Below are 112,714 nucleotides of genomic sequence, written 5' to 3' on the forward strand. Positions count from 1 at the left end.
GACGAGAGCCAGCCGCGCTCATGCATCACGCGTACGCGGTCGGACACTGAGAGTTTGTAGAAAGCAGGGAATCGGGACCGTTCGGCACTCGATGAATCGGCACTCATAGCCTTAAGCACTCCGTGATGGGTCATTTGTCACGCACCCCGGCGCCATGAGCCGGATAACGGCATGCTGGCCATGACATTCAAGAAGGTTTGCGATCACGTCAAAATCCTTAGCGGGGGAGATTTCGCGTCTGGCGCATATGGCAGCTGACACCCTGAGAATCAAGCCTCAAGGGCACGACATGCATGCCGGCCGAAACAATGGCGCGTTCAAATGTCGCCAACCTTTCCGCATCCTCGGCGAAAACTACGCCGAAGTCGCCGCCCGCGCCGCAGGGCTTATAACTGACATCTTCGCGCGAAGCCATCACAGCGAGCTGTTTTTGTGCGGCAGAGTAGATTTCCAGACCACACGCAGCACCAAATCGCTGCAGCCCCATAGCATAATCCCTCGTAAGCTCAATGAAAGATTGCATCTGACGCAGCTTGAGCGCATCGATGGCAGCAGAAGAAATGGCGCTGAGCTCGGCCATAAGCGCGATGTAATCAACCGGGTTTGCCTCCCTCCATTGCGCCAGGCGTTGAAGTGCGTCACCCGTGGATACGGACTGCCCCGACCAGACGAATAGGCAAGGCATGCCTTCCGCAGAGAGCGGTTCATACACTGGCAAGCGATTGGCACCGACCAGTTGATAAGTGATCAACCCTCCGGCCACGCTGGCTGCCACGTCCACGCCACTGCCACGGCCACCTTGCCAGTCACCATGCATGCGCAGCAAGCGCCGCATCCATTGCCCACGGTCCGACATAACGTCCGCATGGCCAGCCATGCTCGCGAAAGCAGACGCAAGCGCCACCGTCAATGCCGCGCTGGAGCCCAGACCCAATTTGGCCCGCACATCACCATCGACGTGAAAAAAGCCCGATGTATCCAAATGGAGGTCGAAGCCTTCGCCAGATTCCGGCGCCAAGCCTTCTCGCACCAGCCCCCGCCACACGTGATCGACCAGCGTCAGCTTGGCCTCGACCGCCTTGTCGCACTGCCAATGCCATTGACCCTCGCGATCGACGAACGCTCGCGCGCGGTCGATATGCAAATCCGGAGCGTAAACCATGCATACGCCATCATGACGGGGAACGATGTGCACCTCCGCACGCCGGTCCACTGCCAGCACCAAGGCCGGCGCGCCCTCCAATACGGCGTAGTCGCCCAGCAAAACCAATTTGCCGGGTGCACTTGCAACCCGTTCCATTACGCCTCCACCAAGTCAGCGGCGATGGAACGGGCACCTTCACCTAATCCGGTGTCCAGCACTTCAAGCACGCCCGGCACGTCACGCAACGCTGCTTTTACCTCTTCCATGGCCGAGGGCGCGCACACTGCCTTCAATTGCGGACCCGCATCGACCGTGAAGAACACCGGCACACCTTGCTGACGCAGAGCGCGCACGCGATGCATGCACTCCACCGTCGCACCGTTCCAATAGAGCAACCCGGGCTGAGCCGCCAATGCCAGCGCATGCATCTTCAAACAGCTGTATTCGGAAATGCGCGCCAGCGCGTCGAAGTCACGCGTTTCAATCGCGGCGCGCGCCACGCTCAAATCTGCTTCCTGTGTATCGATCCAAGCCGTTTGATAGGGCGACGTTTCCGCTGTGCGGCGCATGCCTTCCGTGGAGCCTACCTGCTTGGCAGCCGTAGATGTGATCGCCACCGCAACACGCAAAGGCCACGCGTCCGCATCGAGCAAAGGGCGTGCAACGGAATCTGTACCATCGGCCAATTTGCCATGCGCCCATTCGACGTAACCGCCAAAAAGGGAACGCGCGGCAGAACCCGAACAACGACGCGCCAACACCGACTGCTGCGTGAGGTTCAAATCCAGCCCGAGTGCCCTCGCACCGGCATGCACCAGCGCGGCAAAACCTGAGGCAGACGATGCCAATCCGGCGGCAGTAGGGAAATTATTCAGGCTGACGACCTCAGCACCGTAATCGACGCCCGCCTGTTTGCGCAGGAGATCCAGGCATGCAGTGATGCGCTTGGATTCGGCGTCATGGCTACGACCATTGAGACTGACGCGATCCTCCCTCGCCCCCGGCATGAATCGCACAGCGGTACGCGTCCATAGGCTTTCCAGCGTAATGGAGAGGGAACCAACGACAGGCAGGTTCAAAGCCGTATCGCGCTTGCCCCAATACTTGATCAGGGCGATGTTGGGTTGTGCCTGGGAAGCAGCACGCAATTCACCGGACAGCTCGGTGCGTGGTTCGAGATTCATGATGTCTCGCTGGGAAAGGAAAATTTCAACGACGGGTATCGCTTGGGTCAGCCGGGCGGAATCTACTTGGCGGGCGCGTCCATCACGAAAGGCAACTCGCCAGGAGCCGGTGTTCTCATAGTGACCCGGCTCCACACAGTATTGCCGCCAAACAGGCTGATGCCGATATAACCACGCAGTTGCAGCCGGTTCGGGCCAAGCATCCGAACCAAACAATTATAGGTGCGTCCGTTGTCCGCGTTGTAGATACGGCCATCTTTCCATTTATGGCTCTCGGGATCGAACCTCAGTCCGGTCAGCAAGCGCAGGCCTGTCAATGGCCGGGAGCGAAGTGCTGGATTGGGATTGTTGCGATCGGTGACGATTTTGCCATTGAGCTGCGGACCGTCCTCCGGACCGTAGGTGTCGTGCAGCTGCCATAGAATATAGCCCTGGTACTCCCCCCCTACCTTCTCGATACGGATCACCGCGTCGCGACTCTTGACCAGCCAGTCGCCCACGATCGACGAAGACTGGGGCACATAGGCCTCTCCCGCCATGGCGTACCCGCTATACAGCATCAAAAGAACCCACGCACATAGCCACACATCACGCCAACGGCGGACATTTTTCATCGCAAGCCCTCTTGCGCAGCGTCAACCCGGGCCATATATCCGTCCGTTTCGTGTCGGCGATTTGTCGGTAGCATAAACACCTATGTTCTCTAGCTGGCTGGTCGACACCCTTATCCATATCCTGGGCACCGCGCTTGTTTTCGCTGCCGCAGGCTATGCCTGCGTAGCGCTGTGGGCTGTGATGACAGGGGCCCGAAAGACCTCGGCGCCCGACGCCACCGGCGAACCGTGCCCCGCGAGCATACTCAAGCCGCTGCATGGCGCCGAACCGCGACTGTACGAAAACCTGCGCAGCTTCTGCCTGCAAACGCATCCGGCATATCAGTTGGTGTTCGGCGTGCGCGAACCGGATGATCCAACCGTTGCCGTGGTCGAGCGCCTGCGCAAGGAGTTCCCACAACAGTCCATCGCACTAGCCGTCAACCCGCGTGTGCACGGCGCCAATTTCAAAGTCAGCAACCTCATCAACATGCTGCCCTATGCGCAACATGACCTGTTGGTGCTGGCTGACGCCGATATTCACGTCAGGCCGGATTATCTCACGCGCGTCACGGCGCCGCTGGCTGACGCTGGCGTAGGCATCGTCACCTGCCTTTATTACGGCATTCCCGGGGCCTCGTTCTGGTCTCGGCTTGGACGTCTATTCATCGACGACTGGTTCGCCCCCTCGGTGAAGCTTTCCCACGCTTTCGGCTCAACCCGCTTTGCGTTTGGCTCCACCATCGCGCTCCGTCGCGACGCGTTGCAGGCCATCGGTGGTCTCGAAGTCCTGCGCGATGTGCTCGCTGATGATTTCTGGCTGGGCGAACTGACCCGCCGTGCCGGCTTGCGCACCGTGCTCTCGGATGTCGTGGTCGGCACCGAGGTCGGCGAAAGCACCCTGAAAGATTTGTGGGCGCATGAATTGCGCTGGCTGCGCACCATACGCTCGATTGCCCCCGCGGGTTTTGCCATGACTTTTGTCTGTTTTACATCACCCTTATTGCTGCTCGGACTTTGCCTGGCGCCGATGCCGGTCACCGCGGCCCTGGTTTTGCTCGGTGGCGGGGCGCGGGTTTTGCTACACTTTTTACAGCGGCGCATCAGCGATGAAGCCTTCGCCTGGCACGAAGTCCTGTTGATTCCCCTCCGCGACACCTTATTGCTGATGGAATGGGCAACTGCCCTGGCCGGTTGGCAGGTAAGATGGCGCGGGCAGGTACTGCACGCACGAGGCGACGGTTCAGCGCCGTAGACCTAGCTTAGTAGGTCATATTTCTGAACGATCTGCTGTCCCTGGGCATAGATGAAGCCCCCGCAGGAGTCACCCGTAATGAAAACGCTTTTTCTGCAAGCTCCTTCCTTCGATGGCTTTGATGGCGGCGCGGGCTCGCGCTACCAGGCCAAGCGCGAGATCAAGAGCTTCTGGTATCCCACCTGGCTGGCCCAGCCGGCCGCGATGGTCCCCGATTCGCGCGTGCTGGATGCACCGGCCGACGAGATCTCGGTGGAAGACAGCTTGCGTATCGCCGAGCAATACGAGCTGGTGATCATCCACACCAGTACACCTTCGTTCCCCACCGACGCCAAGTTCGCGGAGTTGCTGAAAGCGCGCAAGCCGAACGTACTGGTCGGACTTGTCGGCGCAAAGGTTGCCGTGGATCCCTCCGGCTCATTGACGGCTTCGTCGGCGATCGATTTCGTGGCCCGCGAAGAATTCGACTACACCTGCAAGGAAGTGGCCGAAGGCCGTCCGTTTGAAAGCATCACCGGCATCAGCTATAAGCTGGCCGACGGCACCGTGCAGCACAATCCGCCGCGCGCGATGATCGAAAACATGGACGATCTGCCGTTCGTCGCACCGATCTACAAGCGCGACCTCACCATCAACAACTACTTCATCGGTTACCTCAAGCACCCGTACGTCTCCATCTACACGGGTCGTGGCTGCCGCTCCAAGTGCACCTTCTGCCTGTGGCCGCAGACCGTGGGCGGTCATCGCTACCGCACGCGTTCGGCGGCGAACGTGCTCGCCGAGGCGAAGTGGATCAAAGAGAACATGCCCGAAGTGCGCGAGCTGATGTTCGACGACGACACTTTCACCGACAGCTCCAACATGGAGCGCGTGCATGAAATCGCACGCGGCCTCGGCGCAATGGGCTGGACCTGGTCCTGCAACGCGAAGGCCAACGTGCCGTACGAGTCGCTGAAGATCATGAAGGAAAACGGCCTGCGCCTGCTGCTCGTCGGCTATGAATCGGGTGACGACCAGATCCTGCACAACATCAAGAAGGGTCTGCGTACCGACATCGCCCGCCGTTTCACTGAAGACTGCCGCAAGCTCGGCATCACCGTACATGGCACCTTCATCCTCGGCCTGCCGGGCGAGACCAAGGAAACGATCGAAAAGACGATTCAATACGCCAAGGAAATCAACCCCCACACCGTCCAGGTGTCGTTGGCGGCGCCCTATCCGGGCACTTCGCTGTACAAGCAGGCGGTGGAAAACGGTTGGCTGAAAGAGAACGAAGCCGTCAACCTGGTCAACGACAAGGGTGTGCAGCTCGCCCTGATCAGCTATCCGCATCTCTCGAAGGAAGAAATCTTCCACGGCGTGGAGAAGTTCTACAGAGCTTTCTACTTCCGCCCATCGAAGATCTGGGAAATCGTCAAGGAAATGCTGACCAGCTGGGAAATGATGAAGCGCCGTCTGCGCGAAGGCGTGGAGTTCTTCCGCTTCCTGCGTGCGCACGAAGCGTAACTCGCTTCCTCTCTTGGGCATGAGTCCGCACGCGACATTTCGAAGTGCCCCATTTTCCCGGCCGTCATTCCCGCGAAAGCGGGAATCCATTTTCGCTTTTGCATCAGAGCTAGATGGCTCCCTGCTTTCGCGAAAATGACGGCCGGGCAAGATTGAGCGCCGCGTAGATGCCCATGAATACTCCGATGAATGCCCCTCTTAGACGAGCCACGGCGCAAACGCGCCGGCGGCTGATCGTCACCGCCGATGATTTCGGCTTGCACGAGGCTGTCAACGAAGCCGTTGAACGCGGCTATCGCGAAGGAGTATTGCGTGCCGCCAGCCTGATGGTCGCCGCGCCAGCAGTAGCCGATGCCGTGGCACGCGCAAAGCAAAATCCTAACCTCGCGGTTGGGTTGCATGTGGTACTCGCCGACGGCCGCGCGATGCTGCCACCCGGTCAGATCCCCGACTTGGTCGACGGACAAGGCATATTCGATTCGAACATGGTTCGTAATGGCTTCCGCTTCTTTTTCCTACCTCACGTACGCCGGCAATTGGCCGCTGAAATCCGCGCGCAATTCGAAGCGTTTGCAGCGACTGGGCTCAGGCTCGACCACGTCAACGCGCACAAGCATTTCCACCTGCATCCCACCATCCTGTCGCTGATCCTTTCCATCGGAAAGGAATACGGCCTGCACGCCATCCGTCTTCCGCTGGAACCCGGCATGGGGCCATGGCTTCGCCCTTGGCTGGCCTTGATGCGATGGCGCATGGATAACGAGGGCATCGCCTACAACGATCATGTTTTCGGCATTCGCCATAGCGGCGGCATGGACGAGTCGGTCCTGTTGGATATTCTGCACAAGCTGCCGGATGGGCTGTCGGAGATCTATCTGCATCCGGCTGCGCATGGGCATCTGACCGCAAGCATGGTTGATTATCGGCACGCGGACGAGCTTGCGGCCCTGCTGTCGCCCCGTGTGCGCGACATGATCGTCGAACATTGCCACTTATGCAGCGGCTTCTCCGATGCGAGCGTGGCCGCGGCATGAAGATGAAGCTGTTCAGCTACATCGCCGGTCTGCTGGGCCTGGCTGTCGCCATCGCCCTGGTGGCGCACCAGGGCTGGGCGGAAATCGCCACCGCGATTGACCGCGCCGGTTGGCCGTTGCTATGGCTGCTACCGTTCCATGCGCTGCCGCTACTGCTCGACGTCGCCGGATGGCGCGTGCTGCTCGCGCCGCGCGACCACGATCACCGGGCGACGCTTCCCTTTCTGTTCTGGGTCGCCGCCATCCGCGAAGCGAGCAACCGCCTGCTCCCAGTCGCAAATATCGGCGGCGAGATCATCGGTATCCGCTTGGTGAAATGGCGGGGCATTCCTGGCGCCGCCGTCGCAGCGAGCATCATCATGGAGGTCTTGCTCACACTCGTGAACCAATACCTGTTCACGGCACTGGGCATCATTCTCTTGATCGAACTGACGCGCGATGTCGGTGCGTTCAGCACGGTGATTTTTGCGCTCGCCGCCAGCCTGCCGCTGCCGGTTTTCCTGATCGTCATCCTGCGGCACGGCAAAGTGTTTTCCCGACTGGAAAGCTTTGCGGAAAAGCTGCTCGGCGGCCGCTCGAAATTCACCGGGCTTATCGACGGCTCGAATCTGGACCTTGAAATCCGGGCGCAATACTCGCGTCCATTGCGCCTGATCGCTAGCCTGTGCTGGCAGTTCCTCGGTTACCTGGTCGGCAGTTTTGAGACATGGCTGGCGTTACGCCTGCTGGGCTACCCGATCGGCGTGGGCGACGCGATCGCGATCGAAGCCGTGACCCAGGCCTTGCGACACATCATTTTTGTCGTGCCGGCTGGCCTCGGTGTGCAAGAAGGAGGCCTGGTGTTGTTTGGCGACATCTTGGGACTGCCTCCGGAAGTCAGCGTTGCGCTGTCGCTGGTAAAGCGCATGCGCGAAATAGCCTTCGGCGTGCCGGCATTGATTTCATGGCAATGGGCCGAAACACGCAAGCTGTATGCAGGTTCTTCCGCACGTGTCAGCTCCAGCCAGCCGCCTACTTGAAGAGAATCGAGTGATGACGTTCGAACACGACGCCTTTGATCCCGAAGCCCTGGTGCCTGGTTATCGCGAGCCAGTGCTGCCGCAAGGTGAGCCGGACGCAGCCACTATCGCAGCGTCTGAAGCGCGTACCCGGCATTGGTCGAGCGACCAGCATGGCAAGCGCATCAAATACGGCTCGGACATGCACAAACAGATGATGTGCCGGATGTTTGGGGACACCTTCAACCCCTACCGGCCATCCGTATTGAAATGGCCGACCCTGGATGAGGGTTCCCTGCGCCGCATTACCTCGCTGCCGATCTGGGACATCGCCGTACAGACGGAAGGCAAGGCGCGCCTGCGCATGGCCGCCTATGCGCGCACGATCGTCGATCCGGAGATGCGCAACGCGCTTGCGCAAAATGCCTGGGAGGAAAACCGGCATAAGGAAGTGCTGTCCAAGATGGTACAGCACTACGGCATTCCGCTGGTGCCCGAGCCGCCCTATGAATATCCGAAGGACCCGGAATGGGCCTATCTGGTAACGGGCTACAGTGAATGCATCGACAGCTTCTTTGCTTTCGGCCTGTTCAAGGTGGCGCATGATTCGGGGCTTTTCCCGCCCGAGCTGATCGATACCTTCGAGCCGGTGATGCAGGAGGAATGTCGGCATATCCTGCTCTTCGCCAATTGGGTGGCTTGGCATCGCGCCAACCTCGGGTTGTTCAAGCGCATTGCCTTCGAATGGAAGGTATTCCGCGTGTGGTGGTTCCTGGGCATGGAACGCATGGAGCTGGCCAAGAGCCTGGATGCGGACGGCAACGAGCACACACAGGACAACAACTTCACGGTCACCGGCGCTCAGTCCGTGACGGAGAAAGATCTGAGTGTCGCCGAACTGATGGCATGCTGCCTGCGCGAAAACGATCGCCGTTTCTCCGGCTACGATCAACGCTTGCTGCGTCCGACTACCATGCCTTTCCTGGTGAAATGCGCTTTGCCGATGCTGAAGTTTTTCGAGCGCCGGAAAAAAGCCAAGCACTAAGAGCAGGTATTGGGGGATGAAGAGAGGAGTCGGCGCATATCCCACCCTTCTCTCATTGCTCTCTGCTCATGCACTCTGCAGCATCACCTCAATGATGCTGCAAGGAGTTGAACCATCGCACGGCATCTTCCAGCGCCAACCTTGCGGGGCGCGCCGTATATCCCAATTCACGCTCTGCCTTGGCGCTGGTAAAGAACATGCGCTTTTTCGACATGCGCACTTCTTCCACCGTGGCGATGGGATTCATGCCGGTGAGCCGTGCCCATGCCTCCGCTGCATAGGCAATCGGCATTACCACGGCATGCGGCAATCGCACCTTGGGTGGCGAACGCCCTGCAATGTCGGCGATGTCGGTCAATACGTCTCGCAGGCTCATGTTGAAGCCACCGAGAATGTAGCGCTCGCCGATCACTCCGCGCTCATAGGCCAGCCAATGACCTTCCGCCACATCATCCACGTGCACGATATTGAGCCCGGTATCAACATAAGCCGGAAGACGGCCAGCCATGGCATCGCGCACGATTCGTCCCGTCGGCGTGGGCTTGATGTCATACGGGCCGATCGGCGTCGAAGGATTGACGATGACGACCGGAAGCCCCTCCGCCGCAAATGCCTTGGCCACTTCCTCGGCGAGGAATTTGGAGCGCTTGTAATGGCCGATCATATCGCCGACTGTCACCGGCGTCGTCTCGCTGCCCGGTGTACCGTCCTTGGGAATGCCCAGTGTCGCCACACTGCTGGTGTAAACGATGCGCGGTACACCGACACGCCGCGCGGCATCCAGGATGGCCCGGGTACCCTCCACGTTGGACCGGTAAAGCTCAGCCGGGTCGCGCACCCATAGACGATAATCAGCAGCGATATGAAACAAGGCATCACAACCCTCGCATGCCGGCAGCAGGCTGGCTGGACGAGTGAGATCTCCTTCGACAATCTCGACATCCAGGTCTTGCAAATTCCGACGGTCCGAGCCAGGCCGGGCCAACACACGAACGCTATGGCCATCGCGCAGCAGACGGCGTGCCATGGCCGAACCCACAAAGCCGGTGGCACCGGTCACCAATGCCCTCACAGCGAAAACACCTGAATCATGCCCGTTACACCTGCGGCGGTGGCCTGCGCATTCGAAAAAGCTGGGATTGTCATCGTGCGATTATGGACGAAAATGGAATGCTGCTTCAGCATATTGGAATGCCTACGTCTCCCTGCCCGCCCCAAGCCAGCCGACATACGCGCACCGGACGAGCCTTTTTCCCCAAAGAAAGGTCCACACCGTCACCGCGTTCCGGATTCGTACCCCTATGGGTGTGTCATAATTCCGGCGGTTGAGGCATACCAATGATCGAATTAAATAATGCCACCGCCAGCATCGGCAGCGGGGAGGCCGATACCTACCAGGACGCGATCCTGCCCCAGGTGTCCCGGACTTTTGCGCTGACCATTCCCCAGCTTCCCGAGGAGCTGCGTCGCGCCGTTGCGAATGCGTATCTGCTGTGCCGTATCGCGGACACCATCGAAGACGAGCCAGCACTGTCGGCCGAGCAAAAGCGATCCTTCGAGAACGCGTTTGTCGATGCCGTCACGGGTGACGCCGATCCCCAGGAAGTGGCCGATGAAGTCGCACCGCTGCTTTCCAACGAAACGCTGGAAGCCGAGCGGGATCTGATGCAGCAATTGCCATTGGTGCTGCAAGTCACGCGCAGCCTGTCGTCATCCCAGCAAGCGTCCATCGTGAAATGCCTGCAGATCATGTCGCACGGCATGCACGAATTCCAGCGCAAGGCCGGCGTGCATGGCTTGGCGACGCTGCATGACCTGGATCGCTACTGTTACTGCGTTGCGGGTGTCGTAGGTGAAATGCTCACCGAGCTGTTCGTCGACTTCGAACCGCTGCTCACCCCACACCGCAACACCATGCTGCGTCTTGCCGTCTCGTTCGGCCAGGGGCTGCAGATGGTCAACATCCTCAAGGACCAATGGGAAGACCGCACGCGCGGTGCCTGCTGGTTGCCACAGGATATGTTCGCGCGTCACGGAATCAAACTCGCCACCTTGCAATCGGGCAAGCAAAGCGCCGGATATGCAGCAACGATGTCCGAACTTGTCGGCATCGCCCATGCACATTTGCGCCAGGCGCTCGATTACACGCTGCTGATTCCCACCAAGCATGCAGGCCTTCGCCGTTTCTGTTTATGGGCGATCGGCATGGCTCTGCTCACCCTGCGCAATCTGCAGCAGAACCTCGATTTTTCGGCCGGCACGCAGGTCAAGATTTCACGCAAGGCCGTTGCGCGCACCATTCTGATGACACGTCTGCTGGGCAAATCGGATACCGGCCTGCGCTGGTTGTTCGCCATGACCGCCCGCGGCTTGCCGCTTACGCCGCTGACGGCCGAGTGGAGCGAGCCATCCACACCCGCACGGACCTGGCCAAAACGTTCCATGCCCCACATCACCGACGTTTCGTGGCGCGAAACAGCGGACGTACAGGAAGCACGGCACCGATGAATCCGTCAGCGCCACATCTGGCCACCGCTCCTACCACCGACGATCTTTTCCAGGCCAAGCCCAGGCAAGCTAGCGAACTGGACGAAGCGATCGAGCGTGGCCGCGTTGCTTTGCTGGAGCGCCAGCATCAGGACGGGCACTGGTGCTTCGAACTGGAATCCGACTGCACGATCACCGCCGAATACATCCTGATGATGCATTACATGGATGAAATCGACGACGAGCTGCAGGAAAAAATGGCGCGTTACCTGCGCGCCACACAGGTCAGGGATACGCATGGCGGCTGGCCACAGTACTACGGCGGCGCCATCGACTTGTCATGCACGATAAAGGCGTATTTCGCGCTCAAGGCAGCCGGCGACGATCCGGAAGCTGAGCACATGCGCCTGGCACGCAAGGCCATTCTTGCGCTCGGCGGTGCAGCGAAGGCCAACGTGTTCACACGCATTCTGCTTGCCCTGTTCGAGCAGGTGCCATGGCGCGCGACACCTTATGTGCCGGTGGAAATCATGCTGCTTCCGCGCTGGTTTCCATTCCACATCGACAAGATTTCTTATTGGGCGCGCACCACGCTGGTACCGCTGACAATCCTGTGTTCGCTGAAGGCCAAGGCGGCCAATCCGCGCAAGGTGCATATCCGCGAATTGTTCGTCACGCCTCCCGAGCAGGAACGCCACTACTTCATTCGCGGCGGCTTGCTGAATCGCACCTTCCTGGCCTTGGACAAGATGGGCCGGGTGATCGATCGCTTCATTCCAAAGTCAGTGCGGCAACGCGCGGTGAAAAAAGCCGAAGCGTGGTTCCTCCCGCGCCTCAATGGTGAAGACGGCATCGGCGCGATTTTCCCGCCGATGGTCAACAGCTACGAGGCGATGGCCCTGCTGGGTTATCCCAAGGACCATCCTGCACGACAGACCTGCCTGCGTTCGATCCAGAAGCTGGTGGTGCATCGCGACGATGGCTCGGCTTATTGTCAGCCCTGTGTCTCGCCTATCTGGGATACCGTCTGGAGTGCTCTGACCCTGATGCACACCAGCGACGACCATGACACGCAAGAAGCCATTGCGAAGTCTGTCGACTGGCTTACCTCGAAACAGGAACTGGACTTCAAAGGCGACTGGGCCGTGCGCGCACCGGACACGGCGCCAGGCGGCTGGGCCTTCCAGTACAACAATGCGTACTACCCGGACATCGACGACACCGCTGTCGTCGCTGCGCTGCTGCATATTCAGGACCGCCGCCGCGGGGAATCCGGTCGCCATCGCATCAACACCGATCGCGCGACTGACTGGATGATCGGACTGCAGTCGAAGAACGGCGGTTTCGCCGCCTTCGATGCGGACAACACCTACTACTATCTCAACGCCATTCCCTTTGCCGACCATGGCGCCTTGCTCGATCCGCCGACCGAAGACGTCTCCGGTCGCGTTGCCGCCTGCCTGGGTGTGCTGGCTCGCCCGCAAGATCGCGAAGCGCTGCAGCGTTGCATCGACTATCTGCGCGCCACTCAGCTGGAAGACGGAAGCTGGTGGGGCCGCTGGGGCAGCAACTACATCTATGGCACCTGGAGCGTGCTCTCGGGGCTGGCGCTAGCCGGCGAGGATCCCCGACAGCCGACCACTCGCAAAGCTGTCGAATGGCTGCGCTCGCGCCAGAACGCCGATGGTGGCTGGGGTGAAACCAACGATAGCTATATCGATCCGGGCTTGCGTGGCGCCAACCATGGGGTCAGCACCCCCCAATCCACCGCCTGGGCCGTGCTGGCGCAATTAGCCGTTGGCGAGGTGCATTCGGATTCGGTTCGGCGCGGCATCGCTTTTCTGCTCGCCCAGCAAGAGTGCGGCGGCTTGTGGTACCACCCCTCGCATAACGCGCCCGGCTTTCCACGCGTGTATTACCTGAAGTATCACGGTTACACCGCGTATTTCCCGCTATGGGCATTGGCTCGCTACCGGCAATTGCGGCAAACGGCCACCGCTTGAGCACACCAGCCGCCATTCGCACGACCGGGATCGTCGTGGCGCTGGCATCTGAAGCACGCACGCTTACCCGCCAGCGCGCAAAACCGGGATGCATGACCACGCTCGACGATGGTGCAGCACTCTGGCTAAGCGGCATGGGGCCTGCTGCTGCCTGCCGTGCCGCCGAGGCATTGGTTGCCAGTGGCGCTTCGGCCTTAGCTGTATTCGGCGTCGCAGGAGCACTGAGCGAGACGCTGCGCAGTGGCGTTCTGTTCTGCCCGGAATACGTCGTTGATGAACATGGCGCCCAGCACGCCACCGATGTCCTATGGCGCTCACGGCTACAGGACACTTTGGCAGCGTCCGCAATACCGATCGTTTGGACGGGTGCCTTATTGAGCGTTACAGAACCGCTCCTTACACCGACCGCCAAACGGTCCGCCCATGCACGGCATGCAGCACTGGCCGTCGATATGGAAAGTGCTGCCGTCGCCTCTGTCGCTGCCGAATACAAGCTGCCGTTTGTCGTGCTGCGCACGATCGTCGATGAAACCGAAGATGCTATTCCGACGGCATTGAATGACAGTGTCGACGCATGGGGCAGTCCTCGCCCGCTCAACCTGATGGCCGCACTTTGCCGTCATCCATCACTACTCGGTGAGCTACCCCGACTATACTCACGCATGCAACGCGCCACGCAGGCTTTACGAGCTGTCGCCAAAGCGACAGGGCCGACCCTGGGTTGGCATCGTTAGTGATCGAATTGCCGTAACCGCGGCTGCGCTTTCGTCTCGGAGAACATCGCAATGTCCCTGCGTCGTCGTTTCGGAATCCTGCTGATTGCCGCAACCTGCGCTCTGGTCAGCGTAGGCGCAGCGGCCCATGCCATCCTCATCCATAGCTCGCCGAGCCCAAACGGAACGGTGATAGCCGGTCACGTAGCAATCGTTCTTACCTATAACAGCAAGGTCGATCAGCATCGTTCCCGTCTGAGCTTGGTCAAGCCCGACAAGAGCGAGACGGTGCTCGCTATCGCACCGCGCAGCAAGAGCAACGAACTGGACACCAGCGCCGATCTCTCGCCTGGCGCTTATACGCTGCGTTGGCAAGCCCTAGCGCTCGACGGTCACATCACGCGCGGTGACCTGACATTTACCGTGCTCCCTACGAAGTAATCGATTCTTTAGGATTCGTTTCATACGGTCGCTGCGATATCTCTATCGGCGTGCCGTCATTGCTGTCTCCACGGGCGTTTTCCCAGTGGGAGCAAAGCGATCAAGCGATGGATGACCGGTGCGCAATGCTCATTGGAATGAATGCCCGGGCCTGAAACCAGATGCCTTTTCCCTGAGTGCCTCTCATGGAACTTCTCGTCAACCTCTTCGGCTATCTCAGCATCATCCTGCACGGCTTCACTATCGTCGCGCAGTCGATGACGCTTGGCGGCGTCCTGTTTCTGATTTTTCTTTTGCGCCCGTTCGCACCTCTGCTCGTGCAAGGAGCGGACCTGGTTCGGCGAGTCACTCGACTTACCATCTATAGCGCGATAGCTCTCATTCTCGTGGAGTTCGCAGGCGTCGGATTACAAGTAGCCGTACTGATGTCTACGGTAGGTCTTAGCTTTTCCGATGTCATGCAAGCGCCCTTCGCCATGGCCGGCACGATCAAGATGCTTTGCGCACTGGCATTAATTCCAGCCCTTGGCAAACGCGCGGCATCCAGCCGGTTGTCCGCTGCACTGCCACTGTTGCTCGGCGCCGCCGAACTCACTGCCGCCACCTTCACCACACATGCGTATGCACGACTCAGCGATAACACGCTGCTCTTGTTTGTCGAAGGCTTGCATCAGTTCGGCGCTGCGATCTGGATCGGTGCGATTCCCTGTTTTGTGCTCGTATTGGGTCGACTGCATGAGGCCAATGGCTGGCGCGTCGTCGGCGCGCGTTTCTCGCGCATGTCGATGATCGGCGTTGCCAGCATCGTCATCTCCGGCGCGATCATGTCGGTGTTTTACATCGGCAGTCTGCAAGGTTTTTACGGCACGGCCTACGGCGTGATGGTGAGCGCCAAGATCGCCATGTTCATCGCGCTGCTCTTGTTAGGCTTGGGCAACTTGCTCGTTACCGAACGCCTGCGTAAGAACCAGGATGCGCCGGTGATTCGCCTGCGCCGTTTTGCGGAAGTCGAAATCGGGATCGGCTTTACGATTTTTTTTGCCGCGGCATCCCTGACTTCGGTACCGCCCGCCATCGACCTCACCACCGACCGGGTCACCTTGCACGAAATCGCCGCGCGCAATGCACCCGCGTGGCCACGTCTTACCTCACCCGATCACCATCAACTAGCCATCTCGCAACTGCAATCGCAGCTGGATCGCGAAGCAGCGCAGCGTCATCAAGCCTCTGCACAGGCCAACGTACCCGGTTCGGACGCGCTGCCTCCACGCAACGCTGAAGACATCGCATGGTCGGAATACAACCATCACTGGGCCGGCATCTTCGTAGTGCTCATCGGCATGCTCGCACTGATCAATCGGGCTGGCGTGCGGTGGCTCAGGCATTGGCCGCTATTGTTCTTGTTGATGGCAGGATTCCTGCTGGTCCGCTCGGATCCGGAAGTATGGCCGTTGGGACGGGAAGGATTCTGGGTAGCGTGGCGTGACGTGGAAGTCGCCCAACACCGCTTCTTCGTACTCCTGATCATTCTATTCGGCTTGTTTGAGTGGGCGGTACGCACGAATCGGCTGCGCAGTCCCAAAGCAGCGTTGGTGTTTCCATTGCTGGTATCGATAGGCGGCGCCATGCTGCTGACACACAACCATCAGATTTCCAACGTCAAGGATCAGCTGTTGATCGAGCTGACGCATACGCCGTTGGCGCTGGCCGGCGTTGCTGCGGGCTGGTCGCGCTGGCTCGAACTGCGCCTGCCCGAGCGTGGCGGACGCATCGCCGGCTGGGTTTGGCCGGTGTGCTTCATGCTGGTCGGTGTGATCCTGCTCTGGTATCGCGAAGCGTAGCAACCAGGGCTGGCAGTACGTACCCGCGATGAACCGCCTCCAGGTCGTCAATGTTAAAGTTACGGCTCCCCGGCCTAGCCGGGTCAACACCTGTCTTCCCTGCCCGGATATCGCATGAGCCTCACTTCCCCCGAGTCGTTCGCGACCCGCGTACCGGCCTACCTGCAAAGGCTGGAGCGCGCCATAGACGCTCTTCTCCCACCTGCATCCACCGACCCCGAGCAACTTCATCGTGCTTTGCGCTATGCCTGCGAGGGCGGCAAACACCTACGCGCCCTGATGGTCTACGCCACCGGCGAAGCGCTAGGGGTTGCCCCCGCACAACTCGACCCGGCTGCCTGCGCCGTCGAATTGATTCACGCCTATTCACTGGTACACGACGATCTACCCGGCATGGATAACGACGACCTGCGCCGCGGCCGGCCGACCGTGCACAAAGCTTTTGACGAGGCTACCGCCATCCTGGTCGGTGACGCATTGCAGACACTTGCCTTTGAAGCGCTAGCGAACACCGACGCACTGAACGCCGAACAGAAAGTACGCATGATCCGCTGCCTCACGCATGCATCGGGATCGCTCGGCATGGTCGGCGGACAGGCGGTGGATATGGCGTCGGAAAATCGCAGCTTGACGATCGAACAGCTGGAATCCTTGCACGCACGCAAGACCGGCGCACTGATTCTTGCCAGCTGCCAACTCGCCGGCATTGCCGCAAACGCCACTGAATCGGCGACGCACTCACTCGAGCGTTACGGCAAGCGCATCGGTCTTGCTTTCCAGATTCAGGACGACGTGCTGGACCAGATTGCCGATACCGCCACGCTGGGCAAAACCGCCGGCAAGGACTTGGCACAGCACAAGTCCACCTTCCCTTCCTTGCTCGGACTGGATCACGCCAGGCAACGTGCCGACGCGTTGTTTGACGAAGCGCGCAATGCCGCGCGCGACGTATCAAAATCGGCGGAGGCGCTGGTATGGCTTGCCGACCACATCCAGCAACGTAATCACTGACACCCACCGCGAGTGCCACAAAAAAGGACGAGCGGTGAATACACCCTCGTCCTTTTTATTGAACAGCCATAAGCTCGATGCAGCGCTTCGCAAATCCCACGAAGCCATCAAGCCGGCCGCACGTCATGCAACTGCCACGATGCACCGATCAGCCAATTCAAACGTTGCCGCAGAATGTTCATTGGCAAATCGCTGATTACTTCCACGTCGGTATCCAGATCCACGACTTTAGCGGTGACTTGCGCGAGTTGATCCGTCATGCCCAGCCGTTCGTCCACATCATCTGGCTCGGGCTGCATTCCACGCCAACGCTGGAACAGCAGCGGGCTGCGCAGGGCTTCTTGCAACGCCGCCGCGAAATCGTTTGGGCCGGCGCCGTCATAGCTCAAGACAGGCTCGGATCCGCGCGCATGAGCGAGGTCCTTGACCTGCAGATAATAGTGGGTGCGTTTGGTCATGAGTTCTCCCTTTTTTGCTGACCGTTCTCGCCAAGGCCGTCCGCCCCGTTCCTTTAAAAAGCCAATGTCGCCTGATCGAGAACGCCAAAGGCCTGTTCCGGCGGCGTGCCATGCGGAAGGATGCCGAAACACGGCGCCCGGATGAGCGTGCACAGCGTATCGATATTCTCCCCGATAGCCGCCATCTCAGGGTCGATGCAGTTCCCAATCCATCCAATCAATCGGCATCCGTCCGCTTCGATGGCTTCGACGCTGAGCAAGGCGTGATTGAGGCAACCCAGTCGCAGCCCCACTACCAGCACGACAGGCAATGCCCACGCCTTCGCGATATCCGATGCAAACAAACCCGGCGCCAGCGGTACGCGCCAACCGCCCACACCTTCCACCACGACATGATCGTAACGGCCACATAAAGCTTGAAAAGCCGGCTGCAGCAACGGCAACGCAATTGTCACGCCCTCATGCGCGGCCGACAGATGCGGCGACAACGGTTCACGCAAGGCCACCGGGTTGATGTCCTCATAGGCGGGCGCTGGTGCACTGCTCGCCGCAAGCAAGGCCAGTGCATCGTCGTTGCGCAAGCCTTGCCCGGTATCGACGCAACCGCTAGCGACAGGTTTCATACCGCAGACCCGTCTGCCCTTTGCGCGCAGGGCGTGGATGAGTGTGCAAGCGGCGTGCGTCTTGCCGATGCCGGTGTCGGTACCGGCGATGAATATCGATTGGCTCATACTGCGTTTGTCTTGGCCCGTCTGGCCCAACGTCCCGCTATCCAATACAGCGGAGTCAGCAAGATATAGATTAATCCAGGCAGCGCGGCCCATGCTGGGGTTTCGGGGATCAGCAACGTCGCGAGCAGCGATAGGATCGCCACACATACGGAGCCCGATTGGGTGTAGAACACCTCGCGCGCCTCAATCCGATCCACATGGAGCAAATGTGTCTTGCGCAAACCATGCCGATAAAGGCACGCAAGACATCCCGCCAGGCAAGCATACGCAAGCCCGTAGCAAAGATAGAGCGACTTCACTTCGTGCACGCTGTCGATGGTGGGCGCACCCGACAACTCTCTATGCGCAATGGCCTCGTAGAATGAACTGAACATCGCCTGGAACAACAGGTTGAGCGGATAAACGAAGATCAGGGCGAAGAACACCAAGGTCAGGCTGAGCATCATGCTGGTCGTATCGTGCAGCCGGAAGCGGTCACGCCAACGCACATGTCGGTGCCAGAAGATCAGCAGTGTGGCGAAACTGCAGGCAAAAGCCGGGATCCGGTCCAGGTCCAGCAAGAGATCATGCAAGCTATGCGGCACTTCGGCGCCCGCGATGGCCAACACGCTTACCGCAAAAGCAAAGGCCGCGTCGATGAAACCGTCCAACCGGTGCGCCTCAATCCGCCCGCCATGCGCAGTATCATGCGTCTCGCTCATGCTCTGTTCCCCTTGTGCCCGGGTAGCAGGCGACCCATCTTTGGCCCAGTCTGCAGCAATCGAGACCGTCCGTCATGTTTGAAATCAAAAGCGGCCAAAGCGCCAGCAAGCGCGAGCAGTACGAGGATCTGATCGAGCAGGCTCGCGGCATGCTCGCCAGCGAACCCAGTCTCATCGCCAACGCCGCCAATTTTGCTGCACTGGTGTATCACACGCTGCCTGATTTCAACTGGGCGGGGTTTTATTTCTATGACGGCCAGGAACTGGTCGTAGGTCCGTTCCAAGGCAAGCCTGCCTGCATTCGCATCGCCCTCGGCAGAGGCGTATGCGGTACTGCGGCGCAAACGCGCGAAACTCAGGTGATACGCGACGTCAACAGCTTCGACGGCCACATTGCGTGCGACGCTGCATCCCAGTCCGAAATCGTGGTGCCGCTGGTGAAGGCCGATGGCACCTTGCTCGGCGTATGGGACGTGGACAGCCCTTCAATCAGCCGCTTCGACGAAGAAGATCGCGCAGGCATGCAAGCGCTGTGCGACGTGTTCATGGATGCCGTCAACGCACAGCCCTGAGGCCATCGCGTTATCTATCCACCCATCGATCGCGTCGGTGCGTCCAACAGGCGCATCACTGCGACGCGTGCTTCCTCCACGCCCGTACCATCCGCCGCCGAAAACACCTGGGCCGTCATTGGAACGTTCGCCTCGAATTGCCTGCGCAGCGCCGCCAACGCCTGATTCGCCTGATTGCGCGACAGCTTGTCCGCCTTGGTCATTAGCATGTGGCAAGGCAGCGATGTAGCCACGCAGAAATCCAGCATCATCTGATCGAATTCCTTGAGAGGATGGCGGATGTCGACAATCAGCACGACACCGCGCAAGCTGCGGCGCACGTGCAAATAGGCATCGATTTCACGACGCCAATGATCGCGCAGGGCTTCGGGCACTTTGGCGTAGCCGTAGCCGGGCAGATCGATCAGGCGCGTCTTCTCCTGGTGCGACGTTTCACCGCGCACGATCGCGGGTAGCGAGAATGCCACCATCTGCTGTGTGCGCCCCGGTGTCTTCGACGTCCGCGCCAATCCTCTATGGCCGGTCAACGCATTCAAGGCGCTGGACTTGCCTGCATTGGAACGGCCGGCAAACGCGACCTCGGCGCCTTCGTCGGCGGGCAACTGATCGATGCGATGAGCGGCGAGCACAAACTGCGCACCTTGCAAGGGATTGGCTGGCATAGATTTATTCAAGGCATCGGTTCTCAATCAGGTAAAGCGCAAGATCACCCCACAGCAGGACGGCGCGACGATGAAAAGAGGCCGCGTGCACCCACATAACCAACCTTCGACGAGAAGATCCAACCCATGATGCATGTGCACAAGCCATCGAGCAGACTCGCGCATCGCCCTCTCGCCGCTCCACGACACGCGTCGCGCTTGGTTTGACCGGTTAGTATGCCGTAGGGATAATCTCGAGATTCTGCCAGTCACGGTACGCTGAGGGTGCGTACCGTACATCCAAATAGCAGTAATTCCTGGAGGCAAGTGTATGAGTTTTCGGCTCGCCGGCTCCCGGCCCGCTGTTGTGAATGCAGTAGCCTTGATTCTTGCTCTCTCTGCTGGCGCCGTCTTTGCGCAGAACGCTGGCAGTCATGCCTCGGCGAAAACCCCAGCTCAGCCCGCAGCCGCCGCCTCGGCGCCAAAGCCCGCACCGGCGGCCAGCGCTCCGGCCACCGTCGCGCCAACCGCAGCGCCCCAGGACGAAACGGCATCCATGCTCAAACCGGGAGATGCCACGGCCGGACAGGCGAAGGCTGCCGCTTGCGGCGCCTGCCACGGCATCGATGGCAATTCCACCGATCCGCAATATCCGAAGCTGGCTGGCCAGCAGGCTTCATACATCGTGCATCAATTGCACAACTTCAAATCCGGCGCGCGCCAGAACGCCATCATGCTGGGCATGGCTACGCCGCTGTCGGACCAGGACATGCGAGATATCGCAGCCTACTTCGCCAGCAAGAAGCCGCTACCCGGCGTGGCCGATCAGGCGTTGGTCGAGCAAGGCCAGAAGCTCTATCGCGAAGGCGATCCGCAGCGCGGCATTCCTGCCTGCATGGCTTGCCATAGCATCGACGGCCGCGGCAATCCAGGAGCGATGTACCCCGAGCTCACCAGCCAGCATGCCCAATATGTGGAAGCCAAATTGAAGGACTTCCACAACGGCGTGGCATGGGGAAGTTCACCGCACGCGCAAATCATGCCGCTCATTGCCAAGAACCTCGATCCGCAGGATATCGCGGCGCTGGCCAGCTATATTGAGGGGCTGCACGCCGCCGACCCAGTCGCGACCGCTTCGGCGGCCCCGTAACTTCTGCGTGGCGACGTTGTCCAAGGCTTTTCCGTTTTCCCCATCCTGAGGCCAGCCATGCTGAAGCGTTTGTCCTTTCTCTGTGCCGCGTTGATCGCGCTTTCCGCCTGTAGCCACAACAACGCGCCCGGCACTGCCCCGCAGCCCACGCCGGCCCAGACATCGACATCCGCGCCAGCGACACCGGCCACGGCCGCCACACCGGCAGCGGCGGCAACCGCCACCGCACCGGCCAGTGCCGCCACATCCAGCACCTCCACGCCCGCCCCTGCCGCCACGACCGCACAGAAGCAGCCTTCCGCTCCGGCTGAGCCCTTCGTGGATAACGGCAAATGGGTCGAAGGCAAGAATTATTTCTTGATCCAGCCACAGCAGCCCACCAGCAATCCCGACAAGATCGTGGTGACCGAGGCGTTCTCCTTCGCCTGCCCAGCTTGTAACGCCTTCCACACCACGGCGGATCAACTGGCGGAAAGCCTGCCCTCCAATGCCGAGATGACCTATCTGCCGGTCTCGTTCCGTCCCGACGAAAACTTCCCGCTGTTCCAGCGCGCGTATTTCGCCGCCAAGGCGATGGGCGTGGCGGACAAGACCTATGACGCCATGTTCGACGCGGTCTGGAAGAGCGGCGAGCTCGCTTCCGATGACCTCACCACGGGACGTCCGAAGCCGCAGTCCGCATGGCCGACGATCGAGGACATCGCCAAGTTCTACGCTAAATACGGCGTGGATCCGAAGCAATTCGTCGCCGTGGCCAACTCTTTCAGCGTCAACACGCAAATGAAACGCGCCGACGATATGGTGAAGGCCTATGGCGTCGACGCCACGCCGACGATCATCGTCAACGGCAAATACCGTTTCACGCCGGGGGACGCGGGCGGATACGCCCAGTCGATCGAGCTGACCAAGTGGCTCGTCGCCAAGGAAGCCGCCGGCAAATAAGCCAGAACGTAGGAAGATCATGTACAAGACCGCCCGATTCCGTCTCACCGCCCTGCTGTGTGGTTTGCTGCTGACCACCGCATGCAGTGCCGCCAGTCCCGATGCATCCGCCAAGGCCCCGTTTACCAACGGCAACCAATACATAACCCTGCCCGCGCCGTATCACCGCGACAGCAATGCCGGCAAGGTCGAAGTGGTTGAAGTGTTCTCTTACGCCTGCATTCATTGCGCGGAATTCGCGCCCTACGCCGATGAGTTGCGCAAGTCGCTGCCGCCGGGCGTGGATTTCAAGCTGGTGCCGGCACCGTTCAATGACAGCTGGGTGCCGTTCGCCCGCGCCTACTACGCCGCCAAGAAACTGGGACTGGTGCAACAGACGCACGATGTGCTTTTCCAGGCCAAGTTCCGCGACCAGTACCCGATCAATTCCATGAGTGAAATCGCGGACTTCTATGCCGCACACGGCGCGAACCGCGATGAATTCCTGAAGATCGCCAACTCGCCGGAAGTGGACGCGCAGATCAAGAAAGATCTTGCCCTGATCCAGAGCTGGGGCGTCGACGGGACGCCGACCATCGTCGTCGATGGCAAATACCGCAGCGCCAACATCAGCACGTTCCCGCAGCTGGTCGACCTGACGAAATGGCTGGTGCAGCAAGAGCTGCACGCAAAGAACAAGTAATCAAGCCGGTGATGCGGCTGATGACGGCCGCATCACCGAACACGCAGGAAAGTTGGCCAAGTCTTCGTGGTTTTGTGGGTGTGGTTCGCGCTTGCGCCGGGGTTCTCGACATAAGGCGCACAACGCAAGCGCAACACTTTTCCCGAGTTTTGCGGGCATCATGCCTGCCTTCCGGACTCCGTCAGCCCTCCCAACGCGTGTAACGTCCGTCTCATGACCCGTGCCCCTGCCAAGCATCAACGGCTGCGTCTTCTGAGCTGCAACATCCTGGCGGGGGCCAGCGTGCAGAAGTATCGGCAATACGTCACCCGCAGCATCAACGCGATGCTGCCTGGACGCAGCAAGCTCGATAATCTTGACCGCCTCGCCGAGTTGCTGCCGCAATTCGATGTGATCGGCCTGCAGGAAGCAGATGCCGGGAGCCTGCGTTCGGGCTTTCTCAATCAGACCCGCTATCTCGCCGAAACATCCGGCATGCCGTTCTGGAGCCACCAGCCCAACCGGCCGCTCGCCCAGATTTCGCACACGGCCAATGGACTGATCTGTCGCCTTGAACCACGCGCCGTGATCGATTACCCGTTGCCCAGCCGCATCCCCGGCCGCGGCGCCTTGATGGCGCGCTTCGGTGACGACGCCGACGGGCTGGTAGTGATGGTTGCGCATCTATCACTCAGCGCGCAGGCGCGCGCAAAACAACTCGGTTTCATCGCCGAGGTGTTGCAGGATCATCCGCATGCGGTACTGATGGGCGACCTCAACACCGATGCACACAGCCCCGAAATGCGCCATCTCTTCGCGCGCTGCAGCCTGCAACCGCCGGTACAGCCGGTGCCCACGTTTCCGAGCTGGAAGCCGCGGCGAGCGCTCGATCACATCCTGGTTTCATCGGATGTGCAGATCGAGAAAATCTGGACGTTGCCACAGGCATTCTCCGATCATCTTGCCCTCGCCGCCGAAATCCAGCTCCCCTCCACTTCTGTCAAAAAGCACCCATGACCGTCAAGCGCCTGATTCCCGTCCTTCTGCCATGGTTGCTGATCATCGTGGTCGGATTGCTGTCAGCATGGCTGCGCTATAGCTTCATCGAGCCGCCAGCCCTCGCGCATCGCTGCGACGACGGCAATATTCCCGCATGGTGCGGTCTGCGCCATTGGCTGGTAATCGGCTTCAACAGCTACAGCTACGGTGTGGCGGCCATCGCTGCCACGGTGTTAGCGCTGTTCCTCAAGAAGCCTGCAGTAGCGTGGCTTGCCGCGGCGCTTGGCCTGTTCGCCGTCACGCTGTACTGCTATTACGCAGGCGCCGCGGCGCTGCTCATTGGCTGCTTACGCCTGCTGCGATTGCAAGCGAATCGCATGGCGACGCCAACTCGCTAGCACGGGCGCCGCGATCGCTACATTCATGGCCAGCCATAGCCACGCTACCTTGTTCATGCCCATCTCCTGCACGACGGGTACGACGCCAAGCAAGAGACCGGCGCAGGCGAGAAAGCGCTGTTCCGCCGATGGCATCGATGCATGGCGCCACAGCAAGCCAAGCACGCCATAGGCGACACACGGCAACGCGAACAGCCCCATCGGAAAGTCGAGATAGCGGCCATCGAAGGCCATCAGGATGTCGTACAGCACCAGCCCGAAGAGCGCCCCGAAACACCACCAGGCCCTCGGCTCGCTGTGCTCTTCAGCATGCGCCAGATACGCGGCGATGCGTCGCGCCAACACGGCGGCGAGAGCCACCGCACCGACCAGGCAGGCTGAAGACAGCGTCCATTCCCAGACCCACGCACAGGCAAACGTCATTTGCCGAAACTGCCAGGCTGCCGATGTACCGGCTGCGATGCCCGCCGATACCAGGGCGAGCCAACCGTTCACGCGATGCCAGCGCCGTCGCCAACCGCCGACTGCCGCAAACAACGCCGCGCCTGCCGCCCCCGCCAGCCATCCAAGCCACCAGTGCGGGTCTTCGGTCACCGGGCCGAGCATGGGAAATTTTGGCCGCGCCCAGGAATCGAAGATGCCCCAGTAGCCACCGACCGTGCCCTCCTGTGCGCGCTTCCAGGGTTGATCGAAGGCTTCGATCACGTTGTACGGCATATGCACGGACGCCGCATAACGCAGGAAAGAGCGCAGATACAAGGCTTCGTCCACCAGGCTCGGCTCGGCCGCGCGTCGCAAGCGTCCCGCGCTGGGCCAGCCGGTTTCCCCGATCATGATCTGCTTACCAGGGAACGCGTGCTGCATCCGCGCGTAGACGCTCTCCACATGACGAACCGCATCGGCAGCGGGAACCGGATCGTTTTCCCAATACGGCAGAATGTGGATGGTCACGAAATCCACCACATCCGCCATCTGCGGATAGCGCAGCCAGTACTCCCACACGTCCGCATAGGAAACCGGAATCGTCGACGGCACCGCCGCGCGCACGCGGCGGATGTATTCGGCCAGGCGCTTGGGCGACAAGTCGCCGCGCAGCAATACTTCATTGCCGACGATGATGCCGCGGATCGCCTTAGGATGCGCCTTCGCCGTCGCGATGCCCTGCTCGATCTCCTTCTCGTTGCTTTTCGCGACCACGCCGAGCCAGATGCCCATCAACACCTGCATGTGATAGCGCTCAGCAATCGCCGGCACAGCGGCAAGTCCATTGCCCTGCGAATACGTCCGCACACAATCGACACGCTGCGACAGCGCACGCAGGTCTTCGTCGATCTGCGCTGGCGTGATGGTGAAGTGCGGGTTGTACGGTGTTTCGCCAGGTTTGCGGAACGGTGCGTAGGACACGCAGGCGATGCGCGCAGAAGGCGCATCAGGCAGATTGACCGGCCGCCCGATATTCCACCACCAGGTCAAGCCGGCCAGCGTCGCGAGTATCAACGCCAGCCAGGCAAGTCCGTAATGGGCGGCGTGTTTGGGCGGTGACGGCATTGCAGATCCCGTAAGCGATACGGCGGAAATGGGCAAGCTTAGCAGGCCGTGGGAATGCCTTTCGCCGGTTTGCTCACCCGCCCCGAAAAGCGCAGGTGAGCGAACGCCACGGCGCTCCCTGTTTCTTACCGCCCAGCGTTGGGACTACGACGTCACGCGTCGGTTCACCGTGAACGTCCCTTGGCCAACCCTTCAACGAGGTTGGAAATCGGTGTCTTGCGACCTCACCTCCACCAACACCCCTTCCACCTGCAGCGCAAGCCGCTCGAAACAATCGCCAAGCAGAGAGCGCCGTATTTCCAGAAGGCGACTCTCTTCCTCTTCTGTTTCGACCAGGGTGAGCGCGCGTAAAAAGAACAGCTGTTCGCGCAAGTCCTGCAATTTCACATGGCCGTCTTCAGACAACCGGTAGGGATACGACTCAAAAGGGAAAGGAGAAAAAGTGCTCATTGATCACTCCATCATCAGGCCACGCCGCGCCTTGCACGCGACGTGGTGGGCACAGGGCCGAAACCCTGCATCGTTGTCAGAATTCGCTGATGACGAAACTGACTACGTGCCCGCAAAAGCCTGAGGCCATGCAAGCAGCATGGCAGTGAAGCGCTTCAGAGTTGGCACGTGAGGGACGCACAGATGCGCGAGTGCCGTATGATCAGGCGTAGCCATATCAACTTCCTGTTTAGGTTGGTTTGGTTAGCGGACCGTGTGGGGTCCTACGCCCATGCGGTCCGCGCTTCACTACATACGTCGGGCGTGTTGCGATACCCACAGCAGAGGCCACGCCCGACGTACAGAACATCCCATGCCATACCCGCTGTCGTCTGTCAGGCTTTGACCGATACTGCGTGTAGGAATTAGTCGCGGAACGTGGACTGCGGACGGCAACCCGTCCAGCCCACTTCCGTTCATCCACTGAATGATCAATTCAGCAACCAGCACAGAGCCGCTGAAAACCTCAATTAAACTTCGCAGACCACGCTTGTTGGATTCGGAGTTGCCATGGCCTCGCACGTCGTAACGCGTTTCGGCCGCCGCCTGTTGATGATCGTCACCGGCTGGATGCTGGTGGGAACAGTCGCTGCGCAAACAGATGCATCCACCCTCGCGACGCAGCGCGCCGCTTTCAAACAGGCGTATGTCGCCGCCAGCCAGGGTGGTGACCGCTGGCGCGCCCTGGCGCAGGGTTTACGGCATTACCCGCTGTATCCCTACTTGCAGGCCGCTTCGCTGGAGCACGACATTCAGCAGGTGAATCGACCCACGGTCGAGGCTTATCTGCGGCAATACCCGGACCTGATCCCGGCCAACGACCTGCGCCGCCATTTCCTGCAGGAGCTGGCGCGACGCCAGGACTGGACCGATTTCGTGGCGATGTATCAGCCGGGCCTGGGCAGCCCACTCGCCTGTGATGCCTTGCAGGCGCAGCTGGCCGGTGGCGCCCGGCTGGATTTCGATCGTGACCTCGCCCCGCTGTGGACGCAGCCATCGCTTCCCTCCGCCTGCGATCCAGTGCTGCAGGCCGCTTCCGACCAGGGCCTGCTGACACCGGCGCGCGTGTGGGCGCGCATTAACACCGCTGTGAATGCCGGCAAAGGGGACACCGTCAGCGATATGGTGCAATGGCTGCCTTCCGCCGACCGGCCCGACGCACAGAACCTGGCGCTGGCCCTCAGCGATCCCGCCGGGGCCGTGCTGGCAGCGAAACAATGGCCCGATACCGCCCCTTCGCGCGAAGCGGCCACGCTTGCGCTCGTCCGCCTGGCGCGCCGTCAATCGGATATGGCCGACACGGCCTGGCAAACACTGCAAAGCCAGTTCCACTTCACGCCGGAACAACGCGATCGCGTGCTGAACGCGTTAGCCGTCTTCCACGCGACAGATTTCGACAGCGAAGCATTGACCAGGCTGATCGACCTTCCCGCCGCCGCGCAAACGCCGGTAAGCCGCGAATGGCGCGTGCGCGTGGCGCTGGCTCAGGAAAACTGGTCCCAAGTGCTCGCCGCCATCGATGCCATGCCGGCGCAACAACAGCAGGAAGACGAATGGCAGTATTTTCGCGCACGCGCATTGAATGAGCTGGGGCGCTCCGACGATGCGAAACGCGCGTATGCGAATCTTGCCGACCAATCCAGCTACTTCGGTTACCTCGCCGCCGATGAACAGGATGTGCCGTACGCGCTGTGCAGCTCGTCACTCGCTGCCAATGCGCAAGACCAGCAAGCGGTGCTGGCGATACCCGGCATCCAGCGCGCCTTCGAATTTTTTGCCGTAGGCATGCTCAGGCAAGCGCGACGCGAATGGAATCAGGCGTTGGCCAATGCAGACGCGACGACGATGCAGCAAGCTGTCATCCTCGCCAACCAACGCGGCTGGTACGACCGCGCCATCTTCGCTTTCAATCACGGCGATGCGTTGAGCTATTACACACTTCGCTTTCCACTTGCCCGCCCGTATGGCCTCGCCGCGCAAGCCAGGCAGGCAGGCATCGATCCCTCCTGGGCATATGGCATTTTGCGGGTCGAGAGCGCGTGGATGACAGATGCCCAATCGGGCGCCGATGCACGCGGGTTGATGCAATTGCTGCCCGACACCGCTGCGCAAGTCGCACGCCGTAACGGCCTGCCCTGGCACGGCGGAAATAGCTTGTACGATCCTGACGTCAACATCGAACTCGGCACCCGCTACCTGGCACAGATGGCAGAACGTTTCGATGGATCGCCGTGGCTCACCAGCGCCGCCTATAACGCCGGCGCTGCCCGCGTGCGTCAATGGCTGGATGCACGGGGAACGTTGCCGCCCGACTTGTTCGTCGCAACCATTCCCTTCAAGGAAACGCGCGAATATGTCGCGCGTGCGATGTATTACAGCGTCATCTACGACTGGCGCCTGCATGGCACCGCTGCACCGATGTCGACCCGCATGCCACCCATCGGGCAGCCGTATAGTCCCGTGGATCCACCGAACACGCACAAGACCCTCACCTGCCCTGCGCCGATCGAGACGGCGGCCACCACGCCGGCACCTGCCTCTTCCACCGTTTCTTCGCACCAAGCATCGTCGCCCCACACCACAGGCATCAAGGAAAAGGCGCACTAGCGGAGAGTTTCGTCATGACCATCCAGCGCATCGTCGTACTCGGAGGAACCGGCTTCGTCGGCAGCTATCTCGTGCCTCGCCTGGTCGCGGATGGACATCAGCTCACGCTGCTTTCCCGCAACCGCGAGCAGCGTCGCGCGCTGGCCGTCTTGCCGAATGTCGCGATCCGCAGCGCGGACGTCTACGACGACGCTGTATTGCGCCGTCACTGCGAGGGTGCTGATACCGTCATCAACCTCATCGGCATTCTCAACAACAGCGGGCGCCACACGTTCCAGCGGGCACATGTGGAACTGACCCAGCGATTGATCGGCGTCTGCAAAACCACCGGGGTGACGCGCCTGCACCAGATGAGTTCGCTGAAAGCAGGCCAGGGCCTGTCGCAATATCTAAAGACACGGGGCGAAGCGGAAACACGGGTGAAAGCATCGTCGTTGACCTGGACGATCTACCAGCCCAGCGTGATCTTCGGACCCGGCGATGGGCTGGTGACGCGCTTCGCCGCCCTGCTCCGGCGCACGCCGGTGTTGCCGCTGGCACGCGCATCATCGCGGCTTGCGCCCACCTACGTAGGCGATGTCACGGAAGCGATTGCGCGTTGCGTCGCCAACGACAAGCTGTCTGCATACCGTTCGTTTGAACTGTATGGCCCGGAAGTACTGACGCTGGGCGAGATCGTGCACGCGATTCGCGATGCCGCCGAACTGCACACACGTATCCTCGCCTTGCCCGACAGTCTTGGCCGCATGCAGGCTCACATTGCCGGCCTACTGCCTGGAAAGCCTTTTTCGACGGACAACTTTCTTTCCTTGCGCACGGATTCAGTCGGCAAGGTGGACGGCTACGCCACGCTCGGCATCGCACCGCACTCCTTCACCACCTCGCTGTCGCAACTGGTGCAAGGATTACCACGCCAACGGCGGCTCAATGTGGCGAGACAGACCTTTCGCCATCATTGAAGCGCTATACGAATCCGCTTTGCTCCGGCGGGCACTGAACAAGCTTTAGCGGCCGGCATGGCACAATGAATGCCATGCGCATATTTCTGGTCGGCGGCGCGGTCCGCGATAAATTATTGGGACGCCCCGTGATCGACCGCGATCACGTAGTGGTCGGTGCGCAACCGGAACAGATGCTTGCACTGGGCTATCGCCCTGTCGGCCGGGATTTTCCGGTTTTCCTGCATCCTGAAACCGGCGAGGAATATGCGCTGGCACGCACCGAACGCAAAACCGGTCGCGGCTATCACGGTTTCGCTTTCCAGGCCGACCCCGAGGTGACGCTGGAACAAGACCTCGCCCGGCGCGACCTCACCATCAACGCCATCGCCGAAGACGAACAGGGCACGCTGGTCGACCCTTACGGCGGCGTGCGCGACCTGGAACAGCGCGTGCTGCGGCATGTGTCGCCCGCCTTCGTGGAAGACCCGGTACGTTTGCTGCGCGTGGCGCGTTTCGCCGCACGCTTTGCACCGCTCGGTTTCACCGTCGCCGAAGAGACCATGGCATTGCTACAGCAAATGGTTCGTGAGGGCGAAGTCGATCATCTCGTACCCGAACGTGTGTGGGCAGAAACCCGCAAAGCGCTGAGCGAAGCACAGCCGTCTGCCTTCCTGCATGTCCTGCGCGAAGCAGATGCCCTGGCCGTACTGTTCCCGGAAATCGACGCTTTATACGGCGTGCCGCAACGCGCGGAATTTCACCCTGAGATCGACACCGGCGTGCATCAGGAAATGGTGCTGGACATGGCTGCCAAGTTGGCGCCTGGCAACGATCTGGTCGGATTCTGCGCGCTGACTCACGATCTGGGCAAAGCGCTCACGCCGAAGGACGAACTGCCGCGTCATGTCGGACATGAACATCGCGGCGTCAAGCCACTGCGTGCTTTAGCGGCACGCCTGAAAGTTCCCACCGACTATGCCGAACTCGCGGAACTGGTTTGCCGCGAACATCTCAACGCCCATCGCGCCTTCGAACTGAAACCTGCCACGGTGCTGAAGCTGCTGATCGCACTCGATGCACTACGCCGGCCCGAACGGCTTCATACTTTTCTTATCGCTTGCACAGCCGACAAACGCGGGCGCCTCGGTCACGAGCAGGATGACTATCCGCAAGCAGCCTGGCTAAGCCGTGCACGCGAGGCCGCTGCGTCCATCACCTCCGCGCCCTTCGTGGCGCAAGGCCTGCAGGGTCCGGCCATTGGGGCCGCGATGGAAAAAGCGCGCGTGCAAGCCATAGCCAACATAAAGCCTGCTTGATCCTTAGCAGAATGTGGGCAACAACGGCTTCCCGCTTTCGTGGGAATGACGAACAAAGCCGGACGATTCATTACAGACGTTTGCCTTGATCCGCCGCAAGCAGCTCCGCGGGCAACGGCAAAGGCGAAAGCCCTCGTGCCAACACCATGGCCTGGAAACGTTCGCCCATCTGGTCCGGCAGCGTGAGCTTTTTCACCTGCTGCGCCAAACGGTGGCGTGCCACGTCATCCGAAGCTTGCTCATAAGCGTGCTCAAAAACGTCCTGCAAACCGGCGGCAATCAGAAATTGTGCCTGCGGAAGGTAGGCCGCCACGCCAAATCCGGCGCTATGGCCGGCTTCAGCCAGGGCAGTGAAATCCACCGATGCGGTAAGGTCGTTCAAGCCAGGCAGATGCAGCGGATCGTTGTGCGCGCGATGGCGATAGTGGGCCATCAAGGTGCCGTCCTGCCGTTCCGGTAGATAGAACTCACGCCGCACGTAACCGTAATCGATAAAGAGCATCAGCCCCGCATCGAGAGTCGCGGCAATGGCCTGAATCCAGTACGGCAACTGCGGCAGGATTTCCGAGCGATACCCTTCTTCGAAGGAACGGCCAAGATCCCGTTCCACCTGCCGCACGGCGCCAGTCACGAGCACATCCGTCGGACGGTCCACGCGCAGCAGACGACCTTCGCCATCCAAGGCGACATGCTCTTCGTAGACCTCACCTTGGCGAATCACGAATCGCGTGGTGGGCAATGCATCGATCACTTCGTTGGCAAACAACACGCCGCGCCAATGCTCCTCCGGCGGACGATCGATCCACTGCACGCGGCGCATCACATCCGGCGAGAGCACCGCCGCCAACCGCTGACGCTGCCGCTCACGCAAATCGGCACTGGGCTCGAGGATCAAATAACGGCGCGGCAATCGATTGGCTTTCGAAAACGCCGTGATGGCAGCTTCGGCAAAGGCACCACTGCCACCGCCCAATTCGAGGAACTCCGCCTCCTCACCCAGCATTCGCATGACCGGTTCGACCGCGCGTACCACGCAGCGCGCAAACAGATCACCCAACTCCGGCGCAGTGACGAAGTCGCCCGCCTCGCCGAACTTGGTTTTCCCGGCGCTGTAATAGCCCAGGCCAGGCGCGTACAGGCAGCGTTCCATGTATTGCGAAAACGGCAGCGGCCCTTGCGTAGCGATCATGTCGCGCAGGTGCTGCAGCAAGCGCTCCGAATGGGCGAGCTCATCGGCAGCAGGCTCGGGAAGACGGGAAGATTTAAGCGGATTCATCATCAGTGCGAAGGGGCTTCAGATACATTCGGCTTGAGCAACCAACGCACCGCGAACACACCCAATTCGTAAAGCAGGCACATCGGAACAGCAAGCATGATCATCGATGTGATATCAGGCGGCGTCACCACCGCCGCGATGGCGAACGCACCAACCATGGCATAGCGACGCCCCTTGCGCAGCTTGTCGAGATCGACGATGCCGACTGCCGCCAGTATCACGACCGCAACCGGTACTTCGAAACACAGGCCGAAGGCGAAGAACATCAGCATCACGAAATCGAGGTAGTGCGTGATGTCCGTCATCATTTCCACGCCTTGCGGCGTGACGGCGGTGAGGAAGCGGAAGGCCGCTGGCAAGACCAGGAAATAGGCAAACGCACAGCCGGTATAGAACAACGCGAGCGCGGCGATCAGCAGAGGCCGCGCCAGCCGCTTTTCGTGCTTGTACAAGCCGGGGCTGACAAACGCCCACAGCTGATAAAGGATTACCGGCATGCTGATGAACAACGCGGCGTAGAACGCCAACTTCAGCGGCGTGATGAAAGGGCTGGCGACTTCCGTCGCGATGAGGTGAGCGCCGTGCGGAAGACGCGATACCAGCGGCGCCGCGAGCCACGCATACAAACGGTTCGCGAAAGGAACCAGCACGGCCAGGACGACAGCCAGTGCCAGGACCGCCTTGATCAGTCGCGAACGCAGTTCAATCAGATGCGAAAACAGACCCTGCTGCAGGTCGAAATCGGGTTCAGGCTCAGGAGCCGCCATGGGGTGCTTCCTCCGGCGTGGTGATCTGGCCGGATGTGTGTTGCAGGTCCGTCACGCTGTCGTGTATTTCGGTGGTGGTCGCCGCCACGTGCTCGCGTGTCTCGCGCGCCGCCTTGTTCATATCCGCTTGCAGGGCCTCGGCACGCGCCGCCGCTTCACGCGCAGTGCGCTTGAGCTCCTCGATTTCCAGCTCACGCTCGACTTCCGCGCGGACGCTTTCCCATCCCATGCGCAAGCGGCGCACCAGGGCGCCGGCGGTGCGTGCGGCGTGTGGCAGCTTTTCGGGGCCCAGCACGATCAGGGCGACCAGCGCCAGCAACACCAACTTGCCGAGGCTGATCTCGATCATGGCTTACTTCGATTCGTTGGCGTCGCGCTGCTGGCTGGTCGTGTTGCCGGTGACCGGTGCCTCCGGATCGGCCTGCAGCTTTTCCTGCGCCTTGCGCTTTTCTTCCTCTTCATCGCCATGCATGGCTTTCTTGAAGCCGCGCACGGCATTGCCGAGGTCGGAGCCGACCCGTGTCAATTTACCGGTACCGAATACCAACAGGATGATGACGAGCAGGATCGCCCAATGCCAAATACTGTCCAAACCCATGAGAACCTCGTGGCGGAGTTCGCCGTCTGCGCCCGCGCAGATGCAGGCGCCGGCATTCCGTATCAGCGTGCAGTGTACTCCTCAAGCGCATCGCGAAAGCGCACGACCGGTGCCGGAACGTTGCTTACGCCGCCTTCGAAAATGCGCCGTGGCGTGATACCCGCCCCGTAGACCTGGGCGTTGGCGTCGTAATCGATCTTCAGCACCGAGCCATCCAGCGCCACCCCGGCGAATAGCCCCCTGGCGCGCGAATACGAATAGATTTCCGCCTTCAGCTGCTGATCGGTCGCTGCCGATGCGGTACGGCCCACCGGGCCAGCCGCCGCAGAGGCGTCCGCGCCGATCGTGAACTTGCCGTTGACAATGGAGTCCACGCCGCGCTGCGTGCGAAAGACCAGGATCACATCGGTCTTGGACACGCCGATCTGAAAACCTACACTGCCGCCCCCGAAGCTGATGAAGCTGGGATTGGACCAGCTACCGTTCGGCATCTTCACCGAAATCAGGCCCTCGCCGCGGCGGCCACCAAACACAAAGCCCACCTTGAGCACGTCCGGGATCACGGCGATGGCCCTGGCGTCCCGCAACAGATCCGTGGGAATGGACTTGTCCGGCGCCTGCTCGATTTCATTGAGCACACGCACCGCGTTCTGCGCGCGCGCCAGCGGGGAATCGTCATCGGCATGCGCAGCGGCGATGGGCAGCAACAGCGCAAAGGCGATCAGCGAAAGGCGACGCAATGCTTTGAACATAGGTAGCTCCAGTTGATTCTGAAAGTCGATCATGCACCCTGGCTAATCATACCGGCGCGATGCGCAATGCCATATGGCAGACTGCGCCTGCTATTCAGACAAACGAGTTCTGAGCCACCATGCCTCACAGCCCCTATATCGGCCTAGGCGGCCAATCTTATGAGCAACCGGGACGCGCCGGCGTATTGCTGGTGAATCTCGGCACCCCGGATGCGCCGACCGCACGTGCCCTGCGCCCCTATCTGGCCGAGTTCCTGGGCGACCCACGGGTGATCGAGTATCCCCGCTGGCTGTGGTGGCTGATCCTGCATGGCGTCATCCTGCGCATCCGACCGGCCAGGTCGGCGCATGCCTATGCGCGCGTCTGGACAGCCGAGGGCTCACCGCTGCGCAGCGGCTCGGAAAAACTCGCCAGCAAGCTGCAGACTCGCCTGGGCAACATGGCGCGCGGCCCCGTGCAAGTCGCTTTGGCCATGCGTTACGGCGAACCTTCCGTGCGCGCGCAAATCCAGCAGATGCAGCGCGAAGGCGTACGGCGACTGTTGATTCTGCCGTTGTATCCGCAATACTCGGCCACCTCATCGGGTTCGGTGATCGACGCTGTCGCGGACACGCTTAAACAGCTGCGCTGGCCGCCGGAACTGCGCATCGTCAACGATTACCACGACGACCCTGCCCATATCGAAGCGCTGGCTGTCTCGATCGAACGCTGGTGGGCCACAAACGGGCGGGGCGACAAATTGCTGCTGTCGTTCCACGGCATTCCGCAACGTTACGTGGCTGCGGGAGATCCGTATTTTCATCAATGCCACGCCACCGCACGCTTGCTACGCACGCGGTTGGGTCTGGATGAATCGCGGCTCGCAGTGAGTTTCCAGTCACGCGTGGGACGCGAACCCTGGCTGCTGCCCTACACCGACGAGACGGTAAAACGCCTGGCAAGCGAAGGCATCAAACGGCTCGATGTCGCCTGCCCCGGCTTTGCCGTGGATTGCCTGGAAACCCTGGAAGAAATCGCCATGCAGAACCGTGATTTTTTCTTGGAATCCGGTGGCGAGTCCCTGCGCTACATCCCTGCACTCAATGACAGTGAAGACCAGGTTGCGAGTCTTTCCGCATTGATCTTTCGCCATACACAGGGCTGGCCGGAGTTTTCTACGAGTCAGGCACGATGAACGCGCCGACCCATTCGAGGGCGCCAAGCGAACAACGTATCGCGCTTTCTCCGCACCTCTCGCTTACCGCCCTGATCTGGGGTGAACCGGACGCCCCGCCACTGCTGGCCCTGCATGGTTGGCTGGACAATGCCGGCAGCTTCGCCTTTCTGGCGCCGAGACTGGCCGAACATTTTCGGCTGATTGCACTGGAACTGCCTGGCCACGGGCATTCCAGCCATTTGCCGGCCGGCATCAGCTACCACTATGTCGACTACGTCAGCGCCGTGCTGAGCGCCGCCGACGCACTGGAACTGGAACGCTACAGCCTGCTTGGCCACTCACTCGGCGCGGGCATTGCTTCGCTGGCCGCAGCCGCTACACCGCAACGCATGGATCGGCTCTACCTTATCGAAGGGCTGGGGCCGCTCGGCGATGATGGATCGGAGACCTTGCAACGGTTTCGCAAGGCGTTTGCCGGGAATTCGGGTAGCGGCAAATCGATGCGTATTTTTGAAAGCATTGAACAAGCGATCAGTGCGCGCACCATGGCCAGTGGATTGCGTGCGGACTTGGCCCACCCCATTGTCGAGCGGGGACTCAAGGCAGTAGACGGCGGATACCGCTGGCGCAGCGATCCACGCTTGACGCGTCCGAGTGCCGTACGTCTGGCCGAAGGTCAGATCCGTGCATTGCTCAGCGGCATTGACGCACCCACGGCGTTATTACTGGCTCAGCCCACCACGCCGTATCTGCCCGATACCCTGATGAGCGCGCGTGCTGCGCTTGTACCCCGCATAGCGGTCACGTCCATGCGAGGCGGACATCATCTTCATCTGGAACACCCCGACGCGGTAGCTGCATGGCTTGTCGCGCATGCAACCTCCGCTTCATGAAATGCACCCATACATGCGTTTAGAAACGGCGTGGCTCAGACTGAAATAGCCAGGCGCTCCGAGCGATACACCCAAGCGGTAATCAACGTCACCAAGATAGCAACCACCAGGCCCGACACGACGCAGTTCGCGATCTGCACCATGCTCAGCGCATTGCCGCGCAAGAGTTCCGTAATGCCCACCTGCTGACCCAGCAGCGGAATGTCGTACATCCAGGCGGCGACTTTGACAGGTGCCACGCTCAACAGGATGGAAGGCAACGCGGGTACCAGCATCAACACCGACAGATAGGTCTGTGCTTCGCGATAACTCTTCGCAAAGGCTGCCACCAGCGTCTGCAGGGATGCCAGGAGCATGATCAAAGGCAGCATGATCAACAGCACCTGCAAGGCAAACGACATACCCAGGTCGAGCGTCATGCCCATGCGATCGGCGGGAATAAGCCGGCCGCACACGCCAAACGCCACCACGCTGATCAGCAGGCTGGTCAGCGAGAAAACGCAGATCGCACCCAGCTTGCCCAGCAAAATGGTCCAGCGCGGCACCGGATTGGCAAAAAGCGGCTCCAGCGACTGCCGCTCGCGTTCACCCGCGGTGAGGTCGATAGCCAGATACATGCCGCCCATGAAGATCGTGAGCACGAAGAAATACGGCATGATCGAAAACAATTGTCCCGCGCGCGATTGCGGTGTCGATTGATCACGGTCGTCCACGGAAACCGGAGCCATCATGGTTGGCGCAAGACCACGCGCCACCAGGCGCATGGCCCCTTCATGGCGGCTATAGGTTGCGAGCATGCGCCGTACGCGATCGACGGAGCTGCCCGCGTCCCGCACGGATGAGTCATAGATCAACTCGACCTGGGCAGTCTGGCCGTTGCGCCAGGATTTGCCGAAGTCTTTCGGAATACGCAACACCACGTCCGTATCGCGATCACGCACCGCCGCTTCCGCATCGGCAATGGCCGGCTGCGGATCGAGCCCTTGCTGCTTGAGCGCGTCGATCATGTTGGGCGCGTACTGCGCACCGATCACCGGTACCTGGATAGGTTGATCGGCTTTGTTCAATTCGCGCGTGAGCACGGTATTCATGATCAACACGAAGATGATCGGCCCAATCAAGGGACCGAAGATCAAGGCACTGGTCAACGTGCGCCGGTCGCGCAAATTTTCTTTCACTTCCTTGAGGAAGACGGTCAAGGTTGTGTTCATGCCGCCAACCCCTCGTCGCTGCCGATGATCTTCACGAAGGCATCCTCCAGGTTTGCTTCGCCGGTCTGCGCGCGCAAGGCATCCGGTGTCTCATCGGCAACCACCCGTCCATGTGCAATCACCACGATGCGATCGCACAATGCCGCCACTTCTTGCATGATGTGGCTGGAGAACAGCACGCAACGGCCCTCGTTCCGCAACTGGCGCATGAACTGCCGCAGCCCACGCGTCGCCATGACGTCCAGGCCATTGGTCGGTTCGTCGAGAATCACGTTCCTGGGATCGTGCACCAGCGCTCGCGCAATCGCCGTCTTAACGCGTTGTCCTTGTGAGAAGCCTTCGGTGCGGCGATCGGCAATGTCAGCCATATCGAGCGCATCGATGAGCTGCTCTCGGCGTGCACGCATCGTCGCTTCATCCAAGCCTTGCAGTTTCGCGAAGTAGTCAATGTTCTCGCGTGCGGTCAGGCGCTTGTATAGGCCACGTGCATCGGGCAACACGCCCAACTGCCGGCGCACGGCTTGCGCATCGGTCGCGGCATCCATGCCATCGACCAGCACTTGCCCTTGATCAGGTGCCATCAGCGTATAGAGCATGCGAAGCGTGGTGGTCTTGCCGGCACCATTCGGTCCCAGCAATCCTGTGATCTGCCCGTCCCTGGCCGTAAAGCTCACTCCATCCACGGCTTTCAGCTCACCGAAATGCTTGTGCAGATTCTTCACTTCGATCATGGCGAAGCTCCGTTGAAGTCGATGAACGCAGGCGTGTCACCCAGCTTGTCCAGGCACGTTGCGTCCAGCTGTTTGGGATCGGGGTGATCGATGAATTTGCCGAGCAATTGCGGCATGCAGCCGCGACCAAGGAGCGAATGCCCCTGCCCCTTGAAAATCAGCTGCCGCGCATCCGTCAGCCCGGGAAGAATCTGCTTGCCATAGGATGGCGGCGTGACCGGATCGAATTCACCTGACAGAAGAAGCATGGGCTTGTCGCTCTTCAGCGGTGCATGAAAATCTGCAGGGCGCGCGCCGTGCGGCCATACATCGCATTGCGCCTTGATGGCATCAATCAGGTGATTGCCAAGAATCGTGTTCTGGTCTTGCGGACGAGGATGCAACAGGTCCGCATCCTCGCTGCAAATCACACTCATCGACATGCCGTTGTTCATATCGCCGCTCAAGTCGCCATTGAGCAGTTTGGCCTGCCCAAGCAGAGGACCCACATCGCCGTGCGCCGCAGCGTTGATCGACAAGGGCAGCAAGGCAGCCGTTTCTGGCTGATACGCAAACATGCGCACCACGCTGGCGAGGGAGAACTCCGTCAATGGACGGACTACGGTCTGGTACGTCTCTGGATCACGAAAACTTACCGTGTGGGGATTCGCTCGCAATGCATCGCGCAGTTGATAGAGCGTCTGCATCGAATCGCCGAAGTGTTGCTTGCAGTCGGCCACCGCCGTGCATTGTGCGAAATCCAGCTTGAGCGCGTTATCCAGGTTCTGTGCAAAATCTTCACCCAGCACCACCTGGTTGGGCACGACGGAATCGAGCACGACGCTCCGTACACTGCCGGGATAACGCCTGACATATTGCTGTGCCATGCGGGTGCCGTAGGAGACCCCGACCAGATCCAGCATCGGCGAGCCGAGTGCTTTGCGCACATCCTCCAGATCCTGCACCGCAATGGTGGTGGTGTAAAAACGCGGATCGGCCTTTTGTTCCACTTCGGCAAGACATGCCGCCACGTCCTTGCGAACCTTGTCCAGGTCGAACGTCAAGGCATTCTCGTCGGCATGCTCCTCTGCGTTCTTGCAGCTCAACGGATGGGAGCCGCCGGTACCGCGCTGATCGAGCAGCAACACGTCGCGATGCTTGAGCACGTCGGCAAAGGCCGGTGCTTCAAGCACCCACGATTCGGTGGCCGCTTCGCCGGGACCGCCTGCGAGCAATACGGCCATGTCGGATTTGGGCACCTGTGCATCGCTGCGTGCGATCGCCAGCTTCAAGGCAATGCGTCGGCTATGCGGGTCGTCGCGGTTTTCTGGCACCTCGAAGCTCGTGCACCATGCCTCGGTCGTCGCGCCGCTGCCCGGTCGCCCAAGCTCGCACGATTTGAAGGTAAGCGATCCGCGGTGCCAGGTACGTACCGTTTTGGGTAGCTGCTTGGTTTCGATAGGTGCGGCGAGGGACGTGACGTCGGTCCTGGCAGTAGCGGGCTTTTCCCTGGCTCGCCAATGTTGATAGACCAGGGCGCCGATAACGGCGAGGGCAACGATGACGCGCCATGCTGTTCTTGCCTTCAAGGCCATGCCGGCTTCACTCCTCTTCGGGCACAAAGATCAATTCAATCGCCATGCCGAACAGGCGCGCGATCTTGAACGCCAGCGGCAGGCTGGGATCGTACTTTCCTGTCTCGATGGCGTTGATGGTTTGCCGTGATACATCCAGTTTTTGCGCAAGGTCGGCTTGCGACCAGCCACGCTCTCCGCGCAACTCTCGGACATGGTTATTCATGACATTTGGTGTTTGCATCCATACATCGCACGCCCGCTGCGATCAGTCATGCCGGCGCCTGCGTCGATAGAAACGCACGACAGCAAACAGGCATCCCATCCCCGCAAAAGCCGCGCCGGTGCCGTAAAGAAATCCAAGCTGGTAACTGTCCAAGCCACGCGGATGCAGCGCTGCAACCAGCAGGAATGCCAAACCGGCCGCCATGAAGCGCAGAGGAAGCCATGGGCGACCTGCTTCTTCACAAAAACCGGTCACACCGTAGCGTCGCTGTATGCCCCAGCGTGCAGCGCTATACGTCAACATCAATGTAGGGAACACCCAGATAAGAATGGAGCCATCCAACTTCCAGACGCCGGCGATGGAGAGAAAGCCACCGGCCAGACTGAGCGCTCCGATGACCGCTGTGGCGATACCCAGTGCCATCAAGTGCGTGCGCTGTTCAAGCTCGTCGCTGGCAAGAACACGTCGCGCCATCAGGGCGATGAGATAAACCATGGCTGCGGCCGGCATCAACGCCAATGCCGCCTTGCCGAATACGTTGCCGACCGTATGCACCGCCGGCCACGCAAGCAACATAAACACGGTGTAGAGCACGACGACCACTAAGGTCCTCCGCTCGTATTGCTGCTTCGAAAGACGTGACATAGCCCCTCCCCCAACCCCTCGACGGTTGCAGCCGAGGCAACGCTCCCTTCGCGTCACCCGTGACTGGCACGACGATCCGCACGCATCGCCCTCGGCTCTTAAGCAAGCATGTAAAGCATGCTTGACATAAGCCTAGGCGGCCCCCTTGTCCATGTCAAGTTTGCTTTACAAAGAGGAGAAATCACTCCCGATGTACGGCCGATTTCTGCCGTTCGGCGTCACTTCTTGACGGGAAGATTCGGCAATTTGTACGACTAGTTCACACTTTTTCTGACGTTACAACGGGATTTGGTTCAGTTTCGGCAAGGAAATGTCTTGGAAATCGGTCAGTCATCGCAAACAATGTGATGGGGATCACATTTTTGGCCCGAATGTTGCTGAGCCACCCATGCAAGGCGTGGGCCTGCCCGTGAGGGGGCGGGAAAACGCCCGGCCCACTGCAAGCGCTTTAACTGAAACGCTGCACCCTTACACACACGTAACCTAAGGAAAACGCGATGAAAAAGACCCTCATCACCGCTGCGCTGCTGACCAGTGCCGTGGCGATTGCCCCGCTAGCTGCATTTGCTGCCACCAACACCAGCAGCGGCACCATCACCATCAATGGCCAGATCGTCACCTCGACCTGCCAGGTCAGCGTGAACGGTAGCGGCGCCAGCACCACCATTACGCTGCCAACCGTCGATACCGGCACGCTTAACGCCGCCAACTCCACCGCTGGCTGGACTGCGCTGAAGATTGCCCTCACGGGCTGCTCGGCCGTGACCGGCCTGACCAAGAACACCGTGCTGCCGAACTTCGAACTGGGCGCTAACACGGACGCCACCAACGGCTACCTCAAGAATGCCGCCTCCGGTGGTGCCACCAACGTCGAGATCGTGCTCTCGAATGACCAGACCCTGACGAATTCGGTCAAGCTGAATCAGGCTTCAGGCAGCCAGAATGCGGGTACCGCTGCTCCGCTGACCGGCACGGGCAGCAACCCAACCTACACCTATTACGCGGCCTATGTTTCACCGGCCGGCGGTGCAACGGCCGGTGCCGTCAGCACCTCGGTCCAGTACGACCTGGTCTACCAATAAGTAGTCCATGCAGTGGCGCTGCGACCGTAACCCGGTCGCAGCGCGCCTTCAGCCGCCTTTCGAGATCCCCATGAACAGACTCATCCACGCCCTGGCAGTGGCGTCGCTGGCCGTTATGTGCGCGTTATCCGCGTCGGCAGCCGATGCCAATGTCGTTATCGCCGGTACCCGGGTAATTTTCCCGGCGAGTGATGGCGAGGTAACGGTCCGCCTCAGCAATCAGGGCATTGCTCCGGCGCTGATCGAGGCATGGATCGATAGCGGCAACCCGGATTCCACGCCGGATAAAGCCAATACCCCTTTTCTGATCACGCCGCCGCTCTTCCGCATGGAGCCCAAGCGGGATCAAGACCTGCGTATTTTGTTTACGCAGAGCCAACAGCCGCTGCCTACCGACCATGAGACGTTGTTCTGGCTCAATGTCCTGGAAGTGCCGCCCAAGCCATCGGGCGCGCAATACCAGGGCAAGAATTATCTGCAGCTGGCGATCCGTTCGCGCCTGAAGCTGTTTTATCGGCCGGCCGGCCTGGCCGGCAATCCGATCAAGGCGCCGGATGCGATCCGTTTCAAGGCAGCCGGCACTGGCACTTTGCTGGTACACAACCCAACGCCGTACTACGTCACCCTCAGCAGCGCCTCCGTCAACATCGGCGGCACGTCGTATGCGGCCAAGCCCGGCATGGTGGCGCCGTTTTCCGATCTGCAGTTGTCAGTGCCGACCATGAAATCGGCTGCCGTGCCCGGCAGTGCCGTTCAGTACAACTGCATTAACGACTACGGCGCCACGGTCAGCTTGAAGGGAACGGTCGCGCCGTGAACGCATCGCACGCCACTCAGCAGCAGGCAGGACGCCCGCGCTGGTCCGTGGCGTGCAAGCGTGCCGCGCTGTGCGCGGTGATCGCAGGTGTACTCGGCGGCTGGCAGCTTCCCGCACATGCGTTTCCCGCCGCGAATGGTGGCGCGTCGGCTTCATCGAATGGTGCGGATGCCAATGGCGGAGATGCGGATTTCGATCGTAGCTTGCTCGCCGGAGCAGGCCAGAATACGACCGACCTGTCGCGCTTCGAGCATGGCAACCCCGTCACCCCTGGTATCTACAACGCCGATATTTTTCTCAATAACACCTGGATGGCACGCGACAATGTGCGCTTTGCCATCACCACGCCCCAGGCCAATGCCACGCCGTGCGTCGATCGCAAATTACTCGACACGCTCAACTTGCACCCGGCGAAATTGTCCCCCGCGACGCTTGCGCAACTAGACGACCCCAAGGCCTGCGTGAGTCTCGACAGCTTGATTCCGCATGCAACGCTGAGCTTCGACATGACGCAGTTGCGCCTGGATGCCAGCGTGCCGCAGGCCTATCTCGGCAAGATGCCGCGCGGTTATGTCAGTCCCGAATACTGGGACGAAGGCATTCCCGCTGCGATGTTGAATTACAACTTCAATGGCTACCGGACCAGCAGCCAGGGGCAAACGCAAACCACGTCGTACCTCGGCCTCAACGCCGGCTTGAATCTCGGGCCATGGCACTTGCGTGAAGACGCAACCGTCAATTGGCAGTCGGCGAGCGGCACGACACCGGCTCGTCGTCAGTGGCAGAACATCGACGCCTATATCCAGCGCGATCTACCTTCCATACGCGCGTTGCTGACGCTCGGCGACAGCTACACCGACGGCACGGTGTTCGACAGCTATGGCTTGCGCGGCGTGCAGCTGGCCACAGACGACCGCATGTTGCCGCAATCGCTGCAAGGCTACGCACCCATTATCCGCGGTGTCGCCAACACCAACGCCAAGGTAACGGTGCGCCAAAACGGTGTATTGATCTATGAAACCACGGTCGCGCCGGGCCCCTTTACGATCAACGATCTGTATCCGACCGGCTACGGCGGCAGCCTGGACGTCACCGTCACCGAAGCGGATGGGCACGTCAGCACCTTTACGGTGCCCTACGCATCCGTTGCGCAATTGCTTCGTCCCGGCATCACACGTTTCGACCTCGCCGTGGGCCAACTGCGCGATACCTCCATTCACGACAAACCCGCCGTCGTGCAGGCAACGATCCAGCGCGGCATCAATAATCTGCTGACCGCTTACGCAGGTATTGCCGCTTCCCAGAGTTATGCCGAAGCCCTGATCGGTAGCGCCGTGAACACCCGCTACGGCGCTTTTGCTTTGGACGTCACCGAGTCGCACGCACATATTCCAGGCTATGCCGCGCAATCGGGTCAAAGCGTGCGACTGTCCTATAGCAAAATCATTCCATCGACACAGACGACCCTGTCCGTTGCCGCCTACCGCTATTCCACCGGCGGTTATCTGGATCTTGCCGACGCTGCCGAAGCGCGCGATTACGCGCGCCGTGGCATCAACGCATTCAACTATGTACCGCCTACGATTACCTCCACCATCGACGGCGTGCCCAGTCAAAGCATCCTGACGCCCGCGCAGCAGGCGGCGCTTTCCGGCACGACACTCGGCGGCAACCCAATCGCCGCTACCGGCCTGCAACTTCGCCGCAACAACTTCACGATGTCGCTAAACCAGCGACTGGGTGAAAGCGGAGGCTCCATCTACGCGAACGTCACCGCCAGTGATTACTGGAACCGCAACGGTACGGACACCCAATTCCAGGTCGGCTACAACAACACCTTCCATCGCGTGAACTACGGTATTTCTGCCACTCGCGCAGTGGATGTACTCGGCCATTACGACAATCAATACTTCATCAACATCAGCATCCCTCTCGGCAGCGGTCCGCATGCGCCGAACTTCACGTTGAATGTGTCGCACGACCAAAGCACGGGTTCGCAAGACCAGGCCATGATCAACGGCACGCTGGGCAGCGAAAGCCAATTCAGCTACGGTGCCACCGCCACGCACAGCAGCAGCGGCGGTGGAAATGCCGGTAGCGTCAACGGCGCCTATCGCAGTCCGTATGCGGTATTCGATGCAAGCTACGGTAACGGCAACGGCTATTCGCAAACCTCTCTGGGTGTAAGCGGTGCGATCGTGGCACATGCCGGCGGCGTCACCTTCGGCCAACCGACCGGCGACACGGTCGGCATCGTCTACGTACCTGGCGCGGCAGGCGCGCACATCAACAGTTCCGCGGGAGCAACGGTCGACCGCGGCGGCTACGCCCTGATTCCTTATCTCAACCCGTACAACCTCAATGTCGTGCAGATCGATCCCAAGGGCTTGCCGCTGGATGTGCAGCTGGATGCAACCAGTGCACGGGTCGCTCCGTATGCCGGCGCTATCGTGTTGATGAAATTCAAGACCGAGAGCGGACGGACCATTGTGGTCCGCGCCCACTCCGAAGACGGCAACGCACTCCCCTTCGGGGCCGAGGTCGACGACGAAAAAGGTCGCACCCTCGGCATCGTCGGCCAGGCCGGCCAGGTACTCCTACGCGGCGTAAAACTGCAAGGCTTGCTCGATGTGCACTGGACCGATGACCAAGGCACTGCGCAATCCTGTTCTTTCCCCTACAAGCTCGCTCCGAGCAAGGGTGAAAAACGCAGCAAGCGCTATGAAGAAATCAATGTGACGTGCGCCAAACCGAGAACGGTTGCGCAGGTCGCGGGGAACGGCTTATGACGCTTCGATTGGGACCTGCTTTCCGCAGCCGGCGACTCATCGCCATCTTGGCGGTTTTTCTTATCTGCATCGGCGTGGCCCATGCAGCGCGGGCGGCCAATCCATCATGCACAGGCGGTAGCGTCAGCATCAGCATGCCGGATGTCACTGTCACGCATGACACACCGGTAGGCTCCCTGCTAGGCGCAGCTCAGCCAGGGACCGCTACCTTTAACTGTAAAAACATTCCCACCAGCAGAAGCGAAAATCCGCTGGATCGCGCCAGCATCCAGGTCTTCAACCTGACCCCCAGCCTGCTGGTCGGGCAACCGCCCAGTTCCAGCGATGCGAACATCAACTCGCTCATTTTCAGCACTAATATTCCTGGCATCGGCATCCAGCTGACGATGAATCCCGCGATGAGCGGCTATGACCAGAATCCCGGCGACCAACAGACGAATGCATACGTGGTCGGCAGCATTTCCGCTCCCAGCGGCACGCTGGCCGTCAACTACACCGCTCAATTCATCGTCACGGGTACCGTCACGCCGGGCACGCTCACTTCCAAGGCGCTGCTGCCTAATTTCGAGTGGTACATCTACGGTTGCGGCTGCAATGCGAGCACCAGCGCGAGCCTGGGCACCAACCTGACGATCAACGGCGGCGCCACCGTCTCCCTGCAAGGATGCACCGTGAACTCGGATTCCACCGGCCTGACGGTCACGCTACCCACGATGGCTAGCAACGCCTTCCCGGGAGCCGGCTTCGGTGCCGGCATGACGCCTTTCAATATCAACCTGAGCTGCCAGACAGGCACCACGGTATTCATCACCATGAGTACCTCGAACGCGAATGCCACATACACGGGAGTGATAAATCCAACCACCGGCACCAACTTCGCGAAGAATATCGGCGTGCAATTGCTTTATGCGGGCACCAACGCCAACGGCTATGTCACACCGACCGCCGTCACGTTTGGGTCGGCGCAAAATCTCGGTGCTTCGCCCGGCGGCACCATGTCTGTCCAATACTATGCGCAGTACTTCGATACCGGCACGCCGGTAACAGCTGGCAATGTCAGCGCCACCGCCACGTTCACGATGACCTATCAGTAATCGCGCAGATCGAATGCAGGAACGCTATTCGTAAGTCTGCGTGACCAACTCGGGATCGGCACCGCCAGGATTCGCCGCGCGTACGTAGTGATCGAAATAGCTCAGCACCCGGTCGGGTGTCGTGGCAGACAGATGAGTAACGTTTGCCTCGTAGATACGCGACGCCTCGACCTGACTTCCCGACGGCCCAGAGCAAATATGCCGCGTGGATTGTTCGCTGGCGGCCGGGCTGGTCACCAGATGCAAAGAGTCGGGCTCATTGGCAATGCTGCATGTCGGCTCAACGACGGCTCCGACGAACGTGATCGTGCCGCCTGCTGCTATATCACCGCCTGCCCTTGCGGCGGGCGAACCGAGCACCAGGCCCAAAAAACAGCCAGCCAATATGACGTAACGCGGACTACGCATAGCACTGCCCTCCACCGGCGCTCGCCCAAATCGCGATTGCCTTGAGGGCACATCGGCCACGGCGTACCGGCCTTTAGAGCCTCCGCCGAAGCACCTTAAGAAATTGCCAACCCCATCACATAAATTAGGTAATGCGAGCCCTGAAAGGATCGTTCGTGGAGTGGCTGTAGGCGTTACGTGAAATTGCAGTGAAACAATGCGTGAAGGGGGTTCCTTTCTTCTTCTATGGGCGGGAACGGTCGATCGAAGACTGTCGCAAGGCGCAATCGCTCGAAGCCCGAGGGCAGCGGGCTTGTCACGATCGCGTTCTGGCACGAAAAGGCGTCATGCCCATGACACTTCATGGGACATCGCACTTCCGACATAGGCTTTATCGGCAAAAAGCCGACACGCTTTAGGCCTTATTCGATCTGCGCATGATCAGCGCGAAGATATGTATTTCTCACGGCGAATCTGTGGAATCGGCAAGCCGGATTCCTTCAGAGCATTGAACGCAGCATCGACCATGTTGGGATTACCGCACAAATAGGCGATATCTCTGCCAGCGGAAGGCTGCAGCTCCGCCAGCACGCTTTGCACATGCCCCGGCCGATCATTGACGCGCGGCACCGCGCGCGGTTGGCGACTGAGGCATCCGTAAAACGAAAAACCCGGATGCGTCTGCGCGAACACCTCGAATTCCTCGCCGTACAGCAACTCCGTCTCGTTGCGCGCACCATAGAGCAACACGACTTCACGCTCGCCTTTCGCCAGCAACTTTTCGAATACGGGCAGCATGGCGCGATAAGGCGTCACGCCGGTGCCTGTGGCCAGCAGCAAATAGCGCGGATGTGTGTCGCTGTCTTGCAGGCAGAAACGCCCATAAGGGCCGCTCGCCTCGATGGTGCCGCCCATCTGCAAGCCGCCGAGAAGCCGGGTGGCAGCCCCGCCTTCAACGTAGCTGACTGCAATTTCAATCCGTTGTACCGGCGATACGCCATCCCCCACGGTAGCGATGGAGTAGCTGCGCTTGGTCGCCGTGCCATCGTCATAGTGGAAATGGATCTGCAGAAACTGGCCGGGAATGAAGGCAAGCGGCTGTCCATCCACCCGTTCGAAAGCCAGGTGGCGCACGCTCGGCGCAAGCATGCGGCTGTCGACGAGGCGAAGGGTGAAGTGTTCGGCCATGCGGGTATCCGAAAAGAAACAGTGAGTACGCCCGGCCGAACGGGTCGTCGGGACAAGGCCCGCTATAATAAGGGGCTAAACCTACTGGTGCAGCCCATGTCCTCTACCCCAGCGCTCGTCGTCGAAAACCTGCGCAAGACCTACAGCAACGGTGTCCAGGCCCTCAAGGGCATCCATCTCACGGTAGAACCGGGTGATTTCTTTGCCCTGCTCGGACCCAATGGCGCCGGCAAGTCCACGCTGATCGGCATTCTTTCGTCCCTGGTGAACTCTAGCGAAGGCGATGCGCGTATCTTCGGCGTCTCCGTGAACAAGCAGCGCAACGAAGCCATGAAGCTGATCGGCCTGGTTCCCCAGGAGATCAACTTCAATCAATTCGAGAAGCCCTTCGACATTTGCGTCAATGAAGCCGGCTTCTACGGCATCCCCCGCAAGATCGCAGCCGAGCGTGCCGAAAAGTACCTCAAGGAGTTGCGCCTCTGGGACAAGGCGCAAGATCAGGCGCGCATGCTGTCCGGCGGCATGAAGCGCCGGCTGATGATCGCCCGCGCGATGATGAACGAGCCACGCCTGCTGATCCTGGACGAACCCACTGCCGGCGTGGACATCGAAATCCGCCGCTCGATGTGGCAATTCGTCAGCGGCATCAACGCGGCGGGCACCACCGTCATCCTTACCACGCATTACCTCGAAGAAGCCGAGCAGCTTTGCCGCAACATCGCGATCATCGATCACGGCACCATCGTGGAAAACACGTCGATGAAGCTGTTGCTGTCGAAGCTCGACGTGGAAACGTTCGTGTTCGACGTAGACAATCTCCCGGAACAGCTACCGAGTCTGCCCGGCATTATCTTCCGTCGCGTCGATGCACACACGCTCGAAGCCGAAATGCCGCGCACCCAGCCCATGAACGCCCTGTTCGACGCACTTACCACGCATGGCATCACCGTGATCTCCATGCGCAACAAGACCAACCGCCTGGAAGAACTGTTCGTGCGCCTCGTGGAAAACGGTCGCCAGGATCCCAAGGAGAAAGCAGCATGACCAGCAACATGTCTGGCAATCTCGTCGCGCTGCAAACCATCGTACGCCGCGAAATCGTGCGCATCATGCGCATCTGGACGCAAACCCTGATTCCACCCGCCATCACGATGACGCTTTATTTCGTCATCTTCGGCAAGCTGATCGGCAGCCGCATCGGTAGCATCCAGGGCGAATTCAGCTATATGCAGTACATCGTGCCGGGCCTGGTGATGATGAGCATCATCACCAACAGTTACGGCAATATCTCCAGCTCCTTCTTCGGCGCCAAGTTCCAGCGCTCGGTGGAAGAAATGCTGGTGTCGCCAATGTCGAATTGGGTGATCCTGCTCGGCTATGTCGTGGGAGCCGTGGCGCGCGGCCTGGTGGTCGGCCTGCTGGTGCTGCTGATTGCGCTGTTCTTTACCAAGCTGCACGTCGCGCATGTGCTGATCACACTGCTGTCGGTACTGTTCGGCGCCACGATTTTTTCGCTGGCCGGTTTCGTCAACGCCATCTATGCGAAGAAGTTCGACGACATCGCACTGGTTCCCACTTTCGTACTCACCCCACTCACCTATCTGGGCGGCGTGTTTTACTCGGTGAACATGCTCAGCGAACCCTGGCAGGCGCTCTCGCGCATCAATCCCATCCTGTACATGGTGAACGCTTTCCGCTTCGGTGTGCTGGGTATCAGCGACGTACACATCGGCGTGGCGTTCGGCGTGATGCTGCTGTTCGTGATCGTGCTCAGCTGGCTGGCACTCAGTCTGTTGCAACGAGGGGTTGGCCTGCGTTCGTAATGTGCTCGCTTCACTCGCTTATTGAGCACGGGATGGGCAATAGAAGCGCATGGTGAATTCAAGCTGCTGACAAGCTCGCTCGATCTCAAACCAACCCCTCCCCTGCCATAAGCAAGGGAGGGAGTTATTTTCCACAAGGGTGCCGTTTGCGCCGCGCGAACACCCCTCAATGCCGCTTGCGTAGCGGCACGTCTTCCAGCAGCCACGCCAACAGGAAAGCCAGCACGATCACGCATGCGGCTATCGTATAGACCGTGTGCAAGGCGCCACCGAAGGCCTGCAAATAGATCTCGCGCACTGCAGCAGGCAACTGATGCACGCTTTGCGGTCCCAGTGAATGAGGCAGCACGGTGCCACGCGGCAAGGTCGCTGCCAATCGCGTGTGCAAGCCGTTTGTGAACAGCGCGCCAAAGGCCGCCACGCCGATCGATCCACCAATGGAGCGGAACAAGGTGGCCCCCGACGTCGCCACGCCGATGTATTTGAAGTGCACACTGTTCTGCACGGCCAGGATCAGCACCTGCATCACCATGCCAAGCCCGATGCCAAGCAGGCAGATGTAGAGATAGAGATATTCGACCGGCGTGTCGTTCTTCAACGTGCCGAGCAACCCCATCGCCGCGAACGACAAGAGCGTACCCATGATGGGAAATACGCGATAGCGTCCCAGGCGGGTGATGATGCGTCCACTCGTAATGGAACTGACCGTGATCCCGCACATCATCGGAAGCAGCTGCATGCCGGCCTCGGAGGGCGTGGAGTTTTTCACCACTTGCAGATAGAGCGGCAAGAACGTCATCGAGCCAAACAGCGACATACCGATGATGAATCCGATCAGGCAACTCAGCAGGAACGTGCGCTCCTGGAACAACGGCAAAGGAATGATCGGTTCTGCGGCGTGACGCTCTTCATAGATGAACCCCGCCAGCGCCACCAGGCCGAAAATCAAGGTGAACCAGAGTTGGGCTGATGACCAAGGCAGGATCACGCCACCTTGCGTCGTAAACAGCACGATGCATGTCAACGTGGTCGCCAGGAATCCGGCTCCCATGTAATCGATCCGGTGCTTCACATGGGCCGTATGCGGCTTGAATACCGCGCCGATAACCGACAAAGCCAGCACGCCCAGCGGCAGATTGATGTAGAAAATCCAGCGCCATGATAGATGCTCGACCAGAAAACCGCCGAGCAGCGGCCCCACTACCGTAGCCAGTCCATAGATACCGCCGAACATACCTTGGTACCGGCCGCGTTCCGCCGGGGGAATCACATCGCCGATCGCTGCCATAGTTATGACCAGCAGGCCACCGCCGCCCAAGCCCTGCAACGCGCGCATCAAGATCAGCTGCGTCATGTTCTGCGCCACGCCGCAGAGCGCCGAACCAACCAGAAACACCACGATGGCCGCCTGCAGCACGATCTTTCTGCCGAACAGATCGCCGAATTTTCCGTACAAGGGCACGACGATGGTCGAGGTGAGCAAATAGGCGGTGACCACCCAGGAAAGACTTTCCAAGCCGCCCAGATCTCCCACGATGGTCGGCAGCGCAGTGGACACGATGGTCTGGTCGAGCGCCGCCAGCAGCATCACCAGCATCAGCGCGGAAAACAGCAGGCGAATCGGCGGATGATCGTGCTCCACAGTCCGCGTCATCGGCGGCTCCGTGGCCGGCAAAGCGTGGTTGGGACGGACGGAAACTTCGACGTTCATGCTTGGTCGTTGAAATTAATTAATGACTTGATTAACGTAATGGAACGACCATGTTGATTTGGCCGGTAAGTACATGCAGGGTGGTGACGCCTTTCTGAAATCGATGTTCAACTTGACCGGAATCCGCAGGGGAAGCTCATGCCATCCGAAAGGGTTACGAAGATCCTGGTGAAACGCGGGCTATCGGAATCGGAGATCACCGCGATGTCCGAAACTGCAGCCTGGGATTACGTCTATGCTACGGCTCCGCCGAAGCGCGAGAAGAGGCTGGAGATCTGTTTCACGGGCTTTACCGATGCGGAGAAAACCGAGCTTATGGCCCTTACCGAGAAAACCGACATGTCAGTGGTAACGAAGGTGACGGTGGGCCTCTTTATGTTGTGCGCAGGCGCCACACCTGGCCCCGCCAAGATCAACCAGGCTACCGCTCAGGGCGCGCGCATTGTCAGCCGAGAACAGTTAGAAGACTTCATCCACACTGGCGAACTGCCAGCGTAAGGGCAAGGAAGCGCATCGGAGCTGACGTCGCAGCCACTTGAACCAGTTGGGCATCACCGAGAGGGTGATTAGCACTGGCTTATAGCCCAAACTGTTCGTGACAAAATCCCTTTACAAATCATAGAAGCGGGATTGCCGGTTTTTGTACGAATCCCTGCCGACCCTCGACGTCCCTCCGGCTCCGTCAACAAGCAAGAGCAACGGAGTCGTCTGCTGGACACCGCGCTCATGCTATTTGCGCGTCAAGGCATTGCCGAAACGTCGCTGTCGGCCATTGCGCACGAAGCCGGCGTGACGCCAGCCATGCTCCACTATTACTTCAAGACACGCGACCAGTTGCTGGATGTATTGATCGACGAGCGCATCCAACCCCGACGCGACGCGATCAGCAAAGCATTCGACGCCAACGCCGGCGATCCGGTCACCGTAATTACCCGGCTAGCCGAAGAAGTGGTCGAAAGTGCTACTCGCCACCCCTGGTTTGCTCCGCTCTGGATGCGCGAAGTGTTCAGCGACAACGGCATGCTTCGTCAGCGTATCCAGCAACGTTATGGAAGCTTGCATCAGCAATCCGTCATCGCATGCATCACACGATGGCAAGCCGAAGGAAAGCTCAATCCTGATCTCGAACCTTCCCTGCTATTCGTTTCCATCTTCGGCCTCACTATCCTGCCGTGGGTGGCTTCCAAAGCATGGAACAACGATCCCCTACGCAAAGCGTTGGCATCTTCCGACATCGCACGGCACGCAGTCGCACTACTCTCCCGAGGCGTAAGTCCCCCGTCCTGACTCACAAGACCCGCGCCCGACGACTGTCGGCCAAAGCGTCAAGAGCACCGGATCGTTGCGGTAGCACCTCTGTTGCCGATGATCGTGCCTGCGCTCTGGCGGTTTATCTGTTGTTCGCGCCGGTTTGTGCCGGAGTTGTTGCCGATGAAGATGCTGCAAGGAAGCTGCATACGCAGCCTGATGAATGTTTTCGTGCTGGCCTTATTGGTCGCCGGACCTGCTCACGCCAGTAGCCAAGCTTATTTGCTTGGCGATTGGCACGGTGAACGCGAGCGACTCGCCGACGAAGGCATCCGATTCGATTTCGGATATACCAGCGAAATCGCACATAACTTCCAGGGCGGCAAGAAAGCCCTTACGCGCTATGCCGACCAATGGGCATTTGGCACACGTCTCGATCTGGACAAGCTGTGGGGATGGCATGGCGCCCATTTCGGGATGATCGTGACCAACCGCAACGGGCGTGATCTTTCCGCCGATGCCAACCTGGGCGTCTATCAACAGGTGCAGGAAGTCTACGGTCGTGGTCAGACCTGGTATCTGACCCTCTTTGCATTACGCCAGTCTTTTTTTCATGACCGGCTGCAATGGGGCATCGGCCGATTCCCTGTCGGCTCGGATTTCGACGTCTTTTCCTGCGACTTCCAGAACCTCACTTTCTGCGGCTCCGCTCCCGGCAATATCTCGGGGGACTACTGGATCAATTGGCCCGCAAGTCAGTGGGCGACGTGGCTGAAATGGAATGCCGGCCACCAGTCCTACCTAAAGCTCGGCGCCTATCAGCTCAACCCCAATTACATTGATCGTGACTGGGCGCGCGCCAATGGCTGGAAACTCAGCTTTCCCGGCGGCACCACCGGCGTGCTTGTACCGCTGGAACTCGGCTGGACTCCGACCATCAACGGGCTGGCAGGGAATTACGTCGTAGGTGCCTGGTACGACAATGCCAAAAGCTCCGACCTCTTCTATGACGTCAACAACCAGCCCATCGCTGCGACCGGCGAACCGCCTTTGGAAGATAAATCGCACTACGGTGGCTATCTCAGCGTCCAGCAAGAGATCACTCCGGGTGTAGCGCTGTTCTTGAATGCGACCAGAGCCGATTCAAGAACCTCACCTACCGACCGCCAATTTGCATTAGGGGTCGAGTACCGAGGACCGTTCGATCGGGCAAACGACATGGTCGGCTTTGCCATAGGCGCAACCCATGGCAGCGGAAGACTGACTGCCTATCAACGGCTGTACAACAGATTCAATCCCTTGACGCCCATGCTCATTCAAGCCGGCTACGAATACGCGACCGAGCTGTTCTATAACTGGTCTCCCATCGCAGCTGTCCAACTACGCCCCAATCTCCAATACGTGATGCATCCCGGCGGAGCAACGCAGAACCAACATGTTTTCGTGTTCGGTCTCAAGACCATCGTTGCGTTATAGCTAACGCGGGCTGGCGTGATCAGTTTTCAATGAAGTGGTCCTGCGCTACCACGCGCAGCATCACTCCAACCTGATGCCAAGCATCGCGAGCCGTCGCAATCCGTCGGGGGTTGGCAGCAAAGCGCGGTTGCGTTGTGCATGCCGCAGCCAACCAAGATCGAGCATGGTGTCAGTGATCGCCACGCCCAAAGGTCCACCCAGGTGCAGGCGGCGCTCGGTCCAGTCCAGGCAGCCGCGCCCGCGTAACGGCAGCAGCCGCTTGGTGGCAGCTGGCGACCATCCGGCGTCCACCAGCGGGCCGACCGCCTCGGACAAGAGAAACATGCCGTTGCTTTCCGTACGCAGCCAGTCTCGTTGCAACCAGGCATCACACAAAGCGACACCCAGTTCGCCGGCAAGATGACGGTAACAAGTGCGTGCCCGGCACAATGCCGCATCACGCGACGCTTTCGGTGGCGAATGGGCACCATGCGGCAATGCCATCGCTTCCAGCCATGCGGCTACATCGTCGTTCGCCAAGCGGTAATAGCGATGACGTCCCTGCTCATGCACGCCGAGCAGTCCGCCATCGAGCAAACGCCTGAGGTGTGCGCTGGCGGTGGCCGCACTCACACCGGCAAGCGTCGCCAATTCGCCTGCGGGACGCAGGGTGCCGTCCATCAAGGCAAGCAGGATCGCGGCGCGTGCCGGTTCGGCCAGCAAAGCACCCAATTCGGCCAATTGATAACGATTGAGCGGACTTGCCTCATGCATGGATGCAGTCTAACCGTGTCACATCATCAACGTTTCGGCGAAGCACGAAGCGTCGACGATCTGCGTTGCCCGCGCTTTGGCTGCGCATCGGTCTTGGCGTATCGGATCAATTCCGTCGCCAGGTGATCGTACAGGCCGCGCACCAACACGTTGCGCCGCACGTCTTCATGCATCACTACCCACGTATCCATATGCAACGCAAAACTGCCCGCCAAAAGCTGTACCAAGGCCGGATCGCGCTGGGCAATGCCGCATTGGCAAACGCCTACGCCATAGCCGGCACGCAGCATGGCGAGTGCGGCGAGATCACTATCCGTACGCAGCGCGAAATTTTCACGCGTGTAAGGCATGGCCGCCGGCCGCATGCTCCGGATGTAAGCCGTCTCATGATCGAAACCGATCATTGCATGGGCAGGCAAATCGGCAAGCGTCCCGGGACGCCCATTCGCCTTGATGTAGCGCTTATGGGCATATAGGCCCAATGGAATCTTGCCGACATGCCGCGCCACCAAGGCGCCCTGGCTGGGACGAGCCATGCGAATGGCGATGTCGGCATCTCGCCGTAGCAGGTCCTCGGTCTGGTTCGACAAGGACAGTTCGATCACCACGCCCGGATAGCGTCGACGGAAGTCCACCAATAAGGGAGGCAATACCTCTACCCCCATCACCTCGCTGGCGGTAATACGCGCCACCCCCGACATGGCATCCTGGCGTACGCTTGCCGCCCGCCGCAATGCCGACGATGCCGAAGCCATTGCTTGCGCATGCGGCAGCAAGGCATGCGCAAGCTCGGTTGGCGACAAACCTTGCGGCGAGCGCACAAACAAGGACACCCCGAGCGCTTCCTCCAATTCCCGCACATGCCGGCCCAGACTGGGCTGGGTCATGCCCAGTATTCGCGCGGCACCGGACAAACTTCCTTCGCGCATCACCGCAAGAAAGGATCGATACAACTCCCAGGCCGGGTCTTTGCTTGTCATGCATATTTGTATAGCAGATCTACGTAATTCGGTAATTTTCTTTTAGCCGTGGCATGCCCAGACTTACCCCATTCCAACGGGAGACCGAGCTCATGCCTACATCCAAAGTCGTGCTGGTGATTGGCGGAAATGGCGGCATCGGCCGTGAAGCCTGCACGGCACTAAGGCGCCATGGCTGGCAAGTGCGCGCCCTCGTTCGCAAGCCCCCTTCGGATGGCGAAGGCATCGCCTGGATTCGGGGCGATGCCATGCAGGCCTCCGATGTGTTGAATGCAGCCCAAGGCGCGAATGTGATCGTGCATGCCGTGAACCCGCCCGGATATCGGAATTGGGAAAGGCTGGTACTACCCATGCTCGACAACACCATCGAAGCCGCGAAGGCCACCGGCGCGCGCATCGTTCTGCCCGGCACCATCTATAACTTCGGTCCGGATGCTTTTCCTTTGTTGCGCGAGGATTCGCCACAGCATCCACACACGCGCAAAGGCGAGATTCGCGCAGAGATGGAGCGTCGACTCGCCGATGCAACGCAGGCGGGCGTGCGCACGCTGGTGCTTCGCTGCGGCGATTTCTTCGGCCCGCGTGCCGGCAACAACTGGCTGTCGCAAGGTCTGTTGCAAACAGGCAAGCCGGTAAAAACGCTGCGTTATCCTGGCCCTTACTCCCTTCATCATGCGTGGGCTTATCTACCTGACGTCGCCGAAACCATGGCGCGATTGCTTGATCGCGAACAGGCACTAACCGCCTTCGAGGTATTCCACTTTGGTGGCTTTTGGCTGGACGGGAATGAACTGGCCGACGCCATAACACGCGCCAGCCGCACGCCATCGATTGCCTTGCGTCGTTTTCCCTGGTGGATCACGGCCGTCATGGCGCCGTTCTCCGAAACTATGCGCGAGCTGCGCAAGATGCGCTACTTGTGGAAAACGCCCATCCAGCTCGACGACAGCAAACTGGTTTCCTTTCTCGGCGATACGCCCTACACACCCATCGATACCGCCTTACGTGTCACGCTGATCGGCCTTGGCTGCATGCGCTCAAACACGGATGACGCTCAGCGTCAAAACAGACAACACCCATCGCCCAAGACAGTGGCCTAAGGCAACGCAAGCCGCCATCCCAGAAAGGCACACGAAACTTGCTACGTCCCGCGCGGCTTCGCCCGATGCGTCGGCGTAGCCGTCCACGGATCATCGGGCCATGGGTGTTTCGGATAACGTCCCTTCAGTTCTTTCTTCACTTCTGGATAAGTGCGCTCCCAGAAGCCCTTGAGATCTTGCGTCACCTGGATCGGTCGGCCCGCTGGGGAGAGCAGATGCAGGGTTACAGGAATGCGGCCACTTGCCACGCGCGGCGTGTCGGTCAGGCCAAACAATTCCTGCAACTTCACTGCCAGCACGGGCGGTTCGCCAGGGCTGTATTCGAGCCGCCGGGCTTGCCCACTTGGTACGACCAGATTGTCAGGCGCCTGCGTATCCAATTGCCTTCGCTGCTCGTAATCAAACAGGGCCGCCAATGCCTGCGAGAGATCATCTTCGGACAAAGTATCCAGCCTGCGTTTGCCGTGCAGATGAGGAGCGAGCCAATGCTCCAGCGTTGCCAGCAGATATGTATCGGAAACGTCGGGCAGCGCCAACTCCGGCATCCATTCGCGCAAGGATTGCATGCGCAGCCGCAAGCGGCGCGCGGGCTCACTCCATGGCAGAACGTCGAGGCCGCGCTGGCGGATAGCCGCAAGCAAAGCTGGAACGGCATCCTCCGCTTGCACCGGAACGCTGCGGCGCTCAAGCACAATGGCGGCAAAGCGACGCTCTTCGAATGCCTCGACGGCTGCACGCTCCTCATTCCAGCGCACGTTACGTACGCTCTGGAATTCGCCAGGATAATCGTCTTCCAACAGACGTGGATCAAGAGGAGCCGCGGACAAAATCAGGCTATCGCGTGCTTCATGCCGTAAATCCAGCACTACCAGCCAGGGCTCGCCCAAGAGCGCTGTCTGCTCGTGCAACCGCGCCCCGCGTCCGTTCGCCAGGGTGTAGCGCAAGGGGTTGCTTTCATCCTGACGCGCAATGCGATCGGGGAAAGCGTGCATGAGCAGATCGCCGACCGCGTGACTGTGCGGCACGCCACTGGCGGCGCTACGCACACCCAAGCGTTGACGCCAGCCTTTGCTGGATTGCTCGATGGCCATTAACGCACCAGCATCCGCGCCATAGCTGGAACCACTGGCGCTGCGCCGATCGCGCCAGGCATGCAAGGCTGCAACACGCACCCGGAAATCATCGCTGCGCGCCTGTTCGCCACGCAGCGGCGAACGCGCTTCCATCAGCGCCAGCAAGTCAGCGATCAAGGCATGCAAGGTTTCCGGCGCACGCAATGCAGCAGCGCCTAGCCGTGGTGTTGCACCGAGTTCCAGCATGCGACGGCCCAGCGCCGTGATGCGTTGCGCTACATCGAGCGCGCCTATGCGGGTTAACAACTGACGTGCTTGAGCCAGTGCACCATGCGGTGGCGGGTCGAGCCATGGCAACGCCTCGCTTCCCCATGCCGCCAATTCCAACGCAAGGCCAGATAGCTCCGCCTGCGTGATTTCTGCCGTGCGTGAGGCATCCAATCGACGACTCTGGGGCCACAACCGATAAGCCACCCCTTCAGCTACGCGGCCGGCGCGACCAGCGCGCTGATCGGCCGAGGCTTGCGAAATAGTCACTGTCTCCAACCGCGTAAAGCCCGAGTTGGGATCGAAACGCGGCTCGCGCGCCAGACCGGTGTCGATGACCACGCGAATGCCAGGCAGGGTCACGCTGGATTCCGCCACGTTGGTCGCGAGCACGATGCGTCGCATGCCTTCTTCCGCGGGCGCCAAGGCCAGTTGTTGCTCGGCAAGCGAAAGCTCGCCATGCAATGCCACGACTTCTACGTCGTCCTGCTGCAGGGTCTGCATGAGCAGGCTCTGTGCGCGCGCGATTTCCCGGCGCCCCGGTAAGAAGGCCAACACGTCGCCTTCGTTTTCCGCCAATGCCTGCCGCACGACGCGGAGCACATGCTGCTCGGCACTCTCCTGAGAGCGCGCAGGGGGATAGTCGATCCGTACTGGAAAACTGCGGCCTGGGCTGCTGATTCGCGGTGCACCCAGCCACTGCGCGATACGCACACCATCGAGCGTGGCAGACATCACCACGATGCGCAGATCGGGCCGCAAAGTGTTTTGAATATCCAACGCCAAGGCAGCGCCAAGGTCGCCCGCAAGATGGCGTTCGTGAAATTCGTCGAACAGGATCGCGCCGATGCCGGTGAGTTCGGGATCATCCTGGATCAGGCGCGTGAGTATGCCTTCGGTGACGACTTCGATACGGGTAGCCGCACCGATTTTCGACTCGAAGCGAATGCGGTAACCCACCGTCTGGCCGACTGCTTCACCCAGCTGCTGCGCCATGAATTGGGCCGCGGCGCGCGCGGCGATACGCCTGGGTTCCAACATCACGATTTTCTTGCCTGCAAGCCACGCTTCATCGCGCAAGGCCAGCGGAACCTGGGTCGTCTTGCCGGCACCTGGAGGGGCCTCCAGCACTAGCCGTGGCTGCGAAACCAGCGAGCCGCAAATGTCGGGCAATAACGGGGTGATAGGGAACTGCGGAACATTCATGCGAAGAACTTCAATACCTTCTCTTTTGGGACACGCCAGGGCCTGTTTACGCTACTGGCGTAGCTCGCGTTGGGAGCTGTCTGCGCGCCAGACAAGCCAGAGCGAAGGCGTGTACGTTGGTACACGACTGAGCGATGACGCGGTATAGCCGACAAACAGACCCTAGTACACCTGCTTCCGGCAAGCCTCGCCACTCCCATCCCCACTTTCACGGCGGCGGCTGTGTTGGTTTGCCCGCGCGCTCAGTCCATTCCATGACGACTCCAGCACCATGGCACCTAGCCTGCACAACGCTACGCAAGGTCCAACCGCCCCAACAGCCGACAGACGCAAGAAGAGAAGATCGTGCAGATAGCGCAGGTGGAGCAGCGCGCTCGCCTGCGCTATCTGCTTTGATCAGCGAACTGCTGGTGTTTTTTCAGTCGGTGCGGGATGAGCCCGCAACGGCGCCAGCGATTCGAATCCCTGCATGTACTCGTCAGTGACCTGCCTGGCTTCTTCGCCGCTGGTAATGACACGCGGCGTAATGAGTACGATCAGTTCGGTGCGGTTCTTGGTCTTGGAGGTTGAACCGAACAGTTTGCCCAGGATCGGGATATGGCTAAGCAGCGGAATACCGCTGGTGGAATTGAGGTTCTGCTGCTGAATCAAGCCGCCCAGCAAAACCGTCTGGCCATTCTGCACACCAAGCTGCGTAGCAATCTGACGCTGCGAAATGGTGAAGTTGCCCTGGCTGTTGGCAGCGCCGCTGATCTGGCTGACTTGCTGGTCAATATTGAGATAGATCAGACCACCCGGATTCACGCGCGGCTGGACGTCCAAAATGATGCCGGTGGGGATGTATTGCACTTCGCCTACCGTGCTTCCAGTGCCTGTACCCAGGCCGGTGTAATAGGTCTGATTCACCGGCACCTGGTCACCGACCTGGATATGCGCCACCTGGTTATTGAGTACCACCAGTGACGGCGCCGACAGCGTCTTGGTGTTGGAGCTGCTTTCCAGTGCGTTCAACGCGACCTGGAATTTTCCGTTCGAACTCAGGAAAGAATAGAAGAACGGTTGTCCGTTATACGTATTCGTCGAGTTGGTACCGGCCCCGCCGCCCAACGCGATCATGCGGTGCGCATAGGGATTGCCCGGCGTGTAGCTGCTGCCGCCGCTGCTGTTCGTGCTGGTCGTGGTGCCGGCCAAGCCCTGCAGATACCACTGCACGCCATACTCAAGGTCACCTGTCAGGTCCACCTCGAACACGCGCGTCTCGATCTGCACCTGCAGCGGCGGCACGTCGAGCTGTTTGATGACACCGAGCATTTCCTGCCACTGCGCAGGGCGCGCACGCACCAGCAATTGATTGTTGGCGCTTACCGAACCAATGCGAATGCTGCCGTCCTTGGAGCTATAACCCTGATCCTGGTTCTGCGAATTGGCCAATCCGCCATTCATGCCAACGCCACTGACCGCCGTACTGCCGCCAAGGCCACCGGTCGAAGCGGAAGAAGAGCCGAGGCCACCGCTTGTGTACGAATTAGTACCGGTGGAGCTGCCCAGGCCGCTGGAAAGTCCGCTCGTGCCGGTCGTCGAACTGCCGAAGCTGCCTGCCGTGCTGCCCAGGCCGCTTGTATTGCCGCTGGCGTTGTTGCCAACACCAAGCGTGGTGGCTCCACCCGCGCCGGGCGCCACGCTGCCACCGCGATCGCTGCCACCGCCATTGCCATTGTCGGTATAGATCTGGGCCAGGTAATGCGCCAGATCAGCCGCCCCGATGTTGCGCACGTCATACACATACAGCTGTGGCTCATTGCCGCCGCCAAGGTCGATCTTGGCGATCCAATCGCCGACTTCATTGACGTAGTTCGGCTGCGTGCTGATCACGACCAGCGCATTGGTGCGCTTGATCGGGATGAAACGCATCATGCCGGCCAGCGGGGTGTCACCCTTCGGTCCGAACAAGCCATCGAGTTGCGGCATCAACTCTTCCACATTGGTGTGTTGCAGGTTGAACACACCCACCGACATGCCGCGCAGCCAGTCCACGTCGAAGGTGCGGATGGTGCGGTCGTAGTTGGCAAGTTCATCGGGTGTCCCCGACACCACGATCACATTGCGCGCGTCGTCGGCCAGCAGGATCGAATCCGGTCGCGCGAAGGGCTTGAGCAGTTTCTGCATCTGATCAGCCGCAATGTAATGCAGCGGGAACAGGCGCGCCTGCAAGCCACCGGCCGGTGCCGATGCGCCGAGGCTCGGCGCGATGTTGCCGGCTACCGCGTCCTTCTCTGGCACGACGACGTAACGGCCATCGGTTTTCACCATCGCGTTGTGCGTCCACGAAAGCAAGGTTTCGAGGATCGGCATCGCCTGGCTGCTATCCACCGGCTCGGCGGTGGAGAAGGAAATATTTCCCTGCACGCCCGGAACAATGGTGTAGTTCTGGTGCAGCAAGTCGCCGAGGATGGCCTTCACGACGGCCTGCACCGGCTGGTTCTCGAAATTGAACGTGACCGCACCACTGCCCGACGCGGCACGACGCGGCGTCGATAGCGCAGTGGGATGCACGAACTCTCCTGTCCCTGGCGTGATGCTGGCCACAGCCGGCGCAGGCTGCGGGTTATTCAAATTCCTGTTCAAAGGCTCCGGCTTCGGCGCGGGATTTTGCGTACCCGCTACTGCTTCGCGTTCCAGTTCGTGGTTGTCGGACTGCACCAGTGGCCGATTGGCCCCGCAGCCGCTCAGGAAGACCGCCAGCGCAATGGCGCCAAGACGCAAACCGTGGCGTTGAATCGATTGCATGCGCGTATGTGACACTAGTGTTCTCCCTGGACATTCCCGGCTTGCTGGGCACGTTGCTTAAGAATGGCGGCTCTGAGTTTCTGCAACCGCTCTGCTTGCGCCTGATTGAAATGCGAAGGCGGCCGCATGATCACGCCCTGCGGGCCTCTCGACGCGGGCCTTCCACTACCGGGGCCATTCATCGGTATGGCAGCTTGCGATGTGCTCGGCGCCGGCTGATCAATAGGAGCGCCGGCAGGCAGCTTCAGTTCCGTACGCCCCGTCGGCGAGGTGAAAATGGCCGCGCGCGGCAGCACCTCGATCAATTTCCAACTGCTGTCGGGCAAGGTTGAACCTTCGCTCACGCGCACTTCGTCACTCTCGTCCCCTTTGCCATGGATGGGGCCAAGCAGCGCCATGCGCAGGGTCGGAGTCAGGATGATGCCTGTGAGCTGCAGATCGCCCAGGCTGACACCCTCATTGCCACCGCTGGTCACGATGGGTTTGCGGTCGGCGCTGAACAGAGGGTGCTCCCACACATTGGCGTAGCTCTGCAATGGCGGTGGAACGGGCAACGGCACACTGTGCGCGGTGGGCAATGGCGGCGTGATGCGGGGAGGATCCCAGGTGACGCCGCGTCCGGCACCGAACAGCAGACTTAGCAAAATGACGCCGAAGAAAACGACGGCGCCGCCGCAGATGGGAGTAAAGCGTCGTTGCATGGCGGCATTCATGGACCGCCCTCCGCCGCCTGCTCCTGTCCACTGGAAGAACTCGCAGGCGCCGCTGCACGGATGTAGCCGGCCAACGTGAATTGCACTTCCAAGGGCGCCACGTTCTTTTGGGTATTCGCAAGCGGATTGCGATACACGCTGAAGTCCTGCACGAACAGATAGGGCTTGCTCTTCTCCAGTGTGTACAGCAGCCCGACCAATGGCTGCATGTCGCAATGAAGGCTGATGCTGACCACGACTTTCTGATACGGATCACCCGGCGAGGTGACGGGATTGTTGACCGGCATCTTCTGGGTGACTTCGCAACTGCCTTCCTGCGCATGCGCCGCCGCGTCATCCACTACGCGCTGCATCAGCGCAGCAGATGCCGCATTGGGGTCGGCTTCCGCCAAGAACGTGCTGCTATCGGTCTGATTATGGCCAAGCTCGGCAATCCGTTTTTGCAGTTGCGGCTTTTCCGCGATGGCGGCTGCATACCGGCTTTGCGTGTCGCGCAAATCATCCATCTGGCTATCGATATCGCTCAGCGGCGCCACGAACCACCAATGGAGCAAGATGAAATAGGCCAATACCAGCACGATCGCCAGCAAACTGATCGCGGCGATGCGACTCTCAAGCGGCTTCATCGGCCGGAACTTCATCGACTGCCTCCAGCACTGCTGCTTGCGGCAGGTTTACCGGTGACGGGCTTGCGCAGTTGCGCATCCATGTAGAAGCGCTCCTTATTGGTCGCCGGGTCGCGCTGGATAACGCCCTGGAAATTCGCGCCGGTAAGCAGCTTACTGCCCTGCAAAGCGTCGATCAGCGAAGCCGCTTTGGCGCTTTGGCCTTGAATGCCCACACGGCCATCGTTGGAAACCGTGAAGCGTTCAAGCCAGGTATCGTCCGGAATGCGTGCCGTCAGGTCCTGCAGGACATCCACGACGGCCACCGAATCCGTCTTGCGCCGCGCAAGGAAACCCGCCGCACCGGCGCTATCCTCCAGTTGCTTGCGCAGCAACGCGACCTTTTGCGCATCGGCACGCATGTCGTCTACTTGGGATTGCATGGTGGCAAGCGCTTCCTGCCGGTTGTGCAGCCATTGCCCAAGGCACAGCAGGCACAACAGCAGCGCGCCTGCGCCAAGCGCGAGATTGAGCCGGCGTCGCGGATCGCGACGCGTGCGCATCTGCTCCGGCGGCAACAAGTTCACACCGAGCCGGCGTGCGCCTTCGCACAGATCGACGGCGTCGATCGCAATGCCCGCATTGCGCAACTGCTCGAGCTTGGCATCGACGGATGCACGAGGCGCAACGATCAATTCGGCGGCGATACGTCCCGCTGGCGCCGGCCCCGATATCTCGCGCAGGTCGTAGTACACCTGATCGGTACGGAACGGCGTCTGCCGGTCCATTTCGAATGCGCCAATCTGCCGGAGATTGTCGCGTGCAGCCTCAGGCAAGACGAGGTTTCGGCGCAATACGGATGCTGGGGGAAAGCACAGGGCCAGCCGCAGGTCCTGCGGGTCCACACCCGCAACAGCTGCTTTCAACAAGGCCTGCTGCTCGGGCGCATCCAGCATGTCGCTCCACGGCACCGACGTCTGCGGTTGATCCGTGCGCTGCACACGCCACTGACCATTCTCGTGATGCAGCAGGCACCACACGTTGCCGCTGCGGAACAAGGCCTGCCATCGTGTTGGCAACAGTGCACGCAATTCCCCGCCCCACCAGGCGAAGAAGGCGGGCATAGGCGAGCTGCGCCATGCGCGGCGGGCGCGCTCAAGTTGCGGTCGCAGTGTCTGCGTAGCGGAATTCACTCCCCATCTCCCTCTTGCCAGCGCAGCACCGCAAAAGCCTGCGAACCGGGCCGATATCCTTGCAAGCGTACCGTGGCACGCAATACCGCGCGCGTCCCATCGGCAAGCACGGCTTCGGAGCGAATACTATCCGTAATGCCGTTGTTGGCGATCAGCCCCGCGATCCCGTTGGTTCCTACGGCGGCTGGACGCGCAGCGATGATCGCAGCCGCATGTTGCAAGTCCATGCCAGGCAATGACGCCAATGCAAGCAGCGGCGCCGTGGTTTGATCAGGACTGGAGCGACCGGACCAGATAGTCACATACGGCGATACTTTTTCGTATAGCGCCGGAGTGATCCCCAGCACCATCTGCAATTCCTCGACGCTCGCGAAGGGACCGTTGCGAGGCCCGTAGTCGCGCCCGGCGGCAGCGTACATGGCATTGCGCTGCGCAACTTGTTGGGGCGATATCGGGAAACTGCGCCAGTCGACGATCGCCTGGGCGATCGCCGCCGCGTGCCCGGCATCCACGCCCGCGTTGCGAAACAGATTCGTCAAGATATCGGGCGTAGCGGCATTGAGGTCCACCTTGCCGCTTTCCGCGATAACCGACACCCCTACCTTCGCCTGATCAAAGGCGAAGGGATAAACCCGGCCATCGGCGATCCACCGATCATTGACGTTCGGGGCCTGCAAAGCGTAAATCGCACGCATCAAACCTGCCTTGGCGGCGTAGTGGGCGCGAGCCTGCTCGAACTGGTAATTCGCCTGGTTTCCCTCGGTACGCGCAAGTACTGCGTAACCACCGAGCAGAATCGCCAGCAGCGTGCAGGCCCACATCACCACCAGCAAGGCGACACCGCGTTGATGGCGTGGCAACCGGCGCATCATGGCCCCGCTCCCGGACCGCGCAAACCGCGCAGCAAATTATTGGGACCTTGCACGGCAGCCGCATTGACCAGCAATGGCACACTGAGCATCGGCCATTCACGGCCATGTTGAAGCGCAAGTTTGATCGTCACCAGATTGGGCATGGTACCTGGCGCATTCCAGTCGCCCTGCCAATCCATCGGCTCGCCTTGCTGATTCACGCCACGGTAGCTGAAGCTACCGTCGATGATGCCGTCGACCAATACCTGCGGATCTCCCAATGGTTTTGGCGCACTGCCGTCCGGCGGCAACTCCGCCAGCGTGGCAACCAGTTGCTTGCCCTTGTCACCCTTGACCAGCTTCACCTGGATGAGCTGCGGTCCCATGCGACCGAGATAACCGGGTAACGGCGCCACGAAACGCATCTCATCGCCGCTGCCGACAAAGAAAATGCCGTTGCCATTGTTATCGTGCCCCATCGGCTGTGCCAGCGCTTGCGCCAGCTCGCGGCGCAGGAATTGTTGCGCCGAACGGACTTGGTCCAACTGTTCGATCTTTATCGACCCGGCTTGCACGGTATGCGTAGCCGAGCGCACGCCGGCATAAACACCCAGCAGCAGCAGCGCCAGCAAGACCATCGCACCCAATACTTCAAGCAGGGTAAAGCCCGCATCGCGGCGCGAACCACGTCCCTTCCTGCCGGCAAGAGAAACGATGCATGACTGCAAGCGATAGCGGCTCGGATCGATCATGACCCAGTGCCGCTACTGATCTGGAGCGTGGTGAAGTGCGCCGTATGCTCAAACGGCGCCGAACCCCACATGACATCGAGATCGAGCTTGTACATACGAAACGCATACGGTGTATTGGACAGCGTGACACCCGGCCCGACCCACGGTGTGACTTGCAGACGCCAGCGATAATGGTTATCGAAATTCCCTTGCGTGATACCAGGTTGAATGGGATCGAGCACGAAACGCGTATCAAGCAGCGAACGCGCCCACAACGCCGCCTGTGTATGTTCCGCTGCGTTTTGCGAAAGCCGGATCGATCCACCTGCCACTTCCATCAAGGCGGCGAACGTAATTGCCAGCAAAAGAATGGCCGCAATGACTTCCAGCAGACTGAACCCGCGAATATGGCAGCGCGCTTTCATGACTGCTTGCCCGTGTCGAAGATGCTGATCGCACCCGTCAGCCACGAGACGTTGACATGCCATTCACGCTGTCCGCTGCGCAACGTGATGCGCCCTCCCGTTGAACTGCCATCGGGGAAGAAACGAATGCGTGCGATGTCGCCGCCGGACTGGTCGCTCGCGGCACTGGTGACCGACATTTCCAGGCCTTTGGGCAGACGCACGTCGCGCCGGTCGGCGCCGCGGTACATGTCGTCGCGCGTATCCACTTCGAAGATGCGTTGCTCTCCATGCACGATAGCCTGCGTGCGTGTGGCACGCAGCGCCGCCGCCAGTTCGCCCGCCGCAGCATTGATGCGCGCGCTGGCCAAGCCGTGCGCCACCGAGATCGACACGGCCGCAGCGGCAATGCCGATCAGGATGATGACGGCGAGCATCTCTAGCAAGGTGAAGCCGCGCGTACGGAATCGATGCTCTCTTTGCGAGAGGCGGGAAGCTGAGCGCAGCGAATGCGGAAAACGCGCAACAAGCCGAGGCGAACTGACTTCACCTCGAAGCTTGCCTCGCGTTCGCCGCCAGCCGTCCATTACTGCCAGTTACCCACGTCCGCGTCGTAACCCGAGCCCCCTGGCTTGCCGTCGCGCCCGTAGAAAATCAGGTCGTAATTGCCGTGCTCACCAGGATACTTGTAGCCAAATTCGTGGCCCCATGGATCCTTCAGTTGCGAGGGTTTGACATAAGGCCCCTGCCAATTGCTGGCATTGGCCGGTTTGGCGACGAGATCCTGCAACTGTGCCGGCGGCGACCCATTGTCCAGCGCGTACGAATCGATGGCCTGGCTCAACGTGATGAGCTGTGCTTTGCCGGCGCCGTACTTGCCCTTGTCCACGCTGCTGCCGACCTGACGCACCACGATCGCGCCGACGATGCCGATCAGCACGATCACCGCAAGCATTTCCAGCAAGGTAAAGCCCGCACTGCGACGAGCACCATGCAGCGATCGGACCCGGGAATATGTGTACTGCATAAATTGATTTCTCCAATTCGTAATGAAGATCCATCAGGTTCCGACAACACCGCTTACTGGATGTTGCTGGTCAGACTCAGCAAAGGCAGCAGGATGGCTGCCATGATGATGGCTACGAACACCGTCATGATGATGGTGAGCGCAGGCACTAGTGCGGCCAGCAGGCGATCGATCGAGCGACGGCTTTCCAGCTCGAAGGTATCAGCCACTTTCAGCAGCATGGTGTCCAGCTGTCCGGCTTCCTCTCCCACTTGCACCATCTGAATGGCGAGGCGTGGAAAACGCTGTGACTGACTCAGCGCCAGACTGAGTCCGTTGCCACCCTTGACCATCTCGGTGGCCTGGACCAATGCCTCATCCAGCGCACGATTGGACGTCACCATTCGCGCAATGCTCAGGGCTGACAGCAGCGGTACGCCGTTTTTGACCAAGGTGCCGAGCGTGCGTGCCAGCCGCGCCGTTTCTACTTTCAGCACGAGTGGACCAACCAGGCGCAGTTTCAACAAGCGTTCGTGCCATGCCAGGCGCATCGCCGGATCACGCATGCGTCCACGCCATACCACGACGCCACCGACTATCACCACCAGGATGAGCCACCACCAGTTTTGCAACGTCGTACCCAGCGCCAACACCGCCTGGGTAATCCATGGGATAGGCACCTGCATGTCCTGAAAGATCGGCACGAATTGCGGCACCACATAGGTGAGCAGCAGCAGCAACGAACCCAGCACACCTACCATCAAAAACGCGGGATAGATCAGTGCATTGATAATGCTGCCGCGCAATTGCTGCGTGCGTTCGAGATAATCGGCAAGGCGTCGCAACGTGTCTTCGAGCGAGCCGCCCACCTCGCCTGCACGCACCAGCGCGATATACAGCTTGGGAAATACCCCATGCTCCTCGTCCATGGCCTGCGATAGTGGCGTGCCGCCGCGTACACGGTCGCGCACACGTTCAATCAGCTTCTTGGCGTGCTCGCCTTCGGGCAGGTCCATCAAGATACCGAGCGCCCGATCCAGCGGCTGCCCCGCGCCCAACAAAGTCGCCAGCTGATGCGTGAACTGCGCCAGCTGATCGCCATTGAAAGGACCACGCTTCAACAAGCCGGCCAGTCCGCCACCCTGACTTCCCGCATCCGCCGGCTTGGCTTCGAGCGGTGTATGTCCCTGGTCCTGAAGACGCACGATCACTTCGTCGAGGCTCGCCGCTTCCATCTGGCCCTGCACGATTTCACCCGATGCGCTCACGGCGCGATAGCGAAACTGGCTCATGTAAACACCAGCTCGCGATGTTCATCTCTTCTACCCAGGGAGAAGAGGATGGAGCCGAGGCGCCACGCTTGCATGGCGACCGCATCGACATGCACGTGGGTGGCATCGTCCCACTGCAGACAGCGTACGAATGCGCCGACGTCAGCCCTCTTGCGTAACACGCAGCACCTCCTCCAGGGTGGTGACGCCTGCCACGGCCTTGGCGATACCGTCTTCGTACATCGTGCGCATGCCTTCGGCCCGCGCTTGCCGCTCAATCTCGCCGGCATCCGCGCGTTGCATCACCAGGCGGCGCAATGGATCGCTCATCACCAGAAACTCCATGATCGCGCGACGTCCGCGATAGCCCGTAGGGTTGGCGGCGCTGGTGCCAGGCTTCCATAGGCGGATCGGGCGTTCGTCGGTGTATTTCTCCAGCTCGAACTGCTTCACCACTTCCGGCGGCGCTTCATAGGCCATCGCGGTTTCCGGATCGAGCCTGCGCACCAGGCGCTGGGCGAGAATGCCGTTGACAGTGGAACCCAGCAAATAATCCTCGACGCCCATGTCCAGCATGCGCGTGACGCCACCGGCGGCGCTATTGGTATGCAGCGTCGATAGCACCAAGTGACCCGTCAACGCCGACTGAATTGCGATGCGGCAGGTCTCCAGGTCACGCATTTCGCCGATCATGATCACGTCGGGATCCTGGCGCATGATCGAACGCAGCGCATTGGCGAAATCCAGGCCAATCTGCGGCTTCACCTGGATTTGATTGATGCCTTCGAGCTGGTACTCGACCGGGTCTTCGACCGTGATGATCTTCACGCCCGGCGTATTGATCTTGGACAACGCGGTATAGAGGGTCGTGGTTTTGCCGGAGCCGGTGGGGCCGGTGACCAGCAAAATGCCGTGCGGACGCTCCAATACTTCCACGAAACGCTCACGGAACGCTTCGGTAAAGCCCAACGATGCGAAGTCGAACACCACTGTTTCGCGATCGAGGATACGCATCACCACCGACTCGCCGAAACTGGTGGGCACCGTCGATACACGCAAGTCCAGCTCCTTGCCCTGCACACGCAACTGGATGCGGCCATCCTGCGGCAAGCGGCGTTCGGCAATGTTGAGCTTGGCCATGATCTTGACGCGGCTGATCACTGCTGCGGTGGAACTGGAAGGTGGTGCTTCCACTTCGTGCAGCACGCCATCGATGCGATAACGCACTTTCAAGCGATTTTCGAACGGCTCGATGTGCACGTCCGAAGCGCGCTGCTCCACCGCACGCTGCAAAATCAGATTGACCAGGCGGATGACAGGCGCTTCGGACGCGAGATCGCGCAGGTGCTCCACGTCATCTTCTTCAGCGGCGCCACCGTCCAGATTTTCGACGATGGTGCCCATCGCGGAACGGCCCTGGCCGTAGTAACGCTCGATCAGGTCGTCGATCTCCGAACGAAGCCCGATGCACAGCTTCACCGGTTTGCCCGTGGCCAGACGCACGGCGTGCAATGGGTAGGTATCGGCCGGATCGGCCACCATGAGCAGCAGCCCGTCTTCACCGACTCGCACCGGCACCAGGTGCTGCTGCTTCAGGAAGCGCACGGAAATATCCACATCCGCTGGCGGCATGTCAGGCGCCTCACGCGCTGACAGCAAGGGCGCATCCAGGCGCTCCGCCCATGCCTCAGCCAGGTCGCGTTCGGAAACCAGGCCCAGGCGCGACAGCAAGGCGGTGAGGGTGCCCTCAGGCGCTTCCTCGTGCAGCCGGCGCGCGCGCGCCAGATCATTGTCTTTCAGACGCCCGCGCGCGACCAGCAGTGCGCACACTGCCGCCTCATGGTCTTCCGTGGCCCCACCCGTCCCGAAGGACGCCGGCCTCAACGCTGCCGACATGTTCTACCCCACGCTGTGGCTGTTGATACTGCTTTCTGCCCGCCGCGCCTTCGCGTCGCGCAGACCATTTCCATTCGTAACACATCCACAAAGCAGCTGGCGAGTCTGAGCCTGCCGCCGCGCCCGTATGCTGATCGCCCGTTCATGCTGAGGTCCTGAAATGTCCCAGTAAAACGTGACGCCCTGCACAACGTGGATGAGCCGGCTCGCTGATGGGACAATAAGAACTCGTTTCCGTTCTCCGCGCCGCGCCCTCTTTTTTTGGATGAGCGTGCTACTGCGACGAGCACATCATCCAGGGACCGTGTCCCTGCTTGGTCACATAGCGGTAGTGCGGCTGTCTAAAACCATGCGTGGCCGTTTTCCAGCACGACGCGGGGAACCACGGGAACGTGAACGAGTGCTCACGCTTTGAAGAGGATTTGCATGCAGCTCATCGACATCGGCGCCAATCTCACCCATGAATCCTTCCACCACGATTTCGATGCCGTGCTCGAACGTGCGACGGCGCATGGAGTGATTCAAATGGTCGTCACCGGTGCGTCACAGGACGGCAGCAATCACGCGCTGGAACTTGCCCGTTCCCGGCCGGGTTTGTTGTACGCCACGGCTGGCGTGCACCCGCACCATGCCGTGGACTACACCGATGCGACCGATCACCGCTTGCGCGAGCTTGCGCAGATGCCGGAAGTTCGCGCGGTTGGCGAAACGGGATTGGACTATTACCGCAATTACTCGCCACGCGACGTACAGATGCAGGTATTCGAGCGGCAACTGCAGATAGCAGCAGACCAGGGCCAGCCACTGTTTCTTCATCAGCGTGACGCCCACGGCGATTTTCTTGCCCTGCTCAAGCGTTACCGCGACAAAGTACCTGACGCAGTGGTGCACTGCTTTACCGACAACCGCGAGGCACTGCACGATTACCTCGCCTTGGATTGCCATATCGGCATCACGGGTTGGATCTGCGACGAACGGCGCGGCATGCATCTGCGTGCGTTCGTGCGCGAGATTCCTGCTGATCGATTGATGATCGAGACGGACGCACCTTATCTCCTGCCACGCACCGTGCGGCCACACCCCAGCCATCGGCGAAATGAGCCGATGTATCTGAAGCACATTTGCGAGGAGATCGCGCGCGATCGTGGCGAGCCCGCCGAAGTGACCGCCGCAAACAGCACCGCGGCGGCAAAGGCATTCTTTGGATTGTGATGCGTGACAGGCGCGTAGGGTGAAAAACGTGGTGCGCCGAACGCGGCTTTCTCAAGGCGTCAGCACACGAACATCGCCGGGCGCGAGTCCATCCAACGCATAACTCCCTATCCGCACCCGTATCAATCGCAAGGTTGGAAACCCCACTGCCGCCGTCATGCGGCGTACCTGGCGATTGCGCCCCTCGCGCAGCGTGATCGACAGCCAGCTGGTGGGAATATGCTTGCGAAAACGCACCGGCGGATCACGAGGCCACAGCCAGGACGGCTCTTCCGCATACTCGGCAAGGGTTGGCAAAGTGGGCCCGTCATTCAACGTCACGCCTCGACGCAACCCCTGCACGGCCTCATCCGTGATCACACCCTCCACTTGGGCCAGGTAAGTCTTGGGCTGCTTGTGCTTTGGATCAGTCAGGCGATGCGCTAGTGCGCCATCATCGGTCAGCAGCAACAAGCCTTCGCTGTCGTGATCCAGGCGCCCGGCGGGATAAACATTTTTCTGCGGCACATAATCAGCCAGCGTAGGACGCCCGTCGTGGGTCGTGAACTGGCACAACACCCCGAACGGTTTGTTCAGCGCAATGAGCATGACGGATTTCGATGACCCTGCGCCCGAGGCTTGAACCGGAACGACGATTCAGTGTGCGCTTGCACCGGTGGCTGTCGGCGCAGGCAAGGACGGCGCCTTGTTGACGCTAGCTTTGACGAAGCGCAGCGTCATGCGATCCGACTCGCCTATCGCCAGGTACTTGGCACGATCTTTTTCCCCCAGCACCAAGGTCGGCGGCAGGGTCCACACGCCCTTGGGATAATTTTTCGTGTCTTTGGGATTGGCGTTGATATCACTTTGCCCATCCAGCTTGAAACCGGCATCGGTGGCCAGCTTGATCACGTAATCGGTAGGCAGGTAGCCGCTATCCCGGACCGCATCGAAGCTCGCGCCCGGCGCAGCACGGTGTTCCACCACACCGAGCGTACCGCCCGTCTTGAGCACGGCATAAAAAGCTTTGAACATTGCTTCCGCCGTGCCGGCCATCTCCCAGTTATGCACGTTGCGGAAAGTCAGCACCATATCTGCAGACCCCGCTGGCCCAAAGACTGGTGTCTTGGGATTGAACACCACGATGCTCGCCTTGCCGTACTCCGCCGGATCGGCTTTGAACTTGGCCCGCAACGCCTCCGCATCCTGCCGGCCTTCAGCCCCGCTACCGCCCGGCACGGCGGCAATGTAATGACCGTTGTCGCGCAGGAGCGGCGCCAGGATCTCGCTATACCAGCCGCCGCCAGGCGTGATCTCGATGACCGTTTCATCCGGTTGCAGGCCGAAAAACTGCAACGTGGCCTTGGGATGACGGTAAACGTCGCGCGCCTTGTCGTGGGCCGATCGCCATGAACCCGACAACACCGAATCCAGCTGCCCGGCTGTGAAATCGCTGGCGCTGGTCGGAGGCACCAGATCGCCCGCCGGCTGGTCTTGTCCAGCCTGCTGTGCGTGGGCGACGCCCCAGAGCAACAGAACCGCTGACAAACCGATGGCGAGCCGGGTCTTCATGACTACTCCTCAATACATAGATGATGGCGGCAGCCTGCCGTTGGCGGCGTGCAACGCATGTGGACATTTTACGAATAATTCACAACTTTCGCACTATCCGCGAAAGCGTACAGGGTGCCCTCGTCAGACAAAACGCTCCCGCCATCGAAGCGGGACGCCAGATTCCGTTTTACTCCGATCAGGCTACGATTCAGAACGGCCGCGGGCAGACCGACTGCAAACCATCGATATGTTCATGCAGATCGGGCGCAATCCCCTGCCACATAGGGTCGAGGATGAAATCGATGCCCTCGTAACGCGCCAGCTTTGCGGCTGGAATGAAATCGGCATCGCCGGCAACCAGGATGATCTGGTCCACCTGTTTCTTATAGGCGAGCGCGGCAATGTCGATGCCGATCTTCATGTCCACCTGGGTCTGCCGCATGTCGGGCTCGAAATGCTCGTCGCTGAGGTCCTCCCAATACAACGACTCATCGCGTAATTGCTGATACGCATGATGCTTGAGCTTCCATTCACCACGATCAGTGAGCCGCCCCAGGCGCAGCGCCATCTTGCGCTGGCGGCGCAACTGGTCATGTAAATCACGGCGGAACGCAGCAGCGCCCGTACGCGAGAAATCGATGCTGTCGCCACTGATCGGCTTGATCAGCACTTTTTCCAGCGGCGGACAGTCATAGAAGAAAATGCGGTAAAGGGCTTCACGCGGACGATCCAGCGTCTTGAGATGTTCAAGCGCCATGCCGAATACGGTCTTGGCGACAGTGCGCGCATCGTTAGCGTCACGATCGCCCCAGACTTTGCGGTAGCGTGCAAGAAAGAAGGCGCCGTCGATGAGGATGGCGGTACTTGGCATAGGAAATCCTTATGAGTGCAACCAATGGGATGTCACGCCGGGCGATAAATCCGGCATTTAATCGCTTAGTTTAAACCAATCCCGTTATCTGTCGTCACCGCCGCACCCATCCGCGCACGTCGGTGCCGATCAACCTAATGCTGCCGTTGGCAAGGATTCGTCGACGTCCTTCTGCCCTGGCTGGGGTATCTGCCGGCAATACGCTTGGGCCTCTTCGCGCAGCCACGTGCGCAAGGTCGCCATGCCGCGATGATCGTCGGAACGCGACGGATAAACGAGGTAATACGCCTCCGGCACGGGAAGATAGCGATCGCCCAGCACGACCAGCTGCCCCGCATCGATCCACGATTTAGACGTCACCATGCGCCCCAAGGCAACGCCCAACCCCTCCAGTGCAGCCTGACGCAGGGCATCCACGGTATCGACGTGTGCCACGTAGCGGCGCGGTGGCTTGCCGCCATAATGCGCGAACCAATCGTTCCAGCGGTTGTTGCGATTGGGGTCGCCGATCAATGGCCAATGCGCAAGATCCAAGGGATCGGCGTCGGCCATGCGCGCCACCAGTTCCGGCGCAGCCACAGGCGCAATCCATTCGCCGAACAAGTATTCGCTACGCAGCCCCTCCCATTCGCCTTTTCCGTAGCGCACGGCGGCATCGACGGCTTCGCGCTCGAAGTTCACCAATGCGGAACTCGATTGCAAGTTGAGTTCCAGCTCGGGATGCGCGGCCAGCAAGCGCGGCAAACGCGGCATCAACCAGCTGGACGTAATGCCGGGGCTGGCGCTGACCGTCAATGCCTCGTGACGCCGCTGGCGGTAACGCGACATGGCGTGCTCGATGCTATCGAAATGCCCGCCTACCGCTTCGAGCAAACTGCAACCCTCGACCGTCAAAGTGACACCGCGTGGCCCCCGTTCGAACAAGCGCCGCTCAAGCCGCTCTTCAAGCTGACGCATCTGATGGCTCAGCGCACTGACGGTGAGATGGGCTTGTTCGGCAGCCCGGGAAAGGTTGCCCAGCCGAGCCACCTGCACGAATTGCTGCAAAAGACCGAGCGGCACCCGGCTCATCTTGAATGTCCTTCAAAGCTGAGTTGCGAATATATCGCTTTTTCTTGCGCACCGGCGCGGCTAGCTTGAAGCCATCCCCGCTCCAGACCGGAACCCGCCATGCGCTCGCCATGGATCGACCTGCTGTTCCTTCACGGCTACATCACTCCCACCCAGGCGAACCAGCTGGCATGGCGTCCCGACGCACGTCGCAACGACGACCGCACACATGCCGTGGCTGTCGACGTTGGCGAACTGCCATTGCGGCGTATTCCGGAAAACGACATCACTTGTTGCTCTTGAGTGCGTAGCACCTGGACGGAACCTATCATCTTCGCGCGCTATGCTGCTTTGCTCCGTTCGAGGATGTCTACATGCAATCACGTCAACTAGGTCGCTCGTCGCTTTCCGTCATGCCGCTCGCCTTTGGCGGCAACGTCTTTGGCTGGAGCGTGGACGAGGCACGCTCATTCGCACTGCTCGACGCCTTTGTCGACGGCGGCTTCAATCTGATCGATACCGCCGACGTCTACTCCGCATGGGCACCCGGCAATCGCGGCGGTGAATCGGAAACCATCATCGGCAAGTGGCTCAAGCGCAGCGGCAAACGCGACCAGGTGCTGATCGCCACCAAGGTCGCCAAATGGGTCGAACATCGCGGCCTGTCGCCCCTCAATATCCGCCAGGCGGTCGAGGGTTCGCTCAAGCGCCTGCAAACCGACCATATCGATCTCTATCAAGCCCATGAAGACGATGCCACCGTGCCGTTGAGCGAAACGCTCGGCGCGTTCGCCAAGCTGATCGAAGAGGGCAAAGTGCGCGCGATCGGTGCATCCAATTACGGCGCCGACCGTTTCGCCGAAGCATTGAAGGTATCGCAAGAACACAACCTGCCGCGCTATGAAAGCTTGCAGCCCGAATACAACCTGGTCAGCCGCACCGGCTATGAGCAGGAACTGGAGCCGCTTGCACTCAAGGAACATATCGGCGTCATTCATTACTACGCGCTCGCCAGCGGCTTCCTCAGCGGCAAATACCGTAGCGAAGCCGACCTTGCAAAAAGCAGCGCTCGGGGTGGCGCCGTAAAGAAATACCTCAACCCGCATGGCTTGAAAGTGCTCGCCGCACTGGACGATGTCGCCGCGACGCATAAGGCGACGCCTTCGCAAGTCGCGTTGGCTTGGTTGATGGCACGCCCGAGCATCACCGCACCCATCGCCAGCGCTACCAGCGTGGAGCAATTGAGAGAACTGATGAAGGCCGCCGAGCTATCGCTATCGCCCGATGACATAGCTGCACTGAATCAGGCCAGTGCTTGAAGGCGAATGCGTCTGCGCAGTCACTGATCGTGCCGATGGTCGTCTAGCGTCCGCGTAGACGCATCGCGGTGTCATAAGCCGCATTGATTTCCTTGGACTTCGTTTCTGCCAGTTGCTGAAGGTCCTCGCCAAGCTGGGCCACTTTGTCTGGATGGTACTGGCTGATCTTGACGCGGTAAGCGTGTTCGATCTCCATCTTGCTCGCTGTTTCCGCCACGCCGAGCACTTCGAACCAGGTTGATTTGGGCGATTTCCAATGTTTTTCCAAATCGGGTGGCGCTGCATCCTCGGCAACCTTCTGCCCGTCTTCATGACTCACCGTTGGCGACAGGTAATTGCTGACCAGGCGGTAACCGAACAACACGCCGGCAACGATGACGACGATATCTACGGCGGTCATTTGCGAAGCCCTTCGAAATAGCTCAGGTACATGCGCAGCGACTCCGACGGGTCATTTTCGGGCTCTACGAATCCCAACGACTCCGTCACGCGTGCCTGCAAAACATCTGTCAGTTGCTTTAGAGACGAGGCCGAAAGCAAGTGCGTTGCCACTTCACGCAGATCGAGGGCAAATTGCTGCTGAAGACCAATCTTCCGCACGGTATTCAGCGCAAACGGTGCGCACAGCATCGCGTCCAATGCGATGGCTGCCACGGCACGCCCTGAAAGTCCCAGCGCTTCGCGCCTTAGATAAACATGCACCAGCATGCCGACAATCAGCGCATAGACCGACACGAGCCACGCAAGCAGCCACGCCATCGCATGCAATGCGAACAGCACGCAGGGCAGGCCCATCGCGAACAGCAGCAACAATGCCATGGTCCAGGGTGCGATATCGCGCAAGGCCTGGGATACGCGAAGCAGGCCGGGCAGTGCGGATTCGTCCTGCCGCACCTCCGACACCGACCATGCCAGCCTGAACAGAGGTCGATGCACGCAAAGAGGATGCGGCAGGAAGACGCGCCGGCCGCCCAGTTCAAATGCGGAACCGCCGGAGACGAGCCATCCGCCGCGAGTTCCCGTCAACACGATTTCGTTGTGATAAACCAACAAGGCGGAGTCGAAGAGATAGAGCACAACGACTCCTCCCAGCAGCATCCAGCCGTCCTGCAAGGTCATTGAGGCTGCTGCTTTTTCTTGAAGAGGTTCTTGAACCAGGCACCCACCGCAACCAGGCCGGCCGCGATCAGCTTCCATGCCGCAATCAGGAATCCGCCGATCACCTTGAACAATCCTTTCTTGGCCGCCACGGCCAATGCACCGCCGGTAATCAGCGCAGCCAATCCGTATTCGGCCACCTTGTCGCCCGGACGATACTCCGCATAGCTTTCGCCGGACGAATACTGAAAGCCCGGCAAGGTGCTTTTGAAATCGGCAATGGAGGACGCCAGCCGCTGGGGCGGTGTAACGACGGTCACATCCATCACGCCATGCCGTCCCAATAGACGCGTGTTGTAATTCACGATATGCGCATGCGTCTGCACATCGTCTAGCAGGATGGACCAGGCCAGCGATTTGATTTGCGTGTCGTACTCCGGCTTAGCACTCCACCCCAGGATATTGAGCTCATCCCAGCCGCGTGCCTTGCGCTCCTTGTTCTGCTCGGTCGTGCCCTCGCGATAGGACTGGAGAATGGCATCAGGATCGAGCTTCTCATTGTCCTTGACGTAGCCAATATCCTCGTAACTGAAAAACGCCACCCAGTGGAGCGTTTTGGGAGCGAGCGTGTACTCATCGCCATTGCTCGGCGGGTTATGCAAAACCTCATTGAGAGAACGCGTTCCGGCCGGATCCAGGAACGCATAGCCGTCCGGTACCTTCAGCGTTGCGCGACTGCCCAGTTTCACTGTCGTGGGCCCAACCTGCCATGGCAAGGATGAAATAGGACTTCCCTGAGCAATGACCGCACTGCTGGCGCAGACCAGCAGCCATACGACAAGCACGCCTAAAAAGCGCTTCATTCCTTCCCCCTTTATCGAGTGACTCCATTTACCCCGGAATCACTTTATCAGACTGCCAAGAGCCGTGTCCGCCAGGGCATGGAGGACTTAGCGGTCCAATTCTTCCGGCGATTGCACGGTGTAGCCTCGTGCCTTCAACTGGGCAAGCGACCCGTCCGGCGAAAGCATTTGCTCCATCGGCAGCACGGCGAACGTTTGCGTATTGCGCGTCAAGGCGGCTTCGGCGGCGGCAAGCCATGCGGCCTGCATGCGCTGAGGTAGGTCATGCAAGCCCAGCTGCTGGGCGAAATCAGCGTTGACTACCGCAATCACGCACGACTCGTGGCGTCCGTTCACGGCAAAACCACGCAAGGCCTCGATGTCGCCGGTCGACCATGCATTGGCGCGCTCGACCAACGCGCCCATATCGTTCTGCACGGTGTCGAGGGTCTGGTTGAAGCAACTGATGTCATGCAGGTTCGTTTGCTTGATGGTCGCGATCGCATCGCGCGGATGTTCCACCACCCATTGATATGTCACGGGAATGCGCTTGATGTCGTGCCGATCGGCCATCTTCAGCACTGCCTTGCCGACATCGTTTGCATTGGTGAGCCCCGCTCTGTCCAGCGCCTTCTGGTAAAGCTTCAGCGCTACCAGGATCGGGCGCCAGTATTCGATACCCCGGTCATGACCGAAATAGGTTTGCTTGAGCGCTTCCCACCGCGCGTATATGTCAGGCGGCAAAATCTGCTGCAAATTTGCGCCATCCGGATTCTTGCGCGCGCCATATACCGATGGCAGCAAGGCGAGCTTGCTGAAAAAGCCGGCGTCAACTTTCAGTTCCGCCCGCGGCGCTTCCAGCAGCTCTTGCGAATGCGCCAGCGTTTGTTCGACCTCCGTCGAGCGCCATTGCATGTGTTTGGGTAACGGCGTCAGCGTGCCCAGCACCCACATCACATGATTGCCCTTACTCACCTTCCACAGACCCGGCCCGGGCTGGATGCCAGTAACCGTGACCGGCTGCAGCAAGGGTGCGTGGGTGGGTGAAGGCGTGGGCGCACTGGCCGGAGGGACAGGCGCGGACTGTCCTGCCGCCGCGATCGAGAAAAAGAGAGCCAGCAGACCCAGGCCGGCCACAGTCATCGTGCGCATGCGTGATCGCTCCTGGATCGCGGGGAAACGAGCCATACCTCGGGCGATTTTAGCGTGAGCGCGCCCGGCCTCGCTGGCTGAACGCACCACTGAATAGACCGCTCAAGTCGCCGCCCTCACAGCCGATAGCGGCGCAAGCCCTTGGAATACGCTTGCAAGTCGGCAGAAACCGTACCTCGCGTAACTCGATGGCTGCGAAGATCAGCGTCACCGTCAGCAGCCGTATCTATGCGTCGGAGCGCATATGCATCTGGACATTCCAACTCTGATCTATGTCAGCGGACTCATCAGCCTGGCCGCATGCATCGGGTTCAGCTTGCTGCTCCTCGTGCTGCGTGACTTGCCCGTGCTGCGCACATGGGTAGCAAGCATGTGGGTGGCGACGTCGGGCATTGTGCTGATCGGTTTGCGCGGCAGCATTCCCGACAGCCTTTCGATCATCGTCGCCAACGGCGCCATCGCTTTCTCCAACGTGCTGATGCTCAAAGGCATCGCGGCGCATGTGGGGTATGCATTCCGTTGGCGTACGCCGCTGCTCGTCGTCGCCTTGTATACGGTATTGATCGCATGGTTTGCCTATGTGGACCGCGATTTACGCATACGCATCGTTCTCGCCAGTCTTTTGTCAGTCGGCTGGGATGTGTGGAACATCACTCTCTTGCTGCGTTACGGCCAGCGCGAGATCCGCATCAGCTGCCGACTGACCGCCGCGGTGCTGGGCATCGATGCGACTTACTTCGCCATCCGCGCACTGATACCGCTAGCCCCCCATGCGGGCCAGGACTTCATGAAAGCCGGCGCACCGGTGGTAAGCACTTACGTCGCGGGCGTGCTGATCAGCGTGGCCATCTATTTCGCGCTCCTGCTGCTGATAACGGAGCGCTTGATGGTGGACCTGCGACGCCTGGCACGCACGGATGCCTTGACTGGCCTGCTCAACCGCGGCGCCATTATTGCTGACGGCACGCAGGCTCTCGTGCGCTGCCAAAAACACCACAAGCCTTTCGCCTTGCTGATCTTCGATCTCGATCACTTCAAACAGGTCAACGACCGGTGGGGCCATGAGGCAGGCGATGCCGTGCTACGTCACTTCACGGCCATCTTGCAACAAGGTGCATCGCGGCAATCCTCAAGCCTGGCCAGTCGGTATGGCGGCGAAGAATTCCTGCTGGCACTGCCCGACGCCGGTCTTGCCGAGGCCATGTCCCTGGCGGAACAGTTGCGGCAGGTGCTGGCGGATGCTCCCATCATGTTCGGTGACCACCCTATCGCCATGACAACCAGCATCGGAGTAGCCATCGCGCAAGCCGGGGCAACTTTCGAGCACTTGATTGCGCAAGCCGATGAAGCGCTTTACCGAGCCAAATCCGAAGGCCGGAATAGCGTGATTCACGCACCTGCACAAGCCGGATGGCAGGTAGCCTGATCCCTGATCCAAGACACCTCGCGCAAAATCCGCGTGCAAAAAAACGGGGCATCGAGGCCCCGTTTCGTCCAGATCAAAACGTACTCGCTTACAACGCCGCCAAGGCCGCGTTGAAGGTTTCGCTCGGGCGCATGGCCTTGCTTACCCGCTCGATATCCGGGTGGTAATAACCATGAATATCGACGCTCTTGCCCTGCGCACCGTTGAGCTCAGCGATAATCTTGGCCTCGTTTTCGGTCAACACTTTCGCCAGCGGTGCGAAGCGTGCTTTCAACGCAGCGTCGTCGTTCTGTTCGGCCAGTGCCTGCGCCCAATACATCGCCAGATAGAAATGGCTGCCGCGATTATCGAGCTCGCCGACTTTACGTGCCGGCGATTTGTTGTTGTCGAGGATCTTGCCGTTGGCCTGATCCAACGTCTTCGCCAATACGCCAGCCGCCTTGTTGCTGTAGCGGTTGCTGAGATGCTCCAGCGAAGCGGCCATGGCAAGGAATTCGCCCAGCGAATCCCAGCGCAGATAATCCTCTTCCAGGAACTGCTGCACATGCTTGGGTGCCGAGCCGCCCGCACCGGTTTCGAACAGACCGCCGCCGGCCATCAACGGCACGATGGAAAGCATCTTGGCGCTGGTGCCCAGTTCCATGATCGGGAACAGGTCGGTGAGGTAGTCGCGCAACACATTACCGGTGACCGAGATGGTGTCCTTGCCCTGGCGAATGCGCTCCAGCGAAAACTTGGTGGCGTCGACCGGCGCGAGGGTACGGATGTCCAGGCCACTGAGGTCGTGATCCTTCAGGTAACGCTCCACCTTCTTGATGATCTGTGCGTCGTGCGCGCGGTTCTGGTCGAGCCAGAACACGGCAGGCGTGTTGCTCAGGCGTGCGCGGCTTACCGCCAGCTTCACCCAATCCTGCACGGGGGCATCCTTGGTCTGGCACATGCGCCAGATGTCGCCAGCTTCCACGTTGTGTTCCAGCAATACCTTGCCGTTCGCATCCGTGACGCGCACTACGCCATCACCGGCGATCTGGAAGGTCTTGTCGTGCGAGCCGTATTCTTCGGCGGCCTGCGCCATCAGGCCCACGTTGGGCACGCTGCCCATAGTGGCCGGATCGAACGCACCGTGCGCTTTGCAATCCTCGATCACCGCCTGGTACACACCGGCGTAGCTGCGATCCGGAATCACCGCCTTGGTGTCTTGCAGCTTGCCTTCGGCATTCCACATCTTGCCGGAGTCGCGAATCATCGCCGGCATCGAGGCATCGATAATGACATCGCTGGGCACATGCAGGTTGGTGATGCCCTTGTCCGAATTCACCATCGCCAACGCCGGGCGCTTGGCGTATTCGGCTTCGACGTCCGCCTTGATTTCAGCCTGCTTGTCGGCCGGCAACGCACCGATGCGCGCATACAGATCACCGATGCCGTTGTTCGGATTGAAACCGATGCTCTTCAAGGTGTCAGCGTGCTTGGCGAGCACGTCTTTGTAGAATTCGGTCACCACCTGACCGAACAGGATCGGATCGGACACCTTCATCATGGTGGCCTTCAGGTGCAGCGAGAACAGCACGCCCTGTTTTTTTGCCTCTTCGATCTGTGCGTCGACGAAGCTCGCCAAAGCCTTTTTGCTCATGACGGACGCGTCGATGATTTCGCCCGCCGTAAGCTGGGTCTTTTCTTTCAGGACCGTGCTGCTGCCATCCTTGCCGACCCATTCGATCTTCACGACCGTGGGCTGCTCCACCACGGTGGAGGCCTCGCTGCCATAGAAATCGCCGCCGCTCATGTGTACGACGTGCGTCTTCGAATCCGCCCTCCACGCACCCATCTTGTGCGGATGCTTGCGCGCATAATTTTTCACCGACGGCGGCGCACGGCGGTCGGAATTGCCTTCGCGCAGCACCGGATTTACCGCACTGCCCTTCGTCTTGTCGTAGCGCGCGCGGATGTTCCACTCGCTCACGTCCTTGGGCTCTTCCGGATAATCCGGCAAGGCGTAGCCCTGCGACTGCAACTCCTTGATGGCGGCCTTGAGCTGCGGCATCGAGGCGCTGATATTCGGCAGCTTGATGATGTTGGCATCCGGCGTGGTCGCCAGTTCGCCCAGCTCGGTCAGGTCGTCGGATACCTTCTGGCCGTCTTTGAGGATGTCCGGGAACTGCGCCAGGATGCGGCCCGCCAGCGAGATGTCCCGCGTCTCCACCGTGATGCCCGCTGTTGCGGTATAGGCCTTGATGATTGGCAGCAGGGACTGCGTGGCCAGGTACGGGGCCTCATCCGTCAGCGTGTAAATGATCTTCGGCGTCTGGGACATGGTTTGCGGAACCTCGTTGGCGTGATGCGTAAGGGAAACGCCGCAAAACCAGAGCACGAGACATGCGACGCGTCCACGCTAGTGGCGTCGGATTCGCCGAAATCAAGCTGCGTGATGCCGGCCACATCTGACGTAATCGCTGATTGTCGCGTTTTATCCAAGCCTGGGAAAGCACATAAGCAGTCCATTTCCTGCACGTTCCTCCTCTTGCGTCCTGCCATGATCCTCGGCGTCCTGACGCCGGACCATGCAGGGTATGAAACCCCGTGTCGGTCCAGCGCGCCGGCACGAATACCTTACTTCGCGTCAACCGAAGGCTCGCGCATGCTCTGCAAGGTGCGGCACATCATGTCCACCGCTTCGTCGCCGCTGCGTGGCGAGCGGCGCATGAGGATGTAATCGAGTGCTTCCAGCGCAGGCATGCCGTTATCCGGGCCCAGCACACGCAAGCCCTCGCCCAGTGCGCTGGCCGGCATGGCGGCAACGGCCAATCCCGCCAGCGCAGCCGCGCGCAGGCCAACCAGGCTGTAGCTGGTATAAGCAATCCGAAACGCCACGCCTGCGTGGCGCAGGGCATGCAACACCATGGCGCGCGAAATAGAATTTTCCTGCCGATAAAGCGCCAATGGCACCGGGGCGCCCGACGGCCACTGGTAATCCGCTGCCGCTGCCCACACCAGCGCCTCGCGCCACAGCGTCTCGCCCTTGGAAGACCCGATCGGCCGCTTGATCAAGGCCACATCGGTGCCGCCTTCCTCACAGGAACGGATCAGATCCGCGCTGGTGCCGACATCGACCTCCAACAAGACGTCCGGATAAAGACGCGCGAAACGCGCCAATATCGGCGGCAGGCGTGTAGCGGCCACTTCTTCGGACGCACCCAAGCGCACACGCCCCGAAAGACGTGGCGCCACCAACCGGGTACGCAGAATTTCTTCTGCTTCCAGCAATTTGCGCGCGTGTTCAAGCAACACCTCGCCATCATCCGTGAGTCGCACGCGTCTCGTCGTTCGCAGCAACAGCCGCCGCCCCAGATATTGTTCCAGCCGAAGCACGTGTTGGCTGACCGTGGCTTGGGCAAGTTCCAGTCGATCCGCGGCACGACGAAAACCGCCGCAGTCAGCAACGGTGACGAAACTGAGCAATGCATCCAAGTCCAGCCGGGGGGACGCGCGCTCCGATTGATCGCTTTTCATGATCGTATATATCGCATGTATCTAGTTTTTCAATCAACCCATGATGCCTACGATGCTCCCCAGCTTTCACCGAGGAGATCGTCATGACGACAAAAGCCCCTGTTCCGAGCCAGCTGCTAGAAGGCATACGGGTGATCGACCTGACCCGTGTCCTTGCAGGCCCTTACGCCACCATGGTGTTGCGTCACCTGGGGGCGCGCGTGACCAAGGTCGAGCGGCCTGGCCATGGCGACGACTCGCGTGCATTTGGTCCATTTCAGCAAGGCAAGTCCACGTACTTCACCGCGCTTAATGGCGGCAAGGAAAGCATTGCCCTGGATCTGAAGAATCCCACCGACCGAGAGATTTTCGAAACGCTGCTGGAAACAGCCGACGTGCTCGTCGAGAACTTTCGCCCAGGCGTGATGGATGCACTGGGCTATGATTGGGACAGCCTGCACCACCGGTATCCGCAGCTGATCTTCGCCTCCGCTTCCGGCTTCGGGCAGACCGGGCCCTATCGCCATCTGGCCGCCTACGACATTGTCGCCGAAGCCATGAGCGGCCTCATGAGCGTCACCGGTGAATCGGGCGGACAACCCGTCCGCTGTGGCGTCTCCATCGGCGATATCACCGCCGGCCTGTATCTGACGATCGGTATCTGCGCCGCGCTGCATGATCGTGCCCAGCACGGCCACGGACGCCGGATCGACGTCGCCATGCTCGATTGCCAGGTCGCCATCCTGGAAAACGCACTCACCAGCTTCGCAGCCACCGGCGAAATGCCGCGGCCAGAAGGTACACGTCACCCGTCACTGGCTCCCTTTGGTGCTTTCCGCGCCGCCGACGGTGCCTTGGTGATCGCTGTCGGCAACGATGCCCTGTTCGCCAAACTATGTCAGGCGCTTGGCTGCGCCACGCTGCCGACGGATCCGCGTTTCAGCAGCAATGAAGAACGCCATCGTCACGTAGATGCGCTGACCGACACACTGGAGCTTTATCTTGCCAAGCGTCCGGTTGACACATGGATAAACATACTGCGTGATGCGGGCGTGCCATGCGGCCCGATCAATGACATGGCTGCGGTGATGCGCGACCCACAGCTCGCGGCGAGACGCATGATCGTAGCCGTGCAGGATCCCGCGGCCGGCATCTTTCAGGTACCCGGCAACCCGCTCAAGGTGGACGGCGAAGACGGCGATGCATCAGCCTTTCATCCGGCACCGGATTTGGATGCCGACCGTGCCCGCATCCTGGCCGAACTGAAGACACCGGTTGCCATGCAAGGAGGGTTGCGTCATGCCTAAGCCCGTCCTGGAACAACCGCTCGATGTCGCGTTTGACGGCCCTGTGGCGACGTTTACCCTCAACAATCCTCTCAAGCGCAACGCGCTCAGCCACTCTTTACTAGACGCGCTTAGCGCTGCATGCGCTATGGCGACCGGGCGAGCGCGGGTTGCGATCTTGCGGGCCGCACCCGGCTCTGCCATCTGGTCCGCCGGACATGACATTGACGAACTACCTCGCGACGGCAGTGATCCACTGGCTGCCGGTACGCCTCTGGAGAAAGCCGTGCAGGCTCTGCGCAACTGTCCACTTCCGATCGTTGCCATGATCCAAGGTTCGGTGTGGGGTGGCGCCGTCGAATGCGCGATGAGTTGCGACCTGGTGATAGCCGAAGAAAACGCCAGTTTTGCAATGACGCCGGCGAACCTCGGTCTGCCTTACAACACATCCGGCCTGCTTCACTTCCTGGATCGCCTGCCCGCGGGGTTGGTGAGGGATATGTTCTTCACCGCACGTCCGATTGGGGCAGCCGAAGCGCTCCGTTGGGGTCTGGTCAACCGACTTTGCATGGGCGCCGAGATCGAAGCCGTGACGTACGACCTGGCCAGCCGCATCGCCAGCAAGGCACCGCTAGCCATCGCAGCGGTAAAAGAACAGCTGCGCCTGCTTTCGGATTTGCGCACATTGCCCAGGCAAGCCAGCGAAGCGATCGAAAAGACTCGCCGCCATGCTTACCAAAGCCAGGATTTTCTGGAAGGCTTGCGCGCATTCAAGGAAAAGCGCGCACCGCAGTTCATGGGCTACTGAGCAATCGACACCAGGCGACTGCGCTAGCTCTTCATGGCCGCTCAGCCAGCGCCAGCCGGCCGCGTCGATGCCGCGCACGCCATGCCGCCCAACGCTCGCTAAGGCAAGAGAAGATCACATAGAGCGCGGGCGTGCTGAGCAGCGTGAGGCTCTGTGAAATCAGCAGGCCGCCGATCAGCGCAATACCCAGCGGGCGCCGCAGATCCGAACCTTCACCAAGGCCAATCGCGATCGGCAACGCGGCAAGGATCGCCACCATCGTTGTCATCATGATCGGACGGAAGCGTACCAGGCTGGCTTCGCGAGCTGCCTCCAGCGGTGTCTTGCCATGTTCGCGCTGCGCGACCAGGGCGAAGTCGATCATCATGATCGCGTTCTTCTTCACGATACCGATCAACAACACCAGTGCAATCTGCGCGATGACAGACAGATCGGTGTTAGTAAACCACAGTGCAAGCAAAGCACCCACGCCGGCTGCCGGAAGCGTCGACAGAATCGTGACCGGATGGATCAGGCTTTCATACAAAATGCCCAGCACGATGTAGACAGCGATAATCGCCCCGAAGATCAGCAACAGCCCACCGGTTTGCGATTGCCGGAAACGGCGGAAATCGCCACCTACGTCGAGCTTGATGTCGCCCGGCATACGCATATTGCGCACGGTAGCCTGTATCACTTGCAGGGCCTGGCCCATGCTGGTGCCCGGCGCGAGGTTGAAGCTCAAATCCATCGTGGTGTACTGGTTCATGTGCTCCACCTGCGTCGGCGCCAGTCCCGGCACCTGATGCGCAAAAGCGGATAACCGCACCATGTTGCCATTGCTCGAACGCACCAGAATATCGTCGATGGAGCGCGGCGTGGAGGTCTGCCCTGGCAGCGCGTTGACCACGACCTTGTACTGATTGAGATCAGCGTAGATCGTGCTTACCTGACGCTGGCCGAACGAGTCATAGATCGCCGAATCGATCGTACCGATATTGACCTGCAAGCGTGCAGCTTTGTCGCGGTCGATGACGATATTCTGTTGCAGGCCCGCATCATCCAGATCGCTGCCCACATCGCGCAGCAGGGGACTCTTGCGCAGTTCGTCGACCAGCTTCGGCAGCCATTGCTGCAGCTCGGCGTTGTCGTTGCTCTGCAGCGAGATCTGATACTGCGCTCCCTGATTGGTGCCGCCCCCGCCAAAACTAGGTAAGTCCTGGATCGCGCGCAGCCGCACGTTGAGATCGGGGTATCTCGCCGCCTTTCTGCTCAAGCGGGTCAGCGCAGCGAACGTGCTGTCCTTGCGTCCTTCCGCATGGGTCTTCAACTGGATGTCGAATGTGCCGGCCGCACCCTGGCGCGTGCTGCCCAGGCGCGAGCCGACCACCGCGACATCACGGTCTCGCAGCAGCATGTCGATCAATCGCTGCTGCCGCTGCACCGCATCCTGGAAAGAGACCGTCGCGCCCGAGGTGGCGCGACCGCGTATCAAGCCGGTGTCCTGCATGGGGAACAAGCTGGCTTTGATCTGCCCCGACATCATGATCATGACCGTAAGCCCGATCAGCATCAGCGGCGTCAACGACAGCAGCAGTGCATGGCGAAGCGCGAAGTCCAGCGATATCTCATACGCTTTAAGCATGCGCGAGTGAAAGCGATCCAGCGCCTGTCCCCATCGGGATGGGCTTTCCGCATCGGCATGACCGTTGAGAAAGTGGCCGCACAGCGACGGTGTAAGCGTCAACGAGACCAGCGCCGACACCACGATCGCCGCGACCAGGGTCAGCGTGAACTCCTTGAAGAACATGCCCGTGATCCCGCCCATGAACAGCAACGGGATGAACACGGCCACCAGTGATGCCGTGATCGATACGATGGTAAAGCCGATTTCGCGCGCTCCCGTGAGCGCCGCTTCCATGCGTGTCATGCCTTGATCGATATGCCGGATAACGTTTTCGATCACCACGATGGCATCGTCCACCACGAAACCGATCGCGATCACCAGCGCGAGCAGGGTCAGGTTGTTCAGCGTGAAACCCAGCGCATACATGATCACCGCTGCGCCGGCCAACGATAGCGGCACCGCCACGGCTGCGATCAGCGTCGGCGCAAGCCGGCGCAGGAACAAGGCCATCACCAGCACCACCATGCCCAAGCTGATCAGCAAGGTCGCCTGCACCTCATGCAACGAGGCGCGAATAGTGGGTGTCCCGTCGAAATAGGGAATCAGGCTGGTGCCCGGCTGCAGATAGCTGCGCAGCAACGGCACCTCTGCTTTCACGCGATCGGTAACATCGATGATGTTCGCATTGGACTGCCGGTACACGTACATCAGGATCGCCGGCTTACCCTGAAACCAGGCCGCTTGATAAGCATCCTGCTGCCCATCATAGACATGGGCGATGTCCTTCAGCCGCACGGGCACGCCTTTGCCGTTGGTGGAAATCACCAGGTCCTCAAAATCGGCAGCGGTATGCAAGGCATCATTGGCCTGTACGGCCATGGTGGTCTTGCCATCGGAGAGGAAGCCCTGCGGCTCGAAGACGTTGGCCGCCGTCAACGCATTGCGCAGCTGGTCGGGCGAGATGCCCATGGCATTGAGCGCGCGCAGGTTCACATCAATGCGCACCGCTGGTGTCGCGGCACCCAGGATATCCACTTCGGCTACGCCGGGGAGCTGCCGTAACCGCTGGGCCAGCAGCGAGTCGGCCACGTCGTACAGATCGCGTGCCGATTGGGTCTCGGAGGTCAACGCGAAGGCGATGATGGGGTCGTCGTTAGGATTGGCCTTTTCATAGCTCGGCGGGCTGTTGAGACCGGAGGGCAGATCCGACTGCGCAGCGTTGATCGCGGCCTGCACGTCGCGAGCCGCATCATCGATGTTGCGCCCGGTATCGAACATCAAGAAGATCTGCGTACTGCCCAACGAGCTGGACGAGCGCATGGTATCGATGCCCGGCACTTGGCCCAAATGTCGCTCCAGTGGCGCGGCCACTGTTGCGGCCATGGTGTCGGCACTGGCTCCGGCCTGGTTGGCACTGACGAAAATCACCGGGAATTGCATATCCGGCAACGCCGATACGCCCAGCAGGGAGTAGCAGATGACGCCGATCGCGAACACGCCCATCGCCAGCAGAGAAGTACCAATGGGGCGACGGATAAAGGGGCCAGAAATATTCATGCTCGAAACAACGTGCGATGGGCGAAAAGGTTGAGGCCCTTACTCCGACTCCCTACGGAGAAGACGGATGCAGCGTACGACGCAGAGCCGTACTCCGGAAATTTCATCTAGGCATATGGCCGTCCCGGCGATTTCACTTCTTACACGGAAAGACGCCAGCCCCGGCTTTCACCGGGACGACGATTTGTAAATCTAAGCATGCGGGGCATGCATGGCTCACGCCACGTCACGCGCTGCATGACGTAGCGCGCGGCGCTCCTTGCGATCACGCAGCCAATCTGAGAATCGTTCCATGTATAGATAGATCACCGGCGTGGTGTACAGCGTTACCAACTGCGAAAGCAGCAAGCCGCCGACGATGGACACACCGAGCGGACGACGCAGTTCCGACCCGATACCGGTGCCTAATGCGAGCGGCAACGCGCCAAGCATCGCCGCAGCGGTGGTCATCATGATGGGGCGGAAACGCAGCAGGCAGGCACGCCGGATCGCCTCGCGCGGACTCATGCCGGTACGCTGCGCTTCGATCGCAAAGTCGATCATCATGATCGCGTTCTTCTTCACGATGCCGATCAGCAGCACGATGCCGACGATGCCGTCCACCGACAGGCTCATGTTGCAAAGAATCAGGGCCAGCAAGGCACCCACACCCGCCGGCGGCAAGGTGGAAATGATCGTGATCGGGTGGATGTAGCTCTCGTACAACACACCCAGCACGATGTAGATCACGATGATCGAAGCCAGCAACAACAGGGCCTCGTTGCCAAGCGAAGAGGAGAACTCTGCCGCTTTGCCGATGAATTGCCCACGTATCTGCGGCGGGAAGTTGAGCTGCTTCTCCACCTGGTGGATCGCGCTCACCGCCTCGGACAGCGAGTAGCCCGGTGCCAGGTTGAACGAGATGGTCACCGCCGGCAGCTGTTGCTGGTGACTGATCACCAGCGGCGCCGTCGTGACTTGCGCGTTGACCAGCGACGCCAACGGGATGGTGCCGCCGCTGCCGATGATGATGCCGGTATTGGCGACGGCGATACCGGTCGTGGTCGAAGAATTGCTCGACGCGGCCTGGCCGAAGGTCGTGGCGTTGCTGCCGGTCAACGCGCCGCTGCCATTGCTCTTGACCGTCAGCTGATTAAGCAGCGCTGTGCTGGTGCGGAATTGCGGCGCTACTTCCAGCACCACGCGATACTGATTCAGTTGCGTAAAGATCGTGGAGATCTGGCGCTGGCCGAAGGAGTCATACAACGTATCGTCGATCGTCTGCACCGGCACGCCCAGCGTACTGGCCTTGTCACGATCGATGGTGAGCTTCAGTGCCGTACCCTGATCGGCCAGATTGTTGTCGACGTCTGCCAGTTCGGGCCGCTGGCGCAAGGCCTGCGTCATCTGCGTGGCGTACTGCGCCAATTCCTGCGCATTCACATCGGACATCGAGTATTGATACTCGGTGGCGGCAACGCGTGTATCGAGCGTGACGTCCTGCACCGGTTTCAGATACAGCGCCACGCCGGGAATATCGGCTGCGTCGTTCTGCAGACTCTGCACCACTTCATCCAGGCTGCCGCGCTTGCTGCGGTCCTTCAGCACGATGCTGAGCTGCCCCTGGTTGAGCGTGGGATTGATCGAACCGGCGCCAATAAACGCTGCCACGCCGGCAACGTTGGGATCTTTGCGCAAGGCATCGGCCACCGCCTTCGTGCGTTGCTCCATCTGCGGGAAAGCGATGTTCTCGTCGGCTTGCACCACACCGGTAATCAAGCCGGTGTCCTGCTCCGGCAGCAGGCCCTTGGGTATGGCGATGTACAAGAAGATGGTCACGCCGACTGCGATGAAAGCCACTGCGATCATCAATCGCTGATGCTCCAGCACCCAATCCAGCGTACCCTCATACAGCGACACAGTGCGCGTCCATACCGTGCGCTTGCCGGCCGCCGCGTGGCGCTCGTGTGCGTCGTCGCCCTCGGGCAGCGCATCGGGCTTGAGCAGGTAAGCACACATCATCGGCGTCAGCGTCAGCGACACCAGCATTGAAATGACCACGGCAGTCGCCAGTACCCACGCAAATTCGTGGAACAGGCGGCCGGTGACACCCGGCATCAAGAGCAACGGCAAGAACACGGCGATCAACGACACCGTCAGCGACAGCACGGTGAAGCCGATTTCCTTCGCACCGATTTCCGCCGCTTCCTTGCCCTCCTTGCCCTGCTCGATGTAGCGCACGATGTTCTCGATCATCACGATCGCATCGTCCACCACGAAGCCGGTGGCCACGGTCAGCGCCATCAGCGAAAGGTTGTCCAGCGACATGCCGGCGAAAGACATCACCCCGAACGTACCGAGCAAGGAAAGCGGTACTGCCACCGAGGGAATGATCGTCGCCCATAGACGGCGCAAGAACACGAAGATCACCGCCACCACCAGGGCGATGGTGAGCAGCAGCGTGAACTGCACGTCTTCCACGGAAGCGCGGATGGTAATGGTGCGGTCGGCGAACACGCCCAGATGCACATCCGCAGGCAACACACTGCGAAGCTGCGGCAGAATGTCGCGGATGTGCTGCACCGTCTGCACAATATTCGCGCCTGGCTGACGGCGGATGTCCAGCAACACGGCAGGCTTGCCGTTCGCCCAGGCGGCGAGCTGATCGTTCTCCACGCCATCGACCACATTCGCTACATCCGACAAACGTACCGGTGCATTGTTGGTGCTGTTGTAGGAAATGATGGTGTTCTTGTACTGGGCCGCCGTCGCCAGCTGATCGTTGGTGGAAATGGTGTACGACTGCGTGGCGCCGTTGAGCGTGCCCTTGGGCGCGTTGACGTTAGCTTCCGTCAACGCATTGCGCACGTCCTCCATGGTGAGGCCGAGATTGGCCAGCTGCGCCGGATTGACCTGAATCCTCACGGCGGGACGCACGTTGCCGGCGATCGAGACGAGACCCACGCCCTGCACCTGCGACAGCTTCTGCGCCAGGATCGAATCAGCCAGATCGTTCACATAACGCAGCTGACGGCTGGCCGAGGTCAGCACCAGCGTCATGATCGGTGCATCGGCCGGATTGACGCGGTTGTAGACGGGCGGATACGGCAATGTGCTCGGCAAGGTGCCGCGTGCCTGATTGATCGCCGCCTGTACATCCTGCGCCGCGATGTCGATGTCGCGGTCCATGTTGAATTGCAGCACGATGGTCGACAGGCCCGCCGACGAATCGGAGGTCATCATGTCCAGGCCGGAGATCTGGCCGAGATTGCGTTCCAGCGGCGTCGTCACCAACGCCGCCATGGTGGAAGCACTGGCGCCCGGATATTGCGTGGTGACCACCAGACTGGGCGCTTCGATTTCCGGTAACGCGGAAACGGGCAGTTGCCGGTAACCCAGCACGCCAAGCAGCAGCACCGCCACCATCAGCAGTGAAGTGGCGATCGGCCGGCGGATGAAGAGTGAGGAGAAGCCCATGATCGTCGGAACTGTCCTAAGGGTTTCAGAGCCTGGTCAACGCCCCTCTCCCGCTAGGAGAGGCGCGCATGGCATGCACGGATGCATGAATGATCAACCGGCTCCACCGTGACGGCCGCCACCTTGCCTCCATTTCTTCTTGTCCGTTGCCGAAGGCACGTGTGCCATCGGCACTTCGCCCGGCTTGAGCGCTTGCACCTTGCTGCCGGGTTTGAGGCGGAACTGACCTTCTGTCACCACCTGGTCGCCGGCGTTCAAGCCGGAGCTGACCATCACGTGGCTGTCGCCCACTTCGCCGGCCACTTTGACGGGCTGCATCGCGACTGTCTGGTCGGGCTGCAGTTTGTAGACGAAATCACCATCCGGACCGCGTTGCACCGCTTGCGCCGGAATCACCAGACCGCCCGCCACTGTGCGCACGCGCAGCCGCACATTCACGAACTGGCCCGGCCACAGCGCGCTGGTGGGATTGTTGAACACGGCGCGCAGCTTGAAGGTACCGGTCGATGTGTCGATCTGGTTATCCACGACCTGCAACGTGCCGGTCGTGTCGAGCGGGTGTGCATCGGAGCGATCGAGCGCGATCACTTCCAATTTGTTGGCACCGTTCTGGAACGAATCGCGCACCGCTTCGAGGTTTTGCTCGGGCAATGTGAAGATCACATAGATCGGCTGGATCTGCGTCAACGTGACAATCGCCGTGCTGGTCGTCACGATGTTGCCCGGATCGACCTGGCGAATGCCGGCCACGCCATTGATGGGCGAGATGATCTTGGTGAAGTCGAGCTGCACTTGGGCCGAGCGCGCATTCGCCTGATCGGCAATCACCGTCGCCTTCAACTGCGCGACGTTGTTGCGATACGTATCGATATTCAATGCGGCGACATAGCCATTGGCAACCAGCTTCTGATTGCGATCCAGCGTGCTGATGGCGGTGGCCAGCGCGGCTTCGTCTTCTTTTTCCTTGGCCACGGCCTGATCGTAGGCAGCCTGGTAGGTGCGCGGATCGATCTGCGCAATGACATCGCCTTTCTTTACCGCCTGGCCTTCCTTGAAGTTGATCGTCCACAACTGGCCGCCGACCTGCGGACTCATAGTCACCGTATTCAGCGCCGTGACCGTACCCAATGCCGTGAGATACACCGGCACATTCTGTTTGACGGTCGGCTCGACGGTCACCGGCACCGGCGCATTGTCCCCGCTGCCACCAGGCTGACTCGCTCCCGGCGCACCTTGCCCTGCGTGCTGGCCGCCACGGTGATAGCCATGGCCTCCCTCTGCCGGCTGAGGCCTGTGGAATAAACGAAATGCGACCCCGCCCACTATGAGCACGGCGATCACGATCAACGCGATCTTCCAAAAACGCGACATTTAAAACTCCTGAAGTAGACGACGGAGCCTCCCGACTCCACCGGCGCGACACTTTGCGTACTTGCCCTACGTCTTGCGAACAAGCATAGGGTCTGCACAACGAGCTTGGACAATGCCAGTTGACACAGGTGCCTTATGACCGATGGCACAGTTCCGAAAGCCAAAAGGCTAGCAGGCCAGCATGACGATGTGTCTGCACGAGCTACCGCTGCCGTATTCAATGAACTACGCGAACCGGGATCGCAAGAGGTCCGGCCCGGGATCTCCCGACGATGGCTCAACTTGCCGCAGGGTTCGTCTATACTCCGGGGCTTGTTGCCCGCGGTGCCAGGATCGTTCGGGTTGCTGCGGCATGGTCGCCCAGGGGCGCCAAGGCATGTCACGGGGGAACGTGGCGGCTTTCCAGACTAATCATTCGATGACTGGAGTACTTGCGTGAGCGGTTCCATGAGCAAATCCGACCAGAGCTTCCTGCGTCAGTTTTCGCTGCTAATCGCCGGACTCGGCATACTGACCCTGGTTCTGATCTTCACCGCCTGGACGATTTACCAGCGCGAGCCGAAGGAAACCAATCCCAACGCCGCGAAACAGCTTTCCGCCAGCCTCGCACCCAACGGCTCGGTGTATGCCGGGAACACGGGACGCGCCGCCATGCTGGCCGCGCAGGAAGCAGCTGCCAAGGCTGCCGCCGCGCAAGTCGCCTACGGCGGCACCACCGACGGCAAGACCATCTACGACAATCTCTGCCACAGCTGCCACACTGCTGGCGTGGCAGGCGCACCGGTCCTGGGCAACAAAACCATGTGGGCGCCGCGCATCGCGGAAGGCCTGGATACGCTGATCAAGCACGCCACCGATGGCTATCACGGTCCTGACGGCAACTTCATGCCACCGAAAGGCGGCAACCCTGCGCTCACCGATGCCCAGATAAAAGCGGCAGTCACCTGGATCGTAAGCCAGGCGAAGTAATTTGCGATTTCAGTGACGCACGCACGCCGCCTTCGGGCGGCGTTTGCTTTTTTCCCTTGCGATGCACGTGATTGAGACGCGCCACTGACATGCTCCACGCGCGTGCCCGCTGTGTGTGCCAGAGCACCACCGCGCGAACATTCGAAAAACACGCGTCACCGAGGGCAGCTATCATTAGCCACATGACTTCTGCCACCTCCTCCCCCGTCCCGTCCGTTTTTCCGGACACGCTCACCGAGTTCGACTTGCAAGGCCCGGTCGGAAAACTCGAAGCCATGACCGATGTGGCCGAACGGCCCGGCGCACGCCGTGGCGTTGCGGTGATCTGCCATCCCAATTCCAAGGACGGCGGCACCATGCGCAACAAAGTGGTGACCATGCTGGAACGCAGCCTGCGCGAATGCGGATTGGATACCATGCGCTTCAATTTCCGCAGCGCCGGCGATTCGCAGGGGGAATACGACAATGGCATAGGCGAGAGCGAAGATCTCGCCGCCGTGGTGGCTTGGGTACGCAGCATGCGACCCGATGACGCACTATGGCTAGCGGGCTTCTCCTTCGGCAGCTATGTCACCTTGCGCAACGCCGTGAGATTCAAGGCTGATGCGCTGATCAGCATCGCGCCGCCGATAGGCCGCTGGTCGCACGAAACGCTGGCCCTTCCCACATGCCCCTGGCTGGTCGTCATGGGCGAAGAAGACGAAGTCGTCGAACCGCAAGGCGTGTTCGACTGGATCGATAGCCTGGAACAACCACCCGAGCTGATCCGCATGCCGGAAACCGGCCACTTCTTCCATCGTCGCCTGATGGACCTGCGCGGCGCCGTAAAGCATTGGGCACAGGATTATTTACCGCACATGCGTGAATAACACACGCACAAGCGCCCTTGAGAAACGGCTCTCATCCCACTGGTCGCCAGCCCGCGAAAGCGGGAATCCCTCTGCTCCCCATCCCCAAAACGAAGGCTGACTCCCTGGTTCGCGGGGATGACGGCATCGAGATCAGAAATCAACGCAAGATCGCTTCGTCATGACTCAACTATCCCCCAGCGCGCGTTACCAGGAAGGCGTCGCGGCTCACCGCTGGACCTCCGATCCCGCGCAACTGGCCGTGCTGCCGGAATTCGACCGCATGCAGATGGCCTTGTGCGCCGCCGACGAAAACGGGAACGGCTTGCTTGGGCGCTTGAAGTTACTGCTGGGCGGAGAGCATCGCGATGCGGTGCGCGGCCTTTACTTGTGGGGCAGTGTCGGACGCGGCAAAACCTTTCTGATGGATCTGTTCGCGGCCAGCTTGCCGCATGGCGTAGCGCTGCGCCGTCACTTTCATCGTTTCATGGGCGAGGTGCACGAGCGTTTGCGCGAGCTGGGCGAACGCCAGGACCCCTTGGTCGAGGTAGCCGCCGGTATCGCCGCACGCTGCCGCGTGTTGTGCCTGGACGAATTCCTGGTCAACGACATCGGCGACGCCATGATCCTGTCCACCTTGCTGGAAGCCCTGTTTGCATGCGGGGTCACCTTGGTCACGACATCGAATACCGCGCCTGATAATCTCTACAAGGAAGGGCTGCAGCGCGCACGTTTCCTGCCCGCCATCGCTTCCATCAAGCAGCAATGTCATGTCGTGGAAATGATTTCCTCGCACGATTGGCGCTTGCGTGCGCTTACCCACGCACCGGTCTATCACACGCCGCCCGGCGCCGAGGCCGAACGCGAGCTGTCACGCATTTTTTCCACCCAGGCGCACGGCGACATCGTCGACGGTGGCGAGATCATCATCAACGATCGCCCGATTGCCGTACGCAAGCGCGCCAGCACCATCCTGTGGTTCGACTTCGCTGCGCTATGCGAGGGGCCGCGAGCAGTCGCCGATTACATCGCGCTTGCCAAGACCGCGCCGGCGATCATCCTGTCGAACGTACCGCAGTTCACCATCTATAGCGAAGATCCCGCCAAGCGGTTCGTGCAGCTGGTCGATGAGTTCTACGACCGTCACGTCAAGCTGATTCTCTCTGCGGCTGCGCCGATCACCGAGCTCTACGACGGCGAGCGGCTACGCGCGGAGTTCGGGCGTACCGAGTCGCGCCTGATCGAAATGCAGAGCGAGGAATACCTCGCCCTGCCGCATCGCCCCGAATGACAAGTACGGCCTTCTTGCCCCACGCTTCACTCACCCGAGTGGGGGCTGTACTGTGCTGTCTTCGCATGAACCCGGGAGTTATCCATGCTGACGATCCTTGCTGTGGCGCTTCTCGCTGGCACATCGCCCGCCGCACCTGCCGATGACAGCTTCACGGCACGTGTGCAGCGCGCCAAGTTGATCGAAGCAGGATCCACCGGACCGGCGTACCAAAAGCAGTTCTGGGCCAAGACCGGCAACCCTATGACGGATGCGCTGAAAGGCTGCCTGGCAAGCAACACTCCCGCCGATAAATCGCCCTTTACGCTGGTAGCCGATATCTCGCCCGACGGCCATCCCTTGAATGTGGACGTACGCGCGCCGACACCGGTCGCCAAATGCCTGGCCGGTCAGTTCTCCGCGTGGACGTTTCCCAAGCCGCCGAAACTGTCCGATTCAGTCAATTATCCGATTGAGATCGATGTGAGCATGTAAGGCTCGCCACCTCGTGCCTGCCTTTGCGATCATTCGGCACGCATGACTGCTCGCACGCTGCTACGTTCGATGTATGTCACGTACCGGCGTCGTGTCGGATAAGGAACCTATTGATGTCCCACGCTGCGGTAGCGCATTCCCGGCGCGAACGTTTCAAGACCATCTTCCGCGTTGTCAGCGGCAACTTTCTGGAAATGTACGACTTCATGGTCTACGGCTATTACGCCCCGGCCATCGCCAGAACCTATTTTCCTAGTCACAGCGCTTACGCCTCGCTGCTGCTCACCCTGCTCGCGTTCGCAGCAGGCTTTGTCATGCGACCGATAGGCGCCATCGTGCTCGGCGCCTATATCGACCATCACGGCCGTCGTCGTGGTTTGCTGCTCACCTTGAGCCTGATGGCGATCGGCACCTTGTTGGTAGCCGCCGTTCCCGGTTACGCCACGATCGGTGTGCTCGCGCCATTACTGGTGCTGGCAGGACGCTTGCTGCAAGGTTTTTCGGCCGGTGTCGAACTCGGCGGCGTGTCGGTCTATCTCTCGGAAATCGCCACGCCCGGACATCGCGGTTTCTACTGCTCATGGCAATCGGCCAGTCAGCAAGTGGCAGTGATGTTCGCCGCCGCACTGGGCCTGACGCTGCACTATGCATTGCCTGCACAGGCGATGGAAACATGGGGCTGGCGCATTCCCTTTCTTATCGGCTGCCTGATCGTTCCATTCCTGTTGCTGCTCCGCCGCTCGCTGGAAGAAACCGAAGCGTTTCTTGCACGGCATCGCCCCGGCATCGGCGAGATCTATCGATCGATGATGGCGCATGCCGGCACTGTGCTGGTCGGCATGGCGATGGTGATGATGACCACCGTGTCGTTTTACCTGATCACCGCCTACACGCCGACCTTCGGTTCCGCCGTCCTGAAGCTGTCGCACCTGGATGTATTCACCGTCACCCTGTGCGTGGGCATCTCCAATTTCATCTGGTTGCCGCTGATGGGCGCGCTGTCTGATCGCATCGGACGCCGCCCGTTATTGCTCGCTTGTACCTTACTTGCCCTGACGACCGCCTACCCTGCCTTGCATTGGCTGGCCGCGTCGCCCGATTTCGGCAAACTGCTCGGCGTGGAATTGTGGCTCTCCTTCCTCTACGCCAGTTATAACGGCGCACTCGTGGTCGCCCTGACGGAGATCATGCCGATAGAAGTACGCACCACCGGTTTTTCATTGGCCTATAGCCTGGCGACAACGGTCGGCGGCTCCAGCCTGGCCATATCGCAATGGCTGATTCACATCACCGGCAACAAGGCAGCGCCAGGCTTGTGGCTTTCTTTCGCCGCATTGTGCGGTCTTATCGCTACCTGGATGGCTTATCGCCATCCGCAACACCGAACGCTGCACCGACTTTAGTTTTTCAGCAACGGCATCGCCTACCAGTAACTTGATGCGTGCATGAATGCGTCATCCCCGCGAAGACGAAGATGACGCATCGGCATAGCGACGCACACCTACCAAGGCGCATGCTGCTAGCGTTTTGCTCCGCTCACCTTCAGCAGCACCACGCCATAAGCCGGCACCTCGAACACATGCCGGCTGTCGATCCGCCCGAGATCGCGGTGCTCCCACACATCGCGTGCCGTGACGCTATCACCCAAGCCGAGCGCCTTCAGATCCAACGTCGCATCCAGCGAGTGGTTGAGCGTGTTGAGCAAGCCCACCGCCATCGATCCATCCGCCAGCGGGCGCGACCAGAGCTGGATGGGACCAGCCTGCATCACGCGACCACCGGCGATGCCGCGTGCATCCTGATCGATCGCAAGCACTTCGCGATTAGTCAGCACCTCGCGCGTCACCGCACTCATGGACGATAGGTCATTGCCTGCAATCAACGGCGCAGCCAGCAGCGCCCACAGGCTCATGTGCGTGCGTTCCTTATCCTGCGAATCCATGCCCTGGTTGCCGATCTCCAGCATGTCCGCATCGTTCCAGTGGCCAGGTCCCGCGTAACGCTCCAAGCCTAGCTGCGAATTGGCGTTGAACATCATGCTGATGTAGTTCGCCTGGATGTCATCCGTGGTGCGCCACAAGTTGGCGCCCAGGTCCGCGCCCCATTCCCACACGCGGCCCCAGCCATAACTGCACAGCGCATAGACGATAGGACGTCCGGTGGCGTCCAATGCCTGCCGCATCCGTTGGTATGCCGCTTTCATCATGGCCGTTTGCTCGGCCAGGCTCTTTCCACGCATGTGCCGCGAAAAACTGCACAGATCGTATTTCAGGTAATCCACGCCCCAGCTTGCGAACAAGCGCGCGTCCTGCGCCTCGTGCCCGTAACTGCCCGTGAAGCCGCCGCAGGTCTTTTCACCCGGCGAGGAATAGATGCCGAATTTAAGGCCCTTGCTGTGCACGTAATCGGCCAGTGCCTTCATGTCGGGAAATTTCGCGTTCGGGTGCAGCATGCCGTGCGCGTCCCGCTGCCCCTGCCAGCCGTCATCGATGATGACGTAACGATAGCCGGCCGCCGCCATGCCACTGGATACCATCGCATCGGCCGCGTGACGGATGTCCACATCGGTGACGTCGGCGCCGAAATGGTTCCAGCTGTTCCAGCCCATCGGCGGCGTCGGAGCCAGCGCGGCATCGTTGATCGAAGCGGCCTGCACCCAGCACGGCCATAAGAGCAGGCATGCCACCCACCACCAGCGGACTGCCATTCGACGGTACCCGTTCATCGCTTCACTCCCCAGGGACATGCCTTGGAGCTTAGCGAACGACCCGCGGCTGTCATGTGTCCGGCGTCATTGGGACGCACCGGAAGGGCCGCGCCCCATCGACCATGGATCAGCCCGCCATCGTGTTATGGGCAGTCCGTCACAAAAATCCCGCAAGCCGCGCGGCGCCTGGTTTCAGGCTGCTTATCCACCGGCTTATCCACAAATTATTGGGTTGACCGACACAGATTACCCCGATATGTTGTGCTCCGTCGGTCGCCGTCGCCAGGTAAACGGAGGCGGCTCGGGAATCCGGTGCGAATCCGGAACTGCCCCGCAGCGGTAAGCGGAGACGAACGCCCCATGGGCACTGGTCGATTCGCGACTGGGAAGCCGGGGTCATTAGGCGGGTCGCAAGATCCACATCCGCAAGTCCGAAGACCTGCCGACACGGCATGACTGGAACGTCATGCCGCCGGTGACGGCTTCCGCGGGGAAGTGTGTCGCACGATGCGGATGTCACCCGCATCGGACGACTCCCCACCCTAGCTGCCACATCAGCCCTGCGCGCGGGAGCAGGCGGTTGAGTCCAGGGAGTCCGTCCATTCCAACCGGATCGTTCCGGCCGGGACGGCCTCCACAACCCGGAGTGTCCGACATGCAACCTCTCGATACCGAATCGCGCGAGCGCACCGCCGCCCGCGCGGACACGACCGCTTTTTCCGCCGATACCGATCCGTCATCCCCTGCCAGCCCTGTCACGATGTCCGTTACTGCCGAAGCTCCTTTCACCCTGACCCCGCCGCACAACCCCGGCCAGATGCGCGTCACCAAGCGCAATGGCAAGCAGGAAGTGGTCGACGTCAACAAGATCGTCCGCGCGGTAACACGCAGTGCCGAGGGCCTGCACGCTGTCGATCCGCTGCGCGTGGCGCTCAAGACCATCGGCGGCCTGTATGACGGCGCCACCACGCAGGAGCTGGATCAGCTTTCCATTCGCACCTCCGCCGCATTGACGGCCGAGGAACCCGAATACGGCCAGCTCGCCGCACGCCTGCTCAGCGCCTTCATCGACAAGGAAGTAAGCGGCCAGGAAATCCAGAGCTTCTCGCAATCCATTGCACGCGGCGCAGAACTGGGCATCCTCAACGCGCGCCTGCGCGATTACGTGGCCGAGAACGCGCGCAAGCTCAACGATGCGATCGATCCGCTCGCCTCGCGCCGCTTCGAGTACTTCGGCCTGCGCACGGTGTACGACCGTTACCTGCTGCGCCATCCGCAGCTGCGCAAGGTGATCGAAACGCCGCAGTACTTCTTCATGCGTATTGCCTGTGCACTGGGCGGCAATGAGATCGGTGAAACGCTGGAACTGTATCGCCTGCTCTCTTCGCTGGAGTACATCGCCAGCTCGCCGACATTGTTCAATGCAGGCACGGCGCATGAGCAGCTGAGTTCCTGCTTTTTGCTGGATTCGCCGCAAGATTCGCTGGAATCGATCTATGAAAAATACGGCGACGTCGCCAAGCTCAGCAAATTCGCCGGCGGCATCGGCCTGGCTTATTCGCGCGTGCGTTCGCGCGGCTCGCTGATCAAGGGCACCAATGGCCACTCGAATGGCCTGGTGCCGTGGCTGAAAACGCTGGACGCTTCCGTCGCCGCCGTGAACCAGGGCGGCAAGCGCAAGGGTGCGGCCTGCGTGTATCTGGAGCCCTGGCACGCCGACATCGAAGAGTTTCTGGAATTGCGCGACAACACCGGCGACGAAGCGCGCCGCACGCACAATCTCAACCTGGCGAACTGGATTCCCGACGAATTCATGCGCCGCGTGGAGCACGACGGGCACTGGTCGCTGTTCGATCCCAAGGTCGTGCCGCATCTGGTCGATAGCTGGGGCGAAGCCTTTGAGTACGCTTACCACAAGGCCGAAACCGAGGGCCTGGCCGTCAAAACGGTGAAAGCGCGCGAGCTGTATGCACGCATGCTGCGTACCCTGGCCCAGACCGGCAACGGTTGGATGACGTTCAAGGATCGCAGCAACGCCACCAGCAATCAGACGGCCAAATCCGAGAACGTCATTCACCTCTCCAACCTTTGCACCGAGATTCTGGAAGTGACCAACGCCGGCGAGACGGCGGTGTGCAATCTCGGCTCGGTCAATCTCGCGCGTCACGTAGTCGACGGTGCGTTCGACTTTGCCAAGCTCGCCACCACCGTACGCACCGCCGTGCGCCAGCTCGACCGCGTGATCGATCTGAACTTCTATCCGATTGCTACGGCCGCCACCGCCAACCGCAAATGGCGCCCGGTGGGTCTGGGCGTGATGGGTCTGCAGGACGTGTTCTTCAAATTGCGCCTGCCGTTCGATTCCGCCGAAGCCCTGGAGCTGTCCACGCGCATCGCGGAAGAGATCTATTACAACGCATTGGCGCAATCGAACGCGCTGGCAGAGGAATATGGCGCGCATCCCGGTTTCTCCGACAGCCGTGCCGCCAACGGCGAGCTGCAGTTCGATTACTGGCTGAACGCGAAGCTGCACGATGCCGGGCGCTGGGACACACTGCGCGAAGCGATCAAGGTGAAAGGGCTGCGCAACTCATTGCTGATTGCCATTGCTCCCACCGCGACGATCGCCTCCATCGCCGGTTGCTACGAATGCATCGAGCCGCAGGTCAGCAATTTGTTCAAGCGCGAAACCTTGTCCGGCGATTTTCTTGTCATCAACCGCTACCTGGTGGAAGAACTCAAGACCCTGGGTTTGTGGACCGCCGAAATTCGTGACGCGATCAAGCTCGCGGAAGGCTCGATCCAGGGCATCGCTGCCATCCCTGAGCGTCTGCGCTCGATCTATCGCACGGTATGGGAATTGCCGCAAAAAGCCTTGATCGACCTCGCTGCCGCACGCGGCGCCTACATTGACCAAAGCCAGTCGCTGAACCTGTTCATGGAAAACCCGAACATTGGCCAGCTCAGCTCGATGTACATGTACGCCTGGAAGGCAGGCATCAAGACGACCTACTACCTGCGCTCGCGCCCGGCGACCAAGATCGCCAAGACCACGGTAACAGCACCCGCTACTGCGACACCGGCGCCCAACACGCAGGAAGCGGCCACCGCTGCAGTGTTCTGCTCATTGGAAAATCCGGAGTACTGCGAGGCGTGCCAGTAATCACCTCGTCGGCTCATCGCAAGTCAGGGTCCAGCGCCTTTGCAGATATGCACGTCACCCGATCCCAGCTTTCGCCGGGACGACGAGCTTAAAAAGTCAATGCGGTCGCGACACCTATCACCCAGCCGTCCTGAGTCTTACATCAGCCCCTCAAAATCAATATGAGCATATGTCGCATCTTGGCCTCTGAGTCCACATTCACTCAACGCACATGACAGGAATGAAGCCCTTCCGCAATCGCAGTGGTCGCTCCGGCGTGAGTGGCTACGCGATGGGCGAGGGCTTCATCCTGGCTCGCTTCATCAACGATGGTACTTACGCATACACCGATGCCGCGCCCGGCCACATACACACACGCAATATGCAGCGGCTCGCCGAGGCTGGCATCGGCCTGTCCACTTACATCAGTCGCTTCGTGCGTGGGCGTTATGCGCGCAAGCCGGATTGAATGTTTCCATTGAGGAATTTCCATGTCTGATCATCCCTCGCACATCCTCGATCCGGGCTTCGAACTCACCCTGCGTCCGATGCGCTATCCCGAGTTCTACGAGATGTATCGCAACGCGATCAAGAACACCTGGACAGTGGAGGAAGTGGACTTCTCGCTCGACGTCACCGACTTGAAGTCGAAGATGACAGAGGCAGATCGCCATCTCATTCATCGTCTGGTGGCCTTCTTCGCCACCGGCGACACCATTGTCGCGAACAACCTGGTGTTGAACCTGTATCAGCACATCAACGCCCCGGAAGCGCGCATGTACCTGTCGCGCCAGCTGTTCGAAGAAGCGCTGCACGTGCAGTTCTACCTCACGCTGCTGGACACCTATATTCCCGACCCGAATGAACGTAACAAGGCATTCGCGGCGATCGAGAACATCCCATCCATCCGACAGAAAGGCGCGTTCTGCTTCAAATGGATCGATTCCGTCCAGAACCTGCGCAGACTGGAAACCCGTGAGCAGCGGCGGCAATTCCTGCTCAACCTGATCTGCTTCGCCGCCTGCATTGAAGGGCTGTTTTTCTTTGCCGCCTTCGCCTACGTGTATTTCCTGCGTTCGCGTGGCCTGCTGCACGGCTTGGCCTCGGGCACCAATTGGGTGTTCCGCGATGAATCGGGGCACATGGCGTTTGCCTTCGCGGTGGTGCGTACCGTGCGCGCGCAAGAGCCGGACCTGTTCGATGAAGCCATGCGCGCGCAAGTGGAAGCCATGCTGGAAGAGGCCATCGCTTGCGAAACGCAATTCGCCGAAGACGTGCTTTCCGGCGGCGTGGCCGGTCTGTCGGTGAAGGACATGCGGCAATATCTGGAGTATTGCGCCGATCAGCGACTCGCCCAGCTTGACCTGCCGAAAAAGTACGGCGCGAAGAATCCGTTCGACTTCATGGATCTGCAGGATGTGCAGGAAGTCACCAACTTCTTCGAGCGGCGCGTATCGGCGTATCAGGTCGGCGTGGAAGGTGACGTCGCGTTCGACATGGCTTTCTGACGCATAATCGGTAGCCATGGATACGCCGCGCATCGTGCTTACCGACGCTCCCACTGTCGAACAGCTGGGCGCGATCCGCCGCCCGCTCGATCAATTCAATCTTGCCGCTTGCGGCATCAGCGACCAGCGTGCATTGGCGCTGATGGTGGAAGATCCGGCCACCCATGACATCGTGGGCGGCCTCAGTGGTCGAAGCTCACGCGGCATCCTGTTTATCGATGTGTTCTTCCTGCCGCAAACGATGCGTGGCGCCGGCCTGGGTAGCACGCTGCTGCGCATGGCGGAGCAAGAAGGCATACGCCGCGGCTGCCGCACTGGCCTGCTGCATACCAACGACTTTCAGGCACCCGGCTTTTACATGAAGCACGGTTGGCGTGAATTCGGCAACTTCCCTTGCGATCCGCCCGGCAGCAGCCGGATCTTTTTCAGCAAGGAACTGCGTTGATCGCTCGGCACCCAGTTCGGCACAAGCATCAGTCGCTTCACGGCCGCCATTCCCATCCTCGCGGGAATGGCAGCCTTACGCGTGAGTGCTGACGACGCGGTTTAGGTCCAGCTGTTGTCGTCGTCGAAATTGCCGCTGTCGAAGTCGCCGCTATCGAAATTGGCATCGTCGAAATTATTGGATGAGAAATCCTGATCGCCACCGGCAGGCGGATTATTGTTGCCGTTATCGAAAAAATTGTTCTCGGTGACGTTCTCGATCACTTCCGGCTGGCCGCCGAAGCCGCCGCCGAAGAAACCGCCGCCACGATGACCGCCGAGCAGGCTTTCGATGCCGTCGAACAGGAACATGCCGCCAGCTACACCGGCCGCCGTGGTTGCCGCGTTGGCGAAGAAGCTCGAACCACCGCTTTGCGGCGCGGTGGATGCGCCACCGCCGAACAAGCGCTCACGCCAGCTTGGCGCGGGCGCCGGAACAGCTTGTTGTTGTTGCGATGGCATGGGGGGTGGCGCCGCGCCCCAGCCGGATGACTGGCCACCGAGGAAGCTGCCGCCTCCCTGCTGTCCGGCCAACTGCGACTGCAATTGCGCAATCTGTGCCTTGGCTGCGTCCAGCGCGTGTTGCTGCAACAGGCAACGCTGCACCAATAAATAGGCAGCATCGGGCTGGGCGGCCAAGCGCTGGTGGATCAACGCATCCGCCTGTGCATCCTTGGTCACGCCATTTACGGCGGCCAGACGCTGGAGGAAATCGTCAAGGAGAAGTTGTTCCTGGGGAGTCATGGGGTCTCCGAAGTGACTGGTGACGGCACACTGCCGGCAACATGAAAGTATGCGCAGCATGTGTGACCTCAAGAGGCGCGCCGAGTGCGATTCGTCCTGGTTGGCTCGTTCAGTTCATGCTTCCTTCGGTTGACCAGCCTATTGACTACAACTGTAGTCAGAGGTAGTTTGACTACAACTGTAGTCAAGAGCCTCACGCCATGCCCAAGCCATCCATCGGGGACCAGGAACTGGCGCTCCTGCATTATTTGGCCGAACACGAAAACGCCTCGGTCGGCGAAGTCGCCGCCGATTTCGGCGAAGCACGCGGACTGGCGCGTTCCACCGTGCTCACCATGATGGAGCGCCTGCGCGCCAAGTCGTACCTGAAGCGCCGCCACATCGACGGCATCTATCGCTATGCCGCCGCAACCGGCCCCACCGAAGCCCTGAGCAATGTGGTGGGCCAGTTTGTCGAAAAAACCCTTTCGGGCTCGCTCTCGCCGTTCGTCGCCTGGATGTCGCAGAAAGCTGATGTCAGCGATAGCGAACTCGCCGAATTAGAAGCACTGGTTGCCCAACTGCAATCGCGGCGCAAGGACTCCTGACATGGATCACCTGATCGCGCTGTCCGACACGCTCCTCTCACGGCTGGCATGGACCGCTGCGCAAGCTACCGTGTTGATCGCGGTGGTGTGGCTGGTCATACGCTACCTGCCTCGATTGTCGCCATCCATCCGCTGCATGCTGTGGTGGCTGGTTGCCGCACAACTTGTGCTGGGCATGGTGATCAACACGCCGGTGCAACTGCGCTGGCTGAAAGCCGCCTCGCCGGTGGCCGTGAACGCACCACGCGAATACGTTTATACGGCGAATAACATGGCCGAGCCTTCCAAGCTGCCATCGCAACAGCTAACAGGGTGGACCTCACATGCCCACGGTTTCGCCTGGTCGTGGTCCGAGCTCATCATCGCGCTATGGCTTTTGCCTGTGTTGCTGCAGATCGTGCTGGCCACACGTCAATGGCGGCAGAGTCGCGCTTTGCTGCGCGAAGCACACGAGGCCAACAACGCATCCCTGCAAGCACTCTGCGCAAAACAGGCTGAGGCGCTAGGCATGCGCCGTGCACCGGCGCTGCGCATATCCGATGTCATTGTGTCGCCGCAGGTCACCGGCTTATGGCGTCCCGTAGTGCTCTTGCCATCCGAACAGACGCTGTCGCCGGACGAATTGTCGATGGCGATCGCACACGAACTCGCACACATCCATCGCGGCGATTTATGGCTGGGCTGGCTTCCGGCGATCGCGCAGCGTCTGTTCTTTTTCCATCCGTTGGTGAACTGGGCCATGCGCGAATACGCGGTGTACCGGGAAGCCGCCTGCGATGCGCAAGTCCTGCAACAGCAGGTTGCCGCACCCCAGCATTACGGACATCTGCTGATCCGCCTTGGTGTGGCCGATCCGATGCATGCCAGCCTTGCGGGCGCCTCGTCCACCTTCCTGCATTTGAAGCGGAGATTGATCATGCTGCAGCAAAGCGTCAACGAGACTACGCCGCGTTCGCGCAGCTGGTGGCTGGTCGCTGCGATGGCCGTGCTTGGGGTGCTTCCTTATCGCGTGACCGCCACCCACACCACGCCCGACCTAGTGCAGAACGCCGGTATGCCCGCCGTTCCGCCTGCACCCCCGACACCAGCAACTCCGCCGGTGCCGCCTGCTCCCCCGGCACCGGCAGTTCCTGCTACGCCACCTGCACCGCCAGCACCGGACGCACCCCCTGCGCCGCCTACACCGCCTAGTCCAGCCTTCCTGTTTGGCAACGCCGATCACGTCGATATCGATACGCACGCGGATGCGGCGCGAGGCATCGCGTTGTTCGACGGCGACACCGTGATGTTCAATGGCAACGAGAGCGACCTCGCCGACGTGCAGCGTCTGCACAACGTGAACGATCCGATGCTCTGGTTCCGGCGTGATGGACACGCCTATACGATCCACGACGCCACGCTGATCCACCAGGCCAGGGACGCCTTCCATCCGCTCAACGAACTGGCGCGTCAACAGGGTGAGCTGGCAGGCAAGCAAGGTGCTTTGGCGGGTCAACAGAGCGGACTCGCCGCACGGCAAGCCGCCCTCGCGAGTCGCGAAGCGGAGCTTGCGAGCCGCCGCGCCGGGTTTGCGGCACAACGTGCGGCCATGCAGAACATCACGTCGCAAGATCGCGCCGAACAGGCCGCCATGCTGAAAGGCCGGCTGGCCGGCGTGGATGCCGAACAGGCCGAGATCCAGCGTGAATACAAAGAAATTCATCGCTTGAGCGAGGGCTTGTCCAAGCAAGCCGCAGCATTGTCTCAACAGCAGGCCGCGGTGGCCGCACAGCAGAAACGCGTTGCCCAGCAAGTCGATCGGCAGCTGGATAACGTCCTGCAGGAAGCCTTGGCACGCGGTCTGGCGCAGCCCGCTCAACGATGACGGTCCAAAGCGCGATGGGCAACAACAACGCTTCGTCTTGCCCACCTGCTTCCACCACATAAAGCATCCCATCCGACAGCCCAACAACCACCCGCATCGCGGGTGGCAAGGACAGTTGCGTCTCTACCCAACCGGAGAACCCTGCATGTTCGGCTATTACCTTGCACTTGCCGTACGCAGCCTCAAGCGCAGCCGGACCATCACTGCACTGATGATCCTCGCGATCGGACTCGGCATCGGTGCGAGCATGACGATGATCACCGTGCTACGCGTGATGTCCTGCGATCCGCTCCCCGGGCGCAGCGCACACTTGTACGTGCCCTTCATCGATCCGCATCCGCTCAGCCACAACAAATCCACGGATACCATCGTCAATGCCGATATGACGTGGCCGGATGCCATGTACTTGCTGCATGCGGCGCGCGCGGATCGCCAGGCCGTCATGAGCGCAGGAACCTTGCCGGTTCGTCCCGCGCAAGATTCGCTACGCCCGTTCTTCGAATCAGGCCATTACGTCACTGCCGATTTCTTTCCGATGTTCGGCACGCCATTCCGTGCCGGCAGCGGCTGGACGGCACAGGATGACGAAAATCATGCACGCGTCGTGGTGCTCAACACCGAGTTGAACCAGAAGCTGTTCGGAAACACGCCGGGCATCGGACGCACCGTGCGCCTGAAAAACACCGATTTCCGCGTGATCGGCGTGCTCGACGACTGGCAGCCGCAACCCACGTTCTACGCACAGATCGACAATGCCGCCTTCGGCAAGATCGACCAATTTTTCATCCCGCTGCAAACGGCGCTGGAACTGAAATTCGACAGCGACGGCCGCATGTGGTGCTGGGACAGCGGCGGCGATGCGCGCTTGAGCAATCATTGCGCGTGGCTGCAATTCTGGGTGGAGCTGGACAGCAAAGCCAAGCTGCATGCCTATCGCGACTTTCTCGCCGACTACTGGCGCGATCAGCAGGCGCACGGACGTTTCCCGCGTCCGGTCGATGCGCGGCTGTACGGATTGATGGCTTGGCTGAGCAACCAACACGTGGTGCCCGGCGACCTGCGCTTGCAACTATGGCTCGCCCTGGGTTTTCTCGGCGTATGCATGCTCAACATCGTCGGCCTGCTGCTCGCCAAATTCATGCGCCGCAGCGGCGAGATCAGCGTGCGGCGCGCGCTGGGTGCGCGGCGGCGCGATGTATTCGCGCAACTGGGCGTGGAAGCCGGTGTGATCGGATTGGCCGGCGGCACGCTCGGCCTGGTCATCGCCGAACTCGGCTTGTGGAGCGTACGACAGCAACCGGACGGCTACGCACACCTGGCGCACATGGATGGCGTGATGCTGTTCGGCACGTTTCTGCTGGCTGTGATCGCAGGCCTATGCGCCGGACTGATACCCGCGTGGCATGCCTGCCATGTCACGCCGGCCCTGCAACTCAAGACCCAGTGAGGCACATCATGTCGCTACCGCCGATCATCGCCAGCCTTAGCCGCCATAAGCTCACCGTCTTGCTGCTGACGCTACAGGTCAGCCTGACCTGCGCCATCGTGTGCAATGTCGCTTTCATGATCGTGAGCCGGGCGCAGTTGTTACGGCAACCGAGCGGCGTGGCCGAGAACCAACTGGTGCTGATCGAAAGCACCGATCTGGACCCTGACGCACAACCGCTCGTTCGCCACGAAACCGACCTCGCTGCCCTGCGCGCCATCGAAGGCGTGAAGTCGGTGGCCGCAGTCGATGCCTTGCCGTTCAATCGCCGCGATTGGAGCAACGGCATCAGCCTGGTCGCGGACGGCCCCGCCCGCGCCACCGCATCCGCGTTCAACGGTACGCCCGGCGAAATCGCCACGCTAGGCGTGCGACTGATCGAAGGCCGCGGTTTTCTGCCCAGCGAATACGTGCCGGTGGGCAGCACGCACGATTGGTCCGGCCTCGACCAGATACCCGTCGCCATCGTCACGCGCAGCTTGGCCGACAAACTATTCCCCGGCCAGGACCCGCTCGGCAAGGCGATCTACCCGGACGAAAAACCGGTACGCATCGTTGGCGTCGTCGATCATCTGTTGCGTCCGCATGCCTACGCCGGTGCGGACAACGACTACGCCACCATGCTGCCGATGTTGCCGGACGGCAACGAAGTCACGTATGTGCTGCGCACCGCGCCGCAAGAACGCGAGCGCGTACTGAAGCAAGCCGCCGCCGTGCTCGAGCATGTACATGGCAACCGCATCCTCCGGCATGCGCAAACGTTCGACCAACTCCGCGCGGCCTTCTTTCACCGCGACCGCACCATGATCGCCCTGCTGATGGCCGCCGCGGGCGGCTTGCTGGTCGTCACCGTGCTGGGTATCGCA

104 protein-coding genes and 1 riboswitch (2 of these 105 running past the window's edge) are annotated in these 112,714 nt (G+C 60.5%); of the genes, 51 read left to right on the forward strand and 53 right to left on the reverse strand.

All coding sequences use genetic code 11. From position 1 onward, the window contains the following. From AC4HNJ_RS05075 to AC4HNJ_RS05090, 4 genes are all read right to left on the reverse strand, one after another. On the reverse strand, positions 1 to 107 hold the beginning of the coding sequence (locus tag AC4HNJ_RS05075; RefSeq protein ID WP_490478439.1) for a hydroxymethylglutaryl-CoA reductase, degradative. 2,173 nt of this gene lie to the left of the window's left edge; only the first 107 of its 2,280 coding nucleotides appear in the window; its start codon is at positions 105 to 107; the stop codon falls past the left edge of the window. A gap of 110 nt (positions 108 to 217) precedes the next feature. Continuing rightward, a complete protein-coding gene (locus AC4HNJ_RS05080; protein ID WP_490478440.1) occupies positions 218 to 1,300 on the reverse strand; it encodes a mevalonate kinase family protein in 1,083 nt (360 codons plus the stop codon). Further along, positions 1,300 to 2,328: a diphosphomevalonate decarboxylase gene (mvaD, locus tag AC4HNJ_RS05085; protein ID WP_490478441.1), complete on the reverse strand. Its 1,029-nt coding sequence runs from the start codon at positions 2,326 to 2,328 to the stop codon at positions 1,300 to 1,302. Before mvaD ends, AC4HNJ_RS05080 begins: the two co-directional genes overlap by 1 nt. Before the next feature lie 62 nt (positions 2,329 to 2,390). Continuing rightward, positions 2,391 to 2,942, reverse strand: coding sequence for a DUF2147 domain-containing protein (locus tag AC4HNJ_RS05090; protein ID WP_490478442.1), 552 nt, complete (start codon positions 2,940 to 2,942; stop codon positions 2,391 to 2,393). An 82-nt stretch (positions 2,943 to 3,024) separates the two neighbouring features. Here AC4HNJ_RS05090 and hpnI point away from each other — a divergent pair, with 82 nt between their 5' ends. The 5 genes from hpnI to AC4HNJ_RS05115 all read left to right on the forward strand — a co-directional run bounded on the left by hpnI (position 3,025) and on the right by AC4HNJ_RS05115 (position 8,759). After that, positions 3,025 to 4,176, forward strand: coding sequence for a bacteriohopanetetrol glucosamine biosynthesis glycosyltransferase HpnI (gene hpnI / locus AC4HNJ_RS05095; protein WP_490478443.1), 1,152 nt, complete (start codon positions 3,025 to 3,027; stop codon positions 4,174 to 4,176). Positions 4,177 to 4,254: 78 nt separating this feature from the next. After that, positions 4,255 to 5,682, forward strand: coding sequence for a hopanoid biosynthesis associated radical SAM protein HpnJ (hpnJ, locus tag AC4HNJ_RS05100; RefSeq protein WP_490478444.1), 1,428 nt, complete (start codon positions 4,255 to 4,257; stop codon positions 5,680 to 5,682). A 185-nt stretch (positions 5,683 to 5,867) separates the two neighbouring features. Further along, positions 5,868 to 6,716, forward strand: coding sequence for a hopanoid biosynthesis-associated protein HpnK (gene hpnK / locus AC4HNJ_RS05105; RefSeq protein WP_490478445.1), 849 nt, complete (start codon positions 5,868 to 5,870; stop codon positions 6,714 to 6,716). Beyond that, positions 6,713 to 7,735 carry a lysylphosphatidylglycerol synthase domain-containing protein gene (locus tag AC4HNJ_RS05110; protein ID WP_490478446.1) on the forward strand — a complete coding sequence of 341 codons (1,023 nt, stop codon included), beginning with the start codon at positions 6,713 to 6,715 and terminating at the stop codon, positions 7,733 to 7,735. The genes hpnK and AC4HNJ_RS05110 overlap by 4 nt, the downstream gene beginning before the upstream one ends. Before the next feature lie 13 nt (positions 7,736 to 7,748). Continuing rightward, entirely contained in the window at positions 7,749 to 8,759 is a 1,011-nt protein-coding gene (locus AC4HNJ_RS05115; RefSeq protein ID WP_490478447.1) for a ferritin-like domain-containing protein, read from the forward strand. A gap of 88 nt (positions 8,760 to 8,847) precedes the next feature. Here the strand turns inward: AC4HNJ_RS05115 and hpnA are convergent, their stop codons facing one another. After that, positions 8,848 to 9,831 carry a hopanoid-associated sugar epimerase gene (hpnA, locus tag AC4HNJ_RS05120; RefSeq protein WP_490478448.1) on the reverse strand — a complete coding sequence of 328 codons (984 nt, stop codon included), beginning with the start codon at positions 9,829 to 9,831 and terminating at the stop codon, positions 8,848 to 8,850. A gap of 266 nt (positions 9,832 to 10,097) precedes the next feature. On the opposite strand from hpnA, the gene AC4HNJ_RS05125 reads away from it, so the two are divergent. The 6 genes from AC4HNJ_RS05125 to AC4HNJ_RS05150 all read left to right on the forward strand — a co-directional run bounded on the left by AC4HNJ_RS05125 (position 10,098) and on the right by AC4HNJ_RS05150 (position 17,255). After that, positions 10,098 to 11,267, forward strand: coding sequence for a phytoene/squalene synthase family protein (locus AC4HNJ_RS05125; protein ID WP_490478449.1), 1,170 nt, complete (start codon positions 10,098 to 10,100; stop codon positions 11,265 to 11,267). Further along, positions 11,264 to 13,249 (forward strand): squalene--hopene cyclase, encoded by a 1,986-nt coding sequence (gene shc / locus AC4HNJ_RS05130; RefSeq protein ID WP_490478450.1) that lies wholly within the window; start codon positions 11,264 to 11,266, stop codon positions 13,247 to 13,249. Before AC4HNJ_RS05125 ends, shc begins: the two co-directional genes overlap by 4 nt. Continuing rightward, positions 13,246 to 13,983: a phosphorylase family protein gene (locus AC4HNJ_RS05135; protein WP_490478451.1), complete on the forward strand. Its 738-nt coding sequence runs from the start codon at positions 13,246 to 13,248 to the stop codon at positions 13,981 to 13,983. The genes shc and AC4HNJ_RS05135 overlap by 4 nt, the downstream gene beginning before the upstream one ends. Before the next feature lie 51 nt (positions 13,984 to 14,034). Beyond that, the gene (locus AC4HNJ_RS05140) at positions 14,035 to 14,403 is read left to right on the forward strand and encodes a copper resistance CopC family protein (RefSeq protein WP_490478452.1); all 369 of its coding nucleotides are present in this window, start codon (positions 14,035 to 14,037) and stop codon (positions 14,401 to 14,403) included. Between the two features lie 185 nt (positions 14,404 to 14,588). Beyond that, complete coding sequence (locus AC4HNJ_RS05145) at positions 14,589 to 16,244, forward strand: copper resistance D family protein (protein WP_490478453.1); 1,656 nt, start codon at positions 14,589 to 14,591, stop codon at positions 16,242 to 16,244. 114 nt (positions 16,245 to 16,358) lie between these two features. Next, a complete protein-coding gene (locus tag AC4HNJ_RS05150) occupies positions 16,359 to 17,255 on the forward strand; it encodes a polyprenyl synthetase family protein (RefSeq protein ID WP_490478454.1) in 897 nt (298 codons plus the stop codon). Between the two features lie 107 nt (positions 17,256 to 17,362). On the opposite strand, the gene AC4HNJ_RS05155 is transcribed toward AC4HNJ_RS05150, so the two are convergent. The 3 genes from AC4HNJ_RS05155 to AC4HNJ_RS05165 are packed head-to-tail and all read right to left on the reverse strand — an operon-like array spanning position 17,363 to position 19,145. Continuing rightward, on the reverse strand, positions 17,363 to 17,713 hold the full coding sequence (locus tag AC4HNJ_RS05155; protein WP_490478455.1) for a hypothetical protein: 351 nt from the start codon (positions 17,711 to 17,713) through the stop codon (positions 17,363 to 17,365). A gap of 53 nt (positions 17,714 to 17,766) precedes the next feature. Further along, entirely contained in the window at positions 17,767 to 18,444 is a 678-nt protein-coding gene (gene bioD / locus AC4HNJ_RS05160) for a dethiobiotin synthase (RefSeq protein ID WP_490478456.1), read from the reverse strand. Continuing rightward, positions 18,441 to 19,145 carry a TMEM175 family protein gene (locus AC4HNJ_RS05165; RefSeq protein ID WP_490478457.1) on the reverse strand — a complete coding sequence of 235 codons (705 nt, stop codon included), beginning with the start codon at positions 19,143 to 19,145 and terminating at the stop codon, positions 18,441 to 18,443. Before AC4HNJ_RS05165 ends, bioD begins: the two co-directional genes overlap by 4 nt. Before the next feature lie 74 nt (positions 19,146 to 19,219). Between AC4HNJ_RS05165 and AC4HNJ_RS05170 the strand changes: the two genes are divergently transcribed. Next, positions 19,220 to 19,717, forward strand: coding sequence for a GAF domain-containing protein (locus tag AC4HNJ_RS05170; RefSeq protein WP_490478458.1), 498 nt, complete (start codon positions 19,220 to 19,222; stop codon positions 19,715 to 19,717). A gap of 14 nt (positions 19,718 to 19,731) precedes the next feature. On the opposite strand, the gene yihA is transcribed toward AC4HNJ_RS05170, so the two are convergent. Continuing rightward, positions 19,732 to 20,379, reverse strand: coding sequence for a ribosome biogenesis GTP-binding protein YihA/YsxC (gene yihA / locus AC4HNJ_RS05175; RefSeq protein WP_490478459.1), 648 nt, complete (start codon positions 20,377 to 20,379; stop codon positions 19,732 to 19,734). 310 nt (positions 20,380 to 20,689) lie between these two features. Between yihA and AC4HNJ_RS05180 the strand changes: the two genes are divergently transcribed. The 5 genes from AC4HNJ_RS05180 (at position 20,690) to AC4HNJ_RS05200 (ending at position 24,508) form a co-directional block, all read left to right on the forward strand. Then, positions 20,690 to 21,508: a c-type cytochrome gene (locus AC4HNJ_RS05180; RefSeq protein ID WP_490478460.1), complete on the forward strand. Its 819-nt coding sequence runs from the start codon at positions 20,690 to 20,692 to the stop codon at positions 21,506 to 21,508. 57 nt (positions 21,509 to 21,565) lie between these two features. After that, the gene (locus AC4HNJ_RS05185) at positions 21,566 to 22,450 is read left to right on the forward strand and encodes a thiol:disulfide interchange protein DsbA/DsbL (RefSeq protein WP_490478461.1); all 885 of its coding nucleotides are present in this window, start codon (positions 21,566 to 21,568) and stop codon (positions 22,448 to 22,450) included. Between the two features lie 19 nt (positions 22,451 to 22,469). Continuing rightward, positions 22,470 to 23,132: a thiol:disulfide interchange protein DsbA/DsbL gene (locus AC4HNJ_RS05190; protein WP_490478462.1), complete on the forward strand. Its 663-nt coding sequence runs from the start codon at positions 22,470 to 22,472 to the stop codon at positions 23,130 to 23,132. A gap of 213 nt (positions 23,133 to 23,345) precedes the next feature. After that, positions 23,346 to 24,128, forward strand: a complete 783-nt coding sequence (locus tag AC4HNJ_RS05195; protein ID WP_490478463.1) for an endonuclease/exonuclease/phosphatase family protein — start codon at positions 23,346 to 23,348, stop codon at positions 24,126 to 24,128. Further along, positions 24,125 to 24,508: a hypothetical protein gene (locus AC4HNJ_RS05200; protein WP_490478464.1), complete on the forward strand. Its 384-nt coding sequence runs from the start codon at positions 24,125 to 24,127 to the stop codon at positions 24,506 to 24,508. The genes AC4HNJ_RS05195 and AC4HNJ_RS05200 overlap by 4 nt, the downstream gene beginning before the upstream one ends. Here AC4HNJ_RS05200 and AC4HNJ_RS05205 read toward each other — a convergent pair. Together AC4HNJ_RS05205 and AC4HNJ_RS05210 are read right to left on the reverse strand one after the other, a co-directional pair. After that, positions 24,458 to 26,056 (reverse strand): glycoside hydrolase family 17 protein, encoded by a 1,599-nt coding sequence (locus AC4HNJ_RS05205; protein WP_490478465.1) that lies wholly within the window; start codon positions 26,054 to 26,056, stop codon positions 24,458 to 24,460. The two genes, AC4HNJ_RS05200 and AC4HNJ_RS05205, sit on opposite strands and share 51 nt — an antisense overlap. A 192-nt stretch (positions 26,057 to 26,248) precedes the next feature. After that, complete coding sequence (locus AC4HNJ_RS05210; RefSeq protein WP_490478466.1) at positions 26,249 to 26,506, reverse strand: XAC0095 family protein; 258 nt, start codon at positions 26,504 to 26,506, stop codon at positions 26,249 to 26,251. Positions 26,507 to 27,055: 549 nt separating this feature from the next. On the opposite strand from AC4HNJ_RS05210, the gene AC4HNJ_RS05215 reads away from it, so the two are divergent. From AC4HNJ_RS05215 to AC4HNJ_RS05225, 3 genes are all read left to right on the forward strand, one after another. Further along, the gene (locus AC4HNJ_RS05215; protein WP_490478467.1) at positions 27,056 to 29,152 is read left to right on the forward strand and encodes a transglycosylase SLT domain-containing protein; all 2,097 of its coding nucleotides are present in this window, start codon (positions 27,056 to 27,058) and stop codon (positions 29,150 to 29,152) included. Between the two features lie 14 nt (positions 29,153 to 29,166). Then, positions 29,167 to 30,111 (forward strand): complex I NDUFA9 subunit family protein, encoded by a 945-nt coding sequence (locus AC4HNJ_RS05220; RefSeq protein WP_490478468.1) that lies wholly within the window; start codon positions 29,167 to 29,169, stop codon positions 30,109 to 30,111. Between the two features lie 74 nt (positions 30,112 to 30,185). After that, positions 30,186 to 31,409 (forward strand): multifunctional CCA addition/repair protein, encoded by a 1,224-nt coding sequence (locus tag AC4HNJ_RS05225; RefSeq protein ID WP_490478469.1) that lies wholly within the window; start codon positions 30,186 to 30,188, stop codon positions 31,407 to 31,409. 70 nt (positions 31,410 to 31,479) lie between these two features. On the opposite strand, the gene AC4HNJ_RS05230 is transcribed toward AC4HNJ_RS05225, so the two are convergent. The 5 genes from AC4HNJ_RS05230 to AC4HNJ_RS05250 form a co-directional block, all read right to left on the reverse strand. Then, positions 31,480 to 32,685, reverse strand: a complete 1,206-nt coding sequence (locus tag AC4HNJ_RS05230; protein WP_490478470.1) for a class I SAM-dependent methyltransferase — start codon at positions 32,683 to 32,685, stop codon at positions 31,480 to 31,482. A gap of 2 nt (positions 32,686 to 32,687) precedes the next feature. Further along, positions 32,688 to 33,452, reverse strand: a complete 765-nt coding sequence (gene tatC, locus AC4HNJ_RS05235; RefSeq protein WP_490478471.1) for a twin-arginine translocase subunit TatC — start codon at positions 33,450 to 33,452, stop codon at positions 32,688 to 32,690. Further along, on the reverse strand, positions 33,439 to 33,801 hold the full coding sequence (gene tatB, locus AC4HNJ_RS05240; protein ID WP_490478472.1) for a Sec-independent protein translocase protein TatB: 363 nt from the start codon (positions 33,799 to 33,801) through the stop codon (positions 33,439 to 33,441). Before tatB ends, tatC begins: the two co-directional genes overlap by 14 nt. 3 nt (positions 33,802 to 33,804) lie before the next feature. After that, a complete protein-coding gene (tatA, locus tag AC4HNJ_RS05245) occupies positions 33,805 to 34,050 on the reverse strand; it encodes a Sec-independent protein translocase subunit TatA (RefSeq protein WP_490478473.1) in 246 nt (81 codons plus the stop codon). Between the two features lie 62 nt (positions 34,051 to 34,112). Beyond that, positions 34,113 to 34,802 (reverse strand): lipid-binding SYLF domain-containing protein, encoded by a 690-nt coding sequence (locus tag AC4HNJ_RS05250; RefSeq protein ID WP_490478576.1) that lies wholly within the window; start codon positions 34,800 to 34,802, stop codon positions 34,113 to 34,115. Positions 34,803 to 34,921: 119 nt separating this feature from the next. Between AC4HNJ_RS05250 and hemH the strand changes: the two genes are divergently transcribed. Both hemH and AC4HNJ_RS05260 read left to right on the forward strand, forming a co-directional pair. Beyond that, the gene (hemH, locus tag AC4HNJ_RS05255; RefSeq protein WP_490478474.1) at positions 34,922 to 35,977 is read left to right on the forward strand and encodes a ferrochelatase; all 1,056 of its coding nucleotides are present in this window, start codon (positions 34,922 to 34,924) and stop codon (positions 35,975 to 35,977) included. Beyond that, complete coding sequence (locus AC4HNJ_RS05260) at positions 35,974 to 36,852, forward strand: alpha/beta fold hydrolase (protein ID WP_490478475.1); 879 nt, start codon at positions 35,974 to 35,976, stop codon at positions 36,850 to 36,852. The genes hemH and AC4HNJ_RS05260 overlap by 4 nt, the downstream gene beginning before the upstream one ends. Before the next feature lie 35 nt (positions 36,853 to 36,887). On the opposite strand, the gene AC4HNJ_RS05265 is transcribed toward AC4HNJ_RS05260, so the two are convergent. The 5 genes from AC4HNJ_RS05265 to AC4HNJ_RS05285 are packed head-to-tail and all read right to left on the reverse strand — an operon-like array spanning position 36,888 to position 41,218. Continuing rightward, positions 36,888 to 38,063 (reverse strand): ABC transporter permease, encoded by a 1,176-nt coding sequence (locus AC4HNJ_RS05265; RefSeq protein ID WP_490478476.1) that lies wholly within the window; start codon positions 38,061 to 38,063, stop codon positions 36,888 to 36,890. Then, a complete protein-coding gene (locus AC4HNJ_RS05270; protein ID WP_490478477.1) occupies positions 38,060 to 38,794 on the reverse strand; it encodes an ABC transporter ATP-binding protein in 735 nt (244 codons plus the stop codon). The genes AC4HNJ_RS05265 and AC4HNJ_RS05270 overlap by 4 nt, the downstream gene beginning before the upstream one ends. Beyond that, positions 38,791 to 40,368, reverse strand: coding sequence for an alpha/beta fold hydrolase (locus AC4HNJ_RS05275; protein WP_490478478.1), 1,578 nt, complete (start codon positions 40,366 to 40,368; stop codon positions 38,791 to 38,793). The genes AC4HNJ_RS05270 and AC4HNJ_RS05275 overlap by 4 nt, the downstream gene beginning before the upstream one ends. Positions 40,369 to 40,375: 7 nt before the next feature. Beyond that, a complete protein-coding gene (locus AC4HNJ_RS05280; protein WP_490478479.1) occupies positions 40,376 to 40,573 on the reverse strand; it encodes a helix-turn-helix transcriptional regulator in 198 nt (65 codons plus the stop codon). A 42-nt stretch (positions 40,574 to 40,615) separates the two neighbouring features. After that, a complete protein-coding gene (locus AC4HNJ_RS05285; protein ID WP_490478480.1) occupies positions 40,616 to 41,218 on the reverse strand; it encodes a hypothetical protein in 603 nt (200 codons plus the stop codon). A gap of 497 nt (positions 41,219 to 41,715) precedes the next feature. On the opposite strand from AC4HNJ_RS05285, the gene AC4HNJ_RS05290 reads away from it, so the two are divergent. From AC4HNJ_RS05290 to AC4HNJ_RS05305, 4 genes are all read left to right on the forward strand, one after another. Further along, positions 41,716 to 42,300 (forward strand): fimbrial protein, encoded by a 585-nt coding sequence (locus tag AC4HNJ_RS05290; RefSeq protein WP_490478481.1) that lies wholly within the window; start codon positions 41,716 to 41,718, stop codon positions 42,298 to 42,300. A gap of 70 nt (positions 42,301 to 42,370) precedes the next feature. Continuing rightward, positions 42,371 to 43,117: a fimbrial biogenesis chaperone gene (locus AC4HNJ_RS05295; RefSeq protein WP_490478482.1), complete on the forward strand. Its 747-nt coding sequence runs from the start codon at positions 42,371 to 42,373 to the stop codon at positions 43,115 to 43,117. Further along, positions 43,114 to 45,906: a fimbria/pilus outer membrane usher protein gene (locus AC4HNJ_RS05300; protein ID WP_490478483.1), complete on the forward strand. Its 2,793-nt coding sequence runs from the start codon at positions 43,114 to 43,116 to the stop codon at positions 45,904 to 45,906. Before AC4HNJ_RS05295 ends, AC4HNJ_RS05300 begins: the two co-directional genes overlap by 4 nt. Beyond that, positions 45,903 to 47,000 carry a fimbrial protein gene (locus tag AC4HNJ_RS05305; protein WP_490478484.1) on the forward strand — a complete coding sequence of 366 codons (1,098 nt, stop codon included), beginning with the start codon at positions 45,903 to 45,905 and terminating at the stop codon, positions 46,998 to 47,000. The genes AC4HNJ_RS05300 and AC4HNJ_RS05305 overlap by 4 nt, the downstream gene beginning before the upstream one ends. Positions 47,001 to 47,024: 24 nt before the next feature. Here the strand turns inward: AC4HNJ_RS05305 and AC4HNJ_RS05310 are convergent, their stop codons facing one another. Together AC4HNJ_RS05310 and AC4HNJ_RS05315 are read right to left on the reverse strand one after the other, a co-directional pair. After that, complete coding sequence (locus AC4HNJ_RS05310) at positions 47,025 to 47,408, reverse strand: hypothetical protein (RefSeq protein ID WP_490478485.1); 384 nt, start codon at positions 47,406 to 47,408, stop codon at positions 47,025 to 47,027. Between the two features lie 420 nt (positions 47,409 to 47,828). After that, a complete protein-coding gene (locus AC4HNJ_RS05315; protein WP_490478486.1) occupies positions 47,829 to 48,575 on the reverse strand; it encodes an FAD-binding oxidoreductase in 747 nt (248 codons plus the stop codon). Between the two features lie 96 nt (positions 48,576 to 48,671). On the opposite strand from AC4HNJ_RS05315, the gene AC4HNJ_RS05320 reads away from it, so the two are divergent. Together AC4HNJ_RS05320 and AC4HNJ_RS05325 are read left to right on the forward strand one after the other, a co-directional pair. Beyond that, a complete protein-coding gene (locus AC4HNJ_RS05320; RefSeq protein ID WP_490478487.1) occupies positions 48,672 to 49,619 on the forward strand; it encodes an ABC transporter ATP-binding protein in 948 nt (315 codons plus the stop codon). Beyond that, positions 49,616 to 50,398: an ABC transporter permease gene (locus AC4HNJ_RS05325; protein WP_490478488.1), complete on the forward strand. Its 783-nt coding sequence runs from the start codon at positions 49,616 to 49,618 to the stop codon at positions 50,396 to 50,398. Before AC4HNJ_RS05320 ends, AC4HNJ_RS05325 begins: the two co-directional genes overlap by 4 nt. Before the next feature lie 166 nt (positions 50,399 to 50,564). Here the strand turns inward: AC4HNJ_RS05325 and AC4HNJ_RS05330 are convergent, their stop codons facing one another. After that, entirely contained in the window at positions 50,565 to 52,052 is a 1,488-nt protein-coding gene (locus tag AC4HNJ_RS05330; RefSeq protein ID WP_490478489.1) for an MDR family MFS transporter, read from the reverse strand. A 195-nt stretch (positions 52,053 to 52,247) separates the two neighbouring features. On the opposite strand from AC4HNJ_RS05330, the gene AC4HNJ_RS05335 reads away from it, so the two are divergent. The 3 genes from AC4HNJ_RS05335 to AC4HNJ_RS05345 all read left to right on the forward strand — a co-directional run bounded on the left by AC4HNJ_RS05335 (position 52,248) and on the right by AC4HNJ_RS05345 (position 54,833). Next, on the forward strand, positions 52,248 to 52,607 hold the full coding sequence (locus AC4HNJ_RS05335) for a BRCT domain-containing protein (protein WP_490478490.1): 360 nt from the start codon (positions 52,248 to 52,250) through the stop codon (positions 52,605 to 52,607). A 132-nt stretch (positions 52,608 to 52,739) separates the two neighbouring features. Then, a complete protein-coding gene (locus AC4HNJ_RS05340; RefSeq protein WP_490478491.1) occupies positions 52,740 to 53,396 on the forward strand; it encodes a TetR/AcrR family transcriptional regulator in 657 nt (218 codons plus the stop codon). 144 nt (positions 53,397 to 53,540) lie between these two features. Then, complete coding sequence (locus tag AC4HNJ_RS05345; protein ID WP_490478492.1) at positions 53,541 to 54,833, forward strand: carbohydrate porin; 1,293 nt, start codon at positions 53,541 to 53,543, stop codon at positions 54,831 to 54,833. Positions 54,834 to 54,893: 60 nt separating this feature from the next. Here AC4HNJ_RS05345 and AC4HNJ_RS05350 read toward each other — a convergent pair whose 3' ends face one another. Both AC4HNJ_RS05350 and AC4HNJ_RS05355 read right to left on the reverse strand, forming a co-directional pair. Further along, positions 54,894 to 55,586, reverse strand: a complete 693-nt coding sequence (locus tag AC4HNJ_RS05350) for an ArsR/SmtB family transcription factor (protein WP_490478493.1) — start codon at positions 55,584 to 55,586, stop codon at positions 54,894 to 54,896. Between the two features lie 26 nt (positions 55,587 to 55,612). Beyond that, the gene (locus AC4HNJ_RS05355; RefSeq protein ID WP_490478494.1) at positions 55,613 to 56,566 is read right to left on the reverse strand and encodes a LysR family transcriptional regulator; all 954 of its coding nucleotides are present in this window, start codon (positions 56,564 to 56,566) and stop codon (positions 55,613 to 55,615) included. Positions 56,567 to 56,658: 92 nt separating this feature from the next. Here AC4HNJ_RS05355 and AC4HNJ_RS05360 point away from each other — a divergent pair, with 92 nt between their 5' ends. After that, positions 56,659 to 57,666 (forward strand): NAD-dependent epimerase/dehydratase family protein, encoded by a 1,008-nt coding sequence (locus AC4HNJ_RS05360; RefSeq protein WP_490478495.1) that lies wholly within the window; start codon positions 56,659 to 56,661, stop codon positions 57,664 to 57,666. A gap of 41 nt (positions 57,667 to 57,707) precedes the next feature. Here the strand turns inward: AC4HNJ_RS05360 and hrpB are convergent, their stop codons facing one another. The 12 genes from hrpB to gspE form a co-directional block, all read right to left on the reverse strand. Beyond that, positions 57,708 to 60,212, reverse strand: a complete 2,505-nt coding sequence (hrpB, locus tag AC4HNJ_RS05365) for an ATP-dependent helicase HrpB (RefSeq protein WP_490478496.1) — start codon at positions 60,210 to 60,212, stop codon at positions 57,708 to 57,710. Between the two features lie 396 nt (positions 60,213 to 60,608). Next, positions 60,609 to 63,014 (reverse strand): type II secretion system secretin GspD, encoded by a 2,406-nt coding sequence (gspD, locus tag AC4HNJ_RS05370; protein ID WP_490478497.1) that lies wholly within the window; start codon positions 63,012 to 63,014, stop codon positions 60,609 to 60,611. Then, complete coding sequence (locus AC4HNJ_RS05375; RefSeq protein ID WP_490478498.1) at positions 63,014 to 63,712, reverse strand: hypothetical protein; 699 nt, start codon at positions 63,710 to 63,712, stop codon at positions 63,014 to 63,016. The genes gspD and AC4HNJ_RS05375 overlap by 1 nt, the downstream gene beginning before the upstream one ends. Then, positions 63,709 to 64,353, reverse strand: coding sequence for a type II secretion system protein GspM (gene gspM / locus AC4HNJ_RS05380; RefSeq protein ID WP_490478499.1), 645 nt, complete (start codon positions 64,351 to 64,353; stop codon positions 63,709 to 63,711). The genes AC4HNJ_RS05375 and gspM overlap by 4 nt, the downstream gene beginning before the upstream one ends. Continuing rightward, positions 64,350 to 65,510 carry a PilN domain-containing protein gene (locus tag AC4HNJ_RS05385; RefSeq protein WP_490478500.1) on the reverse strand — a complete coding sequence of 387 codons (1,161 nt, stop codon included), beginning with the start codon at positions 65,508 to 65,510 and terminating at the stop codon, positions 64,350 to 64,352. The genes gspM and AC4HNJ_RS05385 overlap by 4 nt, the downstream gene beginning before the upstream one ends. Continuing rightward, positions 65,507 to 66,382: a type II secretion system minor pseudopilin gene (locus AC4HNJ_RS05390; protein ID WP_490478501.1), complete on the reverse strand. Its 876-nt coding sequence runs from the start codon at positions 66,380 to 66,382 to the stop codon at positions 65,507 to 65,509. The genes AC4HNJ_RS05385 and AC4HNJ_RS05390 overlap by 4 nt, the downstream gene beginning before the upstream one ends. Then, positions 66,379 to 67,113 carry a type II secretion system protein GspJ gene (locus AC4HNJ_RS05395; protein ID WP_490478502.1) on the reverse strand — a complete coding sequence of 245 codons (735 nt, stop codon included), beginning with the start codon at positions 67,111 to 67,113 and terminating at the stop codon, positions 66,379 to 66,381. The genes AC4HNJ_RS05390 and AC4HNJ_RS05395 overlap by 4 nt, the downstream gene beginning before the upstream one ends. Then, the gene (locus AC4HNJ_RS05400) at positions 67,110 to 67,517 is read right to left on the reverse strand and encodes a type IV pilus modification PilV family protein (RefSeq protein WP_490478503.1); all 408 of its coding nucleotides are present in this window, start codon (positions 67,515 to 67,517) and stop codon (positions 67,110 to 67,112) included. The genes AC4HNJ_RS05395 and AC4HNJ_RS05400 overlap by 4 nt, the downstream gene beginning before the upstream one ends. Beyond that, positions 67,514 to 68,002: a GspH/FimT family pseudopilin gene (locus AC4HNJ_RS05405; RefSeq protein ID WP_490478577.1), complete on the reverse strand. Its 489-nt coding sequence runs from the start codon at positions 68,000 to 68,002 to the stop codon at positions 67,514 to 67,516. The genes AC4HNJ_RS05400 and AC4HNJ_RS05405 overlap by 4 nt, the downstream gene beginning before the upstream one ends. Positions 68,003 to 68,082: 80 nt before the next feature. Beyond that, on the reverse strand, positions 68,083 to 68,523 hold the full coding sequence (gene gspG, locus AC4HNJ_RS05410; RefSeq protein WP_490478504.1) for a type II secretion system major pseudopilin GspG: 441 nt from the start codon (positions 68,521 to 68,523) through the stop codon (positions 68,083 to 68,085). A 53-nt stretch (positions 68,524 to 68,576) separates the two neighbouring features. Continuing rightward, the gene (gene gspF, locus AC4HNJ_RS05415) at positions 68,577 to 69,794 is read right to left on the reverse strand and encodes a type II secretion system inner membrane protein GspF (protein ID WP_490478505.1); all 1,218 of its coding nucleotides are present in this window, start codon (positions 69,792 to 69,794) and stop codon (positions 68,577 to 68,579) included. A 141-nt stretch (positions 69,795 to 69,935) separates the two neighbouring features. After that, a complete protein-coding gene (gene gspE, locus AC4HNJ_RS05420; RefSeq protein WP_490478506.1) occupies positions 69,936 to 71,669 on the reverse strand; it encodes a type II secretion system ATPase GspE in 1,734 nt (577 codons plus the stop codon). A gap of 426 nt (positions 71,670 to 72,095) precedes the next feature. On the opposite strand from gspE, the gene AC4HNJ_RS05425 reads away from it, so the two are divergent. Further along, on the forward strand, positions 72,096 to 72,881 hold the full coding sequence (locus tag AC4HNJ_RS05425; protein ID WP_490478507.1) for a TatD family hydrolase: 786 nt from the start codon (positions 72,096 to 72,098) through the stop codon (positions 72,879 to 72,881). A 51-nt stretch (positions 72,882 to 72,932) separates the two neighbouring features. Here AC4HNJ_RS05425 and AC4HNJ_RS05430 read toward each other — a convergent pair whose 3' ends face one another. The 4 genes from AC4HNJ_RS05430 to AC4HNJ_RS05445 all read right to left on the reverse strand — a co-directional run bounded on the left by AC4HNJ_RS05430 (position 72,933) and on the right by AC4HNJ_RS05445 (position 76,356). Beyond that, positions 72,933 to 73,469 (reverse strand): pseudouridine synthase, encoded by a 537-nt coding sequence (locus AC4HNJ_RS05430; protein WP_490478508.1) that lies wholly within the window; start codon positions 73,467 to 73,469, stop codon positions 72,933 to 72,935. A 48-nt stretch (positions 73,470 to 73,517) separates the two neighbouring features. Further along, on the reverse strand, positions 73,518 to 74,432 hold the full coding sequence (locus AC4HNJ_RS05435) for a class I SAM-dependent methyltransferase (RefSeq protein WP_490478509.1): 915 nt from the start codon (positions 74,430 to 74,432) through the stop codon (positions 73,518 to 73,520). A gap of 190 nt (positions 74,433 to 74,622) precedes the next feature. After that, on the reverse strand, positions 74,623 to 75,285 hold the full coding sequence (locus AC4HNJ_RS05440) for an NYN domain-containing protein (protein WP_490478510.1): 663 nt from the start codon (positions 75,283 to 75,285) through the stop codon (positions 74,623 to 74,625). 129 nt (positions 75,286 to 75,414) lie between these two features. Further along, positions 75,415 to 76,356 (reverse strand): LysR substrate-binding domain-containing protein, encoded by a 942-nt coding sequence (locus AC4HNJ_RS05445; protein ID WP_490478511.1) that lies wholly within the window; start codon positions 76,354 to 76,356, stop codon positions 75,415 to 75,417. 99 nt (positions 76,357 to 76,455) lie between these two features. On the opposite strand from AC4HNJ_RS05445, the gene AC4HNJ_RS05450 reads away from it, so the two are divergent. Together AC4HNJ_RS05450 and AC4HNJ_RS05455 are read left to right on the forward strand one after the other, a co-directional pair. Beyond that, a complete protein-coding gene (locus tag AC4HNJ_RS05450; RefSeq protein ID WP_490478512.1) occupies positions 76,456 to 76,638 on the forward strand; it encodes a hypothetical protein in 183 nt (60 codons plus the stop codon). A gap of 71 nt (positions 76,639 to 76,709) precedes the next feature. Continuing rightward, a complete protein-coding gene (locus tag AC4HNJ_RS05455) occupies positions 76,710 to 77,654 on the forward strand; it encodes an aldo/keto reductase (protein WP_490478513.1) in 945 nt (314 codons plus the stop codon). Positions 77,655 to 77,697: 43 nt separating this feature from the next. Here AC4HNJ_RS05455 and AC4HNJ_RS05460 read toward each other — a convergent pair whose 3' ends face one another. From AC4HNJ_RS05460 to AC4HNJ_RS05475, 4 genes are all read right to left on the reverse strand, one after another. Beyond that, positions 77,698 to 78,054, reverse strand: a complete 357-nt coding sequence (locus tag AC4HNJ_RS05460; RefSeq protein ID WP_490478514.1) for a J domain-containing protein — start codon at positions 78,052 to 78,054, stop codon at positions 77,698 to 77,700. Next, positions 78,051 to 78,773, reverse strand: coding sequence for a hypothetical protein (locus tag AC4HNJ_RS05465; protein ID WP_490478515.1), 723 nt, complete (start codon positions 78,771 to 78,773; stop codon positions 78,051 to 78,053). Before AC4HNJ_RS05465 ends, AC4HNJ_RS05460 begins: the two co-directional genes overlap by 4 nt. Next, complete coding sequence (locus tag AC4HNJ_RS05470) at positions 78,770 to 79,615, reverse strand: DUF2167 domain-containing protein (protein WP_490478516.1); 846 nt, start codon at positions 79,613 to 79,615, stop codon at positions 78,770 to 78,772. The genes AC4HNJ_RS05465 and AC4HNJ_RS05470 overlap by 4 nt, the downstream gene beginning before the upstream one ends. A gap of 87 nt (positions 79,616 to 79,702) precedes the next feature. Next, positions 79,703 to 80,746 (reverse strand): TraB/GumN family protein, encoded by a 1,044-nt coding sequence (locus AC4HNJ_RS05475; RefSeq protein ID WP_490478517.1) that lies wholly within the window; start codon positions 80,744 to 80,746, stop codon positions 79,703 to 79,705. A 244-nt stretch (positions 80,747 to 80,990) separates the two neighbouring features. On the opposite strand from AC4HNJ_RS05475, the gene AC4HNJ_RS05480 reads away from it, so the two are divergent. Next, complete coding sequence (locus AC4HNJ_RS05480) at positions 80,991 to 82,172, forward strand: GGDEF domain-containing protein (protein ID WP_490478518.1); 1,182 nt, start codon at positions 80,991 to 80,993, stop codon at positions 82,170 to 82,172. Between the two features lie 88 nt (positions 82,173 to 82,260). On the opposite strand, the gene AC4HNJ_RS05485 is transcribed toward AC4HNJ_RS05480, so the two are convergent. Together AC4HNJ_RS05485 and AC4HNJ_RS05490 are read right to left on the reverse strand one after the other, a co-directional pair. Beyond that, a complete protein-coding gene (locus AC4HNJ_RS05485) occupies positions 82,261 to 84,486 on the reverse strand; it encodes an NADP-dependent isocitrate dehydrogenase (RefSeq protein ID WP_490478519.1) in 2,226 nt (741 codons plus the stop codon). 296 nt (positions 84,487 to 84,782) lie between these two features. Beyond that, complete coding sequence (locus AC4HNJ_RS05490) at positions 84,783 to 85,682, reverse strand: LysR substrate-binding domain-containing protein (RefSeq protein WP_490478520.1); 900 nt, start codon at positions 85,680 to 85,682, stop codon at positions 84,783 to 84,785. An 83-nt stretch (positions 85,683 to 85,765) separates the two neighbouring features. Here AC4HNJ_RS05490 and AC4HNJ_RS05495 point away from each other — a divergent pair, with 83 nt between their 5' ends. Continuing rightward, a complete protein-coding gene (locus tag AC4HNJ_RS05495; RefSeq protein ID WP_490478521.1) occupies positions 85,766 to 86,968 on the forward strand; it encodes a CaiB/BaiF CoA transferase family protein in 1,203 nt (400 codons plus the stop codon). Next, positions 86,961 to 87,755 carry a methylmalonyl-CoA decarboxylase gene (gene scpB / locus AC4HNJ_RS05500; RefSeq protein WP_490478522.1) on the forward strand — a complete coding sequence of 265 codons (795 nt, stop codon included), beginning with the start codon at positions 86,961 to 86,963 and terminating at the stop codon, positions 87,753 to 87,755. Before AC4HNJ_RS05495 ends, scpB begins: the two co-directional genes overlap by 8 nt. 31 nt (positions 87,756 to 87,786) lie before the next feature. On the opposite strand, the gene AC4HNJ_RS05505 is transcribed toward scpB, so the two are convergent. The 3 genes from AC4HNJ_RS05505 to AC4HNJ_RS05515 all read right to left on the reverse strand — a co-directional run bounded on the left by AC4HNJ_RS05505 (position 87,787) and on the right by AC4HNJ_RS05515 (position 95,745). After that, the gene (locus tag AC4HNJ_RS05505; protein WP_490478523.1) at positions 87,787 to 90,918 is read right to left on the reverse strand and encodes an efflux RND transporter permease subunit; all 3,132 of its coding nucleotides are present in this window, start codon (positions 90,916 to 90,918) and stop codon (positions 87,787 to 87,789) included. A gap of 216 nt (positions 90,919 to 91,134) precedes the next feature. Then, on the reverse strand, positions 91,135 to 94,374 hold the full coding sequence (locus AC4HNJ_RS05510; protein WP_490478524.1) for an efflux RND transporter permease subunit: 3,240 nt from the start codon (positions 94,372 to 94,374) through the stop codon (positions 91,135 to 91,137). A 93-nt stretch (positions 94,375 to 94,467) separates the two neighbouring features. Continuing rightward, positions 94,468 to 95,745, reverse strand: a complete 1,278-nt coding sequence (locus AC4HNJ_RS05515; RefSeq protein WP_490478525.1) for an efflux RND transporter periplasmic adaptor subunit — start codon at positions 95,743 to 95,745, stop codon at positions 94,468 to 94,470. A 447-nt stretch (positions 95,746 to 96,192) separates the two neighbouring features. On the opposite strand from AC4HNJ_RS05515, the gene AC4HNJ_RS05520 reads away from it, so the two are divergent. From AC4HNJ_RS05520 to AC4HNJ_RS05540, 5 genes are all read left to right on the forward strand, one after another. After that, positions 96,193 to 96,714, forward strand: a complete 522-nt coding sequence (locus AC4HNJ_RS05520; RefSeq protein ID WP_490478526.1) for a c-type cytochrome — start codon at positions 96,193 to 96,195, stop codon at positions 96,712 to 96,714. 182 nt (positions 96,715 to 96,896) lie between these two features. Beyond that, on the forward strand, positions 96,897 to 97,583 hold the full coding sequence (locus AC4HNJ_RS05525; RefSeq protein ID WP_490478527.1) for an alpha/beta hydrolase: 687 nt from the start codon (positions 96,897 to 96,899) through the stop codon (positions 97,581 to 97,583). 160 nt (positions 97,584 to 97,743) lie between these two features. After that, positions 97,744 to 98,853: a cell division protein ZapE gene (gene zapE / locus AC4HNJ_RS05530; RefSeq protein WP_490478528.1), complete on the forward strand. Its 1,110-nt coding sequence runs from the start codon at positions 97,744 to 97,746 to the stop codon at positions 98,851 to 98,853. An 84-nt stretch (positions 98,854 to 98,937) separates the two neighbouring features. After that, complete coding sequence (locus tag AC4HNJ_RS05535) at positions 98,938 to 99,327, forward strand: peptidase C13 (RefSeq protein WP_490478529.1); 390 nt, start codon at positions 98,938 to 98,940, stop codon at positions 99,325 to 99,327. Between the two features lie 113 nt (positions 99,328 to 99,440). Further along, positions 99,441 to 100,730, forward strand: coding sequence for an MFS transporter (locus tag AC4HNJ_RS05540; RefSeq protein WP_490478530.1), 1,290 nt, complete (start codon positions 99,441 to 99,443; stop codon positions 100,728 to 100,730). A 116-nt stretch (positions 100,731 to 100,846) separates the two neighbouring features. Here the strand turns inward: AC4HNJ_RS05540 and AC4HNJ_RS05545 are convergent, their stop codons facing one another. Next, positions 100,847 to 102,052 (reverse strand): glycoside hydrolase family 27 protein, encoded by a 1,206-nt coding sequence (locus AC4HNJ_RS05545; RefSeq protein ID WP_490478531.1) that lies wholly within the window; start codon positions 102,050 to 102,052, stop codon positions 100,847 to 100,849. Between the two features lie 235 nt (positions 102,053 to 102,287). Continuing rightward, positions 102,288 to 102,495, forward strand: a riboswitch (cobalamin riboswitch). A 299-nt stretch (positions 102,496 to 102,794) separates the two neighbouring features. Between AC4HNJ_RS05545 and AC4HNJ_RS05550 the strand changes: the two genes are divergently transcribed. From AC4HNJ_RS05550 to AC4HNJ_RS05565, 4 genes are all read left to right on the forward strand, one after another. Next, a complete protein-coding gene (locus tag AC4HNJ_RS05550) occupies positions 102,795 to 105,197 on the forward strand; it encodes a ribonucleoside-diphosphate reductase subunit alpha (RefSeq protein WP_490478578.1) in 2,403 nt (800 codons plus the stop codon). Positions 105,198 to 105,417: 220 nt separating this feature from the next. After that, a complete protein-coding gene (locus AC4HNJ_RS05555; RefSeq protein ID WP_490478532.1) occupies positions 105,418 to 105,645 on the forward strand; it encodes a hypothetical protein in 228 nt (75 codons plus the stop codon). 22 nt (positions 105,646 to 105,667) lie between these two features. Next, positions 105,668 to 106,684: a ribonucleotide-diphosphate reductase subunit beta gene (locus tag AC4HNJ_RS05560; protein ID WP_490478533.1), complete on the forward strand. Its 1,017-nt coding sequence runs from the start codon at positions 105,668 to 105,670 to the stop codon at positions 106,682 to 106,684. A gap of 16 nt (positions 106,685 to 106,700) precedes the next feature. After that, a complete protein-coding gene (locus AC4HNJ_RS05565) occupies positions 106,701 to 107,129 on the forward strand; it encodes a GNAT family N-acetyltransferase (protein WP_490478534.1) in 429 nt (142 codons plus the stop codon). A gap of 101 nt (positions 107,130 to 107,230) precedes the next feature. On the opposite strand, the gene AC4HNJ_RS05570 is transcribed toward AC4HNJ_RS05565, so the two are convergent. Beyond that, complete coding sequence (locus AC4HNJ_RS05570; RefSeq protein WP_490478535.1) at positions 107,231 to 107,911, reverse strand: DUF2076 domain-containing protein; 681 nt, start codon at positions 107,909 to 107,911, stop codon at positions 107,231 to 107,233. 200 nt (positions 107,912 to 108,111) lie between these two features. Here AC4HNJ_RS05570 and AC4HNJ_RS05575 point away from each other — a divergent pair, with 200 nt between their 5' ends. The 4 genes from AC4HNJ_RS05575 to AC4HNJ_RS05590 form a co-directional block, all read left to right on the forward strand. Further along, on the forward strand, positions 108,112 to 108,498 hold the full coding sequence (locus tag AC4HNJ_RS05575; RefSeq protein WP_490478536.1) for a BlaI/MecI/CopY family transcriptional regulator: 387 nt from the start codon (positions 108,112 to 108,114) through the stop codon (positions 108,496 to 108,498). Between the two features lies 1 nt (position 108,499). Continuing rightward, positions 108,500 to 110,362 (forward strand): M56 family metallopeptidase, encoded by a 1,863-nt coding sequence (locus AC4HNJ_RS05580; RefSeq protein WP_490478537.1) that lies wholly within the window; start codon positions 108,500 to 108,502, stop codon positions 110,360 to 110,362. 145 nt (positions 110,363 to 110,507) lie between these two features. Next, positions 110,508 to 111,809: an ABC transporter permease gene (locus AC4HNJ_RS05585; protein WP_490478538.1), complete on the forward strand. Its 1,302-nt coding sequence runs from the start codon at positions 110,508 to 110,510 to the stop codon at positions 111,807 to 111,809. An 8-nt stretch (positions 111,810 to 111,817) separates the two neighbouring features. Then, positions 111,818 to 112,714, forward strand: the 5' portion of a protein-coding gene (locus tag AC4HNJ_RS05590; RefSeq protein ID WP_490478539.1) for an ABC transporter permease. Its footprint extends 318 nt past the window's final position; the window shows 897 of its 1,215 coding nt (coding positions 1–897); it begins with the start codon at positions 111,818 to 111,820; its stop codon lies off the right edge, out of view.

The sequence above is a fragment of the Dyella sp. SYSU CM1112 genome (genome assembly GCF_058216415.1).

What these genes read in the sequence shown, in the direction of transcription:
- AC4HNJ_RS05080 (WP_490478440.1), bottom strand. Translation starts at nt 1,300, where the DNA reads ATGGAACGGGTTGCAAGTGCACCCGGCAAATTGGTTTTGCTGGGCGAC.
- mvaD (WP_490478441.1), bottom strand. Translation starts at nt 2,328, where the DNA reads ATGAATCTCGAACCACGCACCGAGCTGTCCGGTGAATTGCGTGCTGCT.
- AC4HNJ_RS05090 (WP_490478442.1), bottom strand. Translation starts at nt 2,942, where the DNA reads ATGAAAAATGTCCGCCGTTGGCGTGATGTGTGGCTATGTGCGTGGGTT.
- hpnI (WP_490478443.1), top strand. Translation starts at nt 3,025, where the DNA reads ATGTTCTCTAGCTGGCTGGTCGACACCCTTATCCATATCCTGGGCACC.
- hpnJ (WP_490478444.1), top strand. Translation starts at nt 4,255, where the DNA reads ATGAAAACGCTTTTTCTGCAAGCTCCTTCCTTCGATGGCTTTGATGGC.
- hpnK (WP_490478445.1), top strand. Translation starts at nt 5,868, where the DNA reads ATGAATGCCCCTCTTAGACGAGCCACGGCGCAAACGCGCCGGCGGCTG.
- AC4HNJ_RS05110 (WP_490478446.1), top strand. Translation starts at nt 6,713, where the DNA reads ATGAAGATGAAGCTGTTCAGCTACATCGCCGGTCTGCTGGGCCTGGCT.
- AC4HNJ_RS05115 (WP_490478447.1), top strand. Translation starts at nt 7,749, where the DNA reads ATGACGTTCGAACACGACGCCTTTGATCCCGAAGCCCTGGTGCCTGGT.
- AC4HNJ_RS05125 (WP_490478449.1), top strand. Translation starts at nt 10,098, where the DNA reads ATGATCGAATTAAATAATGCCACCGCCAGCATCGGCAGCGGGGAGGCC.
- shc (WP_490478450.1), top strand. Translation starts at nt 11,264, where the DNA reads ATGAATCCGTCAGCGCCACATCTGGCCACCGCTCCTACCACCGACGAT.
- AC4HNJ_RS05140 (WP_490478452.1), top strand. Translation starts at nt 14,035, where the DNA reads ATGTCCCTGCGTCGTCGTTTCGGAATCCTGCTGATTGCCGCAACCTGC.
- AC4HNJ_RS05145 (WP_490478453.1), top strand. Translation starts at nt 14,589, where the DNA reads ATGGAACTTCTCGTCAACCTCTTCGGCTATCTCAGCATCATCCTGCAC.
- AC4HNJ_RS05150 (WP_490478454.1), top strand. Translation starts at nt 16,359, where the DNA reads ATGAGCCTCACTTCCCCCGAGTCGTTCGCGACCCGCGTACCGGCCTAC.
- AC4HNJ_RS05155 (WP_490478455.1), bottom strand. Translation starts at nt 17,713, where the DNA reads ATGACCAAACGCACCCACTATTATCTGCAGGTCAAGGACCTCGCTCAT.
- bioD (WP_490478456.1), bottom strand. Translation starts at nt 18,444, where the DNA reads ATGAGCCAATCGATATTCATCGCCGGTACCGACACCGGCATCGGCAAG.
- AC4HNJ_RS05165 (WP_490478457.1), bottom strand. Translation starts at nt 19,145, where the DNA reads ATGAGCGAGACGCATGATACTGCGCATGGCGGGCGGATTGAGGCGCAC.
- AC4HNJ_RS05170 (WP_490478458.1), top strand. Translation starts at nt 19,220, where the DNA reads ATGTTTGAAATCAAAAGCGGCCAAAGCGCCAGCAAGCGCGAGCAGTAC.
- yihA (WP_490478459.1), bottom strand. Translation starts at nt 20,379, where the DNA reads ATGCCAGCCAATCCCTTGCAAGGTGCGCAGTTTGTGCTCGCCGCTCAT.
- AC4HNJ_RS05180 (WP_490478460.1), top strand. Translation starts at nt 20,690, where the DNA reads ATGAGTTTTCGGCTCGCCGGCTCCCGGCCCGCTGTTGTGAATGCAGTA.
- AC4HNJ_RS05185 (WP_490478461.1), top strand. Translation starts at nt 21,566, where the DNA reads ATGCTGAAGCGTTTGTCCTTTCTCTGTGCCGCGTTGATCGCGCTTTCC.
- AC4HNJ_RS05190 (WP_490478462.1), top strand. Translation starts at nt 22,470, where the DNA reads ATGTACAAGACCGCCCGATTCCGTCTCACCGCCCTGCTGTGTGGTTTG.
- AC4HNJ_RS05195 (WP_490478463.1), top strand. Translation starts at nt 23,346, where the DNA reads ATGACCCGTGCCCCTGCCAAGCATCAACGGCTGCGTCTTCTGAGCTGC.
- AC4HNJ_RS05200 (WP_490478464.1), top strand. Translation starts at nt 24,125, where the DNA reads ATGACCGTCAAGCGCCTGATTCCCGTCCTTCTGCCATGGTTGCTGATC.
- AC4HNJ_RS05205 (WP_490478465.1), bottom strand. Translation starts at nt 26,056, where the DNA reads ATGCCGTCACCGCCCAAACACGCCGCCCATTACGGACTTGCCTGGCTG.
- AC4HNJ_RS05210 (WP_490478466.1), bottom strand. Translation starts at nt 26,506, where the DNA reads ATGAGCACTTTTTCTCCTTTCCCTTTTGAGTCGTATCCCTACCGGTTG.
- AC4HNJ_RS05215 (WP_490478467.1), top strand. Translation starts at nt 27,056, where the DNA reads ATGGCCTCGCACGTCGTAACGCGTTTCGGCCGCCGCCTGTTGATGATC.
- AC4HNJ_RS05220 (WP_490478468.1), top strand. Translation starts at nt 29,167, where the DNA reads ATGACCATCCAGCGCATCGTCGTACTCGGAGGAACCGGCTTCGTCGGC.
- AC4HNJ_RS05225 (WP_490478469.1), top strand. Translation starts at nt 30,186, where the DNA reads ATGCGCATATTTCTGGTCGGCGGCGCGGTCCGCGATAAATTATTGGGA.
- AC4HNJ_RS05230 (WP_490478470.1), bottom strand. Translation starts at nt 32,685, where the DNA reads ATGAATCCGCTTAAATCTTCCCGTCTTCCCGAGCCTGCTGCCGATGAG.
- tatC (WP_490478471.1), bottom strand. Translation starts at nt 33,452, where the DNA reads ATGGCGGCTCCTGAGCCTGAACCCGATTTCGACCTGCAGCAGGGTCTG.
- tatB (WP_490478472.1), bottom strand. Translation starts at nt 33,801, where the DNA reads ATGATCGAGATCAGCCTCGGCAAGTTGGTGTTGCTGGCGCTGGTCGCC.
- tatA (WP_490478473.1), bottom strand. Translation starts at nt 34,050, where the DNA reads ATGGGTTTGGACAGTATTTGGCATTGGGCGATCCTGCTCGTCATCATC.
- AC4HNJ_RS05250 (WP_490478576.1), bottom strand. Translation starts at nt 34,802, where the DNA reads ATGTTCAAAGCATTGCGTCGCCTTTCGCTGATCGCCTTTGCGCTGTTG.
- hemH (WP_490478474.1), top strand. Translation starts at nt 34,922, where the DNA reads ATGCCTCACAGCCCCTATATCGGCCTAGGCGGCCAATCTTATGAGCAA.
- AC4HNJ_RS05260 (WP_490478475.1), top strand. Translation starts at nt 35,974, where the DNA reads ATGAACGCGCCGACCCATTCGAGGGCGCCAAGCGAACAACGTATCGCG.
- AC4HNJ_RS05265 (WP_490478476.1), bottom strand. Translation starts at nt 38,063, where the DNA reads ATGAACACAACCTTGACCGTCTTCCTCAAGGAAGTGAAAGAAAATTTG.
- AC4HNJ_RS05270 (WP_490478477.1), bottom strand. Translation starts at nt 38,794, where the DNA reads ATGATCGAAGTGAAGAATCTGCACAAGCATTTCGGTGAGCTGAAAGCC.
- AC4HNJ_RS05275 (WP_490478478.1), bottom strand. Translation starts at nt 40,368, where the DNA reads ATGGCCTTGAAGGCAAGAACAGCATGGCGCGTCATCGTTGCCCTCGCC.
- AC4HNJ_RS05280 (WP_490478479.1), bottom strand. Translation starts at nt 40,573, where the DNA reads ATGAATAACCATGTCCGAGAGTTGCGCGGAGAGCGTGGCTGGTCGCAA.
- AC4HNJ_RS05285 (WP_490478480.1), bottom strand. Translation starts at nt 41,218, where the DNA reads ATGTCACGTCTTTCGAAGCAGCAATACGAGCGGAGGACCTTAGTGGTC.
- AC4HNJ_RS05290 (WP_490478481.1), top strand. Translation starts at nt 41,716, where the DNA reads ATGAAAAAGACCCTCATCACCGCTGCGCTGCTGACCAGTGCCGTGGCG.
- AC4HNJ_RS05295 (WP_490478482.1), top strand. Translation starts at nt 42,371, where the DNA reads ATGAACAGACTCATCCACGCCCTGGCAGTGGCGTCGCTGGCCGTTATG.
- AC4HNJ_RS05305 (WP_490478484.1), top strand. Translation starts at nt 45,903, where the DNA reads ATGACGCTTCGATTGGGACCTGCTTTCCGCAGCCGGCGACTCATCGCC.
- AC4HNJ_RS05310 (WP_490478485.1), bottom strand. Translation starts at nt 47,408, where the DNA reads ATGCGTAGTCCGCGTTACGTCATATTGGCTGGCTGTTTTTTGGGCCTG.
- AC4HNJ_RS05315 (WP_490478486.1), bottom strand. Translation starts at nt 48,575, where the DNA reads ATGGCCGAACACTTCACCCTTCGCCTCGTCGACAGCCGCATGCTTGCG.
- AC4HNJ_RS05320 (WP_490478487.1), top strand. Translation starts at nt 48,672, where the DNA reads ATGTCCTCTACCCCAGCGCTCGTCGTCGAAAACCTGCGCAAGACCTAC.
- AC4HNJ_RS05325 (WP_490478488.1), top strand. Translation starts at nt 49,616, where the DNA reads ATGACCAGCAACATGTCTGGCAATCTCGTCGCGCTGCAAACCATCGTA.
- AC4HNJ_RS05330 (WP_490478489.1), bottom strand. Translation starts at nt 52,052, where the DNA reads ATGACGCGGACTGTGGAGCACGATCATCCGCCGATTCGCCTGCTGTTT.
- AC4HNJ_RS05335 (WP_490478490.1), top strand. Translation starts at nt 52,248, where the DNA reads ATGCCATCCGAAAGGGTTACGAAGATCCTGGTGAAACGCGGGCTATCG.
- AC4HNJ_RS05345 (WP_490478492.1), top strand. Translation starts at nt 53,541, where the DNA reads ATGAAGATGCTGCAAGGAAGCTGCATACGCAGCCTGATGAATGTTTTC.
- AC4HNJ_RS05350 (WP_490478493.1), bottom strand. Translation starts at nt 55,586, where the DNA reads ATGCATGAGGCAAGTCCGCTCAATCGTTATCAATTGGCCGAATTGGGT.
- AC4HNJ_RS05355 (WP_490478494.1), bottom strand. Translation starts at nt 56,566, where the DNA reads ATGACAAGCAAAGACCCGGCCTGGGAGTTGTATCGATCCTTTCTTGCG.
- AC4HNJ_RS05360 (WP_490478495.1), top strand. Translation starts at nt 56,659, where the DNA reads ATGCCTACATCCAAAGTCGTGCTGGTGATTGGCGGAAATGGCGGCATC.
- hrpB (WP_490478496.1), bottom strand. Translation starts at nt 60,212, where the DNA reads ATGAATGTTCCGCAGTTCCCTATCACCCCGTTATTGCCCGACATTTGC.
- AC4HNJ_RS05375 (WP_490478498.1), bottom strand. Translation starts at nt 63,712, where the DNA reads ATGAATGCCGCCATGCAACGACGCTTTACTCCCATCTGCGGCGGCGCC.
- gspM (WP_490478499.1), bottom strand. Translation starts at nt 64,353, where the DNA reads ATGAAGTTCCGGCCGATGAAGCCGCTTGAGAGTCGCATCGCCGCGATC.
- AC4HNJ_RS05390 (WP_490478501.1), bottom strand. Translation starts at nt 66,382, where the DNA reads ATGATGCGCCGGTTGCCACGCCATCAACGCGGTGTCGCCTTGCTGGTG.
- AC4HNJ_RS05395 (WP_490478502.1), bottom strand. Translation starts at nt 67,113, where the DNA reads ATGATCGATCCGAGCCGCTATCGCTTGCAGTCATGCATCGTTTCTCTT.
- AC4HNJ_RS05400 (WP_490478503.1), bottom strand. Translation starts at nt 67,517, where the DNA reads ATGAAAGCGCGCTGCCATATTCGCGGGTTCAGTCTGCTGGAAGTCATT.
- gspG (WP_490478504.1), bottom strand. Translation starts at nt 68,523, where the DNA reads ATGCAGTACACATATTCCCGGGTCCGATCGCTGCATGGTGCTCGTCGC.
- gspF (WP_490478505.1), bottom strand. Translation starts at nt 69,794, where the DNA reads ATGAGCCAGTTTCGCTATCGCGCCGTGAGCGCATCGGGTGAAATCGTG.
- gspE (WP_490478506.1), bottom strand. Translation starts at nt 71,669, where the DNA reads ATGTCGGCAGCGTTGAGGCCGGCGTCCTTCGGGACGGGTGGGGCCACG.
- AC4HNJ_RS05425 (WP_490478507.1), top strand. Translation starts at nt 72,096, where the DNA reads ATGCAGCTCATCGACATCGGCGCCAATCTCACCCATGAATCCTTCCAC.
- AC4HNJ_RS05430 (WP_490478508.1), bottom strand. Translation starts at nt 73,469, where the DNA reads ATGCTCATTGCGCTGAACAAACCGTTCGGGGTGTTGTGCCAGTTCACG.
- AC4HNJ_RS05435 (WP_490478509.1), bottom strand. Translation starts at nt 74,432, where the DNA reads ATGAAGACCCGGCTCGCCATCGGTTTGTCAGCGGTTCTGTTGCTCTGG.
- AC4HNJ_RS05440 (WP_490478510.1), bottom strand. Translation starts at nt 75,285, where the DNA reads ATGCCAAGTACCGCCATCCTCATCGACGGCGCCTTCTTTCTTGCACGC.
- AC4HNJ_RS05445 (WP_490478511.1), bottom strand. Translation starts at nt 76,356, where the DNA reads ATGAGCCGGGTGCCGCTCGGTCTTTTGCAGCAATTCGTGCAGGTGGCT.
- AC4HNJ_RS05450 (WP_490478512.1), top strand. Translation starts at nt 76,456, where the DNA reads ATGCGCTCGCCATGGATCGACCTGCTGTTCCTTCACGGCTACATCACT.
- AC4HNJ_RS05455 (WP_490478513.1), top strand. Translation starts at nt 76,710, where the DNA reads ATGCAATCACGTCAACTAGGTCGCTCGTCGCTTTCCGTCATGCCGCTC.
- AC4HNJ_RS05460 (WP_490478514.1), bottom strand. Translation starts at nt 78,054, where the DNA reads ATGACCGCCGTAGATATCGTCGTCATCGTTGCCGGCGTGTTGTTCGGT.
- AC4HNJ_RS05465 (WP_490478515.1), bottom strand. Translation starts at nt 78,773, where the DNA reads ATGACCTTGCAGGACGGCTGGATGCTGCTGGGAGGAGTCGTTGTGCTC.
- AC4HNJ_RS05470 (WP_490478516.1), bottom strand. Translation starts at nt 79,615, where the DNA reads ATGAAGCGCTTTTTAGGCGTGCTTGTCGTATGGCTGCTGGTCTGCGCC.
- AC4HNJ_RS05475 (WP_490478517.1), bottom strand. Translation starts at nt 80,746, where the DNA reads ATGCGCACGATGACTGTGGCCGGCCTGGGTCTGCTGGCTCTCTTTTTC.
- AC4HNJ_RS05480 (WP_490478518.1), top strand. Translation starts at nt 80,991, where the DNA reads ATGCATCTGGACATTCCAACTCTGATCTATGTCAGCGGACTCATCAGC.
- AC4HNJ_RS05485 (WP_490478519.1), bottom strand. Translation starts at nt 84,486, where the DNA reads ATGTCCCAGACGCCGAAGATCATTTACACGCTGACGGATGAGGCCCCG.
- AC4HNJ_RS05490 (WP_490478520.1), bottom strand. Translation starts at nt 85,682, where the DNA reads ATGAAAAGCGATCAATCGGAGCGCGCGTCCCCCCGGCTGGACTTGGAT.
- AC4HNJ_RS05495 (WP_490478521.1), top strand. Translation starts at nt 85,766, where the DNA reads ATGACGACAAAAGCCCCTGTTCCGAGCCAGCTGCTAGAAGGCATACGG.
- scpB (WP_490478522.1), top strand. Translation starts at nt 86,961, where the DNA reads ATGCCTAAGCCCGTCCTGGAACAACCGCTCGATGTCGCGTTTGACGGC.
- AC4HNJ_RS05505 (WP_490478523.1), bottom strand. Translation starts at nt 90,918, where the DNA reads ATGAATATTTCTGGCCCCTTTATCCGTCGCCCCATTGGTACTTCTCTG.
- AC4HNJ_RS05510 (WP_490478524.1), bottom strand. Translation starts at nt 94,374, where the DNA reads ATGGGCTTCTCCTCACTCTTCATCCGCCGGCCGATCGCCACTTCACTG.
- AC4HNJ_RS05515 (WP_490478525.1), bottom strand. Translation starts at nt 95,745, where the DNA reads ATGTCGCGTTTTTGGAAGATCGCGTTGATCGTGATCGCCGTGCTCATA.
- AC4HNJ_RS05520 (WP_490478526.1), top strand. Translation starts at nt 96,193, where the DNA reads ATGAGCAAATCCGACCAGAGCTTCCTGCGTCAGTTTTCGCTGCTAATC.
- AC4HNJ_RS05525 (WP_490478527.1), top strand. Translation starts at nt 96,897, where the DNA reads ATGACTTCTGCCACCTCCTCCCCCGTCCCGTCCGTTTTTCCGGACACG.
- zapE (WP_490478528.1), top strand. Translation starts at nt 97,744, where the DNA reads ATGACTCAACTATCCCCCAGCGCGCGTTACCAGGAAGGCGTCGCGGCT.
- AC4HNJ_RS05535 (WP_490478529.1), top strand. Translation starts at nt 98,938, where the DNA reads ATGCTGACGATCCTTGCTGTGGCGCTTCTCGCTGGCACATCGCCCGCC.
- AC4HNJ_RS05540 (WP_490478530.1), top strand. Translation starts at nt 99,441, where the DNA reads ATGTCCCACGCTGCGGTAGCGCATTCCCGGCGCGAACGTTTCAAGACC.
- AC4HNJ_RS05545 (WP_490478531.1), bottom strand. Translation starts at nt 102,052, where the DNA reads ATGAACGGGTACCGTCGAATGGCAGTCCGCTGGTGGTGGGTGGCATGC.
- AC4HNJ_RS05550 (WP_490478578.1), top strand. Translation starts at nt 102,795, where the DNA reads ATGTCCGTTACTGCCGAAGCTCCTTTCACCCTGACCCCGCCGCACAAC.
- AC4HNJ_RS05555 (WP_490478532.1), top strand. Translation starts at nt 105,418, where the DNA reads ATGAAGCCCTTCCGCAATCGCAGTGGTCGCTCCGGCGTGAGTGGCTAC.
- AC4HNJ_RS05560 (WP_490478533.1), top strand. Translation starts at nt 105,668, where the DNA reads ATGTCTGATCATCCCTCGCACATCCTCGATCCGGGCTTCGAACTCACC.
- AC4HNJ_RS05565 (WP_490478534.1), top strand. Translation starts at nt 106,701, where the DNA reads ATGGATACGCCGCGCATCGTGCTTACCGACGCTCCCACTGTCGAACAG.
- AC4HNJ_RS05570 (WP_490478535.1), bottom strand. Translation starts at nt 107,911, where the DNA reads ATGACTCCCCAGGAACAACTTCTCCTTGACGATTTCCTCCAGCGTCTG.
- AC4HNJ_RS05575 (WP_490478536.1), top strand. Translation starts at nt 108,112, where the DNA reads ATGCCCAAGCCATCCATCGGGGACCAGGAACTGGCGCTCCTGCATTAT.
- AC4HNJ_RS05580 (WP_490478537.1), top strand. Translation starts at nt 108,500, where the DNA reads ATGGATCACCTGATCGCGCTGTCCGACACGCTCCTCTCACGGCTGGCA.
- AC4HNJ_RS05585 (WP_490478538.1), top strand. Translation starts at nt 110,508, where the DNA reads ATGTTCGGCTATTACCTTGCACTTGCCGTACGCAGCCTCAAGCGCAGC.